The organism is Streptococcus sp. LQJ-218 (genome assembly GCF_003428885.1).
Classification (GTDB): domain Bacteria; phylum Bacillota; class Bacilli; order Lactobacillales; family Streptococcaceae; genus Streptococcus.
Genome location: NZ_QQRU01000001.1, coordinates 110,510 through 225,852 on the forward strand (window position 1 = coordinate 110,510; position 115,343 = coordinate 225,852).

General features: G+C 38.6%; 93 protein-coding genes and 7 pseudogenes (2 of these 100 running past the window's edge). 50 read left to right on the top strand and 50 right to left on the bottom strand.

Going from position 1 to position 115,343, the window contains the following annotated elements; translation table 11 throughout:
• The 18 genes from truB to lacD form a co-directional block, all read left to right on the top strand.
• Positions 1-398: the end of a tRNA pseudouridine(55) synthase TruB gene (gene truB / locus D2908_RS00670; protein ID WP_117304138.1), read on the top strand. The gene continues 481 nt to the left of window position 1, outside the view; 398 of the gene's 879 nt are visible here — the last part of the coding sequence; its start codon lies off the left edge, out of view; its stop codon occupies positions 396-398.
• Positions 399-511: 113 nt separating this feature from the next.
• Positions 512-1,150, top strand: coding sequence for a uridine kinase (gene udk / locus D2908_RS00675; protein WP_117304140.1), 639 nt, complete (start codon positions 512-514; stop codon positions 1,148-1,150).
• A gap of 128 nt (positions 1,151-1,278) precedes the next feature.
• The gene (gene xseA / locus D2908_RS00680) at positions 1,279-2,619 is read left to right on the top strand and encodes an exodeoxyribonuclease VII large subunit (protein ID WP_117304141.1); all 1,341 of its coding nucleotides are present in this window, start codon (positions 1,279-1,281) and stop codon (positions 2,617-2,619) included.
• On the top strand, positions 2,597-2,809 hold the full coding sequence (locus tag D2908_RS00685; RefSeq protein ID WP_033629613.1) for an exodeoxyribonuclease VII small subunit: 213 nt from the start codon (positions 2,597-2,599) through the stop codon (positions 2,807-2,809). Before xseA ends, D2908_RS00685 begins: the two co-directional genes overlap by 23 nt.
• Complete coding sequence (locus D2908_RS00690) at positions 2,806-3,681, top strand: polyprenyl synthetase family protein (RefSeq protein WP_117304143.1); 876 nt, start codon at positions 2,806-2,808, stop codon at positions 3,679-3,681. Before D2908_RS00685 ends, D2908_RS00690 begins: the two co-directional genes overlap by 4 nt.
• Positions 3,674-4,489: a TlyA family RNA methyltransferase gene (locus D2908_RS00695; RefSeq protein WP_117304146.1), complete on the top strand. Its 816-nt coding sequence runs from the start codon at positions 3,674-3,676 to the stop codon at positions 4,487-4,489. Before D2908_RS00690 ends, D2908_RS00695 begins: the two co-directional genes overlap by 8 nt.
• Positions 4,482-4,913 carry an arginine repressor gene (locus tag D2908_RS00700; protein WP_117304148.1) on the top strand — a complete coding sequence of 144 codons (432 nt, stop codon included), beginning with the start codon at positions 4,482-4,484 and terminating at the stop codon, positions 4,911-4,913. The genes D2908_RS00695 and D2908_RS00700 overlap by 8 nt, the downstream gene beginning before the upstream one ends.
• A gap of 6 nt (positions 4,914-4,919) precedes the next feature.
• On the top strand, positions 4,920-6,587 hold the full coding sequence (gene recN / locus D2908_RS00705; RefSeq protein WP_117304150.1) for a DNA repair protein RecN: 1,668 nt from the start codon (positions 4,920-4,922) through the stop codon (positions 6,585-6,587).
• Between the two features lies 1 nt (position 6,588).
• Positions 6,589-7,317 (top strand): metallophosphoesterase family protein, encoded by a 729-nt coding sequence (locus D2908_RS00710; protein WP_117304151.1) that lies wholly within the window; start codon positions 6,589-6,591, stop codon positions 7,315-7,317.
• Between the two features lie 78 nt (positions 7,318-7,395).
• Complete coding sequence (gene lepA, locus D2908_RS00715) at positions 7,396-9,219, top strand: translation elongation factor 4 (RefSeq protein ID WP_001047207.1); 1,824 nt, start codon at positions 7,396-7,398, stop codon at positions 9,217-9,219.
• Positions 9,220-9,482: 263 nt separating this feature from the next.
• Positions 9,483-9,959, top strand: coding sequence for a PTS sugar transporter subunit IIA (locus D2908_RS00720; protein ID WP_117304153.1), 477 nt, complete (start codon positions 9,483-9,485; stop codon positions 9,957-9,959).
• Between the two features lie 38 nt (positions 9,960-9,997).
• A complete protein-coding gene (locus tag D2908_RS00725; protein WP_023942583.1) occupies positions 9,998-10,303 on the top strand; it encodes a PTS sugar transporter subunit IIB in 306 nt (101 codons plus the stop codon).
• 47 nt (positions 10,304-10,350) lie between these two features.
• Entirely contained in the window at positions 10,351-11,826 is a 1,476-nt protein-coding gene (locus D2908_RS00730) for a PTS galactitol transporter subunit IIC (protein WP_117304155.1), read from the top strand.
• Between the two features lie 204 nt (positions 11,827-12,030).
• The gene (locus D2908_RS00740) at positions 12,031-12,927 is read left to right on the top strand and encodes an aldose 1-epimerase family protein (protein ID WP_117304157.1); all 897 of its coding nucleotides are present in this window, start codon (positions 12,031-12,033) and stop codon (positions 12,925-12,927) included.
• A 285-nt stretch (positions 12,928-13,212) separates the two neighbouring features.
• Positions 13,213-13,638, top strand: coding sequence for a galactose-6-phosphate isomerase subunit LacA (lacA, locus tag D2908_RS00745; RefSeq protein ID WP_000029277.1), 426 nt, complete (start codon positions 13,213-13,215; stop codon positions 13,636-13,638).
• Between the two features lie 30 nt (positions 13,639-13,668).
• Positions 13,669-14,184, top strand: a complete 516-nt coding sequence (lacB, locus tag D2908_RS00750) for a galactose-6-phosphate isomerase subunit LacB (protein WP_117304159.1) — start codon at positions 13,669-13,671, stop codon at positions 14,182-14,184.
• A 10-nt stretch (positions 14,185-14,194) separates the two neighbouring features.
• Complete coding sequence (locus D2908_RS00755; protein WP_117304161.1) at positions 14,195-15,124, top strand: tagatose-6-phosphate kinase; 930 nt, start codon at positions 14,195-14,197, stop codon at positions 15,122-15,124.
• A 1-nt stretch (position 15,125) separates the two neighbouring features.
• Positions 15,126-16,106, top strand: coding sequence for a tagatose-bisphosphate aldolase (gene lacD / locus D2908_RS00760; protein ID WP_117304163.1), 981 nt, complete (start codon positions 15,126-15,128; stop codon positions 16,104-16,106).
• A gap of 65 nt (positions 16,107-16,171) precedes the next feature.
• Here the strand turns inward: lacD and D2908_RS00765 are convergent, their stop codons facing one another.
• The 4 genes from D2908_RS00765 to nrdH all read right to left on the bottom strand — a co-directional run bounded on the left by D2908_RS00765 (position 16,172) and on the right by nrdH (position 20,699).
• On the bottom strand, positions 16,172-16,939 hold the full coding sequence (locus D2908_RS00765; RefSeq protein ID WP_117304165.1) for a DeoR/GlpR family DNA-binding transcription regulator: 768 nt from the start codon (positions 16,937-16,939) through the stop codon (positions 16,172-16,174).
• Between the two features lie 143 nt (positions 16,940-17,082).
• Positions 17,083-18,045, bottom strand: coding sequence for a class 1b ribonucleoside-diphosphate reductase subunit beta (nrdF, locus tag D2908_RS00770; protein ID WP_004262458.1), 963 nt, complete (start codon positions 18,043-18,045; stop codon positions 17,083-17,085).
• 195 nt (positions 18,046-18,240) lie between these two features.
• Positions 18,241-20,400: a class 1b ribonucleoside-diphosphate reductase subunit alpha gene (gene nrdE / locus D2908_RS00775; protein WP_117304166.1), complete on the bottom strand. Its 2,160-nt coding sequence runs from the start codon at positions 20,398-20,400 to the stop codon at positions 18,241-18,243.
• Between the two features lie 80 nt (positions 20,401-20,480).
• The gene (gene nrdH, locus D2908_RS00780) at positions 20,481-20,699 is read right to left on the bottom strand and encodes a glutaredoxin-like protein NrdH (RefSeq protein WP_000259240.1); all 219 of its coding nucleotides are present in this window, start codon (positions 20,697-20,699) and stop codon (positions 20,481-20,483) included.
• Positions 20,700-21,049: 350 nt separating this feature from the next.
• Between nrdH and D2908_RS00785 the strand changes: the two genes are divergently transcribed.
• From D2908_RS00785 to D2908_RS10055, 5 genes and pseudogenes are all read left to right on the top strand, one after another.
• Positions 21,050-21,313 (top strand): phosphocarrier protein HPr, encoded by a 264-nt coding sequence (locus D2908_RS00785; protein ID WP_000146947.1) that lies wholly within the window; start codon positions 21,050-21,052, stop codon positions 21,311-21,313.
• Between the two features lie 5 nt (positions 21,314-21,318).
• The gene (ptsP, locus tag D2908_RS00790) at positions 21,319-23,052 is read left to right on the top strand and encodes a phosphoenolpyruvate--protein phosphotransferase (protein ID WP_117304168.1); all 1,734 of its coding nucleotides are present in this window, start codon (positions 21,319-21,321) and stop codon (positions 23,050-23,052) included.
• A gap of 132 nt (positions 23,053-23,184) precedes the next feature.
• Positions 23,185-23,682 (top strand): YkgJ family cysteine cluster protein, encoded by a 498-nt coding sequence (locus D2908_RS00795; protein WP_117304170.1) that lies wholly within the window; start codon positions 23,185-23,187, stop codon positions 23,680-23,682.
• A gap of 210 nt (positions 23,683-23,892) precedes the next feature.
• Positions 23,893-25,656: an LPXTG cell wall anchor domain-containing protein gene (locus tag D2908_RS00800; RefSeq protein WP_117304172.1), complete on the top strand. Its 1,764-nt coding sequence runs from the start codon at positions 23,893-23,895 to the stop codon at positions 25,654-25,656.
• A gap of 63 nt (positions 25,657-25,719) precedes the next feature.
• Positions 25,720-26,058, top strand: a pseudogene (locus D2908_RS10055) (hypothetical protein); the annotation flags it as partial.
• Between the two features lie 168 nt (positions 26,059-26,226).
• Here the strand turns inward: D2908_RS10055 and dhaQ are convergent.
• Together dhaQ and dhaS are read right to left on the bottom strand one after the other, a co-directional pair.
• The gene (gene dhaQ, locus D2908_RS00810) at positions 26,227-27,216 is read right to left on the bottom strand and encodes a DhaKLM operon coactivator DhaQ (RefSeq protein WP_117304173.1); all 990 of its coding nucleotides are present in this window, start codon (positions 27,214-27,216) and stop codon (positions 26,227-26,229) included.
• Complete coding sequence (dhaS, locus tag D2908_RS00815; protein ID WP_117304175.1) at positions 27,213-27,743, bottom strand: dihydroxyacetone kinase transcriptional activator DhaS; 531 nt, start codon at positions 27,741-27,743, stop codon at positions 27,213-27,215. Before dhaS ends, dhaQ begins: the two co-directional genes overlap by 4 nt.
• A gap of 153 nt (positions 27,744-27,896) precedes the next feature.
• On the opposite strand from dhaS, the gene dhaK reads away from it, so the two are divergent.
• The 18 genes and pseudogenes from dhaK to D2908_RS00910 all read left to right on the top strand — a co-directional run bounded on the left by dhaK (position 27,897) and on the right by D2908_RS00910 (position 48,019).
• Positions 27,897-28,886, top strand: a complete 990-nt coding sequence (gene dhaK, locus D2908_RS00820) for a dihydroxyacetone kinase subunit DhaK (RefSeq protein ID WP_117304177.1) — start codon at positions 27,897-27,899, stop codon at positions 28,884-28,886.
• A gap of 21 nt (positions 28,887-28,907) precedes the next feature.
• Complete coding sequence (gene dhaL, locus D2908_RS00825; RefSeq protein ID WP_117304179.1) at positions 28,908-29,483, top strand: dihydroxyacetone kinase subunit DhaL; 576 nt, start codon at positions 28,908-28,910, stop codon at positions 29,481-29,483.
• Positions 29,483-29,857, top strand: a complete 375-nt coding sequence (gene dhaM / locus D2908_RS00830; protein WP_117304181.1) for a dihydroxyacetone kinase phosphoryl donor subunit DhaM — start codon at positions 29,483-29,485, stop codon at positions 29,855-29,857. The genes dhaL and dhaM overlap by 1 nt, the downstream gene beginning before the upstream one ends.
• A gap of 972 nt (positions 29,858-30,829) precedes the next feature.
• Positions 30,830-31,126 (top strand): hypothetical protein, encoded by a 297-nt coding sequence (locus D2908_RS00835; RefSeq protein WP_117304182.1) that lies wholly within the window; start codon positions 30,830-30,832, stop codon positions 31,124-31,126.
• A gap of 56 nt (positions 31,127-31,182) precedes the next feature.
• On the top strand, positions 31,183-33,330 hold the full coding sequence (locus tag D2908_RS00840; RefSeq protein WP_117304184.1) for an ABC transporter permease: 2,148 nt from the start codon (positions 31,183-31,185) through the stop codon (positions 33,328-33,330).
• Between the two features lie 4 nt (positions 33,331-33,334).
• Positions 33,335-33,994, top strand: a complete 660-nt coding sequence (locus D2908_RS00845) for an ATP-binding cassette domain-containing protein (RefSeq protein ID WP_117304185.1) — start codon at positions 33,335-33,337, stop codon at positions 33,992-33,994.
• Positions 33,995-34,530: 536 nt separating this feature from the next.
• Positions 34,531-36,309 (top strand): DNA/RNA helicase domain-containing protein, encoded by a 1,779-nt coding sequence (locus D2908_RS00850; protein WP_165847406.1) that lies wholly within the window; start codon positions 34,531-34,533, stop codon positions 36,307-36,309.
• Between the two features lie 233 nt (positions 36,310-36,542).
• The gene (locus tag D2908_RS00855) at positions 36,543-37,235 is read left to right on the top strand and encodes a YjjG family noncanonical pyrimidine nucleotidase (RefSeq protein WP_117304188.1); all 693 of its coding nucleotides are present in this window, start codon (positions 36,543-36,545) and stop codon (positions 37,233-37,235) included.
• 61 nt (positions 37,236-37,296) lie between these two features.
• Positions 37,297-37,950 carry a uracil-DNA glycosylase gene (locus D2908_RS00860; protein ID WP_117304190.1) on the top strand — a complete coding sequence of 218 codons (654 nt, stop codon included), beginning with the start codon at positions 37,297-37,299 and terminating at the stop codon, positions 37,948-37,950.
• Between the two features lie 9 nt (positions 37,951-37,959).
• Positions 37,960-38,424 carry an 8-oxo-dGTP diphosphatase gene (locus tag D2908_RS00865; protein WP_117304191.1) on the top strand — a complete coding sequence of 155 codons (465 nt, stop codon included), beginning with the start codon at positions 37,960-37,962 and terminating at the stop codon, positions 38,422-38,424.
• Positions 38,425-38,436: 12 nt separating this feature from the next.
• Positions 38,437-39,708, top strand: a complete 1,272-nt coding sequence (locus D2908_RS00870; protein WP_117304193.1) for a dihydroorotase — start codon at positions 38,437-38,439, stop codon at positions 39,706-39,708.
• 10 nt (positions 39,709-39,718) lie between these two features.
• Positions 39,719-39,979 (top strand): hypothetical protein, encoded by a 261-nt coding sequence (locus D2908_RS00875; RefSeq protein WP_117304195.1) that lies wholly within the window; start codon positions 39,719-39,721, stop codon positions 39,977-39,979.
• An 11-nt stretch (positions 39,980-39,990) separates the two neighbouring features.
• Entirely contained in the window at positions 39,991-41,352 is a 1,362-nt protein-coding gene (locus tag D2908_RS00880; protein WP_117304196.1) for an MATE family efflux transporter, read from the top strand.
• Between the two features lie 153 nt (positions 41,353-41,505).
• Positions 41,506-42,474 (top strand): thiamine pyrophosphate-dependent dehydrogenase E1 component subunit alpha, encoded by a 969-nt coding sequence (locus D2908_RS00885; protein ID WP_117304198.1) that lies wholly within the window; start codon positions 41,506-41,508, stop codon positions 42,472-42,474.
• Positions 42,475-42,490: 16 nt separating this feature from the next.
• Positions 42,491-43,483 carry an alpha-ketoacid dehydrogenase subunit beta gene (locus D2908_RS00890; protein WP_117304200.1) on the top strand — a complete coding sequence of 331 codons (993 nt, stop codon included), beginning with the start codon at positions 42,491-42,493 and terminating at the stop codon, positions 43,481-43,483.
• A gap of 649 nt (positions 43,484-44,132) precedes the next feature.
• Positions 44,133-45,176, top strand: a complete 1,044-nt coding sequence (locus D2908_RS00900) for a dihydrolipoamide acetyltransferase (protein WP_117304203.1) — start codon at positions 44,133-44,135, stop codon at positions 45,174-45,176.
• Positions 45,177-45,215: 39 nt separating this feature from the next.
• A pseudogene (locus D2908_RS00905) lies at positions 45,216-46,834 on the top strand (FAD-dependent oxidoreductase).
• Between the two features lie 195 nt (positions 46,835-47,029).
• Positions 47,030-48,019, top strand: coding sequence for a lipoate--protein ligase (locus tag D2908_RS00910; protein WP_117304205.1), 990 nt, complete (start codon positions 47,030-47,032; stop codon positions 48,017-48,019).
• A 74-nt stretch (positions 48,020-48,093) separates the two neighbouring features.
• Here D2908_RS00910 and xerS read toward each other — a convergent pair whose 3' ends face one another.
• From xerS to D2908_RS00980, 15 genes and pseudogenes are all read right to left on the bottom strand, one after another.
• Positions 48,094-49,164 (bottom strand): tyrosine recombinase XerS, encoded by a 1,071-nt coding sequence (gene xerS / locus D2908_RS00915; protein ID WP_117304207.1) that lies wholly within the window; start codon positions 49,162-49,164, stop codon positions 48,094-48,096.
• Between the two features lie 336 nt (positions 49,165-49,500).
• Positions 49,501-49,701, bottom strand: a complete 201-nt coding sequence (locus D2908_RS10060; protein WP_240628262.1) for a hypothetical protein — start codon at positions 49,699-49,701, stop codon at positions 49,501-49,503.
• A 298-nt stretch (positions 49,702-49,999) separates the two neighbouring features.
• Positions 50,000-52,191: pseudogene (locus D2908_RS00925) on the bottom strand (heavy metal translocating P-type ATPase).
• Positions 52,192-52,210: 19 nt separating this feature from the next.
• On the bottom strand, positions 52,211-52,660 hold the full coding sequence (locus tag D2908_RS00930) for a CopY/TcrY family copper transport repressor (protein ID WP_117304209.1): 450 nt from the start codon (positions 52,658-52,660) through the stop codon (positions 52,211-52,213).
• 129 nt (positions 52,661-52,789) lie between these two features.
• Positions 52,790-53,056, bottom strand: a complete 267-nt coding sequence (locus D2908_RS00935; protein WP_133297847.1) for a hypothetical protein — start codon at positions 53,054-53,056, stop codon at positions 52,790-52,792.
• An 83-nt stretch (positions 53,057-53,139) separates the two neighbouring features.
• Positions 53,140-53,286, bottom strand: coding sequence for a hypothetical protein (locus D2908_RS09990; protein WP_206269732.1), 147 nt, complete (start codon positions 53,284-53,286; stop codon positions 53,140-53,142).
• A 336-nt stretch (positions 53,287-53,622) separates the two neighbouring features.
• The gene (locus D2908_RS00940; protein ID WP_117304349.1) at positions 53,623-55,173 is read right to left on the bottom strand and encodes a ClC family H(+)/Cl(-) exchange transporter; all 1,551 of its coding nucleotides are present in this window, start codon (positions 55,171-55,173) and stop codon (positions 53,623-53,625) included.
• Between the two features lie 16 nt (positions 55,174-55,189).
• Positions 55,190-55,969 (bottom strand): ribonuclease HII, encoded by a 780-nt coding sequence (locus D2908_RS00945; protein ID WP_117304213.1) that lies wholly within the window; start codon positions 55,967-55,969, stop codon positions 55,190-55,192.
• Positions 55,956-56,807: a ribosome biogenesis GTPase YlqF gene (gene ylqF, locus D2908_RS00950; protein ID WP_117304215.1), complete on the bottom strand. Its 852-nt coding sequence runs from the start codon at positions 56,805-56,807 to the stop codon at positions 55,956-55,958. The genes D2908_RS00945 and ylqF overlap by 14 nt, the downstream gene beginning before the upstream one ends.
• A gap of 314 nt (positions 56,808-57,121) precedes the next feature.
• Positions 57,122-62,635 carry an SIALI-17 repeat-containing surface protein gene (locus D2908_RS00955; protein WP_117304216.1) on the bottom strand — a complete coding sequence of 1,838 codons (5,514 nt, stop codon included), beginning with the start codon at positions 62,633-62,635 and terminating at the stop codon, positions 57,122-57,124.
• A 41-nt stretch (positions 62,636-62,676) separates the two neighbouring features.
• Positions 62,677-68,496: a ZmpA/ZmpB/ZmpC family metallo-endopeptidase gene (locus D2908_RS00960; RefSeq protein ID WP_117304218.1), complete on the bottom strand. Its 5,820-nt coding sequence runs from the start codon at positions 68,494-68,496 to the stop codon at positions 62,677-62,679.
• Between the two features lie 243 nt (positions 68,497-68,739).
• Positions 68,740-69,918, bottom strand: a complete 1,179-nt coding sequence (locus tag D2908_RS00965; RefSeq protein WP_117304220.1) for a hypothetical protein — start codon at positions 69,916-69,918, stop codon at positions 68,740-68,742.
• A gap of 17 nt (positions 69,919-69,935) precedes the next feature.
• Complete coding sequence (gene addA, locus D2908_RS00970; protein ID WP_117304223.1) at positions 69,936-73,586, bottom strand: helicase-exonuclease AddAB subunit AddA; 3,651 nt, start codon at positions 73,584-73,586, stop codon at positions 69,936-69,938.
• A complete protein-coding gene (gene rexB / locus D2908_RS00975; RefSeq protein ID WP_117304225.1) occupies positions 73,583-76,858 on the bottom strand; it encodes an ATP-dependent nuclease subunit B in 3,276 nt (1,091 codons plus the stop codon). Before rexB ends, addA begins: the two co-directional genes overlap by 4 nt.
• 128 nt (positions 76,859-76,986) lie before the next feature.
• Positions 76,987-77,658, bottom strand: a complete 672-nt coding sequence (locus D2908_RS00980) for a CPBP family intramembrane glutamic endopeptidase (protein ID WP_117304227.1) — start codon at positions 77,656-77,658, stop codon at positions 76,987-76,989.
• A 224-nt stretch (positions 77,659-77,882) separates the two neighbouring features.
• On the opposite strand from D2908_RS00980, the gene D2908_RS00985 reads away from it, so the two are divergent.
• The 3 genes from D2908_RS00985 (at position 77,883) to D2908_RS00995 (ending at position 80,515) form a co-directional block, all read left to right on the top strand.
• Positions 77,883-78,692 (top strand): Cof-type HAD-IIB family hydrolase, encoded by an 810-nt coding sequence (locus D2908_RS00985; RefSeq protein WP_117304229.1) that lies wholly within the window; start codon positions 77,883-77,885, stop codon positions 78,690-78,692.
• 142 nt (positions 78,693-78,834) lie between these two features.
• Positions 78,835-79,743 carry an ATP-binding cassette domain-containing protein gene (locus D2908_RS00990; protein ID WP_117304231.1) on the top strand — a complete coding sequence of 303 codons (909 nt, stop codon included), beginning with the start codon at positions 78,835-78,837 and terminating at the stop codon, positions 79,741-79,743.
• Between the two features lie 10 nt (positions 79,744-79,753).
• A complete protein-coding gene (locus tag D2908_RS00995; protein ID WP_117304232.1) occupies positions 79,754-80,515 on the top strand; it encodes an ABC transporter permease in 762 nt (253 codons plus the stop codon).
• A gap of 41 nt (positions 80,516-80,556) precedes the next feature.
• Here the strand turns inward: D2908_RS00995 and D2908_RS01000 are convergent, their stop codons facing one another.
• From D2908_RS01000 to D2908_RS01035, 8 genes are all read right to left on the bottom strand, one after another.
• The gene (locus tag D2908_RS01000) at positions 80,557-81,435 is read right to left on the bottom strand and encodes a HAMP domain-containing sensor histidine kinase (protein WP_117304234.1); all 879 of its coding nucleotides are present in this window, start codon (positions 81,433-81,435) and stop codon (positions 80,557-80,559) included.
• Positions 81,432-82,133: a response regulator transcription factor gene (locus D2908_RS01005; protein WP_117304236.1), complete on the bottom strand. Its 702-nt coding sequence runs from the start codon at positions 82,131-82,133 to the stop codon at positions 81,432-81,434. The genes D2908_RS01000 and D2908_RS01005 overlap by 4 nt, the downstream gene beginning before the upstream one ends.
• A gap of 190 nt (positions 82,134-82,323) precedes the next feature.
• A complete protein-coding gene (gene aguB, locus D2908_RS01010; RefSeq protein ID WP_117304238.1) occupies positions 82,324-83,199 on the bottom strand; it encodes an N-carbamoylputrescine amidase in 876 nt (291 codons plus the stop codon).
• 9 nt (positions 83,200-83,208) lie between these two features.
• A complete protein-coding gene (gene aguA, locus D2908_RS01015) occupies positions 83,209-84,294 on the bottom strand; it encodes an agmatine deiminase (RefSeq protein ID WP_117304240.1) in 1,086 nt (361 codons plus the stop codon).
• Positions 84,291-85,418 carry a carboxynorspermidine decarboxylase gene (nspC, locus tag D2908_RS01020; RefSeq protein ID WP_117304241.1) on the bottom strand — a complete coding sequence of 376 codons (1,128 nt, stop codon included), beginning with the start codon at positions 85,416-85,418 and terminating at the stop codon, positions 84,291-84,293. The genes aguA and nspC overlap by 4 nt, the downstream gene beginning before the upstream one ends.
• On the bottom strand, positions 85,418-86,677 hold the full coding sequence (locus tag D2908_RS01025) for a saccharopine dehydrogenase family protein (RefSeq protein ID WP_117304243.1): 1,260 nt from the start codon (positions 86,675-86,677) through the stop codon (positions 85,418-85,420). The genes nspC and D2908_RS01025 overlap by 1 nt, the downstream gene beginning before the upstream one ends.
• Positions 86,674-87,534 (bottom strand): polyamine aminopropyltransferase, encoded by an 861-nt coding sequence (gene speE, locus D2908_RS01030; protein WP_117304245.1) that lies wholly within the window; start codon positions 87,532-87,534, stop codon positions 86,674-86,676. Before speE ends, D2908_RS01025 begins: the two co-directional genes overlap by 4 nt.
• Complete coding sequence (locus tag D2908_RS01035; RefSeq protein WP_117304247.1) at positions 87,535-88,989, bottom strand: aminotransferase class I/II-fold pyridoxal phosphate-dependent enzyme; 1,455 nt, start codon at positions 88,987-88,989, stop codon at positions 87,535-87,537.
• A gap of 711 nt (positions 88,990-89,700) precedes the next feature.
• Here D2908_RS01035 and D2908_RS01045 point away from each other — a divergent pair.
• Complete coding sequence (locus D2908_RS01045; RefSeq protein ID WP_117304250.1) at positions 89,701-90,396, top strand: VIT family protein; 696 nt, start codon at positions 89,701-89,703, stop codon at positions 90,394-90,396.
• 41 nt (positions 90,397-90,437) lie between these two features.
• On the opposite strand, the gene D2908_RS01050 is transcribed toward D2908_RS01045, so the two are convergent.
• From D2908_RS01050 to D2908_RS01070, 5 genes are all read right to left on the bottom strand, one after another.
• Positions 90,438-92,426, bottom strand: coding sequence for an ABC transporter permease (locus D2908_RS01050; protein WP_117304252.1), 1,989 nt, complete (start codon positions 92,424-92,426; stop codon positions 90,438-90,440).
• Position 92,427: 1 nt separating this feature from the next.
• A complete protein-coding gene (locus tag D2908_RS01055; RefSeq protein WP_000173358.1) occupies positions 92,428-93,186 on the bottom strand; it encodes an ABC transporter ATP-binding protein in 759 nt (252 codons plus the stop codon).
• Positions 93,187-93,558: 372 nt separating this feature from the next.
• A complete protein-coding gene (locus D2908_RS01060) occupies positions 93,559-93,831 on the bottom strand; it encodes a PspC domain-containing protein (RefSeq protein WP_117304253.1) in 273 nt (90 codons plus the stop codon).
• A gap of 58 nt (positions 93,832-93,889) precedes the next feature.
• Entirely contained in the window at positions 93,890-94,339 is a 450-nt protein-coding gene (locus tag D2908_RS01065) for a SprT family protein (protein ID WP_117304255.1), read from the bottom strand.
• A complete protein-coding gene (locus D2908_RS01070) occupies positions 94,326-96,455 on the bottom strand; it encodes a Tex family protein (RefSeq protein ID WP_117304257.1) in 2,130 nt (709 codons plus the stop codon). The genes D2908_RS01065 and D2908_RS01070 overlap by 14 nt, the downstream gene beginning before the upstream one ends.
• A 128-nt stretch (positions 96,456-96,583) precedes the next feature.
• Between D2908_RS01070 and D2908_RS10210 the strand changes: the two genes are divergently transcribed.
• Genes D2908_RS10210 through D2908_RS01085 form a run of 3 tightly spaced genes read left to right on the top strand, consistent with a single transcriptional unit; the run spans position 96,584 to position 98,433 of the window.
• The gene (locus D2908_RS10210; protein WP_000268685.1) at positions 96,584-96,715 is read left to right on the top strand and encodes an SPJ_0845 family protein; all 132 of its coding nucleotides are present in this window, start codon (positions 96,584-96,586) and stop codon (positions 96,713-96,715) included.
• Complete coding sequence (locus D2908_RS01080; protein WP_117304259.1) at positions 96,716-97,621, top strand: permease; 906 nt, start codon at positions 96,716-96,718, stop codon at positions 97,619-97,621. It begins immediately after the preceding gene.
• On the top strand, positions 97,618-98,433 hold the full coding sequence (locus D2908_RS01085; protein ID WP_049495807.1) for a TIGR03943 family protein: 816 nt from the start codon (positions 97,618-97,620) through the stop codon (positions 98,431-98,433). Before D2908_RS01080 ends, D2908_RS01085 begins: the two co-directional genes overlap by 4 nt.
• A gap of 156 nt (positions 98,434-98,589) precedes the next feature.
• Here D2908_RS01085 and D2908_RS01090 read toward each other — a convergent pair whose 3' ends face one another.
• From D2908_RS01090 to D2908_RS01135, 9 genes and pseudogenes are all read right to left on the bottom strand, one after another.
• Positions 98,590-98,901 (bottom strand): hypothetical protein, encoded by a 312-nt coding sequence (locus D2908_RS01090; protein ID WP_117304260.1) that lies wholly within the window; start codon positions 98,899-98,901, stop codon positions 98,590-98,592.
• A gap of 330 nt (positions 98,902-99,231) precedes the next feature.
• Positions 99,232-100,116: a diacylglycerol kinase family protein gene (locus D2908_RS01095; protein WP_117304262.1), complete on the bottom strand. Its 885-nt coding sequence runs from the start codon at positions 100,114-100,116 to the stop codon at positions 99,232-99,234.
• 137 nt (positions 100,117-100,253) lie between these two features.
• A pseudogene (locus tag D2908_RS01100) lies at positions 100,254-101,026 on the bottom strand (ADP-ribosylglycohydrolase family protein).
• An 87-nt stretch (positions 101,027-101,113) separates the two neighbouring features.
• Positions 101,114-101,680, bottom strand: coding sequence for a hypothetical protein (locus D2908_RS01105; RefSeq protein ID WP_117304264.1), 567 nt, complete (start codon positions 101,678-101,680; stop codon positions 101,114-101,116).
• A gap of 47 nt (positions 101,681-101,727) precedes the next feature.
• Positions 101,728-102,084 (bottom strand): annotated as a pseudogene (locus D2908_RS01110) (ADP-ribosylglycohydrolase family protein); the annotation flags it as partial.
• Positions 102,085-102,203: 119 nt separating this feature from the next.
• Complete coding sequence (locus D2908_RS01115) at positions 102,204-103,019, bottom strand: DUF6602 domain-containing protein (protein WP_206269733.1); 816 nt, start codon at positions 103,017-103,019, stop codon at positions 102,204-102,206.
• A gap of 550 nt (positions 103,020-103,569) precedes the next feature.
• Positions 103,570-104,448 (bottom strand): HEPN domain-containing protein, encoded by an 879-nt coding sequence (locus tag D2908_RS01125; protein WP_117304268.1) that lies wholly within the window; start codon positions 104,446-104,448, stop codon positions 103,570-103,572.
• 348 nt (positions 104,449-104,796) lie between these two features.
• Entirely contained in the window at positions 104,797-105,534 is a 738-nt protein-coding gene (locus tag D2908_RS01130) for a CPBP family intramembrane glutamic endopeptidase (RefSeq protein ID WP_117304270.1), read from the bottom strand.
• A gap of 299 nt (positions 105,535-105,833) precedes the next feature.
• Entirely contained in the window at positions 105,834-107,585 is a 1,752-nt protein-coding gene (locus D2908_RS01135; protein WP_117304273.1) for a recombinase family protein, read from the bottom strand.
• 227 nt (positions 107,586-107,812) lie between these two features.
• Here D2908_RS01135 and D2908_RS01140 point away from each other — a divergent pair, with 227 nt between their 5' ends.
• On the top strand, positions 107,813-107,992 hold the full coding sequence (locus D2908_RS01140; protein WP_003042734.1) for a hypothetical protein: 180 nt from the start codon (positions 107,813-107,815) through the stop codon (positions 107,990-107,992).
• Positions 107,993-108,075: 83 nt separating this feature from the next.
• Here D2908_RS01140 and D2908_RS01145 read toward each other — a convergent pair whose 3' ends face one another.
• From D2908_RS01145 to D2908_RS10215, 5 genes are all read right to left on the bottom strand, one after another.
• Complete coding sequence (locus D2908_RS01145) at positions 108,076-108,297, bottom strand: helix-turn-helix transcriptional regulator (RefSeq protein ID WP_050238664.1); 222 nt, start codon at positions 108,295-108,297, stop codon at positions 108,076-108,078.
• An 892-nt stretch (positions 108,298-109,189) separates the two neighbouring features.
• On the bottom strand, positions 109,190-109,471 hold the full coding sequence (locus tag D2908_RS01155; protein ID WP_050238665.1) for a hypothetical protein: 282 nt from the start codon (positions 109,469-109,471) through the stop codon (positions 109,190-109,192).
• A 68-nt stretch (positions 109,472-109,539) separates the two neighbouring features.
• Entirely contained in the window at positions 109,540-110,196 is a 657-nt protein-coding gene (locus D2908_RS01160) for an ATP-binding cassette domain-containing protein (RefSeq protein WP_000087001.1), read from the bottom strand.
• A gap of 4 nt (positions 110,197-110,200) precedes the next feature.
• Entirely contained in the window at positions 110,201-112,402 is a 2,202-nt protein-coding gene (locus D2908_RS01165; RefSeq protein ID WP_117304274.1) for an ABC transporter permease, read from the bottom strand.
• 463 nt (positions 112,403-112,865) lie between these two features.
• Positions 112,866-113,036: a PhrA family quorum-sensing system peptide gene (locus D2908_RS10215; protein WP_001227862.1), complete on the bottom strand. Its 171-nt coding sequence runs from the start codon at positions 113,034-113,036 to the stop codon at positions 112,866-112,868.
• A 190-nt stretch (positions 113,037-113,226) separates the two neighbouring features.
• Here D2908_RS10215 and D2908_RS01180 point away from each other — a divergent pair, with 190 nt between their 5' ends.
• Positions 113,227-114,090, top strand: coding sequence for a helix-turn-helix transcriptional regulator (locus D2908_RS01180; protein ID WP_004247195.1), 864 nt, complete (start codon positions 113,227-113,229; stop codon positions 114,088-114,090).
• Between the two features lie 104 nt (positions 114,091-114,194).
• Here the strand turns inward: D2908_RS01180 and D2908_RS01185 are convergent.
• A pseudogene (locus D2908_RS01185) lies at positions 114,195-114,497 on the bottom strand (helical hairpin domain-containing protein); the annotation flags it as partial.
• A gap of 113 nt (positions 114,498-114,610) precedes the next feature.
• Positions 114,611-115,343: pseudogene (locus tag D2908_RS01190) on the bottom strand (SAG1250 family conjugative relaxase) (it continues 1,148 nt past the right edge of the window).

Genomic DNA, 115,343 nt, shown 5'->3' on the forward strand with positions numbered 1-115,343 from the left:
ATCTTGCACGCTTTACTTTTCGTGTGAAATGTAGCAAGGGAACCTATATCCGTACCTTATCAGTTGACTTGGGAGAGAAGTTAGGTTATGCGGCTCATATGTCCCATTTGATACGGACTAGTGCAGCCGGTTTACAGCTAGAAGATGCTCTTACCTTGGACGAAATTGCTGCAAAAGTGGAGGCTGGTCAGCTGGACTTTCTCCATCCTCTAGAGATTGGGACGGGGGATCTTGTCAAAGTTTTCCTAAGTTCAGAAGAGGCTACAGAAGTGCGCTTTGGCCGTTTTATCGAGTTAGACCAAACAGACCAAGAATTGGCTGCATTTGAAGGCGATAAATTGTTAGCCATTCTAGAAAAGCGAGACAATCTCTACAAACCAAGGAAGGTTTTTGGCTAGTCTAACTGGAGTGAAAGTATTTGAATTGTTACCCATAATCTATCCAAAATCAGACTATAAATTTTGTAAAAAATGTGATAGAATAGACGACGGATAAAAAAACGGAGGATAGCATGCAAAATAGACCAATCATTATCGGAGTGACAGGTGGTTCTGGTGGTGGTAAAACCAGTGTTTCAAGAGCCATTTTATCGCATTTCCCTGATGAAAAGATTTCCATGATTGAGCATGATTCGTACTATAAGGATCAGTCTCATTTGACCTTTGAAGAGCGTATCAAAACCAACTATGACCATCCTTTTGCCTTTGATACAGATTTGATGATCGAGCAGATGAAGGAATTGTTGGCAGGGCGTCCGGTGGACATCCCGACTTATGACTATACAGAGCATACACGAAGTAGCAAGACCTATCGTCAGGAGCCTCAAGATGTCTTTATCGTTGAGGGGATTTTGGTCTTGGAGGACAAGCGTCTGCGTGATTTGATGGATATCAAGATTTTTGTGGATACGGATGACGATGTGCGCATTATTCGTCGTATCAAACGCGATATGGAAGAGCGTGGCCGTAGTTTGGATAGCGTGATTGATCAGTACTTAGGTGTGGTCAAACCCATGTACCACCAGTTTATCGAACCAACCAAGCGTTATGCTGATATCGTCATTCCTGAGGGAGTCACCAATACAGTGGCTATCGATCTGTTGACGACCAAGATTGAAAAGATTTTGGAAGAAGCTCGAAACAGCAAATAAACAAATGTGGAGGCCTGCCCTCCTTTTTCTATTTTTCCTTTCGTTTCGGTATGCAAAAGGAGATTTTTAATCATATTTTTGGTATAATAATACCCATGGAAAAGCAAGAAAATGAATAGTAGGTGGAGATGGAAAAGTATTTATCGGTAACGACTTTGACCAAGTATCTGAAAATGAAATTCGATAAAGACCCTTACTTGGAACGGGTCTATTTAACTGGTCAAGTTTCCAACTTTCGTAAACGACCTACTCACCAATATTTCTCCCTGAAAGATGACCATGCGGTCATTCAAGCAACTATCTGGTCAGGGATTTATCAGAAATTAGGTTTCGACCTTGAAGAAGGAATGAAGATCAATGTGATTGGGCGTGTGCAGGTCTATGAACCAAGTGGGAGCTACTCCATCATCATTGAAAAGGCAGAGCCTGATGGAGTTGGTGCGCTTGCGATTCAGTTTGAGCAACTCAAGAAAAAATTGACGGAAGAAGGTCTGTTTCAAGAACGCTTCAAGCAACCTCTTCCCCAATTTTCTAAGAGAATTGGTGTAGTGACTAGCCGTAGTGGAGCCGTTATTCGAGATATTATTACGACCGTCAGCAGGCGCTTTCCAGGTGTTGATATCCTTCTCTATCCGACCAAGGTGCAAGGTGAAGGGGCTGCGGAGGAAATAGCACGGAACATTACTCGTGCCAATCAACGTGAGGACCTAGATGTTCTCATCATTGGTCGTGGTGGTGGTTCTATTGAGGATCTCTGGGCTTTTAACGAAGAAATTGTGGTACGAGCTATTTTTGAATCTCGATTGCCAATCATTTCTAGTGTGGGGCATGAGACAGATGTGACCTTGGCGGATTTTGTGGCAGATCGCCGCGCTGCGACACCAACGGCTGCTGCTGAACTGGCAACACCAGTGACTAAGTTGGATCTATTAGCTCATCTGCAAAATCAGGAAAAACGGATGGCAACAGCAGTCCGCAATGTCCTATCTAGGAAACAGGAAGCTTTGAAAAAATGCAGTCAGTCTGTTATCTTTAGACAGCCAGAGCGTTTGTATGATGGCTATATGCAACGCTTGGATCAACTGCAACTGCGCTTAAAACAAAGTTTACGTACACGGATTTCTGATAACAAACAAGTTGTCCAAGCAAGGACGCATCGACTGGTCCAATTATCACCTGTTACCAAGATTCAACGTTATCAAGATCGTCTAGGCCAGTTGGATAAGCTCCTGCGTAGCCAAATGGCTTTGGTTTATGACGCCAAGGTTGCTGAAGTGAAGCGTCTTTCAGAAGCTTTGCTCATGTTGGATACCAGTCGAATCGTGGCGCGTGGTTATGCTATTGTCAAAAAAGAAGAGTCAGTTGTGGATTCGGTTGAGAGTTTGAAGAAAAAAGACCAAGTGACGCTTTTAATGCGAGATGGTCAAGTAGAATTAGAGGTTAAAGATGTCAAAACAAAAGAAATTTGAGGAAAATCTAGCAGAACTGGAAACCATTGTCCAAAGTTTGGAAAATGGTGAAATTGCTCTGGAAGATGCGATTGCGGCCTTTCAAAAGGGGATGATCCTGTCAAAAGAACTCCAAGCGACACTGGACAAGGCTGAAAAGACATTGGTTAAGGTCATGCAAGAAGACGGAACAGAAAGTGATTTTGAATGAAGAAGCAAGAAAAATTAGCTCTTGTCGAGTCAGCCTTGGAAGATTTTTATGGAGACCAGCAGTTTGCCTCTAGTTTGCGAGAGTCTGTTCTCTATTCCATTCATGCTGGTGGCAAGCGTATTCGGCCTTTTCTCTTGTTAGAAGTTTTGGAAGCCTTGCAGGTCGCTATTAAACCTGCTCACGCGCAGGTAGCTGCGGCCTTGGAAATGATTCATACAGGGAGCTTGATTCACGATGATCTTCCTGCTATGGATGATGATGATTACCGTCGGGGACGCTTGACCAATCATAAGAAATTCGGCGAAGCTATGGCCATTTTGGCTGGAGATGCCTTATTCCTAGATCCGTATGCTTTGATAGCGCAGGCAGATTTGCCAAGTCAGATCAAGATGGACTTGATTGCCAACTTATCGCTGGCTTCGGGTAGTTTGGGCATGGTGGCAGGGCAGGTTTTGGACATGGAGGGTGAACACCAGCATTTGTCTTTGGAAGAACTCCAAATTATTCATGCTAATAAAACAGGTAAGTTACTAGCCTATCCCTTCCAAGCAGCAGCTATCATAGCCGAATTGGCTCCTGAAATGCAGGTGAAGCTGAAAACTGTTGGTGAATTGATTGGGCTTGCCTTTCAAGTAAGGGATGATGTGTTAGATGTGACCGCCAGTTTTGAGGAAATCGGCAAGACGCCACAAAAGGACCTGCAAGCTGAAAAATCAACTTATCGAGCCTTGTTGGGCTTGGAAGAGGCTATTGCCTTTTGTAACCAAACCTTGGATCAAGCTAATGCCAAATTAGAAGAAATTGCCCAGCAGGTTCCCTTTGAAATAGAATCGATTGTATGTGTAGTAGAAAGTTTGAGAATCAATGGCTAAGGAAAGAGTGGATGTACTAGCTTATAAACAGGGTTTGTTTGAAACGAGAGAGCAGGCCAAGCGCGGTGTGATGGCTGGCCTAGTCGTAGCAGTCCTGAATGGAGAACGGTTTGACAAGCCAGGAGAGAAAATTCCAGATGACACTGAGCTAAAACTCAAGGGGGAGAAACTCAAGTATGTCAGCCGTGGTGGTTTGAAACTGGAGAAGGCTTTGCAGGTCTTTGATTTGTCAGTGGATGGAGCAACAACTATTGATATCGGTGCTTCTACTGGGGGCTTTACCGATGTCATGTTGCAAAATGGTGCCGAGTTGGTCTTTGCAGTTGATGTCGGTACCAATCAGTTGGCTTGGAAACTACGCCAAGACCCACGAGTTGTCAGCATGGAGCAGTTTAATTTCCGCTATGCTGAAAAGACTGATTTCGAGCAGGAACCGAGCTTTGCCAGTATTGATGTGAGTTTCATTTCCCTTAGTCTAATTCTTCCAGCCTTGCACCGTGTCTTGGCAGATCAAGGTCAGGTCGTGGCTCTGGTTAAACCCCAGTTTGAGGCAGGTCGTGAGCAGATTGGGAAAAATGGAATCATTCGTGATGCCAAGGTCCATCAACATGTCCTCGAATCTGTCACAACAATGGCAGTAGAGGAAGGCTTTTCAGTCCTTGGTTTGGACTTTTCTCCCATCCAAGGTGGACACGGAAATATTGAGTTTTTAGCGTATTTGAAAAAAGAAGAGTCAGCAAGCAATCAGGTTCTTGCTGAAATTGAAGAAGTAGTAGAGAGGGCGCATAGTCAATTTAAAAATGAATAAAAAAGAGAGACTTGAAAAAATTAGACGATTTGTGACAGATTATCAAATCGGTACACAAGAAGAAATCGTAGAACATTTGAAAGAGGCTGGCATCACTGCCACTCAGGCAACGGTATCCCGAGATATCAAAGAACTGGGTATTGTCAAGATTCCTTTGAGAGACAACACCTATGTCTATGAATTACCAAAATCAATCGTAAAAAGTTTGCAACTGGCTGAAGATAATATCGAATCGGCTGAATTGATGGACGAGATGATCAATCTCCAAGTCATCCCAGGAAATACTGCTTTTGTAAAAGCTCAGTTAATAGAGACATTTGCGGGCAAGATTTTTAGCTGTTTGGCTGATGATAGCTCGATTTTAGTCATTGCCAGAAGTGCAAGTCTAGCTGAGGAAATCTTTGAACAAGTAAAAAATTGGTAGGTCTGTATGTTACTTGAAATTTCGATAAAAAACTTTGCCATTATTGAGGCTATTTCCCTTAATTTTGAAAAGGGGATGACTGTCCTGACTGGTGAAACGGGTGCAGGGAAGTCTATTATCATTGATGCCATGAATATGATGTTGGGAGCTCGTGCGACGACAGATGTTATTCGTCACGGTGCGTCAAAGGCAGAGATTGAGGGGCTTTTCTCAGTTGAGAATAGTCGCCTTTTGCAGGAAATTTTCGATGAGCAAGGTTTGGAATTGGGGGATGAAATTATCATCCGTCGGGAAATCTTGCAAAATGGTCGTAGTATCAGTCGTGTCAATGGCCAAATGGTCAATCTGTCTGTTTTGCGTGCTATTGGGCAACATCTGGTGGATATTCATGGTCAGCATGACCAAGAGGAGTTAATGCGTCCTCAACTGCATATCCAGATGTTGGATGAATTCGGTGACGTCGCTTTTTGGGAATTGAAAGAAACCTATCAAATGAGTTTTGATGCCTACCGTAAAATGCGTAAGCAGGTTCTGGAAGTCAAGAAAAACCAGCAGGAACACAAGGCACGTATTGAAATGTTGGAATTTCAAATGGCAGAGATTGAGGCAGCAAACTTGCAGGCTGGAGAAGACCTGGCTCTCAATCAAGAGCGTGATAAACTTCTCAACCATAAAAATATTGCGGATACGCTGACTAATGCTTACAGTATGTTGGACAATGAAGATTTTTCAAGTCTGGCCAATGTTCGTTCAGCCATGAATGACATGGAAAGTGTCGAAGAGTACGACCCTGAATACCGTGAAATTTCAAACTCTCTGTCTGAAACTTACTATGTCTTAGAAGACATTAGCAAACGTCTGGAAGCTATCATTGAAGACCTTGATTTTGATGGCAATCGCCTCATGCAAGTTGAGAATCGTTTGGACCTTCTTCATACTATTACCCGTAAGTATGGCGGGACGGTAGACGATGTCTTGCTTTATTTTGCCAAGATTACGGAAGAGTACAATCTCTTGACAGGCAACAACCTTTCGTCTGAGGACATGGAAGCAGAGCTTAAGAAATTGGAAGTCAATCTTGTTGATTTGGCAGGTCAGCTTGCATCTGCTCGTCATGACTTGGCTCAGCAGCTAGAAGCAGAGATTAAACAAGAACTGCAAGACCTTTATATGGAAAAAGCCCAGTTTCAGGTTCGTTTTAACAAGGGAAAATTCAGTCGTGAGGGCAATGAAATGGTCGAGTTTTACATTTCAACCAACCCTGGCGAAGACTTTAAACCTTTGGTCAAGGTTGCATCTGGCGGGGAATTATCCCGTCTCATGCTAGCCATTAAGTCTGCCTTTTCACGTAAAGAGGGCAAGACCAGCATTGTCTTTGATGAGGTGGATACGGGAGTTTCCGGTCGTGTGGCTCAGGCTATTGCACAGAAGATTCACAAGATTGGCCAACACGGTCAGGTTCTGGCTATTTCCCATTTGCCACAAGTGATTGCGATTGCGGATTATCAATTCTTTATTGAGAAGATTAGCAATGACCACTCAACAGTTTCGACTGTTCGTCTCTTGACGGTTGAAGAGCGAGTGGAGGAAGTTGCTAAGATGTTGGCAGGTGATGATGTGACGGAAGCAGCCCTGACGCAAGCCAGAGAATTGTTGAGAAACAGGGAGAAATAAGATGACAGACTATTATGTTATTGGAGATGTTCACGGAAAAGCTGGGATGCTAGAAGACCTTCTCAAAACATGGGATGGTCAGACCCAGTTGCTTTTTCTAGGGGACTTGATTGACCGTGGCGAGGATAGTCGCCGTGTTCTAGAAATGGTCAAGGACTTAGTGGACAATCAAGGGGCTATTTGTCTATCAGGAAATCATGAGTATATGTTTCTGACTTGGCTCGATAACCCAGAAGAAAGCTATGACCACTATCGTCGCAATGGTGGAGATACAACTATTAACTCTATCCTAGGTCGTCCCTTGGATGCACCAGTTGATGGAGTAGAAGATGCCAAGCGGGTGGCTACTGAAGCGGCAGATTTAGTCGAATTTATTCGTCAAATGCCGTTTGTGGTAGAGACAGATAAGTATATCTTTGTTCACGCAGGTATTGATTTGACCTTAGATGACTGGTATGAAACCACAGATTATAAAAAAGTCTGGCTTAGAAAACCATTCCACGAAGCAGAAAATCATACTGGAAAAACGATTGTCTTTGGTCACACACCAGTTTATGGCTTGTTACAGCAAGAACGTGGTACAGCTGAGCTTTGGACTACAGAAGATGGCAAGATTGGAATGGACGGAGGAGCTGTTTATGGTGGTGTCCTTCACGGGATTGTCTTTACAGACCAAGGAATGACAGAACACCACTTTATCGAAAATGACGGCTTTGTCGCTGAAGATTAGTACTCCTAGCAGGGTATGGTCTTGTCAAAATGTCAAAAACAATTTATAATAAATAGATACCCTGAAAGGAAGAGAATCATGAACTTAGAAGAATTGAAAAAACGACAGGAGAAGATCCGTAACTTCTCTATTATCGCCCATATTGACCACGGGAAGTCGACTCTAGCAGACCGCATTTTGGAAAAGACAGAGACCGTTTCCAGTCGTGAAATGCAGGCCCAGCTTTTAGATAGCATGGATCTAGAACGAGAACGTGGAATTACCATTAAGTTGAATGCTATCGAGCTGAATTATACTGCAAAAGATGGCGAAACTTATATTTTTCACTTGATTGACACACCAGGACACGTGGACTTCACTTATGAGGTATCACGTTCTCTAGCTGCCTGTGAGGGTGCTATCTTAGTAGTCGATGCCGCCCAAGGGATTGAGGCTCAAACCCTCGCCAATGTTTATCTGGCCTTGGACAATGATTTAGAAATCATGCCAGTCATTAACAAAATTGACCTACCAGCAGCAGACCCTGAGCGCGTGCGTACGGAGATTGAAGACGTCATTGGTCTAGATGCCAGCGAAGCAGTCTTAGCATCTGCCAAGGCTGGTATCGGTATCGAAGAAATCCTTGAGCAAATTGTAGAAAAAGTACCAGCTCCAACGGGTGATGTGACGGCGCCACTTAAGGCCTTGATTTTCGACTCTGTTTACGATGCTTACCGTGGGGTTATTCTCCAAGTGCGTGTCATGGATGGGGTGGTTAAACCTGGCGATAAGATTCAGCTCATGAGCAATGGCAAGACTTTTGATGTTACGGAAGTTGGTATCTTTACACCCAAGGCAGTTGGTCGTGATTTCCTTGCGACTGGTGATGTTGGTTATATTGCGGCGTCTATCAAGACGGTTCAGGACACTCGTGTCGGTGATACCGTCACCTTGGCAACCAATCCTGCTGCAGAGCCATTACATGGTTACAAGCAGATGAATCCTATGGTTTTTGCGGGTCTATATCCTATCGAGTCAAACAAGTACAACGACCTGCGTGAAGCGCTTGAAAAATTACAACTGAATGATGCTAGTCTTCAGTTTGAACCAGAAACATCGCAGGCGCTTGGATTTGGTTTCCGTTGTGGTTTCCTTGGACTTCTCCATATGGATGTTATCCAAGAACGTTTGGAACGTGAGTTCAACATCGACCTCATCATGACAGCTCCATCTGTTATTTACAAAGTTAATTTGACCGATGGTGAGTCTATGGATGTGTCAAACCCATCTGAGTTCCCAGATCCTACAAAGATTGCGACTATTGAAGAGCCATATGTTAAAGCACAAATCATGGTACCGCAAGAATTCGTCGGAGCAGTTATGGAGCTAGCACAGCGCAAACGTGGTGACTTTGTGACGATGGACTATATTGATGACAATCGTGTCAATGTTATCTATCAAATCCCACTAGCTGAGATTGTCTTCGACTTCTTTGATAAGCTTAAATCTTCGACACGTGGTTATGCAAGCTTTGACTACGAATTATCAGAGTATCGCCCATCTAAGCTAGTGAAAATGGATATCCTTCTCAATGGAGACAAGGTGGATGCCCTCAGCTTTATCGTTCACAAGGATTTTGCCTACGAACGTGGAAAACTTATCGTTGATAAGCTTAAGAAAATCATCCCTCGCCAACAATTTGAGGTACCAATTCAAGCAGCAATTGGGCACAAGATTGTGGCTCGTACTGATATCAAAGCTCTTCGTAAGAATGTGCTTGCTAAGTGTTATGGTGGTGATGTTTCTCGTAAACGCAAACTCCTTGAAAAACAAAAAGCTGGTAAGAAGCGCATGAAAGCTATCGGTTCTGTAGAAGTCCCACAAGAAGCGTTTCTTAGCGTCTTGAGCATGGATGAAGAATAAGTTATCAGAAATGCCTTTCCTTGTTCATAGGAAATTTATATAAAAATCAATCGTAAAGCAGGCTTAGATGGTCTGCTTTTTTGCATTTAGAATAGGATTAAATCAATTGAAATGTTTGTTTACATGTTTGTTTTTATACAACAAATCACAAAAACAACAAAAATATAAAAAAAGAGACAAAAAAGAACAGAAAGTGATTGACAACGGTTTCATATAGTGTTATACTTATAGCATAAAGTTAATGGAAAGAAGGGAAAAACCTTATGGGATTAGATCATTTCTTTGACAAAAACCTTGTGTTTTGCTTAGAAGCGGATAATCAAGAACATCTTTTTGATCAGGTTGCAACTTTATTGGAAGAACGAGAAATTGTGACTCCAACCTATCGTGAAGCCTTGATCACTCGTGAAAAGTCATTTCCAACTGGCTTAGATATGGAATTTTTAGGTAAGGATTTGCCGAATGTGGCTATTCCTCACACAGATATTGTTCATAATCTAGCCGAAAAAGTTGTGGTCGTTCGATTAGAGAAACCGGTGACTTTCCACAATATGATTGCGCCAGATAAGGAAGTAGAGGTATCCTTGCTCTTCTTTATCATTAATAACTCAAGTTCAAGTCAAACGAACATTCTTGCTCAGTTGATGGACTTCTTTATTGGAAATGGTCATCTTGAAGACCTATCAAAAATTTCTGAACCAGAAGCCCTCTATGCTTATATTGCTGAAGCAATTGCTTAATCTTGTCTATTAAAAATATTAAATCGGAGGAAATCCATATGATTAAAATTCTTGCTGCCTGCGGTGCAGGTGTTAACTCAAGCCACCAAATTAAAAGTGCTCTCGAAGAAGAACTTTCAAACCGCGGTTTTGATGTTCACTGTGATGCAGTCATGGTCAAAGACGTTAACGAAGATCTTATCAAAGGTTATGACATCTTCACACCGATTGCTGCGACAGATCTTGGTTTTGAACCAGGTATTCCAGTTATCGAAGCTGGGCCAATTTTATTCCGTATCCCAGCTATGAGCGCTCCAGTATTTGATAATATTGAAGCAGCTATCAAAGAACACGGATTAAGCTAATTTTAACTTGTTAACATTCATATAACATAAAAAAGGGAGGAACTGTTATGGATGCAATCTTTGACCTAATCGGAAGGGTTTTCAAACCCGTCTTAGATATGGGTGGACCTATCATCATGCTGATCATTTTGACAGTATTGGCTTTACTTTTTGGAGTGAAATTCTCCAAAGCGCTTGAAGGTGGTATCAAACTTGCCATCGCTCTTACAGGTATTGGTGCCATCATCGGTATGCTAAATGGTGCTTTCTCAGCATCACTTGCAAAATTCGTTGAAAACACAGGTATCCAATTGAGTATTACTGACGTTGGTTGGGCTCCACTTGCAACAATCACTTGGGGATCTGCTTGGACACTTTACTTCTTGCTTATCATGTTGATTGTCAACGTAGTCATGCTTGCTATGAAGAAAACTGATACACTCGACGTGGATATCTTCGATATCTGGCACTTGTCTATCACAGGTCTTTTGATTAAATGGTATGCTGACAACAATGGTGTGAGCCAAGGGGTTTCACTCTTTATCGCAACTGCAGCAGTTGTCCTTGTAGGTATTCTTAAAATCATCAACTCTGATTTGATGAAACCTACATTTGATGACCTTCTTAATGCACCAAGTTCATCACCAATGACTTCAACTCACATGAACTACATGATGAACCCAGTTATCATGGTTTTGGATAAAATTTTTGAAAAATTCTTCCCAGGTCTTGATAAATATGACTTTGATGCTGCTAAATTGAACAAAAAAATCGGTTTCTGGGGTTCTAAATTCTTTATCGGTTTCATTCTTGGTATTGTAATCGGTATCATGGGAACTCCACATCCAATTGCAGGAGTCGAAGATGCAGATAAATGGCGTCTTGTTATCAAAGGATGGTTGTCTCTTGGTTTGACTGCCGGTGTATCTTTGGAACTCTTCTCATTGATCGGTTCATGGTTCATCGCAGCCGTAGAACCACTTTCACAAGGTATTACAAACGTTGCTACTAAACGTCTTCAAGGACGTAAATTCAACATCGGTCTTGACTGGCCATTCATCGCTGGTCGTGCTGAAATCTGGGCTTGTGCCAACGTTCTTGCACCAATTATGTTGGTTGAAGCGGTGCTTCTTTCAAAAGTCGGAAATGGTATCTTGCCACTTGCAGGTATCATCGCAATGGGTGTTACTCCAGCTCTCTTGGTTGTAACTCGTGGTAAATTGCTCCGTATGATTATCTTCGGAACACTCTTGTTGCCACTCTTCCTTCTTTCAGGTACACTTATCGCACCATTTGCGACAGAACTTGCTAAAGGTGTAGGTGCCTTCCCAGAAGGTGTGAGCCAAACTCAATTGATCACTCACTCAACTCTTGAAGGACCAATCGAAAAACTTCTTGGTTGGACAATTGGTAACACTACAACTGGTGATATCAAAGCAATCCTTGGTGCTGTAGTCTTCCTTGTATTCTATATCGGTATCTTTGCATGGTACAGAAAACAAATGATCAAACGTAACGAAGAGTACGCAGCAAAAGCAAAATAATGCGCTCCTATAAAATGTAAGCTCAATGAAAATCAAAGAGCAAACTAGGAAGCTAGCCGCAGGCTGTACTAAAGTACGGCAAGGCGACGCTGACGAAGTTTGAATTGGATTTTCGCAGAGTGTAAATTGTTGAAACTAGGTTGTCATACCTTCTAGGAGTGACAGCCTAGTTTTTTATAACCTATCAAGAAATCGGAGAAAATAATGGTAATTGAATTAAAATCAGAACAATTAAGAGTTGAATTTAACAGTTTTGGTGGGGCTCTTTCTTCTATAAAAGATACTGAGGGACTTGAGTATTTGTGGCAAGGGGATCCTACTTATTGGAGTGGACAAGCTCCTGTTCTCTTTCCTATTTGTGGTTCATTGAGAGAAGATACAGCACTTTATATAGATGAGAATGGACAAGAAAGTAAAGGAAAGATTCCTCGTCATGGTTTGGTTCGCAAGAAAGAATTTGAATTAGTTGAACAGACAGATAAGACTGTAACTTTCGCAATTGAAGACGATGAGAATAGCTATCAGAACTACCCTTATCATTTCCGCCTAGAAATCACTTATAGCCTTACTGGCAAGACAGTACGGACTCAATACAAGATTTTCAATAAAGAAACTAGCAAGGTCATGCCTTACTTTATTGGTGGCCATCCAGGATTTAATTGTCCTCTACTGGATGATGAAGACTATGAAGATTATTATCTAGAGTTTGAGAAAGAAGAGACTTGCTCTGTTCCACGTCCTTTTCCAGAAACGGGTATGCTGGATTTTAAAGATAGAAGTCCATGGCTAGAGGGGCAAAAAGAAATCGATCTCAGTTATGATCTTTTCAGTACAGATGCAGTCACCTTAGATGAATTGCAATCTAGAACAATTGCCCTTCGTTCTCGTAAACATGATAAGGGATTGAAAGTGCACTTTGCAGAGTTTTCAAATCTCATCATCTGGTCAACTTTGAATAAAGGTCCTTTCATTGCTTTTGAACCATGGTCTGGCTTGTCAACATCCCTTGAAGAAGGAGATCATCTAGAAGATAAGAAGAATGTTCGTCTCCTAAAACCTGGTCAAGTGGATCAAATTGGTTTTGATATCGAAATTTTTTAGTTGAAAAACACAAAAACAAACATTAACTGTTGACTTTTTCGGTAAATTGGAGTATATTATGTTTGTAAGCAACAAATGATGTTTGCAACAAACAAACAATCACTTGTTATATTCTCTTTCGTGGAGAAAGATTATTTCTAGGAAACTGGTTTCCTAAACTTGAATAAGGTGTCATCCATCTCATTCAGTCTAATTTGTCAACAAATTGCTAGAAAGTCTTTTGTAGGTCAAGTGCTAACTATAAAAGGTTTTACTAGCCTAGAAAAATAAAAAGGAGTATACAATATGTCTATTGTTATCGGTGCAGATGCTGCAGGTTTGAGATTGAAAGAAGTTGTGAAAGATTTCTTGGAAAAAGAAAACTTCCACGTTGTGGATGTTACAGCTGAAGGTCAAGACTTTGTTGATGTGACTCTTGCTGTTGCTGCAGAAGTAAACAAAGAAGAACAAAACCTTGGTATTGTGATTGATGCTTATGGGGCTGGTCCATTTATGGTTGCAACTAAGATCAAAGGAATGGTTGCTGCAGAAGTATCTGACGAACGTTCAGCTTATATGACTCGTGGACACAACAACTCACGTATGATTACTATGGGTGCACAACTTGTTGGTGATGAATTGGCTAAAAATATCGCTAAAGGATTTGTTAACGGTAAATACGATGGTGGACGTCACCAAATTCGTGTCGATATGTTGAACAAAATGTGCTAATTAGATTACAGTTAGAAAGGTAAGTTAAAAATGAGAATTGCAATTGGATGTGACCACATCGTAACAGATGAAAAAATGGCGGTTTCAGAATTTTTGAAATCAAAAGGACATGAAGTCATTGACTTTGGTACTTATGACCACGCTCGTACACACTACCCAATCTTTGGTAAAAAAGTAGGGGAAGCTGTAACTAGTGGTCAGGCTGATCTTGGAGTATGTATCTGTGGTACTGGTGTTGGTATCAACAACGCTGCAAATAAAGTTCCTGGTGTTCGTTCTGCCTTGGTTCGTGATATGACAACAGCCCTTTATGCTAAAGAACAATTAAACGCCAACGTTATTGGATTTGGTGGTAAGATTACTGGTGAATTGCTCATGTGTGATATCATCGAAGCTTTCATCCATGCTGAATACAAACCATCTGAAGAAAACAAAAAATTGATTGCGAAAATTGAACACCTTGAAAGTCACAATGCTAAACAAACAGACGCAAACTTCTTCACTGAATTCCTTGAAAAATGGGATCGCGGAGAATACCACGACTAAGAGGTGACCTATGATTTTAACAGTCACAATGAACCCATCCATTGATATTTCCTATCCTTTGGATGAGTTGAAGATTGATACTGTCAATCGTGTGGTGGATGTATCCAAAACGGCTGGTGGTAAAGGACTAAACGTCACCCGAGTACTTTCAGAATTTGGTGATTCTGTTCTTGCTACTGGTTTAGTGGGTGGCAAACTTGGTGAGTTTCTTGTTGAACATATCGATGATCAAGTAAAGAAAGATTTCTTCTCAATTCAGGGGGAAACTCGTAACTGTATCGCTATTCTCCACGGGGACAACCAAACAGAAATTCTTGAGAAGGGGCCTGAAGTTCTTGAACAAGAAGGACGAGATTTCTTGGCTCATTTCGAGAATCTTCTTGACACTGTAGAAGTAGTAGCCATCTCAGGTAGTCTGCCAGCTGGCCTTCCAGTTGATTACTATGCGAGCTTGGTAGAACTTGCTAATCAAGCTGGCAAACCTGTTGTCTTGGACTGCTCTGGTGCAGCACTTCAGGCGGTTCTTGAATCACCACATAAACCAACAGTCATCAAACCAAATAATGAGGAATTATCTCAACTTCTAGGAAGAGAAGTTTCTGAGGATTTGGATGAATTAAAAGAAGTCCTTCAAGAACCTTTATTTGCAGGTATTGAATGGATTATCGTTTCACTTGGTGCCAACGGTGCTTTTGCCAAACATGGTGACACTTTCTACAAGGTAGATATTCCTAAAATTCAGGTAGTCAACCCTGTCGGATCTGGAGACTCTACTGTAGCAGGAATTTCTTCAGGACTGCTTCATAAAGAATCGGATGCAGAATTACTCATCAAGGCTAATGTCCTTGGTATGCTCAATGCTCAAGAAAAAATGACTGGTCATGTCAATATGGCCAACTATCAAGCTCTATATGATCAATTAATAGTAAAAGAGGTATAAAATGGCTTTAACAGAACAAAAACGTGCACGCTTAGAAAAACTTTCTGATGGAAATGGGATTATTTCAGCTCTTGCATTTGACCAACGTGGTGCTTTGAAACGCCTCATGGCTCAACACCAAACAGAAGAACCAACTGTGGCTCAAATGGAAGAACTGAAAGTCTTGGTAGCAGATGAATTGACTAAATACGCTTCATCAATGCTTCTTGACCCTGAGTATGGACTTCCAGCGACTAAATCTCTTGATGAAAAAGCTGGTCTTCTCCTTGCTTATGAAAAAACAGGTTATGACACAACAAGTACAAAACGTTTGCCAGACTGTTTGGATGTTTGGTCTGCAAAACGTATTAAAGAAGAAGGTGCAGATGCAGTTAAATTCTTGCTTTACTATGATGTAGATAGCTCAGACGAACTCAACCAAGAAAAACAAGCTTACATCGAACGTATCGGTTCTGAATGTATGGCTGAAGATATCCCATTCTTCCTTGAAATCCTTGCTTACGATGAAAAAATTGCTGATGCTGGTTCTGTAGAATACGCTAAAGTAAAACCACACAAAGTTATTGGTGCTATGAAAGTCTTCTCAGACCCACGCTTTAACATTGATGTCTTGAAAGTAGAAGTTCCTGTTAACATTAAATATGTTGAAGGCTTCGCTGAAGGTGAAGTAGTTTATACACGTGAAGAAGCAGCAGCCTTCTTCAAAGCTCAGGATGAAGCAACTAACTTGCCATACATCTACTTGAGTGCTGGTGTATCGGCTAAACTCTTCCAAGATACCCTTGTATTTGCCCATGAATCAGGTGCAAACTTTAACGGAGTTCTTTGTGGCCGTGCTACATGGGCAGGATCAGTTGAAGCTTACATCAAAGATGGTGAAGAAGCAGCTCGCGAATGGCTTCGCACAACTGGATTTGAAAACATTGATGAGCTCAATAAAGTTCTTCAAACAACAGCAACTTCATGGAAAGAACGCGTGTAAGAAAGTCATACAAAACTGAAATTTTTAATACTTACAAAAATCCCCACCAATCGGTGGGGATAGTTTTATGGTTTAGAAAGAATAATTTTTGTTTGTTTTGAAAGTTGTTCAAAGGTTTCTTTGCTCAGTTTAGAGTCTGAAACGATGGTATCAATATCAGAGATATTGTAGAAGGTATAGAAATCAAATTTATTGAACTTACTATTGTCAGCTAGTAAGTATTTTTTATTGGAATTATTGAGGGCGATGCGTTGAGATTCACCTTCCTCTTCACTAAAGGTCGCAATCGCATTGTCCTGAATGCCATTACAGCTAACGAAGGCTTTTGAAAATTGTAGATTGGCTAAGTTTTGCAAGGTTAGTGTTCCCACAAAGGCTCCGGTGATAGAGCGGTAGTTTCCACCGATCAAAATCAAATCTGTTAGTTTTCGTTCGTTTAAGATGAGAAAGACTGGTAAACTGTTTGTTACAACACGAATATTATCAATTGGAAGTTCACGGGCAAAAGATTCCAAGGTTGTACCAGGGCCGATAAAAATGGTTTCACCCTCTTCAATTAACTGGCCTGCAAAACGGCTGATTTCTTGTTTTTCTGCAATTTGTAAGCTTTGTTTTTCAATATTGGAACGTTCATTGTTTAAAATAGAACCTGTGCGAATTTTTTCAGCTCCACCGTGAACCCGAACAAGTAGATCCTTGTCTGCCAACTCTTGCAAGTAGCGTCTAGCCGTCATATCTGATACATCCAAGCGAATCATGATTTCTTTTACAGTAATAGTTCCCTTTGTATTTACTGTTTCTAGAATATGATCTAGTTTCTCCTGTTTTAACATCCTTATCACCTCTATTTCTATTACTATTTTATCATAAAGTGTTCAATCAATCAATTTAAAAAAACAAAAGAAAACAAAAACGAAAATATCATGGTTGTTTTAAACAAACCATGATATTTGTTATCAATTCTGGGATAATTGAATTAATTCAAACCGTAGTTGTAGTCATCGTCTTGCATGGCTTCAACTTCACCAAGGAGGTAACCATTTCCGACTTGAGAGAAGAAGTCGTGGTTGGAAGTTCCTGTTGAAATACCGTTCATAACGATTGGGTTGACATCATCAGCTGAATCTGGGAAGAGTGGATCTTGTCCCAGATTCATGAGTGCTTTATTGGCATTGTAACGAAGGAAGGTTTTAACTTCTTCCGTCCAACCAACACCGTCATAGAGGCTTTCTGTATAGCCTTCTTCATTCTCGTAAAGAGTATAGAGCAGGTCGTACATCCATTCTTTGAGTTTTTCTTGTTCTTCTTCAGGTAATTCATTGAAACCAAGTTGGAATTTATAACCAATGTAGGTTCCGTGAACAGATTCATCACGAATAATCAATTTAATGATTTCCGCAACGTTGGCTAGTTTGTTGTTACCCAGATAGTAGAGGGGAGTGAAGAAACCAGAGTAGAAGAGGAAGGTTTCGAGGAAGACACTGGCAACTTTCTTTTCAAGTGGACTACCGTTTAGGTAGATTTCGTTGACAATCTCAGCCTTCTTTTGGAGGTAAGGATTGGTATTGGTCCATTCGAAAATTTCTTCAATCTCAGCCTTGGTATTTAAGGTAGAAAAGATTGATGAATAAGATTTTGCATGGACAGATTCCATAAATTGGATGTTGTTGAAAACAGCTTCCTCATGTGGTGTACGGATGTCTGCGCGAAGAGCTTGAACCCCGGTTTCAGATTGCATAGTGTCGAGAAGTGTTAAACCACCAAAGACTTTTCCCACCAAATCTTTTTCTACATTTGATAGCTTTCTCCAGTCATCCAAGTCATTTGACAAGGGGATACGAGTGTCGAGCCAGAATTGCTCCGTCAGCTTTTCCCAAGTTGATTTGTCGATGACATCTTCGATGGCATTCCAGTTAATGGCTTTGTAGTAAGTTTCCATTTGAAATCTCTTTCTGTGTTTAGTATTGCGAACTCACAATTATTTCTATTTTATCATAATTCTAGAGGAGTATCGCACAAAAAGTCGGAAGCCCGACTTTTTGTGTTTTTCCATAGTATAGATGCTTATTCGAGTTTAGTTTAGCAGGGTGAATGAATACTAATCTGAGAAAAATGTAGTTTTCTCAAGCAAAGATTAAATCACACAGCTTTCACATTGGTTAGCACCGACTTCTCCACCATCATCTGTAAAAGTACGGACATAGTAGATAGACTTGATACCTTTGTTGAAGGCATAGTTACGAAGGATAGATAAGTCACGTGTCGTTTGTTTGTTTTCTTTCTTCCATTCGTAAAGACCTGTTGGAATATCACTTCGCATGAAGAGTGTGAGTGAAAGTCCTTGGTCTACGTGCTCTGTTGCAGCAGCGTAAACATCAATCACCTTACGCATATCCATGTCGTAAGCAGAAGTGTAGTAAGGAATGGTTTCTGTTGACAAGCCAGCAGCAGGGTAGTAGATTTTACCGATTTTCTTTTCTTGACGTTCTTCGATACGTTGCGTAATCGGGTGGATAGAAGCAGAAACGTCGTTGATGTAGCTGATCGAACCATTTGGCGCTACAGCAAGGCGGTTTTGATGATAAAGACCATCTGCTTGAACCTTTTCGCGAAGTTCAGCCCAGTCAGCAGCACTTGGGATAAAGACGTCTTTGAAGAGTTCTTTAACACGGTCTGATTTTGGAAGGAATTTGCCAGTAATATACTTGTCAAAGTAGCTTCCGTTAGCATAGTCTGATTTTTCAAAGTTATGGAAGGTAATACCACGTTCACGTGCGATATTGTTTGACTCAACCAAGGTCCAGTAGTTCATGAGCATGAAGTAGATGCTTGTAAATTCAACGGATTCAGGTGATCCATATTCAATCAATTGTTGGGCAAGGTAGCTGTGAAGTCCCATTGCACCAAGACCAAAGGTGTGGGCTTGGCTATTTCCATGATCAATCGTAGGCACAGCTACGATGTGTGAACTATCTGTAACGAAAGTAAGGGCACGAACCATAGCACGGATAGAACGACCAAAGTCAGGTGAAGTCATCATGTTGACTACGTTTGTTGAGCCAAGATTACATGAAACGTCCGTTCCCATTTGAAGGAATTCTTGCGCATCGTTGATCAAGCTTGGTTCTTGAACTTGAAGAATCTCAGAACACAAGTTACTCATGATAATCTTTCCATCAACAGGATTTGCACGATTAGCCGTATCAATGTTGACGACATAAGGGTAGCCAGATTCTTGTTGCAATTTAGAGATTTCAGTTTCCAAATCACGCGCCTTGATTTTTGTCTTACGGATATTTGGATTTGCGACTAGTTCATCGTATTTTTCAGTGATGTCAATGTAGTTGAATGGCACACCATACTCTTTTTCGACAGAATAAGGACTGAAGAGGTACATTTCTTCATTTTTACGTGCTAATTCGTAGAACTTATCGGGCACCACAACACCAAGTGAAAGAGTCTTGACACGAACTTTTTCATCGGCATTTTCTTTCTTAGTAGAAAGGAAGGCGATAATGTCTGGGTGGAAGACATTGAGGTAAACAACCCCAGCACCTTGACGTTGACCCAATTGGTTAGAGTAAGAGAAGCTATCTTCAAAAAGCTTCATGACTGGTACGACCCCAGAAGCGGCTCCTTCGTACCCTTTAATAGGAGCTCCAGCTTCACGAAGGTTGCTGAGGGAAATTCCCACACCACCACCGATACGTGACAGTTGAAGGGCAGAGTTGATAGAACGGCCTATAGAGTTCATATCATCCGTAACTTGAATCAAGAAACAGGATACCAATTCTCCACGACGAGCACGTCCAGCATTCAAGAAGGAAGGAGTAGCAGGTTGGTAGCGTTGGTGGATGATTTCATTGGCAATATCGATTGCAACAGCTTCATCACCATCAGCGAAATAAAGGGCGTTAAAGAAGACACGGTCCTTCATACTTTCAAGATAGTATTCACCGTCATTAGTTTTCAAGGCGTACTGATTGTAAAATTTATAAGCTGCCATGAAAGATTTGAATTGGAAGTTTTGATCTTTAATAAATTGCGACAATTCTTCCAAAAATTCTGGACGGTATTTCTTGATAAAGGCTGTTTCGATGTAGTTGTGTTCAATGAGGTAGTTGATTTTATCAGTAATTGAATCAAAAACCATAGTATTTGGAACTACATTTTCTTTAAAGAAGGCATCCAAGGCTTCCTTATCTTTATGAAGCATGATTTGTCCATTGACAGGACGGTTGATTTCGTTATTAAGACGGAAGTAAGTCACGTCCTCAAGATGTTTTAATCCCATAAAATTTTCCTTATCTAATTACAAAAGAAAGGCCTCTAAGTTAGCCCTAGAAGCAGTTTCTTCTGGATGATGTACTAAGATTATGCTAATTGTTTCAGTTTTCCTGGTTGGAACCCTGAAAAGACTTCAGTTGGTGTTTGGATAACAGGAGCTGCGCTGAAACCGAGCTCTTTCACTTGATCGATGTACTCAGGTTGCTCATCAAGATTGATTTCACGATAAGCGACATTATTGCTGTCCAAGAAACGTTTGGTCATTTTACATTGGACACAGTTGTTTTTAGAATAAACGGTTACCATTGTGTAACTCCTCTTCAAAATTTAATACTATCCTAGTATATCAGAAAATAAATTTTTGTCAACGATTTGAAACTAAATATAGTGGTCTGTTTTTATACTTGAGCCTACAAAACACAATATATAGTGTTTGTTTTGTGAAATAGTGATAATTATCCTAGAAGTAGTTTTTTGAAAAACTATATCCTGTGCTTTGTTATCTAGAATAGAAGATTTTCAGCAAGTTATCTGAAAGGAAATCGAATAAATCCCATAAAATGCTTGAAAAAAATCCTAGAAGATGATATAATACCAAATTGTAAGGGTTATCACATATAACTCAAAAAAAGAAAGAACAAAAGGAGAGTCAAACTATGGCTTCTAAAGATTTCCACGTAGTGGCAGAAACAGGTATTCACGCACGTCCAGCAACATTGTTGGTGCAAACTGCTAGCAAATTTGCTTCAGATATCACTCTTGAATACAAAGGTAAATCAGTTAACCTTAAATCAATTATGGGTGTTATGAGTCTTGGTGTTGGCCAAGGTGCTGACGTAACTATCTCAGCTGAAGGTGCTGATGCAGATGACGCTATCGCTGCAATCTCAGAAACAATGGAAAAAGAAGGATTGGCATAAGGAAAATGACAGAAATGCTTAAAGGAATCGCAGCATCTGATGGTGTTGCAGTTGCAAAAGCATATCTACTCGTTCAACCGGATTTGTCATTCGAGACTGTTTCAGTCGAAGATACAAACGCAGAAGAGGCTCGTTTGGATGTAGCTCTTGAAGCTTCTCAAAACGAGCTTTCTCTTATCCGTGAGAAGGCTGTAGGTACGCTTGGTGAAGAAGCGGCTCAAGTTTTTGATGCTCATTTGATGGTTCTTGCTGACCCAGAATTGATTGGTCAGATTAAAGAAACAATCCGTGCTAAGAAAGTCAATGCAGAAGCAGGTCTGAAAGAAGTGACTGACATGTTCATCACTATCTTTGAAGGCATGGAAGACAACCCATACATGCAAGAACGTGCAGCGGATATCCGCGACGTGACAAAACGTGTATTGGCAAACCTTCTTGGTAAGAAATTGCCAAAACTAGCTTCCATTAACGAAGAAGTAATTGTGATTGCGCATGACTTGACACCATCTGATACAGCTCAATTGGACAAAAACTTTGTAAAAGCTTTTGTAACGAACATCGGTGGACGTACAAGCCACTCAGCTATCATGGCACGTACACTTGAAATTGCAGCTGTATTGGGAACAAATAACATCACTGAAGTAGTGAAAGACGGTGATATCCTTGCCGTTAACGGAATTACTGGTGAAGTGATTATCAACCCAACAGATGAACAAGCGGCAGAATTTAAAGCAGCTGGTGAAGCTTATGCTAAACAAAAAGCTGAATGGGCACTTTTGAAAGATGCTCAAACAGTGACTACTGACGGTAAACACTTCGAGTTGGCTGCTAACATCGGTACTCCAAAAGACGTTGAAGGTGTGAACAACAACGGTGCTGAAGCTGTTGGACTATACCGTACAGAATTCTTATACATGGATTCTCAAGATTTCCCAACTGAAGACGAGCAGTATGAAGCATACAAGGCTGTTCTTGAGGGAATGAATGGTAAACCAGTGGTTGTTCGTACAATGGATATCGGTGGAGATAAGGAACTTCCTTACTTCGATATGCCACATGAAATGAACCCATTCCTTGGATTCCGTGCCCTTCGTATCTCTATTTCTGAAACTGGAGATGCAATGTTCCGTACACAAATCCGTGCCCTTCTTCGTGCTTCTGTTCATGGTCAATTGCGTATCATGTTCCCAATGGTTGCCCTTTTGAAAGAATTCCGTGCAGCTAAAGCCGTTTATGAAGAAGAAAAAGCAAACCTTCTTGCTGAAGGAGTTGCAGTTGCGGATGACATCCAAGTTGGTATCATGATTGAAATCCCTGCAGCAGCGATGCTTGCAGACCAATTTGCAAAAGAAGTAGACTTCATGTCAATTGGTACAAACGACTTGATCCAATACTCAATGGCAGCAGACCGTATGAACGAGCAAGTTTCATACCTTTACCAACCATATAACCCATCAATCCTTCGCTTGATCAACAACGTTATCAAGGCAGCTCACGCTGAAGGTAAATGGGCTGGTATGTGTGGTGAGATGGCTGGTGACCAAAAAGCTGTTCCACTTCTTGTCGGAATGGGCTTGGATGAATTCTCTATGTCAGCAACATCTGTACTTCGTACACGTAGCTTGATGAAGAAATTGGATACTGCTAAGATGGAAGAGTACGCTAATCGTGCCCTTACAGAGTGTTCAACAATGGAAGAAGTTCTTGAACTTCAAAAAGAATACGTTAACTTCGATTAATGTCATTAACCTTGTAACCTAGTTGCAAGGTTTTTTGATACATTCGAGAATAGTATAGTCTTGTAAAGTCCACTTTTCAATGAGTCAGAGGCATGATATAATAGAGGAAACAAATAGAATAAGAGAGAAACCATGTCTAAAGAAATTGATATTGAGTATTACCACCAGCTAGCCTTGCAAAAGCAGAAGGAGCACCGTAAAGTTTTAGCCAATTTAAAGAAAAAGCCACCAAAAAATTTAGATAAGATAGCCCAGCAGATTCACGAGGAAGTTTTTGCGGAGATTGATTGTACGGCCTGTGCCAACTGTTGTAAGACATTGGGACCTGACTTCAAGGAAGCAGACATCACTCGTATTGCTAAGTACTTTAAGATGAAATTACCTGCTTTTGAAGCTGAGTTCCTTCAGGTAGATGAAGATGGTGATAAGGTTTTTAAATCCATGCCTTGCCCCTTTTTAGGAGGAGATAATCTCTGTTCCATCTATGACGTTCGTCCAAAGGCCTGTCGTGAATTCCCTCATACTGACCGCAAAAAGATCTATCAAATTAACCATTTGACGATTAAGAATACTCTGACCTGTCCAGCAGCCTATCTCTTTGTTGAAAAGTTAAAAGACAAAATCGAATAAAGGAAGCTTTATTCGGTTTTTTAGGTACTTTAAGATGTAATATCAAATAATTATTCCTCTTCTCTAAACAACATGTAATATTGTTAAATTTATCAAATAATTGTTTGTTAATTAAGCGTTTAAATGGTATAATACTCAGTGTTTATAAAAAATATCAATGAATAGGATTTTGCTAATGCATGATTCCTTTCATTTGAGGAGAAAAACTGTATGAAAAAACTTACTAAATTTGGCATTATTACAATGTCTGTCTTTGCTCTAAATTTGGTTTCTCAGTCAGTAGTTCAAGCTGAAGAAACTAATAGTGAATCAGCAAATGTTTCAGCGACACAAGGTATTACTAATTCAACTGATGTTGAGAATACTTCTTCAGTAGACAATGTGGTTGCACCAGCCCCTACTAGTGATACCGCACGAAAATCAGACGAACCAGATGGTAGCAATATCATTGATGAAGGCGGTCACGTCAATGTTGAAGGGCTTCCAGCACATTTTAGTGAAGATGGTAAAAGTGTCGTCTACAATTACACTGTAGCCTTTAAAGGAATGCACTCAATTACTCATGGCCAAACAGTCCAAGGCATTCGTGTTCGTATACCAGAAATAGTTGGTTCTAAAGTTGATTTCACTTTGATCGGAACACGTGATGCTAATGAAAATCCTGTAGATGTCAATGTTCCTATGAAAGAATTTTCGTATAATGAATATAAGGAATCAACTGATGGAAAGGAAATTGTTCCAACTGCAGAAGAACTAGCGGCTGGTAAGAAACCTTCTGTTGTTAATGTAACTGATTATGAAAATTATGACGGTGCCCAGAAATATTTGAATGATAAAGTTAATACATATGCTGTTAGTTCACAAACATTGAGATCAAATGCTTTTCGTGTATCTGTGACCGTACCCTTGGAGGAAGCTAAGAAGATCAAGTACTTACCAATTGACGTGAGACTTCCTTGGAAATGTAGTAATGAAGCTTCGCTTGGTTTATATGAAGAAGGTTGCCAAAATCTAGACGATTATCCTCAAGCGCAACCATATTATCAAGACAGCAATGGAAAAAATACTTATGGTGCTCTAGCTAATCCAAGCTTAGTAGATGATACTTATGTTCAGAATGATCATCTAATGAGGTCAGTTTCAAACCAAAATACTCATATCACACCTAATAACGGTGATTGGAAAACTATTCCTCATGATGTTAATATTAATCCTGAGACCTTCTTTAATTATGTTAAAATTTTTAAATTGAAATACAATCCTTCTGTTAAATACTATGCTTCAGAATTTGAAGATATGGCTGATCAGGATGTTTCTTCGCTTCATTATGGAGATGTAGTGGTGGATTATGTGATCAAAGGAACAAATCAATCTATTAAGGAGACTTATAAAGACACACCATTAACTTCTATTTATGGATTTGATGGAAATCTTGTGACTTATAATGCTGCTGAAAATGCAGATGAGCGTCCGTCTTCTATCACTGTAGATGGTAAAAAATACAATCTAGTTGGTATTTCTTCAACATCTGCACCTGAAACAGGTCAGTTAAAAGAAGGTACAACTCATGTTATCTACGAGTATGAGAAAGAACCAGAACCAGATCCAAAACCAACTCCGGATCCAAAACCAACTCCAAATCCAGAGCCAACTCCGGATCCAAAACCAACACCAAATCCAGAGCCAACTCCGGATCCAAAACCAACTCCGGATCCAAAACCAACTCCAAATCCAGAGCCAACTCCGGATCCAAAACCAACACCAAATTCAAAACCAATACCGGATCCAGAGCCAGCTCCAAAACCTGTTCAACCAGAAAGTGTTCAATCTACTGAGCAAAAATCAGATCCAGAAAAAGCTCAGTTACCAAATACAGGAACTTCTGATTCGCCATTAGCTATGAATCTTCTTGCTATTTTAGCTGGAATCTTTGGTATTTCACTTTTCAAAAAAAATAAAAAATCAGAGAACTAAGTAAATAGTTTTAAAAAAAGTCATCCAAATTGGTTGGCTTTTTAGTGTAGTCCCCTATATTTCTATAGTCTACTCACTATTTTCTTCTTAGCATTTAGCCGTATCTACGAGTCCTATAGTTTTGGGGAGAGTTCCCTTCATATGCACTATCTCTTTGTGCTTCCTCTAGTAGGGGGGTTCATTCTGGCATTATTGTTGAAAACCATCCCAAACTTAGGGCGACTCAGTCTAAACTTGTGGAACTCGGCAGTTGCAGTACTAGCAGCAGGAACGCTCTTTCGTGGAATCGTCCACCTATCGGGTCGTTCAACGACACTAGATCAACTTTACTGGTATGTTGGCCTAGCTTTTGCTATTTTGGCTATAGCATCGCTTTTCCTTCAGAAGAGGAACAGTAAGTAATTAGTTTAAAAATGAAGAAACTGGTTGTTGAGGAACAGCCAGTTTTTTGATAGGAGAATTGTAAGGGATAGATGGCCTATTTGAAATGGCAAGAATGAGTTCTTTTAAACGTAAGATAAAAGTAAAGGACTATCAAGTGATGTAGCCCTTTTGAGTTATACAAGAGAATTACCATGCAAAAGCTGTCGTTGGAGCATTGAGAGCTTCTAACCACTGTTTATTTTTTACGGGGCAAAGAGTTACGGATATACCTGCCATATCCAGACTGGTCATAAATGTTCCTGATTTTATAAAGGTAATAGTGACTCCTTCAATTTCTATGAGTTGAAGGAAATCATTGATAAATATGCCCATTTCTAAGTTGCTGGTAGTGCCTAGATTATTTACAAGCAATATAAATTGATCCCCATGTTTCCAATGATAGTGCAATCTTAATTTACTTATAATTTCATTTGCCAGGATTTCTGATGATTGGAATGGGACGATACGATAGCCTTCTTCGCCATGTATCCCAATACCATAAGAAATATTTCCTTCTTCCAAGTTAAATAAGGGAAGGGTAGCTTGGGGGAGACTAGCAGCTTTCGTTGCAAAGCCAATTGTTGCGATTTCGGGAGCAAGTTCATGACCTAAATCAGTTAGTTGCTCGATGTCGGCACCATTTTGAGCTGCAAATCCTAGAACTTTATGAAGTAAAATAGTCCCTGCAAGCCCTCTTCCTCTAATTTGAAATCTATTGTGAGGTTCAATAGAAATATCGTCGTGTGCTAGACTATAGCCGACTTTAATTCCTTCTTGTCTAGCAGTGTTAATGGCTGAGCTAAATTCTTTGATGTCTGCTTCGAAATTTTTTACAATGATGAAGACACCGTGACCATTGTTTAAAAAACGAATGGACTCTAAGATTTCAGCTCTTGTAGGTGGAGTAAATAATTGGCCATAGATAGCAGCGGTAAGCATTCCTTTTCCCACATATCCAATATGAGCAGGTTCGTGTCCTGAACCCCCACCCGCCAATATTGGAACCTGATGAGGATTGCGATTTTTTTGATAGACTAATGGTAAAGTAGGGTGTTTTTCTAATTCAGGATGACTGCTGACAGTTGCCGAAATGTAACTTGAAATAATTTTCTGTTTATGATTTGAAATAAATGTCATTGTGATCTCTTTCCAATAATTGTCATGATGAGATAGTCTGGTTGTGGAACTGGACTTTTTTTATTGACGTAAGCCTTCACGATTTCTGCTAGAGCATGTGAATGATAGTCTAACAAAAAACAAGTATAAGCAGATGAATCGATATCAATCTGACCGTATTCTCTTAAAATTTTTGAGACAAGCAAGCGACAGTAGCTGATAAAGTGGTCATAGAAGTTATTTTGCCCTTGAATATCAAACAGTTGAATATAAAAGTCACGCTCTTGTTCGAAATAAAGAAATAATTCTTGTAATAGTTTTTGGCCTGAAATGAAGTCCAAGTTATTGGTGATATACTCGGTTAAGTCAGTTTCAAATATCCAGTCAAGCAGTTCATATTTGTCAAGAAAGTGATTATAAAAGGTTTGTCTACGAATGCCAGCTGATTCCATGATCTCTACAATGGAGATTTTGTCAAATTCTCTAGTAGCTAATAGGTCTCTAAATGCCTTGGCAATCCGTTTTTTTGTAATGAGTGATGATGCCATAGGAAGCCTTTCTGTTACTTACTTCATTTTACCAAAAAAATGTTTTAAACGGGTTTAAAAGGGGACAAATAATAGAATCTGTCCCTTATCAGCCAGCGATAAAAAATATATAATGAAAGCGAAAACAAAGGTAGATGCTGAAAGGAGTTTCTCATGAAAAAAATTATAAATGAACCGACACAAGTTGTTGATGAAATGCTACAGGGCTTGTCATTTATGCATGATGACTTGGTAGAACGCATAGATGGTTTTGATGTCATCGTTAGAAAGGCAGAAAAGACAGGAAAAGTTGGACTCATTTCAGGTGGAGGTTCAGGACATGAACCAAGTCATGCTGGATTTGTAGGAGATGGAATGTTGTCTGCTGCCATTTGTGGAGCAGTCTTTACTTCACCTACTCCGGACCAAATTTTAGAAGCTATCAAGGCGGCTGATGAAGGTGCTGGAGTTTTCATGGTCATCAAGAACTATTCTGGTGACATTATGAACTTTGAAATTGCACAAGAACTTGCTGAAATGGAAGGTATTGATGTAGCAAGTGTTGTAGTCGATGATGATATTGCGGTTGAAAATAGTCTCTATACCCAAGGGCGTCGAGGTGTCGCAGGTACTATATTAGTCCATAAAATTTTGGGTGCTGCAGCTCGTTCTGGTAAATCATTAGCTGAAATAAAGGACTTGGCGGATAAACTTGTCTTAGAAATTAAAACAATTGGGCTGGCCTTGTCTGGAGCAACCGTTCCTGAAGTTGGGAAACCCGGATTTGTTCTAGAAGATGATGAATTCGAATATGGTGTTGGTATTCACGGTGAACCCGGATATAAAAAAGAGAAAATGCAATCTTCAGCACAATTGGCCTCAGAATTGGTTGAAAAATTATCTGAAGGTTTCCAACTTAAGGCTGGTGAACGCTATGGGCTTCTCATCAATGGTTTAGGAAGCACCCCTCTGATGGAGCAATACGTATTTGCAAATGATGTGGCTAAATTACTCCATGAAAAAGGTGTTGAGTTGGCATTTAAGAAAATTGGAAACTATATGACCTCAATTGATATGGCTGGCTTGTCATTGACATTGATTCGATTGGCAGATGATGAGTGGTTGGATGCTCTAAATGCACCTGTTACTACACCAGCTTGGTAAAACTCAAGGAGGAAATGTCGCATGAATGCTGAACAAGCTCTTGAATGGATGAAGCTTTTTAATGAAAAGATTCAAGAACAGAAAGATTATCTTAGTGAGTTAGACACTCCTATAGGAGATGGAGACCACGGTGGAAATATGGCGCGTGGCATGGCTGCAGTTATGGAGAACTTAGAAGGAAAGCAATTTGAGACCAGCAGTGATGTGTTTAAGCTTGTCTCAATGCAACTACTGAGTAAGGTAGGTGGTGCTTCTGGTCCCTTGTATGGCTCTGCTTTTATGGGCATGGCCAAGACTGATTCACATTTGAAAATAGAGGAAATCTTACAAAGTGGTTTGGATATGATTGTCAAACGTGGGAAAGCAGAAGTTGGAGAAAAGACAATGGTTGATGTTTGGACTCCCGCTATTGCTGCCTTGTCTGCTGGTCAATTGACTCAAGAGGTCATTGATAAGCTAGTGAATGCTACCAAAGATTTACTTGCAACTAAAGGAAGGGCATCTTATGTCGGAGAACGTTCTCTTGGACATATTGATCCTGGATCATTCTCATCAGGATTACTCTTTACTGCTCTTTTAGAAACTGGGGTGGTTTAATGGGAAGTATAGGTCTTGTTATCGTTTCACATTCCAAACACATTGCACAAGGTGTTGTTGAACTGATTAGTGAAGTAGCTAAAGATGTTCCGATTACTTATGTAGGAGGAACCGCAGATGGAGGAATTGGAACGAGTTTTGATCAAGTAGATAGGGTTGTTTCCGAAAATCCAGCAGATACTTTATTAGCCTTTTTTGACCTAGGTTCTGCTAAAATGAACTTAGAAATGGTGGCTGATTTCAGTGATAAAAGTATCATGATCAATAGGGTTCCAATTGTAGAAGGTGCCTATACTGCAGCAGCTCTTCTTCAGGCTGGTGCAGAACTGTCAGTTATTCAAACACAGTTGGCGGAGCTTGAAATAAATAAATAAGAAATTTTACTATAACTCTTTTTATAGGCGGGCTATTGATTATCTCAACTATCAAATTTTAAGTAAATAATTTCAAAATCAGAAAGGGATTGCTTTGGGCAGTTCCTTTTTAATGTAAAAGGAGTAGAATCATAGCGTTTCTAAATTGTGAATCATTCAAAACTGATTGTGATAGGACTATTCTAGCTTTAGAATCCTTCAAAAATTAAAATTTAAGGTAATCAATGGTTTAGAATAGTGCAAAAACATTTAGTTTATAGGGATTCTAGGCATAGAATTGCATGGATATTTATGAAAATAGAGCATTCGATAGTTAGGATTGTTCTATTCTGAATGATTTGGACTGTCAATCTTCTAGAATAGTAGTTTGACAATGAATTTTGTTGAAAGATTCCTTGTTTTATGGTAGTTTAAAGTAAAAGAAAGCCTTATCATTATATTTGTATCTTTAATCTAACTTGGTTTAGGTCTAGGAGTGGGATAAATTTATCTCACTCATTTTTTGGTTCATTTTACTATAAAATTATTGACAACGCTTTCAAATTGTGTTATTATTAAAGCATAAAATAAAAAGTAGAAAAAGCTATGGAAAGAAAAATCTTATTAGCTATAAGTTTGTTGTCTTTGTTATTAACAGTCTCGGTAATAAGTCACTTTCCTGCTAAAAATCAGGGCTTGGATCCAAGACCTGTGTTTGTTGCTAAGTAAAAATGGTTTAATTAGTTTAATTAAGAAAGGAGTTTAGGATATGAGTTACAACTTACCTAACAGATATAAAAACGGAGATTTTTAATTGTCCTAGGATACTTCTTTATTCTGTTATATAGTAAAGGACAGTGCATTTCTTAGCAAGACTTTATCGTCAGATATTATAATATGAGTTTAAGAGGTTTTATATGATAAGTAACTGGTTTATACTTTTAATTTTAGACAAAGATGAAAATCTTTTAGAAATTAGTTGGGGATAAAATCATGAAAAAAACTTTGAAAAAAATTGCAACTACTACTTTGATTGGATTCTCTCTACTTGGTATAGGTAGTTCAGTGGTTTCCGCAGCAACTGTATATTATAAAGGTAGTGCAGTATATTGGGACTATGGCCGTACAGCAGCTGTATTTAGTTATTCAGATGTTCAATCAACTGTTTATGAGCATAGAGCAACTGCGAATGGTGTTTCTTCTGGATGGAAAGATCCTGGAGTAATGGCCTCTGCAACTGCGTTTATCGGAGGTAGCACTGCACAATGTTACTGGAATTGTCGAGGGTAATAGCCTATGACTAACAAAAACATTTTTCTAGAAAATTAAAATACCTAGCCCTGTTTTTGGTTGCTGTTCAGAGTATATTATTTGCTCTGACAGCAATTTTTTTTACAGGTGTATCTTATCAAGAAACATGGCAGCACTACAACCAGAATAATCGAACTCTAACGCTGTACCTTCAAAAGCTAAATCCAATTCAGCAAGAAAAAGCGTTTTATTATTTAAATGAGAGAAGCGATTTAGCCGTTTGGACTCATCGAGTCATTCAAGATTCTAAAGGAAATGGTATACAAAAACATTATATAGATGCCATGGGAAATTCTGATTATTTTTCTGATTTTAACTTTCACCATTCAAATATTTTAACTAAGTCACAGCTAAAAGTCTTACTAGAGCATGAGGATAGTAAGAAAACGATAGGAATTGCTGAGGCGTCTCATGATACGCTTTATGAGCTACCGAGGCCTTTATTTACTATTCCGATTGTCATTGATCGATTAGAGCAAGTTTATCAAAAAACCAATACTTTAACGGGAATCTATCATGTGAATGGTTTAGAATCAGAAACGGACAAAAGTGAATTTATCAAACAGTTTGCGAGTGCCACAGGCTTATCAGAGGAAAATTTTCTACAGGAAAAATTTGGCAGTCGTCGTGATTATGGTCTAGTTCCTTTTGTACTCATAGGTTTGCTATTGTTTACAATGTTAACGCTGTTAATATTATTGCTTGTAATTGTTCTTCAGGCCTATGAAAAATTTGGTAGTCTCACCCTATTGGGATGGAGTCGAAATGAATTTTGGTTAGCATTATTTAAACCTATTATTTATCCATCGGTTCTTAGCACACCTATATTAGCTGTAGTTATTTGGTGGTTGACAGGCTGGTCCCAAGTTTCATACTATATTTTGCTACCTATCATGGGCCATATAGTATTTTCAATGTTGGCCTTAGCTACTATTCTCGTTATTCCTAGTTTGATAGTTTATTCAGTGACTGCTTTGTCTGCTATTCACAAACGTTTTCCAAGTAGACTATTGACTATTTTAGGTATTAGTTCCTATATTGCGTTAAGCAGCATTTTAATTGCTACGAGTTATGGCCTAGATGGTCCTTTGTACCGTTTTATGGATAATGTCCATATTGCTAGGGCGTGGAAAAGTGTTGAGAATATGCAAGTAATTGATTCTTTTTCTGAAGGCGATGACTTGGGAACACTGGCAGGTACGAGTAATACATTAGAATTAAGTATGTATCATCTTTATACAAAAATAGGTCATGATGAAGGTGTCTATTTAATTCATAGTCAATACTACGGACAAGATTTTTTGGCGAACGTGACTGCTTATCAGAATCTACCTAGTAAACCATTTTGGTATCTAGTTTATTCTTATAATTATTTAACTGAACTAGGTTTTCAGTTTTCTGAAGAAGAATTAAATGAGATACGAAGTGGTAGCAGATTGTATCTGATTCCAGATAGTTATACAACTGAGGAGCAGCAACGTATGCGAGCATATTTAGAAGAAAGTGTCAAAGTCTATGATGGGGATGTGGAGACACCATTTACACAAAATCGTCAATTCATTTATAAAAGCTATTCCACAACTAAAGATATTTTCCTTTGGTCCACAAATTTACAACAAGGGGTAACTAGTAAGGAGCCGATTATTTTTGTAGCTAGTCCTGAAAATCTTTATTTTAAGGAGAGTGCGAATCTTGTTGTTTCGGGTTTCAATGGTTATCTCAAAATACGTAATCAGAATATTCTGACTCGTGTGAAGGAAGAGATAACGACTCATTTTCCAGATCTTATGGATAACGATATTCAATTTACACCAGTTAGGCGATATATTGATGGACGCCAGAAAGAGTTGAGTTATACTTTTTATTTATTTGGTAGCCTTATATTAGCTGTATTGATTAGCTTAACTTCAATACTAATTGCTTTGGTATTGATGTATCGAATTACTTATCAAGATCGGTTAATAGTGCAATACTTCTTAGGATTTGGTTTATGGGCACGTTATAAAGGAATTATGATTTTGGTGATTGTTTCTGCTATTATAGAGGTACTAATTAGTTTCTTATTGAAAACAAAATTGGGTATAGTGTCCGCCGCTTTATCTCTATGTTTGCAGTCAGTTCTTCTATATGGTTTTCTTTTACGGAAAGAACAGCAGAAAATCTTAAATATATTTAAGGAGTAAGAATATGCCAACTATTTCAGTCAGACAGTTATCGAAATATTACGGTACAAAATGTGTTATTGAGAATATTTCATTTGATATTTCGGATAGAGAATTTGTTGCGTTGATTGGTCCATCCGGTTCAGGAAAATCTACGTTACTCAACCTTATTGGCTTATTAGAAACTGTTGATGAGGGAACAATCACGATTGATGGTGAGATTCTACCACAAGTTAACTCTAAAAAGGCAACCCATCTCCGTCGAAATGTATTAAATTACTTGTTTCAATCTAATGCCCTGATTCCAAATGAAAGTGTTGGTGATAATTTGATGCTAGCACTTCATTACACTAATTTAACTAAGGAAGAAAAAGATAAAAAAATAAAGACAGTTTTATCAAAAGTTCACATGGAATCTTTCTTGGAGAGTCGTATTAATGAGTTATCAGGTGGAGAACAGCAGCGAATTGCTATCGCTCGTGCTATTCTAAAGCCAGGAGAGTTGATTCTTGCAGATGAGCCAACTGGCTCCTTGGATCCACAAATGGCTCAAACAGCCTTTGAATTACTGAAACTGCTACGTGATGAGTATGGGAAAACGATTATTTTGGTAACGCATAATATGGATCAGGCTCAGCAATGTGATAGAATTATTGACTTAGAACGCTTAAAAGATTTGAACTGACACGTGTTGCTACATAGATTGCTCATTGTTAGGAAATATTCATGAAAAAAAATTAATTATTATTGCATTGTGAAACCAGAAGGTATCATACTTTACAAAATTATTTCAAAAAACATTGTATCAAATTAATTGATGATTGAAGAGTTTTCTAAAAATAAAACTGCTTATAATCTGTGGGTTTTCTCTTTTTAGTGAATATATAAAATGTGGAGAATTAAGACATATATGAGCTAAATGCTTGGCTTACGTTTATAAAAATACAGTAACTCTCCTTAGATATGGCATTTATTGGGAGAGCTTTACATTTTATACAACTACTTTCCTAAAGTATAAAAGCTAATAAACTAGGATGTGTTGACTTTATGGAAATTAGTATTTTATTTGTATTAACCGATTATTGTGGTGCAGGATAGTAATAAATGATTGTAAGATATTTATATTTTTGTTTCGCAGGAAGTCTAGTGTTTAATTATCTATAATTTATAGAAGAAGTTGGTGAGAAAATGAAGTCAAAAGTAATCAATTTATATACATATATGGAAGCTTATAAAGACGATGAAGTTTTTGAAAATTACAAATATATAAACAACATTGAAAGTATGCAGGAACAGGAATACGCTGATGTTAACGAAATTGCTTCTCATATATTTAATAATATAGAGCGTCAAGCAGGGGTTGAAACAAAGAAATTATCTGGATATTATTTGGATAAAAAAGTTGAAATAGGATTTCGAGAACAATTTGATTTATTGAGGTTTTCAAATGACAGTATATTGAATATTGAATTGAAGAGTGAGAGAATTCCAGATGAAGAAATTAAAGATCAATTAATAAGGCATAAGTTTGTATTAGGCTGTGTAGATACTGAGAAAGAAATTTATACATTCACATACGTAAGTGAAACAAAAGAGTTGTTTACAATTTCAAATGAAAGTTTGACAAAAGTAACAATAGATATTTTATGTAATTTAATATCTCTAGACTATCTTGAAAACAATTTGCTGGACGATTTAGATGCTGACAGTCTTATTGTATCTCCATACTCAGATATTAAAAGATTCATTGATCATAGGTATTTTTTAAATAGTGAGCAAAAGAAAATAGTACAGGATATTTTATCAACTGCTAAGAAAGTGAGCATGATTAAAGGAGGAGCTGGAACTGGTAAAACACTTGTATTATTTGACTTAGCTGATAAATTAACTAAGCTAGGAAGTAAAGTATTGTTAATATTTTGTTCAATTCTAGAAAACCCCATTGAAATTGATAATCAAGTAGATTTTAAATTTATACATATTAAACAATTACAAAGTCTGACCATAGAGAATTTTGATTACATATTGCTTGATGAGTCTCAACGATTATACGAAGAAAACTACAATAGGGTTATAGAGAGTCCTGCTAAATTAATTTTTTGTGTAGATAAAGCTCAAACTTTAAAGTATGAAGAGAATAGTTTAAATGTAGAACAAAAATTGGAAAATATAGTAGGTGTACAGAAATTTGATTTAAAGGAAAAAGTCAGAACGGACGAGTCGCTTTCGACTTTTATTTTAAAATTGTTCGAAAAAGATCGTAATGGTTTACAGCCTATAGAATTTCCAAAAGTAAATGCTGTATATTTTGATAGCGTGACTAGAGCTCGATACTTTATTGAAGTAATGGAACGAGATGAAAATTATGAATCAATAGAAGTTGCCTCCTATAAAACTAAAGCCACTGGGACAACTTATAATGAAAAGATTAAATCAGATTCTAAAGATGGCTTCACGGTCATTGGACGAGAATATGAAAATGTGATTATACCAATTGATGATAGGACGATCTATATTGAAAATAAACTAGTATTTAGGCCGACAGGATTCTACTATCCATATTTGGGAACAAATGGTATTTTTCAAGCCATTACAAGAGTAAAGAAACATTTACTTTTCGTGGTGATAAAAAACAAAGAAATTTATACAGAAATTCAAGAATTGATTAATTGGGAGAAACGACGAAATCTGAGAAGAATTAGTAATAGGCTCAAGTTATTGAGAGAAACAAATAACTCTCAGTTTAGTGATGTAGCCAAAGTTTGTAAGTGTCTTGAATCAACTTACAAAAATATAGAGGAAACAGGGAAGTTTCCAAACAATAAGATATTGAAAAGATTGTCCAATTTTTATAATGTAAGTAGTAATTTTTTAATTGGAGAACCAATTGAATTATCAATGACTGAATTTGATATAGTGTATCAGAAGAAAATCAAAGGTATGAACAAAGAACAAATAGTAGAGTTAAATGAGTCTTTAATTAATTTTCTTAACGATTAAATAATATGGTGTAAAATAAGTGTTGCGATAAGATGAATTTATGGAAAATATTACTGAGCAACAAGAAGATAATTTAAGATTCTGTCAATCAACCTGTTAGAGATGCCAACTTAGATATTTTTATTTTGCATAATTTAACCCTATTTCATTTTTCATTACTTTTGTTGGACAACTAAATTACGTTATTCAAATAGTTTAACAACATATACCAACTAGAAAGGAAAACTCTCAAATTGCCCTACAAAGTTTTACTCTTCGACCTTGACCATACCTTGCTTGATTTTGATGCTGCTGAGGATGTGGCTTTGACGCAACTTCTAAAAGAAGAAGGAGTTGCAGATATTCAGGCTTATAAAGACTATTATGTTCCTATGAATAAGGCTCTCTGGAAGGACTTAGAGCAAAAGAAAATCAGTAAACAAGAGCTGGTTAACACGCGCTTTTCTCGTTTATTTGCTCACTTTGGACAGGAAAAAGACGGTAGTTTTCTAGCCCAGCGTTATCAATTTTACCTCGCTCAGCAGGGGCAAACGATTTCGGGTGCTCATGAACTTTTGGACAGCCTCATCGAGCGTGATTATGAGCTATATGCTGCGACAAATGGCATTACTGCCATTCAGACAGGGCGTTTGGCTCAATCTGGTCTAGCACCTTATTTCAATCAAGTCTTTATCTCTGAACAGTTGCAAACACAAAAGCCAGATGCTCTCTTTTATGAAAAAATAGGTCAACAGATTACAGGCTTTAGCAAAGAAAAGACGCTGATGATTGGAGATTCTCTAACCGCCGACATTCAAGGTGGCAATAATGCGAGGATTGACACTATCTGGTACAATCCTCATCACCTCGAAAATCCCACACAAGCCCAGCCGACTTACGAAGTCCATTCTTATCAAGACTTGCTGGATTGCTTAGATAAACTGTAAAAAGTGGTTTCCATAGCCACTTTTTGCTATAATAGAGGCAGTAAAAACGAAGGAGTCGGTTATGGAACACTCGTCTTGGCATGCTTTGATTAAGGAACAATTACCTGAAGGTTATTTTGCGAAAATCAATCAGTTTATGGAGCAGGTCTATGCTCAGGGTACTGTTTATCCGCCCAAGGAAAAGGTTTTTCAGGCTCTCTTGACAACATCGCTTGAAGAAGTTAAGGTGGTGATTCTGGGACAGGACCCCTATCACGGACCAGGTCAAGCGCAGGGCTTGAGTTTTTCTGTACCGGACTCTATTCCAGCTCCGCCTTCCTTACAAAATATATTAAAAGAATTGTCAGATGACATCGGGGTTAAGAAATCTCATGATTTGACAGCTTGGGCTGAGCAAGGAGTCTTGCTTCTTAATGCTTGCTTGACGGTTCCTGCTGGACAGGCCAATGGTCATGCTGGTCAGATATGGGAGCATTTTACGGATGCTGTGATTCAGGTGGTCAATCATCTAGATAGACCGGTCGTTTTTGTACTTTGGGGAGCCTATGCACGCAAAAAGAAGGCCTTAGTTACCAATCCTCATCACATGATTATCGAATCAGCCCATCCCAGTCCTTTATCCGTTTATAGAGGATTTTGGGGTTCCAAGCCTTTTTCCAAGGCTAATGCATTCTTAAAAGAGATAGGACAAGAGCCAATTGATTGGCTTAGATAAGGAGAAAATATGCCTCAGTTAGCGACGATTTGCTACATTGATAATGGAAAAGAACTGCTCATGCTCCACCGTAATAAGAAACCCAATGATGTCCATGAAGGAAAATGGATTGGTGTGGGGGGTAAGCTAGAGCGAGGTGAGACTCCTCAGGAATGTGCAGTGCGTGAAATCCTCGAAGAAACGGGACTGAAAGCCAAGCCAGTTCTAAAAGGGGTGATCACTTTTCCTGAATTTACACCAGATTTAGACTGGTACACCTATGTTTTTAAGGTGACAGAGTTTGAGGGTGAATTGATTGACTGCAACGAGGGAACGCTAGAATGGGTTCCCTATGACGAGGTTTTGAGTAAGCCGACTTGGGAAGGTGACCATACCTTTGTTGGGTGGCTTTTAGAAGATAAACCCTTCTTTTCAGCCAAGTTTGTTTATGATGGGGATAAATTGTTGGATACCCAAGTTGATTTCTATGAATAAAGGAGAAAGCAGATGCTACTAATCAAAAATGGTCGTGTAATGGATCCCAAGTCTGGTTTGGATCAAGTGTGTGATGTCTTGGTCCAAGATGGGAAAATTGTCAAAATTGCGCCTGAAATCAAAGAAGAAAGAGCAGAAATCATTGATGCTACTGGTCTGGTGGTTGCGCCTGGCTTGGTCGATATTCATGTTCATTTCCGTGAACCTGGTCAGACCCACAAGGAAGATATCCATACGGGTACCCTAGCAGCCGCTGCAGGTGGTTTTACAACAGTTGTCATGATGGCTAATACCAGTCCAACTATTTCAGACGTAGAGACTTTACAAGAAGTTCTCCAGTCTGCTGCCAAGGAAAAAATCAATGTTAAGACGGTTGCGACCATTACTAAGAATTTTAATGGCCAAGATTTGACTGATTTTAAGGCCCTCTTAGAAGCTGGTGCGGTTGGTTTCTCAGATGACGGTATTCCACTTGAAAGCAGTAAAGTGGTCAAGGAAGCCATGGAGGAAGCCAAAAAGCTTCATACCTTTATTAGCCTTCACGAGGAAGATCCAGGATTGAACGGTGTTCTTGGCTTTAACGAAAATATTGCTAAAGAACATTTCCATATCTGCGGTGCGACTGGGGTGGCTGAGTACGCTATGATGGCGCGTGATGTCATGATTGCCTATGCAACCAAGTCCCATGTTCACATCCAGCATTTGTCTAAGGAGGAAAGTGTTAAAGTAGTGGAGTTTGCTCAGGTGCTAGGTGCGCAAGTCACAGCAGAAGTAGCGCCACAACATTTCTCTAAGACAGAAGCACTTCTTTTGACACAAGGAAGCAATGCCAAGATGAATCCACCGCTTCGTTTGGAATCAGACCGTCGTGCCGTTATCGAAGGCCTCAAATCAGGCGTTATCACTGTGATAGCGACTGACCACGCGCCTCACCATGCAGATGAGAAAAATGTAGAAGATATCACCAAAGCGCCATCTGGTATGACTGGCTTAGAAACCTCTCTTTCTCTTGGTTTGACTTATTTGGTAGATGCTGGCGAGCTAAGCTTGATGGAATTGCTAGAAAAAATGACTTTTAATCCAGCTAAATTATATAACTTTGAAGCAGGTTACTTGGCTGAGAATGGTCCAGCAGACATCACTATTTTTGATGCTAAGGCTGACCGCCTTGTGGACTCCCATTTTGCTTCCAAAGCAGCTAATTCACCCTTCATCGGTGAAACCTTAAAAGGGCAGGTTAAATATACCATCTGTAAGGGACAAATTGTCTATCGGGCAGAGTAGGAGCTTGATGATGAATTATTTTCGTAAACTCAGAGATAGAAAACGGAAGTCCTATCATGGAATATTTTGTCCTGCTGCCAATCGTTCTAAAATTCAATATGAAACTAAGGAAAAAGCTGACCATGCCGTAGACTATGATAATGGTGGCTTGGTTAGGAGTTATTATTGCAACGATTGTAATTGTTGGCACACGACTTCAAAAGCTAACAATCCGCCATTAAGTTTGAAAAAATACGGCTTAAAACTTTTTGGCTTGGATGAAAAGGAATAGAAAGAGAAGGTATGTACTCAACTCAACATCTCAAAGATAAAATTATCTTATTTTTAAAACTTTTCTTTCCAATATTGGTTTATCAATTTGCCAATTATTCTGCCTCCTTTGTTGATACGACTATGACAGGCCAATACAATACCATGGATTTGGCTGGTGTATCAATGGCAACCAGTATCTGGAATCCTTTCTTTACCTTTCTAACAGGGATTGTGTCAGCCTTGGTGCCTATCATTGGTCACCATCTTGGTCGGGGCAAAAAGGAAGAAGTGGCGTCTGATTTTTACCAATTTATCTATTTAGCCTTGGGTCTATCTGTGGTCTTGTTGGGGATGGTCCTTTTCTTAGCACCACCAGTCTTAAATCATATTGGACTAGAAGCACCAGTGGCAGCAATAGCAGTTCGTTATCTCCGGTTTCTATCTATTGGGATTATTCCCTTGTTGCTCTTTAGTGTCATTCGATCCTTGCTGGATTCGCTAGGGTTGACCAGACTGTCCATGTATCTCATGCTTTTGTTACTTCCTCTCAATAGTGGATTTAACTATATTTTGATTTATGGGGCTTTTGGTGTTCCAGAACTGGGAGGTGCTGGTGCTGGTTTAGGTACTTCCTTAGCCTACTGGGTCCTGCTGGGAATTTCTGTTCTGGTTCTATTTAAACAGGAGAAGCTCAAAGCCTTACACCTTGAGAAACGAATTCCGCTTAATATGGATAAAATCAAGGAAGGAGTTCGCTTAGGTCTTCCTATTGGGGGAACTGTCTTTGCAGAAGTGGCTATCTTTTCCGTGGTTGGCTTGATTATGGCTAAGTTTTCTTCCTTGATTATCGCTAGTCACCAGTCAGCTATGAACTTTTCAAGTCTCATGTACGCCTTTCCTATGAGTATTTCATCGGCTATGGCTATTGTCGTTTCCTATGAAGTGGGAGCTAAGCGATTTAATGATGCGAAAACTTATATTAGTTTAGGAAGATGGACGGCCCTCCTTTTTGCAGCCTTCACCTTATCTTTCCTTTACTTTTTTAGAGGAAATGTGGCCAGTCTTTATGGTAACGATCCAGAATTTATCGATTTGACAGCGCGCTTTTTGACTTATAGTCTTTTCTTCCAGTTAGCAGATACCTTTGCGGCACCGCTACAGGGAATTTTACGGGGTTATAAGGATACAGTTATTCCTTTTTACCTTGGTTTAGTTGGTTATTGGGGTGTAGCAATCCCAGTGGCTATGGTATTTGATACCCTAACAGATTTTGGAGCTTATTCTTACTGGATCGGTTTGATTATTAGTCTGATAGTCAGTGGGGCGCTTTACCGGTGGCGTTTAACTGTGATTATGAAGAGATTTGAATCTTTAGAAAAAACTAAACCCTAAAAAGTTTGTGAAAAAATATTCTTAATAAGAAAAACCCTTATTTTCATGGGGTTTTCTTTTTTATTTTGTGAAATTTTCTTTAGAAAAACTTTGACAGTATTTGCCAAAAGCGGTAAAATAGTAATATAAGAAGAAACTTAGAAAGGAAAGATTATGTCAACTTTAGATAAAAATCTTTTGCTTGAGATGTTCCGTAAGATGGAAGAAATTCGTCGTATGGATTTAAAAATTGCTCAATTAGTAAAAAAAGGTAAAGTGCCAGGTATGACGCACTTTTCTGTCGGTGAGGAAGCTGCAAACGTGGGTGCTATGTTGGCTCTCAATCCAGATGATTTGATCACCTCAAACCACCGTGGTCATGGTCAAGCTATTGCCAAAGGAATTGACCTTAATGGGATGATGGCTGAAATTCTTGGTAAATACACTGGAACCTGTAAAGGGAAAGGTGGATCAATGCATATCGCCGACCTTGATGCTGGGAACCTTGGAGCCAATGGTATTGTAGGTGGTGGTATGGGGATTGCAGTAGGTGCAGCCCTTACTCAACAAATGAAAAACACTGGTAAGATTGTTGTCTGCTTCTTTGGAGATGGTGCGACCAACGAAGGTGTTTTCCACGAAGCAGTAAATATGGCTTCTATCTGGAACTTGCCAGTCATTTTCTATTGCATTAACAACGGTTATGGAATCTCTGCGGATATTAAGAAGATGACCAATGTGGAGCATATCCATGAGCGTAGTGCTGCTTATGGTATTCCTGGTATGTTTATCGAAGATGGTAACAATGTCATCGATGTCTACGAAGGATTTAAGAAAGCAGTCGACCATGTTCGTTCTGGTAAAGGTCCTGTCTTGATTGAAAGTGTGACTTACCGTTGGCTTGGTCACTCATCTTCAGACCCAGGTAAATATCGTACGCGTGAAGAAGTGGAATTGTGGAAACAAAAAGACCCAATCGAAAACCTCCGCAATTACCTTATTGAAAATAAGATTGCAAGTGCCGAAGAATTGGAAGAAATCCAAGCGCAAGTTAAGGAAGCAGTGGAAGCTTCTGTTAAATTCGCGGAAGAAAGTCCATTCCCGCCGCTTGAATCTGCATTCGAAGATATTTACGCAGACTAAGGAGAAGTAGAGAAATATGGAAACAAAATTAATGTCTTTCCGCGATACCATTATCCTTGCAATGTCTGAGGAAATGCGTCGCGACGAAAATGTACTCTTGATGGGTGAAGATGTAGGTGTCTTCGGTGGAGACTTTGGTACATCTGTAGGTATGCTTGAAGAATTTGGACCAGATCGTGTTCGTGACTGTCCAATTTCTGAAGCTGCTATCTCAGGTGCAGCTGCTGGTGCAGCCATGACAGGACTACGTCCAATCGTTGATATGACTTTCATGGACTTTTCTGTTATTGCCATGGATAATATTGTTAACCAAGCAGCTAAAACTCGTTACATGTTTGGTGGTAAAGGTCAAGTTCCTATTACTATCCGTTGTGCCGCTGGTAATGGAGTAGGTTCTGCAGCCCAGCACTCACAATCATTGGAATCTTGGTTCACTCACATTCCTGGATTGAAAGTTGTTGCTCCGGGTACTCCGGCTGATATGAAGGGACTTCTTAAGTCTTCTATCCGCGATAACAACCCAGTTATCATTCTTGAATACAAATCAGAATTTAACCAAAAAGGTGAAGTGCCAGTAGATCCTGACTATACAATTCCACTTGGCGTCGGTGAAATTAAACGCGAAGGAACGGATGTAACTGTAGTAACATACGGTAAAATGCTTCGTCGTGTTATGCAAGCAGCTGAAGAATTGGCTGAAGAAGGAATTTCAGTAGAGGTGGTAGACCCACGTACTTTGGTCCCACTTGATAAGGAAATTATTATTAACTCTGTCAAGAAAACAGGAAAAGTAGTTCTCGTCAATGATGCACATAAAACAAGCGGCTATATCGGAGAGATTTCAGCTATTATTTCTGAATCAGAAGCATTTGACTACTTGGATGCACCAATCCGCCGTTGTGCAGGAGAAGATGTGCCAATGCCTTATGCACAAAACCTAGAAAATGCAATGATTCCAACAGTTGAAAGCATCAAAGATGCAATCCGTAAAACATATAACAAACAATAATACATAATATAAATTATGTGAAAAACTTATTTGAGATACGTTTTGTATCCAAGTAATTGATAGAGTTGCGACAGGAGAGAGTCGGGTCGATTTTAATCGACGAACGACTTAGTAAGTCTACTAGGTTGACCGCCTAATAGCGGCAACCGTAGTAACTTGAGACACGTTTCGTGTCCAAGTTATTTGTAGAGTTGAACTCGGGCTAAAGTCTGTGTGAAAAAGATAAACTTTCCTAGAAACTAAAGTTTCTTCGTCAAGTTTTCTATTTTCACTGTGACTTTTTACGTCCTTAGTATCATGTAATTGAATTCGGACGGAGGTTTGCGAAAAAAAGATAGATTTCCTTGTGTTCATGGAACACATCGTCAATCTCCTATTTTTTCATTGCCCTCTTCGTCCTTAATATCTTAGATTAGAGCACGGGCTAAAAGCTTGGAAAAAAGATAAATCTCCTTGGCTTCATCGAAGCCATCGTCGATTTCCTATTTTTCGGTCGCTTTTAAACGCCCTTTGCATCATGTAATTGAATTCGGACGGAGGTCTGCGAAAAAAAGATAGATTTCCTTGTGTTCATGGAACACATTGTCAATCTCCTATTTTTTCATTGCCCTCTTCGTCCTTAATATCTTAGTATAGAATAGGAGAGGTCATGGCTGATGATAAGCTAAGAGCGACTCCTGCGGCTAGAAAATTAGCAGATGATTTAGGGATAAATCTCCACGATATTTCTGGCTCAGGCGCAAACGGTCGTGTCCACAAAGAAGACGTGGAATCATTTAAAGACACTAATGTGGTTCGCATTTCGCCACTTGCAAAACGAATTGCCCTTGAACATAACATTGCATGGCAGGAAATCCAAGGAACTGGTCATCGTGGTAAGATTATGAAGAAGGATGTTTTAGCTTTCCTTCCTGAAAATATCGAGAACGAAACAATCAAGTCACCTGCTCAAATCGAGAAAGTGGAGGAAGCTCTAGATAACGTAACACCTTATGGTGAAATCGAGCGTATTCCAATGACACCGATGCGTAAGGTTATTGCTCAACGTATGGTTGAGTCATACTTGACTGCCCCAACCTTTACGCTTAACTACGATGTTGATATGTCTGAATTGCTTGCCCTTCGTAAAAAAGTTCTAGACCCAATCATGGAAGCAACTGGTAAGAAAATCACTGTTACAGATTTGCTTTCACTTGCCGTTGTTAAGACTCTTATGAAACATCCATACATCAACGCTTCATTGACAGAAGATGGCAAGACTATTATCACTCACAATTATGTCAACCTTGCAATGGCAGTTGGAATGGATAATGGATTGATGACACCAGTTGTTTATAACGCTGAAAAAATGAGCTTGTCTGAGTTGGTAGTTGCCTTTAAAGACGTTATTGGTCGTACCTTGGACGGTAAATTAGCTCCTAGCGAATTACAAAATTCAACCTTCACCATCAGTAACTTGGGAATGTTTGGAGTTCAATCGTTTGGTCCAATCATCAACCAACCGAACTCAGCAATCCTTGGGGTTAGCTCAACAGTTGAGAAACCTGTTGTAGTCAATGGTGAAATCGTTATTCGTCCAATTATGAGTCTTGGTTTGACAATTGACCACCGAGTCGTTGATGGAATGGCTGGTGCTAAGTTTATGAAAGACTTGAAAGCTTTGATTGAAAACCCAATCTCAATGTTGGTTTAGAGAATTTATTTTTAGAAATATAGATAAAGGAAGTAAGATATGGCCTTAGAAGTAATTATGCCAAAAGCCGGCGTGGATATGACAGAAGGACAAATCGTCCAATGGAATAAAAAAGTCGGAGAATTTGTAAAAGAAGGAGAGATCCTTTTGGAAATCATGACTGACAAAGTCAGTATGGAATTGGAAGCAGAAGAAGACGGTTACTTGATCGCTATCCTCAAAGGTGACGGCGAGACGGTTCCTGTTACTGAAGTTATCGGATATCTTGGTGAAGAAGGGGAAAACATCCCATCTTCTGGAGCAGCTGCACCAGAAGCTAGCCCAGCACCTGTAGCAAGTGCTTCAAACGATGAAGGTAAGAGCGATGATGCTTATGATATCGTTGTTATTGGTGGTGGACCTGCTGGTTATGTATCTGCCATTAAAGCGGCTCAATTAGGTGGTAAGGTTGCTCTTGTTGAGAAATCTGAACTTGGTGGAACTTGTTTGAACCGTGGATGTATCCCAACTAAGACTTACCTTCACAACGCTGAAATCATTGAAAATATCGGTCATGCTGCAAATCGTGGGATCGTGATTGAAAATCCTAATTTCACAGTTGATATGGACAAACTTTTAGAAACTAAATCTAAAGTTGTCAATACCCTTGTAGGTGGTGTTGCAGGACTTCTTCGTAGCTATGGAGTTGATGTTCATAAAGGTATCGGTACGATTACTAAAGATAAGAATGTTTTGGTAAATGGTTCTGAATTGCTTGAAACCAAGAAAATCATCCTTGCTGGTGGTTCAAAAGTAAGCAAGATCAACGTTCCTGGTATGGAATCATCTCTTGTGATGACTAGTGACGATATCCTTGAAATGAATGAAGTACCAGAAAGCCTCGTGATCATTGGTGGTGGAGTTGTCGGTATCGAGCTTGGTCAAGCCTTCATGACATTCGGTTCTAAAGTAACTGTTATCGAAATGATGGACCGTATTGTTCCAGCTATGGATACTGAAGTATCTAAGAACCTTTCAAGGTTGAAGGAAAAGATGATATCATCGCGAATAAAGCCCTTCTTTCAATCGGTCGTGTTCCAGACCTTGAAGGTATCGGAGATGTTGAGTTTGAGTTAGACCGTGGCCGTATTAAGGTTAACGAATACATGGAAACTTCTGTTCCAGGTATTTATGCACCAGGTGATATTAACGGTACTAAGATGTTGGCTCACGCTGCCTTCCGTATGGGTGAAGTAGCAGCTGAAAATGCCCTTAAAGGAAATCACCATGTTGCTAAATTGAACTTGACTCCTGCGGCTATCTACACACTTCCAGAAGTAGCAGCAGTTGGTTTGACTGAAGAGCAAGCTCGTGAGAAATACGATGTCCAAATAGGTAAATTCAACTTTGCTGCAAACGGACGTGCAATTGCATCAGATGCTGCTCAAGGATTTGTTAAAGTCATTGCAGATAAGAAATATGGTGAAATACTTGGTGTTCACATCATTGGCCCTGCAGCTGCAGAATTGATCAACGAAGCGTCAAGCATCATCGAAATGGAAATCACTGTTGAAGAAATGCTTAAGACAATTCATGGACACCCAACATACTCTGAAGTTATGTACGAAGCATTCGCGGATGTTCTTGGAATGGCTATTCATTCACCTAAGAAAAAATAAACAAGTCTCTCAATAAAATTTTCTTAAAGTAGTACGGACGGTAGCGACCTCTATTAGAGTTTCATGCCTAAAAATTGAGTCTTTTATCTCAATTTTTCCGAGAAATGTAACGATGACACGTTACATTTCTTTTTACTACTTTAGAAAATTGGATTGCTATGAACAGATTTTAAAAACTAGATTTTTGGAAATACTATGAAATACATTATCAATCATTCAAACGAAACTGCCTTTAATATTGCTTTAGAGGAATATGCTTTTAAACATCTCCTTGATGAGGATCAAATTTTTATTCTTTGGATCAACAAACCATCAATCATTGTGGGACGTCACCAAAACACTATCGAAGAAATTAACCGTGATTATGTTCGTGAAAACGGCATTGAGGTAGTTCGTCGTATCAGTGGTGGTGGAGCTGTTTACCATGATTTGAACAACCTTAACTATACGATCATTTCTAAAGAAGATGAAAACAAGGCCTTTGACTTCAAGAGTTTCTCTACTCCTGTTATCAATACTTTGGCTGAACTTGGTGTTAAAGCTGTATTTACAGGTCGTAACGACTTAGAAATCGACGGTAAGAAATTCTGTGGGAATGCCCAAGCCTATATCAACGGACGTATCATGCACCATGGTTGCCTTCTCTTTGACGTGGATTTGTCAGTCCTAGCTAACGCGCTTAAAGTATCTAAGGACAAATTTGAGTCTAAAGGTGTTAAATCAGTTCGTGCTCGTGTAACCAACATCATCGATGAATTACCAGAAAAGATTACTGTTGAACAATTCCGTGATCTACTCTTGGAATATATGAAAAAAGAATACCCTGAGATGACAGAGTATGTCTTCTCAGATGAAGAATTGGCTGAAATCAATCGTATCAAAGATACTAAGTTTGGAACTTGGGACTGGAACTATGGTAAATCACCTGAATATAACGTTCGCCGTGGTACTAAATTCCCAAGCGGTAAGGTTGAAATCTTTGCGAATGTTATTGAATCAAAAATTCAAGACATTAAGATTTATGGTGACTTCTTCGGTATCGAAGACGTTGCAGCGGTAGAAGATGTTCTTCGTGGCGTTAAATACGAACGCGAAGATGTTCTTAAAGCCCTTCAAAGCATTAACCTAGGCCGTTACTTCGCAGGGATCACTGCAGAAGAAATTGCTGAAGCAGTAGTGGGATAAATCAAAAAGAAGTTGGGAATTCCCAACTTCTTTATTTTGCAATATTATTTACATAAATTATATTATGTTAAAAATTATAAGCTATCCAAAGCATTTTTTTGTTCGTCATTGACAATATGGGTATAGAGGTCAGTGACTTGTGTGCTGGCATGTCCTAGTTGATGGCTTACCAAAACCTGCGATTTAGTAGCATCATAGAGCCTGGTTGCTAGCGTATGCCGTAGTTTGTGGGGAGTTACCCGAACTTTGAAGTCTTCCGAATACTTAGCTACCATCTTTTCAACACTAGAAGCATCGATACGGTTTGGAACCCCTCGATACAATGTTAGAAAGAGAGCTGTATCTTTTTTTTCTGTCTTATACCGTGTATCGCGAATGGCGAGATATTGCTCTAAATAAGGCTTAGCAAAAGCAGCAACATTGACTGAGTCACGCTTTCCACCCTTACGAGTAACATCAATCACCATCATTTTGTGGTTGAGATCTCGAAGGTCAAGGTTAACTGCTTCAGAGAGACGGACACCAGAAGCAAGAAGAAGGGCAATGATGGCCAAATCGCGCTCTTTATTCTTATTAAAAGAAGATAAAGCGCGATTAGAGAGAGTTTTGGGGTATTCCTGGTCGATATAGTTAAGGAAACCTTCTGTTTCATCGCCTAAAAAGAGTTTTTGCTTAATGTTTTCAGCTCTAGCAGCCAGTGTTTCTTTCTTTTTCTTAGTAGCAACCTTCTTCATAACATTGCGATAAAAATAAGGTTCTCCTTGTTCGTTTTCAACTTCCTCAGTCAAATACTTATAAAGACTAGAAAGCGCTGATAAAGTACGGTTAATGGTTGTTTGAGAAATACCATTTTTAGTTGTATTAGCATTAAGCAAAGGACGTTCACGTAAGTAAAGAATAAAAGATTCCATGTCTTTCTTTGTCATGTGCTCCAGAACGTCTAAAGGAATATTTGCCATGGTATCAGCATTCGATATACCAGATTCTAAGATCCAAGTAAAAAATCGATCGTATTCCTTTAAGTATTCGTACAAGGTCGTAAAACTGTATGGTACAGCCAGTTTCGATTGATAGTATTCAAGAACATACCAGGGCATGATTTGTTTTAGTTTGTCAATTCGTTCCAATAAAATCTCGCGTTTCATGTTTTTCTCCAAATCTTTCTATACTAGTAGTATAGCATAGCTAGATATATTTTTCAAGAAAATTATAGTTTTTCGGAAAGATGTTATTGGGTATATATAGGAATGTTCAAATAAGCTATACAATTCTAAAAATAACCAAATTCCATTTCTTAAGACGTTCTTTTAAACTATAGAGTAATAGAAGATTATTTTTTTATGATGAGATTATCTGTCTCTTGAATTTCTGATGTTTCAAAGAAACTGTCTTGACTACATTTTTTTGCATTTTTTAAGATCCTTTTGTCCAGAAGAACATCAATTTCTTCTCTAGCAACTATCTCATTTAAAAATGATTATTTAACATCCCTTAGATGCATCATCTTTAGTCATTCCAGCTTTTAATATACTATCTTTGTATGGGAAATTAATTACAACATCTCTTACTTCATCTAAATAACGATTGTTTGTTGTAAGTCCTATTTGGTTAATATAACGTGTGTAAGAGTTTGACCAATGTTCATCAACTTTAAGCAGATGAATTAAGAAAAATAACTTCATAAAAAGATAAAAAAAGAAAGGACGACGCTAGTCCTTTCTCGATATCAGCATTCTATCTCACTAAGGTTGATTAAAAAGAGCCTTTCTTTTTGAATTCAATTATTTTTTACATATTAAATAAATTATACAGAGATAATTTTAACAAAACTACGTTAACAAGTAGCTACCATTAGCAAATGTAGCTAAATCCAACGCTGTAGTCGAATTTGCAAATCCTATGATATTAGCGTTTAAATCAGCTTTATGAAAATCAGAATCTTTACAAATTGTAGCGATGTTACTCCTAATCTGTTAACCGTTATTTTTTTGGATCTAAACGTAATAACATAGCATTAATGGCGACGATGACTGTTGACACGGACATTAGGATTGCTCCTAATGCAGGGCTTAATGTGATACCAATAGGAGCCAAAATTCCTGCAGCTAGAGGGATAGCTATAAAGTTATAACCAGCTCCCCAAAATAGGTTTTGTTTCATTTTACGAGTTGTTTTGTGTGCTAAATCAATGAATGATCCAATATCTCCTGGATCGGATTGAGTCAATATGACATCAGCTGAATCCAATGCAACTTGAGTTCCAGCACCTATAGCTATACCAACATCTGCTAAGGCAAGAGAAGGAGCATCATTTACACCATCACCTACCATGATAACTTTCTTTCCTTCATCTTTAAGTGTTTTAACTAACTCATATTTGTCTTGTGGAGATTGATTTGATCTATATTCAATCCCTAAATCTGCTGCCACGCCTTGAGCCGCTTTTTCATTATCACCTGTTGCCATAATTGGTCGAATATTGTTCTTTTTAAGAGCTTTAATTAACTCTTTACTTGTTGGTTTTAATTCGTCCCCTAAAGCTACAGCACCAATGGCATCATCGTTTTCTACTAAGACACTAAGAGTTGCTCCTTTTGGAGTATCCATATCAAGATTACGTCCATAGGCTTTTTGACTGATTAATTGGTAACGGTGCCCACCTGCTTTACCCTCTACTCCAGAACCGGAAATCACATCAATCGAATCAAAAGATGCTGGACGTATATTTTGCTGCTCGGCGAAACTTATAATTGATTGAGCAATTGGGTGGCTAGATCCTCCTTCAATACCTGCCAATAAGGCAATGATTTCCTCTTTTGTATATTTGTCATTAAGAAGTTTTACATCTAATACTTTAAATTCACCAGTTGTTAAAGTACCCGTTTTATCTAAAATCATCACATCTGCATCTTGAGCTATTTCTAAGGCTTGGCGGTCTTTTACTAGTAAGCCACGGCTAGCTCCTAAGCTTGTGCTACGGGCGGTTACCAATGGAATAGCCAGACCCAATGCGTGCGGACAAGCAATAACTAATGTAGTAATAGTAAATATAACTGCCGTTGGTACATCTTCTATAGCCATCCACACTACAAAAGCAATTAGCGCGACAATAACAGCAATATAGAAGAGCCACCCTGCAACCTTTTGCGCAATATTTTCTGCTCTGGAAGGCTGACTTTGAGCTTGGCTGATTAAATTCTGAACTTGAGAGATGAAGGATTGATCACCTGTCTCATTCACTTTAATATAAAGAACCCCTTCTCCATTTGTTGAGCCCCCGATTACTTCATCGCCAGGGCCTTTTTTTACTGCTTTTGACTCCCCAGTTAGAAGAGCTTCATTTAAACGTGATTCGCCACGCTCGATAATCCCGTCTGCTGGCACATTTTCTCCGGCTTGAACACGAATTAAATCACCTACCTTTAAGTCAGCAACTGGTCGTGTTTCAATTGAATCGTCTTCTAATACAACGTGAGCATCTTTCGGCACTAATTTAGCCAATTCTGCTTGTGCGTCTCCTGCTTCTCCAATAGCTTTCATCTCAATCCAGTGACCTAATAGCATGATTAATAGTAATGAAGCAAATTCAAAGAAAAAGTCCATCACGTGTTCACCCGTTACGTAGGTAATGATCACAGCATAAATACTATATAAATATGAAACACTTATACCTAAAGAAACGAGTGCCATCATTCCAGGTTTTTTTTGTTTAAATTCGTCAACTGCACCTTGATAGAATGGACGTCCACCATAAATAATTAATATAGTAGATAAAATAGCTACTACAATATCAGAATATGGAAAAGTAAACTGGAATGGTAGTTTAAATCCATGCAAAGGGGAAAAGAACATAATAATGATTCCTAGTGGCAATGACTTTAAGAAAAGTTCCTTAAAGCTTCCGTGATGATGGTGGGCATGCCCACTGTGCCCGCTATGATCATGCCCATTATGTCCGCTGTGATCATGTCCACTATGTCCGCTGTGATTATGTCCACTGTGCCCGTATGATCATGCCCATTATGTCCACTATGCCCGCTGTGATTATGCTCACTGTGCCCGCTGTGATCATGTCCACTGTGCCCGCTGTGATTATGCTCACTGTGCCCGCTGTGATYATGCYCACWGTGCCCGCAGTGATTATGGGACGAATATTTGTTGTCATTATTCATTTTAAATTCCTCCTTATGCTTAATGATGATGTAAATGACATTTGCATTGTCCTTCTGGACAATTGCAATCTACTTTTTCTACTGCAAAAGATTTTTTCATCTCTAATATTTTTTCTAGTCGATCTATATCATCGAAGCTCAAAACATGTTCTTTAATGATGCTTCCTATTACATTTCCGACTTTCTTATTGCAAATACGGTTAAAAATATCTTCTGCATAATCCCTTACGGCTTCTGTCTCTTCAATATTGGCAGTGTAAATAAACTTTCTACCTTCATGCTCTGTATTTAGAACGCCTTTTTTAACTAATCGACCTAAGATCGTTTTGATAGTGGATTGTGTCCAGTCCATTTTTTCTTGCAATACGGAAATGACTTTTTTACTAGTTACTCGATCATTTGCCCAAACTACACGCATGACTTCCCATTCTGCATATGTGATATAAGTATTAAATTCTATTGTGCTCATTTTCCTTTCTCCCTAGTTGTCTACAGATGTGAACAAATATGTTCGAAATAAGTTTACCATTGTAAACGAATTATGTCAAGTCTTTTTAATAAATGTAAGCAACGCTTATAGCTTTTTATCTCTCCACTTCTATCCTATAATAATTTTCATATTTCTCTCTTCTTCTGTGTATGGAGTAAGAGCATTTTTTACTACCTCAGATAAATTTGAAAGCTGTCTTCTTAATTCTACGAGGGAGTCTGTGGCAATACTTTGGGTTAACGTGCTAATGATTTGTGACGTTTTATTTAGACTCTTGAATAGTTCCTTATTCTGTTCTAAAACCCTCTTCAAACCCGATTGTTCTATCATACTATCTATTTTCTTTGGAAGTTGTGCAATTTCTTTATTTTTCAACAGGCTTGTAGCAGCTGCTATTTTTGATAGATTAGCTTGTTCTTCTACTTTAGGATATGTTGCAATAGTTGATAATGCGTCCTTTATAATATGTTCAGGTAATTTTTAATGAGGTCTGCATGGCTTGCATTTATTTCAGTTAAAGATGAAGTGGCTTTTATTGAACCTGTTTTATAATTGATGTCTAAACCATTTTGAGCATTTGGGATAAAGACATTAAATTCATTCATGATAACATCATCATCTTCTACTTTTAAAGAATGTACTTTATGCTTCTAATTCAATTATATCAATAGTTTAGCTCAAGTTAAGTCAATTGTACATAAACTTTTAGTTTTCTATACAATTCTAAAAAACGTCTAGATTCGCTAAGTGAATTATTGATCATTAATTTATTGACTTAAAAAATTCTAAAGCTTCTACAGTCTATTAGAAAAAAATATCAAAACTCGATACCATTATTTATGTATCGAGTTTTGATTCATATGACTCGGTCTATCATTTTAATTACTATTTTTAGATCAACATTATACAAGACATAACATAAATTATGTAAACAACTAATTCTACAACAACAAATCTTTCACTTTTCCAATTTCACTTTTTGGAATAACCAGGTGAATCATATCGCCGAGATACATTCTGGTTGAACCGTTGACGGTTTGGCTCTTACCATTATGAACTTGGGTTGTGATTAGGACGTTGTGTGGTAAATTGAGCTCATGAACTTGTTTCCCTGCTATTTTATCTGAGACTGGGATTTCAATGAGAGTAACTTCTCCTTCATCGGAAGCTTCTTCTGGCAGCATTTTTTCCAACATTGCTTCATAGACTGGAGCACCTTTGAGTAGATCCATGATGATGTAGGCAACCAAGGTCACTAATCCCAGTGGCATGAGGTTGCGAATATCTCCTACCATCTCAGTAACGAGTATCATAGCAGTTAAGGGAGCCTTGGATATTGCTCCAAAATAGCCACTCATTCCTAGAATGACAAATATAGGGAATTGCTCTTGACTGACAAGCCCAAGATTGACACAAATAACTCCAACTAGCGCACCGAGTAAGGAACCAAGTGCCAAAATTGGTAGGAAAATTCCACCTGGAAGGCCACTTCCATAACTAATCATACTCCAAACAAATCGAATCAAAAAGTAAGCTAACAGAACTTGGAAACTAAAGTCTTGCTCAGTTAGGGAAAGAACTAACTGATTTCCACCACCAAGTATTTGAGGTAAGAAAATTCCCACTGGTATGATGAGAATGAAGGTCAGAATTGGATAATAATCTTTATCCAAACGGATTTTTTGACCAATCCAATCATAAACTCTGCCGACGTTTAATACAGCCTTCTCATAGAGAAAACCGGAAAGTCCAAGAAAAATTCCCATAAGGAGGTAAATCCAATACTGATCCAGTGTCATGAGAGGGATGTTATCTGGCATATCCAGCACTGGCGTTAGACCAAATATGAGTAGTGAGACAAAGTTTGCTACGAGACTAGCTGCGAGAGTAGATACCCAGAAAAATCGAGAAAAGTGATGATAGACTTCTTCTACTACAAAGAGAAGACCTGCAATCGGAGCATTAAAGGCTGCGGCTAATCCTGCTGCAGCTCCACTAGCAATCAAGGAACGTTCCTCTACTGGACTAGATTTGAGCCACTTGGCAATACCTTTACCACCAGCTGCTCCAAGTTGAATACTTGGCCCTTCACGCCCTAGCATAAGACCGCTGGCAATAGCAAGAATACCTAGCACATATTTTTTCCAGAGAACACTCCACCAGTTGAGACTCATTAATCCCTTTAATTCGGCTTCGACTTGAGGAATTCCTGAGCCTTTGATATCTTTTTCTGACCGTGTTAGTTTAGCACTGAGCCAACAGATGAGTACATAAAACAAAACTAGTAGAAAAAGATTGCGAACTAGGTGCGCTTGTTCTTGATAAAGTCCTTGTATCAGGTGGAAGCCTTTTTCAATTAAGAAACGAAAGGATCCGACGATTATCCCAACGACAAGACCGACAATGATTCCTCGTCCAACTTGGGATAATATGGTGCTCGAGGCAAAGGCAAATTCTTTCTTGGAACTGAGTGTTTCTGACTGTTCCTCCATAATCATTCCTTCTAACTTAACTTTCTTTTTCTCCTGAAACCAGCGATTTAACGGGTTCAAAACTGGTTCGGTGAATTGGGGTAACTCCTAGTTTTTCCAGTCCTTCCAGGTGTTTAGCTGTTCCATATCCTGCATTAGAAGCAAAATCATAGCCAGGGAACTGCTGATCGTATTCCCTCATCAATTCATCACGTGTCACCTTGGCTACTATGGAAGCTGCTGCAATTGAAAGGGAATTAGCATCACCTTTGATGATGGAGGTTTTTGAAATTGGTAATTCCAGTTTCATAGCATCGATCAAAAGGTGCTCTGGTTGAGGACTGAGCTGGGAGATTGCTTCTTGCATGGCTAGTTTGGTTGCTTCATAGATATTGACTTGGTCGATGACCTGATTATCCATGATACCAATGCCGATTGACAAGGCTTGGTCTTGAACTGCTTGGAAAATCTCCAGATGTTTCTTTTTAGGAATTTTCTTGCTGTCGTTGAGACCTTTAATCTTACAATTTTTAGGTAAAATAACGGCTGCAGCAACCACAGGCCCAGCCAGAGGACCACGACCAACCTCGTCAACACCTGCTATCAAGGTTAATCCTTGCTTGTAAAGTTCTTTTTCATAGGAAAGCATGGATTCCAAACGAAGATCCTCATCCAATTCAGCTTGAATGGCTTTTTTACGCTTGCTGATTTCCTTTTGAACTCCAGAGCGATTGTCCTTTTCAAGATCTAAAAAAATAGGGTTATCAAGGTCCTTGACTGTAGCAAGGAGTTCTTTGATTTCTTTAATCGTCGCCATCTAGGTCTTCCAATGTATCTAAGGTATAGTTACCGAGTTTGCCATCACGGACTTCCTTCACGAAGAGACTGTAAAAGCGGTCATAGTCATCACGGAAACCGAGGGCACGGGTCATGTTCATAATAATCACAGGCGCTTCTTCTTCAATTTTCATTTGTTTGAAGCGCTCAGCCAGCTTTTCTGGATAATGTTCTTTGAAATAATTGAGACCAAAAATGGTCACTTCGTCCATAGGGAGCAACTGGTCTTTAATAGCTCCTGTCAAGGCCAACTTAAGCGCAACAGTTTCATCTTCAAACTTAGGCCAAAGAATCCCCGGTGTGTCTAGGATTTCAAGGTCCTTATTAGTTTTGAGCCACTGTTGTCCCTTTGTAACTCCTGGTTTGTTTCCGACAACAGCAATTTTCTTGCCAGCCAAACGGTTCATGAGAGTTGATTTACCAGCATTGGGAATCCCGATAATCATGGTACGCAAGGTTTCAATCTTGATACCACGTTCTTTTTGACGAGCAATCTTATCAGCCATAAGTTTCTTAGCAGCATCGGTTACAATTTTTACAGTTACTTGCTCTTTGGAGTTGATAGCTAGCGTCTGGATTCCTTGTGATTCAAAATATTGACGCCATTCCTTGGTCATTGCTGGGTCGGCTAAGTCCGCCTTGTTTAAAATCAAGAGTTTTGGTTTGTCACCAACAATTTTAGTCAACATAGGATTTTGACTAGATAGAGGTAAGCGTGCATCAACCAAAATCGTCACAAAATCAACAAATTTTAAATTTTCCTGCACCTGTCGACGCGCTTTAGACATGTGACCAGGAAACCATTGAATAGTTGCCATAATATATCTCCTTCGGATTGACAAATTTTAAAAACGTTTTCTTTCTTATCCTCTATTCTATCATAAATTAACCTTTTTTGCATGCTCTTTTGGTTATGAGAAATCTATTAGACATAATTTTATTTATGTATTTTAAAAAACAGTAAACTTTTATAAAGGATATTAGATTTCAAAAACTGTAAGCCTTCAACAAAGAGGATTTTCACCGCACTCAATATCAAAAAAAGAAGATGACGAATCATCTTCTTAAAAATAAAAATATAGAGCCAGACTGATTCTGAACTCTATATTATTTCACTTACTCAGCTTTTATATTATTTAAATAACGGATTAAAGAAACCGTCTGTGTTCTTAAGAAGAGCTTTGAATACCTTGGATTTAAGAGTAACAGTTTTATCTGTTCCACCTATTTTAAGATCTTCTTCAACTGCTTTATCAAACAGGGATTTTAGCTCATCATAATTAGTAATTCGACGACCATCAATTTCAATAGCAGTAAATCCTTTTTCTGCCTTTGATTTAACCTCTTTGAACCATTCTTTTTTCCACTCTTCAAGATTATTGAATTTATCCTTAGACACTTTCTTGATAATGAAATCATCACCCAATAATTTTTTATTGGTTTTGTCAGCTTCGCCTTGATATTTGCTAGATGCATAACTAATGAATCCATTTTCATAGCCAAAGTAACCCCACATACGGAAGGCATTATGCTTGAATGATAATGAACCTGGGGCACCTTTACTTGTATTACCACCATAAATACCAGCCATCATTTGAACATTAACATATGCCGAATTAGGTGTAAAGTCCTCTGGTCGGAATATACCATTACCTGGATTATTATGTTTGGTCATAAAGTTATTATCAACCAAATCATCGATACTTGCTAATGATTTAGTTTTCTCTCCATCATTTAGGTCACGAACTTTATCCCATTGGTGTGGAGCGGTTAATTTATTTAAACCATCAACATGTCTATCGACTCTGTCAATTTTCTTGAACCACTTGCTATTGTCACCTTTTAATCGTGGTAATACAGCATCAGCCTCAAGATGGTCTAACATCATAAGAGCATCATTATAATTTCTCATATAACGGTCGATATCTTCACGAGTTTTCAATTTATCTGGATCATTATTATACCACTGATCACCATCATTTTCACGATGATAAGCCATGTTAAGACCCAAAGCGCCATATTCACCATTGGTTGTCGATTTATCAGGTGTTTGTAACATACCTTGAGCATAAGCTTCAACGTCTGTACCCTGACGATGTCTATGACCACCGAAGTAAAGCATTCTATCGTTCACGTGTGTTGTTTCGTGAGTGAAGGCTGAAATACCAAACGGACTAATCATATCCGTCACCATAAACAAGACCTTGTCATCATTATTCGGGTCATCAAAAATTGATGCCATAGCGCCCATACGCCAATCTCTATCATGATGTCGCCATGTTGGACCATATAATTCACGAATTGGAGCTACAGGGTTACCTTTACCGTCAAATCCTCGACGACCTACAGGAGAACCATTATAGGTCTGATTGTCCCAAACAGGTGTTGGTACCATTTTCTCACTCTTAAGTAATCTATCCCTTACATTAGGTAATGCTAAACGTGACCAGAAGTCTAAGTATGTTTGTTGTGCATGTGCAACCTTATCAATTTCTTTTTTGAATTCATTTCTAGCTTCTTCTGTATGTTTACCATATTTCTCAAATGAACTATAAGCCATCGTATTGTATGTTGAAATTAAGAACATATGAGCATTCTTAAGCGTTAATAAAGGCAAAATCATACGTCCATGAACACCGTTATCTAAACCATCGAACACACGATGACGTTTATCTTTTAACTCTGTATTTGTTGTCTTAGGTTCTGAAACATAAACATTTTTAGCAGAATGGATAAACCAATCGTTAATGTCTTTATCCTCAGTGAACAAACGCATGTTGTATTCTAGGAAGTTACGAAGACTACCTTTACCAGTATTACCTGCAATGATTTCACGATAAGCGTCCTGAGTTCGATCCCCTTTCAAGTTCTTTTCACTTGAACCGATGTTGATGAGTCTGTCAATAACACTTGGTGTCTTACCATAAAAATCAGGTTTGAACATCATGATGTTTTTTATACTCATGTCACCGTATTTGATATCATAGTAACGATTGAGATAAGTCAGAGCCATCATGATTTTTGCTTTATTATCGTCAATTTTCTTCACAAGTGCTTTCATCGCAGCTTCGTCACTATTCAATTGATGATCTTCATTTTCGACTAAAGCTTTCACAAATTTATCAAGATTGTCTTTGACATCATTAAAGCTTTCTTCTAGGTACAAATCAGCTGGATTTCCAATAATTTTACGAACATCTTGTGAATCGTATGTGACTGAAGTCAACTTCTCCTTCACATCTGCAATCAGTTTCACACGATCTTTCTCAACCATATTTGGTGTATAAACAACGTTTTGTCCAGCGATGGTATATTCACGAACTTGTTTCACTTTAGAATCAGTATTCTTAGTAACATCCATTTCTTCCTTAGTACCATCAGCATAGTGAAGCATAATCTTATCAATATCTGATAAATCAGTTACAAATTGTCCGTCTTTCATTCCTGTAACTGATAACACTTCTTTTGTCAACAAGTTTGAACCTTCAGTTAGTTTATTACCTTGGTTAACAATCCACTCTTTGTTGTAGAACGGTTGAAGCTTTTCAATGTTACGATAAGCTAAATCACGTTCTGTTTTGTAGTCTTGAGTTGTCTTATACTCATCTTCTTTTCTTGTTAAACGATTTAAGCGGTTGACGATAGGTTCGTTGATTTCGTATTTATCTGCGGATATGCCTGTAGCTTCAATTTTAGATTTTGCCTCTTCTTCAGAAATAGGTTTAATACGATTTTTGTCTTTTGAACGCTGGTAGCTAGAATTCCCATCACTGACACCTACTACAACGTAATTTCGTTTCACATTATTTCCTGTCCAATAGCCATCATCATAATCAATATCACTAGAACCATAGAAAATTTCACCATTAGATACTTTCATCATGGAAACTGAATCTTCAACGGAACCGTGATGCTTCATGCTTCCTACAACACCACCATTTTCAATTGGTTTAGCTACATTAATGGTTCCTTTTGCAACTGATTTCTTAATCGCACCATCACGACTTACAGCACCGTTATCCCCACCGTTTTGTGAACTATAAGCAATTCCCGCAGCTTTTGCCTTATCACCGACAAGATTAGCATCCACATATGCTTTTTCTACTAACCCTTTCCAGTTTTCACCAACAATACCGGTCAAGTATTGTCCACCATCACCGACAGCAGTTACGTTACCGATAAAGGCCACATTTCTGAGTGTACCTTGGTTATCAATCTTATCAATAAATCCAGATACCCAGTTTCTGCCTAATACGTTACCAGTCACTTTGACATCTTCGATTTTAGCGCCACCTTTAATAGTGTCGGCAATCGGTGCAATGCGGTCTGCCCAAGGCATATTGATATTTACATTCCCAATATTTACTTTGGTTACTGTACCACCGATAATGTTCCTGAATAGAGGACGCTCCGTGTTGTGGATAGTATAATGTTTTCCCTCTACACTCTTCAATGTACCTCTAAAATCACCGTCAACATACCATTTCTTAGGTGTTGGAACACCAGTGGCATTCAAATCTGCTCCGATTTTAAATGTACCATTTTTATCAGCATTCATAGCATCTACCAATTCTTTAAAGTTATAATAAACGTTATCAATTTTTGGAACTGGTTTTTCAATATAATGCACATACTTATTACGAACCTTCGTTGGGTCTGTATGTTGAATCAAATCTTGCGCTTCAGTAGTGATTTTATAAAGTTTTTTACCCTCTTCAGTCACTTCTTCAATAGAGTCTACAGCTAAACGAGTTACCTTATTATCGCGACTAGTGATTTTTAAGTACATTTTTTTAACATCTTCATCAGATGGTTTTTCAGTCATAAAATCACTAGATGTTTCAGTACCATCGTCATTTACCTTCACTAAATTAGTAGATGCGATATTTTTAATTTCAACTTTTTTCAACTCTAAACGTAAAGGTTTTTCGTCCAATTTAGAAGTTTCATCACCTTCACCTCGATTATAAATCATTGTTGTTGAAATCTTATAATCTTTGAATAAATCCAAACCTTGAACAGCATCTGTCAATTTTTCTTTAGATAAGTCAACTCGCTTAACAACAGTATTCCCATCCTTAATCTCAGCTATAATGCTCTTGATTTCAGCATTACCTGTATTTTCAAGAGTGTAATCCAATTTAGCTGAACGATCCATCGCATCTTCTGTAACCTTATCCAAAGTCAAAGTTGGTGCAACTTTTGTAGTATATTCAGGTAACTCATCTTGCACTTCAGGCTCACCTTTGTCGGTCACAACAGCTTCGGGTAACTCTGGTTGAACCTCAGGTTCTCCTTTTTCAGTCACAACAGCTTCTGATAATGTCGGTTGAACTTCAGGTTCCCCTTTATCAGTTACAACAGCTTCTGGTAAGGCTGGTTGAACTTCAGGTTCTCCTTTTTCAGTTACAACAGCTTCGGGTAAMKCTGGTTGAACTTCAGGTTCTCCTTTTTCAGTTACAACAGCTTCGGGTAAAGCTGGTTGAACTTCAGGTTCTCCTTTTTCAGTCACAACAGCTTCTGATAATGTCGGTTGAACTTCAGGTTCCCCTTTATCAGTCACAACTGCTTCTGGTAAGGCTGGTTGAACTTCAGGTTCCCCTTTTTCAGTCACAACGGCTTCGGGTAATGCTGGTTGAACCTCAGGTTCTACCAGATTACCACCAACCGGTGCTGTATATTCTAGTTTCTCTGCCTTAGGAGCCTCATCTGGGACTGTGCCTACGGGTTCAGTGTACTCTGGTTTGTCTGCTTTAGGCGCTTCGTCAGGAACAGTGCCCACTGGTTTAGTATATTCTGGTTTGTCTGCTTTAGGTGCTTCGTCAGGCACTGTGCCTATCGGTTCAGTATATTCTGGTTTTTCATGAACTTCTGGTTCTACAAGGTTTGTACCTATTGGTTGCGTATACTCAGGTTTCTCAGCCTTAGGTGCTTCGTCAGGCACTGTACCCACAGGTTTAGTGTATTCTGGTTTGTCTGCCTTAGGAGCCTCATCTGGGACTGTGCCTATGGGTTCAGTGTACTCAGGTTTGTCTGCTTTAGGCGCTTCGTCAGGAACTGTGCTCACTGGTTTAGTGTATTCTGGTTTCTCAGCTTTAGGCGCTTCGTCAGGTACTGTGCCTAAAGGAGCTGTGTACTCAAGTTTCTCAGCTTTATGTTGCATTTCTGAGATTGCATCATCATCAAGAGGTAAGTATCCAATATAACGATATCCAGCAATTTGAACTACTCCTTCATTACTTGGAGCTTTCAAAGGATTGCTTATATCTAGAGCTTGCATACTAGAAAGACTAATCAGTCCGATAGTAGTAACTAAGAACAAACTACTAACTTTTTTCTTTTTATGAACCAAAAGAACGAAACTACCAACAGCTAATAGACCTAAAGCTGTAAGCACAGAAGTCGATGAACCTGTCGCAGGAAGAGCTTCCTGCTGATAAATAAGAGCATAAGTTACCTCATTATCAGTAGGAATTCCTGCTTGAATCTTGCTTTGTTCTTCCTTTGTAAGAGCGCTTTTTTCAACATAATGATAGGTAGAAGCATGAATAATTGACGGTGCAACCAAGATACTTCCGAGTAAAACTGAACCAACAATACCACAGATTTTTCGGATTGAAAACCGTTCTTTTTTAAATAATGACAATCGTAATCACCTTCTTTAATTTTATTTCCTAATAGTAAACACTATTTTTTATTCTTAAAAATTGAACTTCTAAAATCATCAGTTTGATTTAGATAGGCCTTAAACACTGCTCTCTTTAACTTATGAACTGCACTATCATATTCTGGATTATAATTGTCCCAAGAATAACGATTCTCATCTGCATCCTTACGGACAGCTTCGTCCATTAATCGCTGCAGTTCTTCTACACTATGAATCGTCTTTCTTGCAAAACTTGCCCAAGATTTAGTTGGATCGTTGAAGGTAACCTGCTTCAAGTTCCCAAACTGCTTCACACGTTCTTGATACATAGCTGTCTTGAAATCTGCCCAAGTTTTATATTGACCGTTAAATACTTTTTGAAGGACAAGTTCATCTGTAACTAAACCTACTTCTTTACCATAAGAATTAATCTTACTTCCCGCCGCTTTTGCATCTTTTTCATATTGATTTGAGATATATGGTACCATTCCATCCTTAAAGCCTTTGGCAGCCAAAAGTTCATAAGCTATCCTACGTCCCATCAAATCACCCGGAGTTCCCTTGCTGCTCAGAGCCGAATAGATTGGGGCAAAGAGTTTAATCGTATAGTAACCGTTTCTTTCATATTCCCCAGGCTTGTATTCACGAGCTGACAAGATATTATTTTTAATTAAACTATCAAAGGTAGTCAATTTTTTGGCATCTTCTTCTGTCAGATTTTGTACAACGTTAGTAGCGTAAACATCATTTCCATCTGCAGGATCTTTTACGTATTTATTCTCGATTTTTCTCAGGGCTGTCATTTTCTGATAAGCATCTAACTGTTTCACGATAGATTGCCCTTCAAGATATTCCAACATGTAAACAACATCAAACATATTGTGGACGTAGTTCTGAAGATCTGCTGCGTCATTAAATCTTGTAGTTGGATCAAGTACTTGCAATCGCTGACCTTCTGTACTATCTGATGTTTTATGTTTCAAGATAGAGTTGATGGTAATGGTTGCATCACTTGGTTGGTCAGGGGCTTGCAATAAGCCTTTTGCGAAGAACTCCGGTCCTAAGCCACTTCTTCGACCATAGCCACCAAGGTAAATATCCTGATCTGAATCATGTATCATCTCATGAGTATAAGTAATGGCTCCATCCTTATCTAACATACGATAGGACATATAGTAAACACCATCTCCAGTTGCATAAGCACCATGATGATTGTGAACTACTTTATTCCCCACTGGACCAAAGAAATTCTTCATCGCCGGATTGGTACTATCAAACTTAGCCTCAACTGTAGCTTTTCCAGAGGTTCTATCATCTCCAAACTTATAGGCATCATAAAGTAGAATCGTACGATAGAGCTTTTCACGTCCTTCTTTATCTAAAATACGATACCAATAATCGTAGTGATCTCGCTGACGCTTGGCTGTTTCACGCGCATTATCTTCAACAAACTTATTGAGTTCCTCTCCAGCCTTGTAGTCACTATTGCGGTAACGATCATAAGCTCCAAATCCTAGACTAGACATGGTCGAGATGACAAAGACTGATTTCTCCGGCAAGGTTAGGAGCGGCAAGACCATATTGCGGTATTTCCATGTGGCACTAGTGATACGGTCATAGACACCAATAGAATACTTGGTACCAGCCTGTCCTTGCTTTGTTTTAACCTCTTCGATATTAGATTTTTCTTCGACGATGTAAGCCTTGGTCTGTGATTTAAACCAGTCATTATTGCTTGTATTTGGTAGAAAGACTTTGCGGTAAGTTTCAAGCGTGCTAAACAAATCTGTCGTTCCATGATGGCTGGCAAGACTGATAGCATAAGTATCAACATTGTTTTTAGCAAGAAGATTGTTAAAGCCAGATTTACCTAACTCAATCAGAGTATCTAGTGGTGAAGTATTTCCTTTACCAAAGAAGTCCGGATGATACATAACTAGGTCTTTGACATTCACCTGACCATAGCTAAAGTTATACCAACGTTCTAAATAAGTTAAACCGAGTAGCAAGGCTTCCTTATTGTTCTTGATTTTATCTACAAGATAGCCTCTGGTGACTGAGTTGTCACCAGCAAGTCCAGCATCTGCTGACAAGAGTTTTTTCAAACTGTTTGCCAAATCTTGTTTTGTTTTGGCGAACTGGTCTTCCAGATAGAGCTCAGTTTGCTTGACATCTGGAGAAATTCCGAGTGTCTTTCTGATAGTATCCGACTTATAGTCAACCTTTTGTAAGTCAGGTAAGACTTGCTTAATGATAGAGTCTTGGTCATACAAGAATTGATTTGGAGTGTAGAGGAGTCCTGTATCCCCTAAACTATATTCTGCTAGCTTGGCAAAATCAGTCTGGTACTTGAGATCAAGCTTCTCAGATGAATGGTCCTGATAGTGAAGTAAGAGTTTATTTGCAGTCTGTTTGTTAGAAACAATATCTGTGATTACTTGGTCATCCTTCATCATAACTGCGGACAAGAGTTCTTTTTGATATAAAAGACTGTTCTCGTTAACTAGGTTTCCGTATTTGAAGATGGTTGCCTTGTTGTAGAAAGGTAGCAATTTTTCAATATTTTTATAAGCCAAGGCGCGCTGAGCTTGATAATGCTTCACCTTAGAAAAATCACTTTCTTTACTACCACTTGTTGAAAGGGGCTCCACTGTTGGAGGAGTGAGAGGATTGATTTCTACTTTTTTATTCGTCACTTCAGAAGCCTCTAGCATTGTTCCTCTTTCTTCAAAGGATTCTTTGCTGATGACTTCATCCCTAACCAAGGTGACATTGTATACTCTGTTCGCCTTGCTGCTGAATGTATCCTTCACCTTCATTCCATTGTAGTGGTAACCGGTAATAGCATTCCCGTTGGTTACATTGACATCACTTAGTACATTGGTCAATCTTCCTGCATGCTGTTCCTCATTCGTCTTTCGATCCCACAAATATCCAGCCACACCCGCAACTCTACCAAAGTGCTTGACATTGTTGATATCACCTTCAGCATAGCTATCCTGTATATGCGCATCTTGGTCTACTAGACCTGCTAGCCCACCAACAGTCTGATCTGAACTATTGGTGTTGGATGAAATGGCTACTGTCGCTTTTGACTTAGTCAGTGAAGCTCTGCCTCCTGTCAAATGACCGACCAGACCACCGATATTGTAGGCAGCAGTTGTTTCATAGGTATTGATAATTCTTCCCTTGAAACTACTCTCTGTGATGCTTGATTGGTCTGCCTTAGCCAACAAACCACCGATACCACGTTCTCCAGCCAGAACACCATCGACATGAACTTGTTTAATCTTTGTGCCATTTGTAGCTTCATTTGCCAGTGAAGCAATATCATTTTTCCCTGAAATAGTAACATTTTTTAGACTCAGTTTTTCTACTGTAGCACCACTCAAGTTTTCAAACAGAGGTTTTTTCAAGTTATAAATAGCATACTTCTTACCATCTTTTTCTCCAATCAACTGACCAGTAAAGGTTCCCTTGATATAGGATTTATCATCAGGACTAAGCTCAACTTCGTTAGCATTCAGGCTAGCTGCTAAATGATAGGTTCCAGAGAGATTTTGGTTTATAGCTTTGACCAGATTACTAAAGGAAGTAAAGTTTGTCTTTTCCTCTGTAGCCTTCTTATCGAGGTAGAAGGTGAAATGGTCGACATATTTATTGTTCTGCTCTTGCTGGAGTTTCTCAGCTTTGGCTGTGATTTTATAAACTGACTGCCCATTTCTTTCCTCTTCAGTTATTGAGGCGACTGGTAGATAGACATCTTTAAATGCCGAAGATTTTACCTTGACAAAGTAATTATCTGTATTCTTTGGAATTCCATCCAATGAGATATGTTGTTTATAAGTCCCATTCGTCTGGCTGTACAACTCAATATCCGAAACATTTCTTAATTCGAGTGTTTTTTCTGGATCCTGCTCTTTCGTTTTTTCAGTCGGAATATCTGGCTTTACTTGATCAATATCACCAGTGTATTCTGGAAGTGGGGCTACCTGTTCAGGCTCACCCTTATCAGTCACGACTGCTTCTGGTAACGCTGGATGAACTTCAGGTTCGCCTTTGGCGCTAACTACCGCTTCTGGCAATTCAGGTTGGATTGCAGGTTCCCCTTTATCGGTCACAACAGCTTCGGGTGATTCAGGTTGGACTGCAGGTTCGCCTTTGTCGGTTACAACAGCTTCTGGTAACGCTGGCTGAACTTCAGGCTCCCCTTTGTCGGTTACAACGGCTTCGGGTGATTCAGGTTGGACTGCAGGTTCCCCTTTGTGAGTTATAACTGCTTCTGGTAACTCTGGCTGAATCTCAGGCTCACCCTTATCAGTCACGACTGCTTCTGGTAACGCAGGTTGAACTTCAGGCTCCCCTTTGTCGGTTACAACGGCTTCGGGTGATTCAGGTTGGACTGCAGGTTCACCTTTGTGAGTTATAACTGCTTCTGGTAACTCTGGCTGGATCGCAGGCTCACCTCTGTCAGTTACTACAGCCTCTGGCAACTCTGGTTGGATTGCTGGTTCACCTTTATCGGTTACAACAGCTTCTGGAAATTCAGGTTGAACTTCCGGTTCACCTTTGGCGCTTACAACTGTTTCGGATAATGCAGGTTGGCCTTCAGGTTCGCCTTTATCGGTTACTACAGCTTCTGGCAACTCTGGTTGGATTGCAGGTTCACCTTTGTCGGTTACAACAGCTTCTGGTAACGCTGGCTGAACTTCAGGCTCCCCTTTGTCGGTTACAACGGCTTCGGGTGATTCAGGTTGGACTGCAGGTTCACCTTTGTGAGTTATAACTGCTTCTGGTAACTCTGGCTGAATCTCAGGCTCACCCTTATCAGTCACGACTGCTTCTGGTAACGCAGGTTGAACTTCAGGCTCACCTTTGTCGGTTACAACGGCTTCGGGTGATTCAGGTTGGACTGCAGGTTCACCTTTGTGAGTTATAACTGCTTCTGGTAACGCTGGTTGGACTTCCGGTTCCCCTTTGTCAGTTACGACTGCCTCTGGTAACTCTGGTTGAACTGCGGGTTTGCCTTTTGCGCTTACAACGGCAGAATTTGAAGATTGTTTCTCTTCTTTTCTTGGATTGGTTAATTCTGTAGAGAGAGGTTTTTCAACTACTTGAACTTCTGTCGGCTTAGTTGAAGAAACAGATGTTTGTTCCTGCATAGCTTGTACTGTTGATGGATTCTCGACAAAATTCGGTGTAACATTATAATCTACCTTTTGTTGTTTTGTAGGAGTGGCTACTGATTTCTCTTGATTGCTTACTTTAGACTCAGAAGTTATGTTTCCCTCTTTGATATATCCAATATATGTGTAACCTGAAATATCTTTAGGAAGAGGTAGTTTTTCTCCTGAGATTAATTCATAGTCAGTATTGTAATCTATCAAGAGATTATTTTCTAAAGCATGAGCTGAAACTAAGACACCATTTCCTATTCCTGCAACCAATACTAAATGTAATACTGTTTTATTCTTAACTTTTTTCTTAGAAACGGTAAAAATTAAAATCCCCAGAGCCGCTAAGCTAGCACCAGCAACTAGGGTTTGCATATCATTCTTACTTCCAGTATTTGGTAAGTCTCCCAGTTGATTTTGGGAATTTAATTTATAAACAAGATAATAAGTCTCATCATCTTTCTCCATGTATGTCGGAATGTCATAGACAAGCTGCTTCTTTTCTTCTGATGATAGCTCTGACTCTGTCACATATTTATAGTGAACACCTTTAGTCTCTTGAGCCTCTACAGATGAACTAGCTAATACAGACATAAAAAATAAACTTGAAATCGTTGCAGATACAAGTCCTACTGATAATTTTCTAAATGAAAAACGCTGCTGTTTTTCACCAAAATACTTTTCCATGATTCCTCCTTGAAATAAAATTTTAAAAATATGCAAGCTAAAATTTATTATATTAGCTTGTTATCTTATAAAAAGGTAAGACACTTTAATTATACTCTTAATTTACCAAAAAGTCTTAAAATTGCGTTACGTTTTCATACTTTGTTTTATATATAAAATACGAAGGAGCAGGGTTTGCCATTTCCTATTTTCTCTTTTTGGATAAAATGTAACCTACCATGGAATTTCCACGGTAGGTGTTACTCATATCAATAATCGTTCTAAAAATGGTTTGAGGCAGTTGAGGAGAATTCCTTCGATCCAGCTTTCTTGTGCTGAGGAGAGATGATCTGTCTGGAGACTTTCTTTTAGAAAATCTCGGACTTGTTCTGGTGCGATTTCAAACTCAAAGGCTTTCATTTTATAGAAAAAGTCGAGCAGATGATCTGACAGATATTCGGTTGAAAATGGCACTTCTCCACTCTTTCGATATTCTAATAAGAGACGAGCAAAGCGGGCTTTTTCTTCAGGAAGCTCACGAAAATAGGAATTGAGAAGCCAGGTCTGCTTCTGCTTTCTCTCAATTGGATCCTGACTGGCAATTCGTTGGTCTTTTTCCAACTCTTTTTGGTATTGTTTGGCCTTGATAGCCCGTTCTGTCCGATTTTTACCAAAAAGTATTTTCTCCCACTTGCGTTCTTCTTGAGTCAGGGTTTCTGTAAAACCAAAGTAATCTTGATAGGCACGCTCTGCTGGGCCCATAGCTAGAACCAGATTGTCTGCATATTGCTTGGCGATTTTATCCCTCTTCTTGCGCTCTTTCTCTGCCTGGATACGAAGTTCTTGTTCGTAGTCAATTTTCTCCTTACCTAGCTTGACAAGATAGAGTTGGTCATCTGGTTTTCCAAGTAAAAAGGGTTTGATACATTTTTCAAGTACTTCCTCCATACGAGCTTTCTTCTTGGGTTCTGCCTTGGTCCAACTGCCTCCTTGAAAGACTTCTAGGAAGAGCTGGTAGTCTCTTTCAGGTGTGAACTGATTACCACGATTAGGTTTAAAAACCCCTTTTTCCCAGAGCCATTTGAGAAGACGCTCGTCAAAGTCACTTTTATTGACCTTGATTTTTTCCTTTTTATGGACTTTTCTGGTCAGATTTTCAACCTTTCTGAGCAGTTTTTCTTCCTCTTCTAGTTGCTGGTCAAGGCTTAATCGATGAAAATGCCGAACACAGTCTCTACCGATAGGAAAGAGGCGTTGACCTGTGACGCCGTTAAATAGTTCGTAAGCGTATTTGATGGCATTTCCACAAACACAATTGCTACGGCCGATACCGTTAAAAATCAAGGAAACTTCATTCCATTCCTTGGTAGCTTGTTCCCAAGTATCAGCTTTTGAAGCCTTTAAAACCGCATCATGTAGGGATTTTCTAACTGGAAGTGTCATGAGGTCTCCTTTCTAGATTATACTTTTACAACTTGAACCTCGTCTTTACCGAGTAAAATCAAGTATTTTTCAATATTTTCAATCGAATAGGCTCGAGATAAAGCCTCGCCGTATAGGGCTAACTGACCACGATAACGGTCTATGAGTTGACTTGGTTCATCATAGCGGTCTGTCTTATAGTCGAACAGAATAATCCTGTCCTCATAAAGCAGATATCCATCAAGGATACCACGGACAACGAAGTCTTCTTGACTCTTTGGGTCTCGTTTGAGCATGGAGAAAGGTTGCTCGCGATAGAGATGGTTGGTATTAGCAAGAATTTCCTGACCGAGTGCTGTGTCAAAGAATGCAAGGATTTTAGCAAGATTGATCTTATCTCTGACACCTGGGCTGGTTTGAACTTGTTTGAGAGTTTCTGTCAGGCTAGCAAGCGTTGGTTGCTGACTGAGATCCATTCTCTGCATCAGTTCGTGGGTAGCACTACCTATTTCAGCTCCTGTTACCTTTTCTTTGGTTGAAAAATCTGGCAAATCAAAACTAATTTTCTTGTCTACTAACTGACCTTGACCTGCAATCTCTACACCTTCCATATCCATAACTGGTTCGTAGAATTTCTTGATTTGGCTTGGGGTTTGAACACTAGGCAGTTCAATGGCTGCGCGGTGAAGAGTATTATAGACTTCCACTTCTTTCAACATTTCAAGAGCTTCTTTGATGGTTTCTGACTGGCGATTGTCTACTTGGGAGCTATCTTGGAGAGGACTCTTGTTTTCCAACTGACCGATAGCTTCTCTAGTCAGCTGATCTTCACCAACAAAACGATAGCTAAAGTTGAGCTTGTCCTTAGTAAACACTTTAATAATAGCCCAAAGCCAATCTTGGAAATTCTTGGCTTGAAGTCTAGTACTGCTATTCAGTTTCCCATTTTTACCTGCTGGGTATTCCTTGGTTTCTAGCTTTTCACGAGAACCCTTGCCGACAAGATAGAGCTTTTTCTCAGCCCGTGTCATAGCAACATACAGTAGACGCATCTGCTCTGAGTAGCTTGCCAGCTGTAATTCCTCTTCGTTCTGCCTGTAGGTCAAGCTGGGAATGGAGAGTTTGATAGTTTTAGGATAGTGATTTTCCACTGCTCCTGTCTCCATTTTAGCAATATATTTAAGACCAAGACCATTCTGACGACTGAGAATGACCTCTGACATAGAGTCTTGCTTGTTGAAATCCTGATCCATATTGAGAATAAAGACGTAAGGAAACTCCAGCCCTTTACTCTTGTGGATGGTCATGAGTTCTACTGCATCTTTGGGCGGTGCGACAGCCACGCTTGCAAGATCGTGCTGAGCTTCCAAAACCTGGTCAATCATACCAATAAAACGAGACAAGCCCTTGAAATTGCTCTTTTCAAACTGGTCTGCTCTTAAAGCTAGGGCATAGAGATTGGCCTGCCTAGCAGGACCATTTGGCAAAGCCCCAACATAGTCATAATAAAAACGATCGTTGTAAATCTTCCAAATCAAGTCATAGAGGGAGTGCGTTTTGGCATACAGGCGCCAAGAAGCCAAGATATCCATGAATTGTTTTAGTTTCTCAGCTAGAGCTGTGTGAATCAAGCCTTTTTGGCTACTTGCCTGTTTTTGAGCGTTGACCAGTTTTTCATAGAGATTTTCTTGGACTTTGTCCTCTGCTTTCTGAAGGGATAAACGTGCTAACTCGTCCTCATCAAAGCCAAACATTGGAGACTTCATAAGGGCAACCAAGGCATAGTCTTGCAGGGGATTGTGAATGACACGAAGGGTGTCCAGCATGACTTGTACTTCTAAGGATTGGAGATAATTGTTTTGCTCTCCATCAGTTTTGACAGGAATTCCATACTCAGACAGGGCGAGAAGAATCTGGTCATTACGACTGCGACTGGAGGTCAGAAGGGCAATTTCCTTAAAGGCAACACCTTTTTCCTGATGAAGTTTAAGGATTTCCTTGATCACCGAGCGCATTTCGCCTGTCAGTTTCGTTTCTTCTTGACCCTCTTCTTCCTCACCGATGTCGTTCTTGTCGTAGAGGAGAAATTCTGCCTTGTTGTCTGGATTGGGAGTCAGTTTGGTATTGGCAAAAACAAGCTGGTGCATGTTATCATAGTTGATTTCGCCGACCTCTTGGTCCATAAGGCGTGCAAAAACATCATTGGTCGCAGACAGAACTTCTGAACTACTACGGAAATTTTCCTTGAGGAGAATGAGCTTTCCTTCTTTTGGATTTTGCGCATAGCGTTGGAATTTTTCATTGAAAATCTGAGGATCTGCCTGACGGAAACGATAGATGGACTGCTTGATATCTCCCACCATAAAGCGATTGTGACTATTAGACAGTAATTCAAGCATCCGTTCTTGAATATGGTTGGTATCCTGATACTCATCGACCATGACTTCATGGAAACGTTCCTGATAAGCCTCACGAACTTGCGGGAATTTCTCTAAAATCTCAATGGTGTAATGGCTAATATCAGCGAATTCAAAGGCATTTTCCTGGCGCTTACGCTGACGATAGGCCTCTACAAAATCACTCATGAAGACTTGGAAGGTTTTAGCTAGTTCCCAGGTCTCTCCATGATAACGTTCTTGATAGTCGAGAATCGTTATCTGATCTGCTAGTTGTCCTAGTTTAGCAAACTGGGTCTTCCTCTCTTCGTTGTAGGCATCAGCCAGGGGCTTCAAATCAGCCTTACGGCTGGCATTCGTCAGAGCCCGACCGTTTTTCTCTTTCGAAATGGCGACAACACGTGCAAGCACTGCTTGATAAGCCTGACTATCGGACTCCTGATTTAAGGAGCCAATTTCATCTAAAATCAACTGAACATTTTCTAAATAAGCAGCCTTGGGAAACTCCTTGGCATCGCTATCCAGATGGTAACGGAAAAAGCTTTCCAAATCCCAAAGGGCTTGCTGGATTTGCTCAGTCAGTCTTTCTTTTTCACTGCTAAAATCAGCTTTTTCAAAGCCTTTTAAGAAAGATTTACTCAGCCACTTTTGAGGATTACTAGTGGATTGGAGGAAGTCATAGATTTTATAGACCTGCTTGCGCAGCCCCCGCTCATCCTTGCCGCGCCCTGCAAAGTTTTTCAGCAAATGACTAAAGGTCTCTTTCTGTTTACCTTGGTAATGCGTTTCAAAAACTTCATGAAAGACTTCATTTTTTAGAAGGAGTTGCTCACTTTGATTTTGTAAAATACGGAAATTAGGCGCAATATCAATCAGATAGCCATGTTTGCCAAGGAACTTTTGTGTGAAAGAGTCCATGGTTCCGATAGCAGCGTTGGGTAGGTCTGCCAACTGGCGACCCAAGTGTTGTTTGAGGTCAACATCGCTACTTTCTTGAATTTGTTGGCTGATTTTTTTCTCCAAACGTTCCTTAAGCTCTGTGGCTGCCTTAACGGTAAAGGTTGAGATAAAGAGTTGAGAAATTTCGACACCACGCGCCAATTGGTCCAGAATACGCTCTGCCATGACAAAGGTTTTACCAGAACCAGCCGATGCTGAGACAAGGATATTCTGACCAGAAGTGTAGATGGCTTCGATTTGCTCGGCAGTTTTCTTTTGTTCCTTGCTCGAATTTGCTTCTACTTCTTGCAGTTTTTGAATTTCTTCCTCAGTTAAAAAGGGAATAGGCTTCATCGATTCAACTCCTCTCTTATTTTTTCAAACCAAGCTTGCTTGAGTTTTTCTCCGACCAGACGCTTACCATCAGATAAGTCCAACCTCTCTAGAAAACGGGCTTGACCCAAGTGGTAATTGGCTTCAAATCCTGTGATAGCTTGGTGTTGCTGAACGTATGGTGCAATGCTTCTACCGTTTTCGGTATAAGGATTGATGGCGAACTGACCTGCTAAAATCTTCTCAGCTGCTTTCTTGTAAAGATGGGCATTGTAGTCCAGTAGGAGCTGGAATTCCTCATCCGTCAGCTGGCTAGCCTTGTTTTTGTTATAAAATTCGCCCAAATGACTGCTTTCTTTTTCTAAAAAGAGGCCTTGGTATTTCATTGACTTGCTGGCTTCCACAACTGCTCCTGCCAGACTTTTAACGGCTATCAGAGATTGGACAGGCTCAGCCATTTCTAAGTACATGGCACCGAAAAAGTTCTGCTCCCCTTCTCTTTTTAGGGCAGCTAAATAGGTTGGCAACTGGGAATTAAGCCCATTAAAGAAATGAGGAAACTGGAACTGGGTCAGACTAGATTTGTAGTCTACCACTCCTATCGCCCCATCAGCTTTCAATCGGTCAATCCGGTCAACCTTGCCTCGTACATGGACACTGCGTCCATTATCCAATTGAATAAAGTCTTGCTCTTTCCCACCGAAATTCGCTTCCTCTTTGATGGTTTCGATGGCTGGATTGTGTCTGAGAATATGTCCAGTCGTCCGTGCAACATCAAGCAAAACTTCCTTGGTAAACTGGGCTTCCAAACTTTCCTGATAAATGGCTTCAAATTCGCGTTCTTGACTGGTTTCTTGGATAGCTTGTTCTAGACGGTTGTCAAAGGAATCTTCGTCAGGCAACTGCAAGGCGCGTTCAAAAATACGATGCAAGAAATTTCCGTGGCTACGAGCATCCGGACGCAGGCGTAATTCTTCCTGCAAGCCTAAAACGTAGCGAAGAAAATAACTGTATTCATTGCGATAAAACTCCGTCAAACCAGAGGTAGACAGGTAAAACTCCTGATCAGTAGGATAGAGAGCTTGTAAGGTATCCTTGGCTAAGGGCTTGCTGCTTGGACTAGTTGGGAGAGCCGGATTTTTCAGACCTTGTTGGTCTAGTTTTTTACCCATGACACGCGCCAGAACCTTAACAAAGGTCAAATCTTGCTCAGTCTCACTCATCTTGCCCTGCTGGTGATAGGCAACCAGACTAGATAAAAGACTGTGATAGGACCCCATATCCTCCATAGACAGCCCTTTGTGATTTATCCTCTTCTCTTTTCGACTAAATCCCAAATGGATCAGCTCTTGAAGGTAGGCAGATTCCTTGCTTTCACTTTCGTTAAAAAGGCTTGGAGCCGATAAAACCAACTCTTTACGAGCAGAATTGACCAAGGAAAGCATGGTATAGCGATTTTTCTTGAGATTTTCACTGCTAGCAATTAGTAATTGAACGCCTTCTTCTGTCGCTTGGTTTAGGCTCTGTCTTTCTTCGTCTGTCAAAAGACTGGTATTCTGCGCAATTTTTGGTAAATTGTCCTGAGTCAGCCCAATGGCGTAGACAAAGTCAGCAGTCAGTGGTGCAATCAAATCGTAACTCTGTACCAGAACAGTGTCCACTGTCGCTGGAATGGTACGGTATTGGGACAAACTCATTCCAGAATGGAGCAAGGCTAGGAAGTCCTCTAGACTAACTTGTGAACCAGCAAAAACAGTCGCAAATTGTTCTAAAACATGACAGAAAGCCTTCCAAACTTCGGCTTGTCTTTCCTGTTCAAGAACTTCCATGGTGGCTGTCAAATCTTGCAACTGCCTGGTCACTGAACTTTCTTTTAGAAAGCTATTCCACTTTTGCAAGAGATTTTCAGCCTTCTGTTTTCGACTGGCAAAGAGGGTCTCAAGAGGTGTTACAATCCGCAAACGAAGAGCATTCAAACGTTCTAAATCAAATTTTCCATGGTGGGATTTGGTGAAGTCTTGCTGAAAGGCTGGCAAGCCATTGATACCAAGATAGCGGATATATTGCTCAAAAGCATCAATATCAGCCTGATTGAGGTCGGTATAGAGACCTGTTCTAAGAAGGTTTATCAAATCCTCCTGACGGAAACGATAGCGTTTTAAAGCCAAAATAGACTCAACAAACTGTGTCAAGGGATGATGAGCCATGGATTCGCTTCTACCAAGATAGAAAGGAATCTGATACTGGTCAAAAATAGTTTTTAGAGATAACTGATAAGAAGCTACATCCCCCAAGAGAATACGAAAATGCTTGTAACTCAGGGCTGAGTTCTCATGCATTTTCTGACGAATGCTACGGGCTACCAATTCCAACTCTTCTTTTTGCGTCAAACAAGACCAGATTTGTAAGTTTTCACGGTCCTTATCATCTAAATCCAATGTTAATTCTGAAAAGTCATAAGAAGACTCCAGCAAACGAGAGGCCTTGTCAAAACTATCCATCTGCTCATGAATTTGAGAACAGTCCTGAGCAGGCGTTTGGTATTTAGAAGCTAGATGATGGAGAAACTCCACACTGGCTTGGTAGAGATTGCCCTCGCTAAAAGGACTGATATAGGCTTTCTTACTAGCATAAGCTCCAATGACAATCTCGACACCCTTGCCATGAAGTAGGTCCACAATCCGCTCTTCTTCAGCAGAAAAACGAGTAAAGCCATCAATGACTAAGGCGATTTGAGTAAAATCACTACTAACTTTGTTATTCTCAATAGCCTCAATCAAATGGGACAACTGACTTCCTTGAGCTAACTGACCTTGGTTTAGATAGGCCGTTACTTTCTCAAAAATCAAGAGTAAGTCTGCTCGCTTGTCCTCATCCGTCAAACTTTCCAAATCCAAAAAACTCATCTGAGCTTTGGTCATCTCGTGGTAAAGTTCAATCAACTGCTGGATAAATTGAGGATCCTGCTTGATAGCGCCGTATACTCGTAAGTCTTTGGGATCAAGTTCAGCAAGACATCTGTAAAAGGCCATTCCAAGTCCGATGTCATCTAGGCTGGTTTTAGCAGGCAAGTCATTCAAGATCAGGTAACGAGCCATCTGCGCAAAGCGAGTGACAGTAATCGCAAAAGAAGCCTGCTGGGACAAGCATTCCAGCACGGCGCGTTCCTTTTCAAAAGAAAGAGAGTTGGGAGCGATATAGAAGACCCGCTTGCCAGAAGCAACAAGCTCCTCCGCCTCTCTGGTTAGAATTTCAGTCAAAGAAGTCCGAATATCAGTATAAAGTAATTTCATCTCTGCCTCGTTGGAATTTTTCATTACCTTTTATTATACCATGATTAGCCACCCAAGTCTGAAAATAATCAGTTTTTGCTCATCTGTTGAAAAGAAAATGCCGGATCTTCCGACATTGTTTTAGTAAGCTAACTTCCTGAAAATAGTTGTAACCATACATCCCAGAAGGCAGTGATATTGATGAGAATATGAACTAGTATTGGATAGTAGAGACTTTTTGTCAAGCGATACAGTAGAGCTAAAATAAGCCCTCCACTAGCATAAATGAAAAAAGCAAGAGGTGTTAAAGCGAAATTGATATGAATATAACCGAAAATAATAGCAGAAAGCAAAACATCTCCGTACCAAGGCGAGTTTTTGAAAAAGGTTGTCATAAGCACACCGCGATAAATCAATTCCTCAGCAATAGGGCCGATGAAGCAAGCTATGAGCAAGAAATAGGGTAATTCCTGTCTCCCTATCATTTCTATCGTTTCATTCAAAGAAATTTGATTTGAAGACGAGGGTATGAAATAAGACAAGAGGAAGTCCGACATATACGAAATGATGTAGCCCAGTAAAAGGTAGATAAAGTACCTCAACTGCCACTTAAAATGAAAAGTCTTCTTTCCTGCAAAAACTAATAGGTAGATGACTGCTGACAAAAGAACACCACTTTCCAGCAAAAGTAGAATCTGAAAAAACTCACGACTTGCTGGTAGATAGGACTTTGCTAGGTGATTGAAAAGCCCCCAAAACCAAGTTGATTTGTAAAAAATGAAGGACAATGCTAGTAAAATTTGAATAATCCGTTTTTTCATATTAAATTCTCAGCTTTTCTTTTTCTTGACTAGAATATTGAATAGAATGGTCTGCTTAAGTAAATAACAAACTTAGTATAGCATATCTTTGTAAAATATCCTCTTCAAATCTTAAAATGTTCTCCAAACATCCTAAACTGTAAGATCAATTAGTCTCGTTCCTTTTACCATTTTATTTCCTAAAATATGCTATAATAATACCAAAAGATAAAGAAGGAAGACCTATGATTAAACTACTAGCCTTGGATATGGACGGAACCCTCCTCAATGAAGCCAAGGAAATCCCTCAAGCTCACATCGCTGCTATTCATCAAGCTATTGAAAAAGGTGTCAAACTGGTTCTCTGTACGGGCCGCCCGCTTTTCGGCGTCCTCCCCTACTACAAAAAACTAGGACTTGACCTCCAGAATGAATATGTGATTGTGAACAACGGTTGCTCAACTCATCAGACAAGTGATTGGAGTCTGGTTGATTGGCAAGAACTCAGTCCAGCAGACATCGAGTACCTCTATGACCTAGCTGAAAAAAGTGAGGTTCAGTTGACTCTTTTTGATGAGGAGCATTATTTTGTCCTCGGTGGCAAGCCTAATGAAATCGTTCAAAATGATGCTAAACTAGTTTTTTCAGACCTGACTGAAATTTCTCTTGAGGAAGCGACTAGTGGCAAGTATCGCATGTTCCAAGGTATGTTTTTGGGCACCAAAGAGCAAACAGACGATTTTGAGGAGCGTTTTGCTGAGGAGCTTTGCCAACGATTTAGTGGAGTTCGTTCGCAGCCAGTCATTTATGAAGCTATGCCACTTGGAACGACAAAAGCTACTGCTCTTTCACGACTAGCTGAGATTTTGCAAATTGAACCGTCAGAAATTATGGCCATGGGCGATGCCAATAACGATATCGAAATGCTCCAGTTTGCAGGACTTGGTGTTGCAATGGGAAATGCTAGCGACCATGTCAAATCCCTAGCTGATGACGTTACAGCCAGCAACGAAGAAGACGGCGTTGCGCGTGCCATTGAGAAATATATTTTATAGTAAAGAAGCCCAGTTCGTGTCAACTGGGTTTTGATATTTAAGAATTCCCTAAAACTTTAGAAACTCTTTAGAAATCCTTGAGCTTTCTTTGATTTCTATGCTTTATACTAAAGTTATCAAAATAAATCAAAAGGAGAGAATCATGAAAACAGTACTTGACATTCATGGATTGTCCAAAAACTTCGACAAACAAGCTATTCTTCAGAATCTTCATTTAACGATAAGAGAGGGAGATATTTATGGACTTATAGGAAAGAATGGAGCTGGGAAGACTACCTTAATAAAAATTATTACGCAACTACTGTTTGCGGATAAAGGGACTGTTTCCCTCTTCTCTAGCCAAACGGAAAATGAGTGGACCAAGGCTCTATCTCGAGTAGGTTCAGTGATCGAATCACCTGTAGCTCATAATCACTTAACAGCCTATCAAAATCTGAAATATTATTGTATGATTCGCCATATTCCAAATGCTGATCAAGTTATTCGTGAAACCCTGGACTATGTAGGGTTGTCAGATACAGGTAAAAAGGTCTTTCGTGATTTCTCGCTAGGAATGAAACAAAGACTTGGTATCGCCATTCCCCTTCTATCCAAACCAGACTTCTTGATCTTAGATGAACCTATCAACGGTCTCGATCCAATCGGTATCAAAGAATTTCGTCTGATGATTCAACGGCTCAATCAAGAAAAAGGGATCACCATTCTCATCTCTAGCCATATCTTGTCAGAACTCTATCTCCTAGCCAATCGCTTTGGTATTTTAGATCAAGGCAAGATTATCCGTGAAATTAGCAAAGCTGAATTTGAAACACTAAGTGAGGATTATATTGTCCTTAAGACAACTGACCAAGAAAAAGCTTGCCAAGTATTGAAAGAACAAATTCAGCTCCAGTTCAAGGTTGTTAATCCAGAAAATGAAATCCATATCTTTGGTCAGGAACAAGATGTCAAACAGATTCTCAAGGAATTAACCTTGGCAGATGTTGCCATTGACGAGATTTACTATGCCCGTCAAAACCTAGAAGAATACTTCACTCAATTGGTCGAATAGGAGGAAAATCATGATACATACCATTCAAGCAGACTTTTACCGTCTTTTCCGTTCCAAAGGATTTTGGATTACAGAGCTCGTTCTCTTTGCACTCATGTTAATGGGGGCTGTTTTTGGAGCTACAGGACAGATCATATCCGTCAGTACAAGTACAAACGCAGAAACCGAACTGCCAAGCAAGGGATGGGATGGTATACAAGCCCTTATTAACACCTCTAGCAATAGCTCAAACCTAGTTTTTCTCTGTATTATCCTTGCTTGCTTAGTTCTAGGAGTTGATCTTATCGGAAAACTCTATAAAAACAGTTTGACAGTGGGTGTTTCTCGCACAGAATTCTTCCTAGCCAAGTCTGTAGTATTAGCAAGTATCGCTCTAATGCAAATTCTTGTTAGCCTAGTTATTGCTTTCGTACCAGCGACTATCTTAAACGGTCTTGGTACGATGCCAGAAGGATTTATTGGCAATCTCCTTCTAACAATTTCTCTTCAATTTCTCTGCATTCTAGCTTGGCTATCTATTGTTTCCTTCATTCTCTATGTGACTCATTCTTATTTGGCTGTTTTCATTGGCTATTTAATCAGTTCTACCTTACTTTCAATGCCAATGCTCATCTTTCCAGATATCGAGATTTTGCGCTATTTATCCTTGAACTTTGCCTATGCCATGACTGCTAATAGTGAGTCAATTCTCTACACACTTATAGTTAGCTTAGCTGTTATTGTAATCTTTAATATAGGTGGACTGACAGTGTTCAAAAAGAAAAGTCTATAATAAAACGACCTCCTCTAGCCTACAGAGGAGGTTTCTTTTTGTTAAAAGTAAATGAAAACCGACAACCATTGCCCATCTGTGCTTAGTTTCATCTCTGCACCGAGAAGATGACATAATTCCTCAGTGATATAAAGGCCTAAACCAGAGGATTCTTCTGTGTCTGATAGATTTTCAGAATAAAAACGGTTGCTGAGCTTTTCTATTTTGTTGATGGGCTGTTTAACAAGGTTTGAAATCTCTAAGACAAACTGTTCTTTTTCCTTTCTCAAAGATAGCCGCGCTTCTTCCTTGCCATGCTTGAGGACATTTCCAAGCAGATTTTGTAAAATTCTATCCAGTAAGTCTTCATCGGTCCTCGTTGTTAAACCAGCTTCAACCTTAAAATCAAGCGTGATATTTGCCGCCTGAAAAACATCATAATAAGCCAGAGTCTTTTTGGTAATAAAAGCGGAAAGGTCCACTTCTTCCAGTTTCGGTTTGACGGCTCCTTCCATCAAACGACGATATTCTAGGAGTGCCTCCAAACGTTTAGAAACTAAATCAAGATGCTGGGCGATTTTTTGTAAGGTTTCTGATTTGTTTTCAGGAGTTTTTATCAATTGTTGGGTGTAGCCTGAAGCGATAGTCAGAGGTGTCCGAATATCATGGGCGATATTGCTGATGGCCATATCCAGAGTCTGTTTTTCCCTTTTCATAACCAACCGAGATTGTTCCACTTCCTGAAATAGATTCTCAATCTGCTGGTAGAGTTGTAAAAAATGTTTGGAAAAAATGTTGACTCCTACTCTTTTCATACTACCTGTGAGAATCTTGTCTTCAATCTGTTGACTCAAGTTTTTAAGTGCTAGATGATAGCGAATCAATGCAATCGATAAAATAATTAGGAGTACCAATAGGATAAAGATTATCATGTAGGTCATTGCTTGTCTCCTTTTAATCTTACCCCAACTCCCCAAATGGTTTCAATATATTCTTGATTTGGGTCAAGCTGGTTTAATTTTTTACGAAGATTACTCAAATGCGTATTGAGGGTATTATCTCCAGGTAGATAGCTCTCCTCCCAGACCAATTCATAAAGTTCTTCCTTGGTAAAGATTTTCTTTGGATGTTTGAGTAGAGTTTGAAGAATCAAGCATTCTTTCTTGGCAAGGCGAATCGTTTCCTGGCTATTTTTGATTTCAAAACTTTCTGCATCAAACCGGATATTTTTCAAGTTTTGTGGTAGATTTTCAGTTTTTACTATTTCCACAGGCTGTTTTTCTACACTTTGGCGTAATTGAACAGTAACTCTAGCAAAGACTTCGTCCAAATCAAAAGGTTTCACTATGTAATCATTGGCACCGTCTAAGAGATATTGACTGATTAACTTCTTATCGCTCAAAGCCGTTAGCATAATGACTGGAATTTGACTTTGTTCCCTGATGGCTTTTAAAACCTGATCCCCATTTTTCCCAGGAAGCATGATATCTAGTAAAACGAGGTCAATTCCACCTTGGTCAAAAAGCATGATTCCTTCTGTTCCTGAAAAGGCTTGAATCACCTCATGCTCCTCAGTAAGAAGTGTTCGCAAAATTTCTTGAATGTCACTATTGTCTTCGATAACCAAAATCCTAGCCATAAATACCAACCTTTCTGCAACTATTATAGCATGTTTTATTGATAAAGCTTAAACAGAAAGGCTCCTCGCATAAAAGCGCGAGAAAGCCTTAGAGGGTTAAAATATAAAATCCACTTGCTAGATGACATAGTATCCTTGTAGTTGCTAGTGAAAACGAGTCTAGCAGAATGAATCTCTCATTTCTCCCCTACTAGTCCGTAATGCGTTGATACATTTCGGGTCTTCTATCTCGAAACAAGCCCCAGTTTAGGCGTTCGCTTGCTCCCTTGTCTAGATCATAAGTAGCTAACAGAACAGCTTCTCCTTGTCTTTCAGCTCGCTCTAGAATAACTCCTGTTTCATCCGTCATAAAGGACGATCCGTAGAAGTTAAGACTAGAATTTTGCCCACCATTTTCCTCACTTGGAGTGACTCCCTCTAATCCATAACGATTGGCTGCGATGACTGGAACAATATTTGCTGCTGCATGCCCTTGCATGGTACGTTGCCAGTGACCACAACTGTCCGTATCTAGGATAGGCTCAGAGCCAATAGCGGTTGGATAAAAGAGCAATTCAGCACCATTCAATGTAAGACAGCGCGCTGTTTCAGGAAACCATTGGTCCCAACAGATGCCAATCCCAATCTTAGCATAGCGAGTATCCCAGACCTTGAAACCTGTGTTGCCAGGCGTAAAATAAAACTTTTCTTGATAGTAATGATCATCTGGTATATGGGTCTTTCGATAAACACCCAACACCACACCATCTGCATCAATGATAGCAATGGAGTTATACAAGACATTGCCATCTTTTTCATAGAAACTGATCGGTAAAACGACTTCTAGTTCTTTAGCAAGCTCCTTAAAATGCAAAATGGCTGTATTTTCTGTCACCGACTGGGCATGCTGGTAGTAGTCATACTGACGTTCCTGACAGAAATAGGGACGTTCAAACAACTCGGGTAAGAGAATGATTTGTGCGCCTTGTTCTGCAGCTTGACGTACTAGGCGTTCCGCCGTTTGAATATTTGTTGTCACATCCTTGGCGCATTGCATCTGAATGGCTGCAACCGTTACATTTCTCATCTTTTTCTCCTATTCTGGGATTTGTTGGGTAATGCAGTGGATATTGCCACCACCTAAGAGAATATCTCTTGCAGGAATTCCGACAACATCTCGGTCTGGGAAACACTGGCTGAGAATATCCAAGGCCACTTGATCGTTAGCATCCCGAAATTGAGGCACCAAGACAGATTTATTGGCGATATAAAAATTCACATAGGAAGCCGCAAGACGCTCTCCCTCATAACGCTCCTCTTCCCCTTCTTCATAGGTATAGCCTGGTAAATCTTCTTCTGTAACGACTTGATGACGAGCTGGAACCGGGAGTTTATGAATAGTGAAGGGACGGCCTTTTGCATCAGTTTCCTTCTCTAAGAGAGCTAGATCAGCTGCAGACATGGCATACTGGGGATCATCTTGGTCTTCTGTCCATGCTAAAACAAGCTCTGCAGGACCAACAAAGGCTGCCACATTATCGACGTGTTCATTTGTCTCATCCTGATAAATACCATAAGGCAACCAGATAACTTTTTCGGCACCAAGACTCTCTAGTAAGGTTTCTTCAATCTCCTCTTTAGTCAGGTGAGGATTGCGACCAGGACTGAGCAAGCAACTTTCTGTAACAAGAATCGTACCTTGACCGTCACTGTGAATAGCTCCACCTTCTAGTACAAAAGGTTTGGCATCGTAAACAGGCATTTCCAAGGCCTGAGCAAAACGACTGGCTACTTGGTCATCATCTTCATAATCTTGATACAGACCATCAATAGCACCACCCCAAGCATTGAAAGACCAGTCTACTGACAATTTTTTCCTTTTATCATTGAGGAGAATGGTCGGCCCTGTATCACGCGCCCAGGCATCATTTGTCTGAATATCTAAATAAACAACATTGTCTCCAAGATAAGATTGTGCTTCAGATAGATAGTCTTGCTCCACCAAAAGATAAACTGTTTCCCATTGGGCAATGATTTTGATAATCTGGCTAAAGGCCTTCTTAGCGGCCTTTCCTTCAAAAGGCCAAGATCCGGGTCGAGTCGGCCAGATCATGAGAGTCCCATGATGGGGTTCATACTCTGCAGGCATACGATAACCTAATTTCTTTGGGCTGTCCATCATGATAATCTCTCCTTAAAGTCTTTGTAGCCAAATGCTTTGACTAGACTGCACTCACCCTCTTTATCCATGAGATACAAACTTGGAAGCCCAATGCCGTTAAAGGTATTATTTTTGACAAAGGAGTAAATAGCCATGTCTTCAAAGTAAAGTCTATCTCCAATTTCAACTGGATTTTCAAAACTATAATCACCAATCACATCGCCTGTCAGACAAGTATTGGAAGAAAGTCTGTAAGTATGGGCTTTTTCCTGTGCCTCAAAGCCATTTCTCAAAGGTGGACGATAGGGCATCTCAAGTACATCAGGCATATGGCAGGTCGCAGAGGCGTCTAAAACCAAGATTTCCATACCATTTTCGACAATATCTAAGACTTCTGTCGCTAGATAACCCGCATTAAGGGCAATCGCTTCTCCTGGCTCGATATAGACGTCAAGGTTATAAGTTTCTTGAATGCGTTTAATCTCAGAAATTAGTAAGTCCACATCATAGTCATCTCTCGTAATATGATGACCTCCACCCATATTGAGCCATTTAACTTGATGCAAATAAGCTCCAAACTGGTCTTCTACTGCTTTTAAGGTTGTCTCTAAATCATCTGCCCCCTGCTCACAGAGGGTATGAAAATGAAGACCATCCACCAAATCTAGTAAATCACTCGGAATCCTGTCTAGAGTGACTCCAAAACGGGAGCCAGGTGCACAAGGGTCATAGAGCGCGTGGTCACCTTGCGTTGAACATTGAGGGTTTATGCGCAAACCAACACTGATACCAGCATCTCGACAACGTTGACCATATTTTCGTAATTGTCTCTCTGAGTTAAAAACAATATGATCAGATATTTTCAGTAGCTCTTCCATATCTGATTCCTTGAAAGCTGGTGCAAAAACATGGACTTCCCCAGGGAACTCTTCTCTAGCTAACTTAGCCTCATAGAGTCCACTAGCTGTCGTACCTGACAGATATTGACTAATTAAAGGATAGGTTTTGTAGAGAGAATAAGCCTTTTGAGCTAGCAAAACCTTACAACCTGCCTTTTCCTGAACCTGGTGCAGAACACTACAATTTTTTTCTAGTTTTGCTAAATCAATGACATAGGCTGGTGTTGGTACTTGTTCTAGCTTCATTAGTCCACCATTTGTGGATTTTCAACCACAACCCATGGCAAACCGTATTTATTTAAAGCTTCCATGAATGGGTCTGGATCCAACTCTTCAAGGTTATAAACTCCAGGCTGTTTCCATGTACCATCCATCACTAATTTTGTCCCAATCATGGCTGGAACACCTGTTGTGTAAGAAATGGCTTGTGAACCAACCTCTGCATAGCACTCCTGATGGTCGCAAACATTGTAAATGTAGATTGTCTTTTCAACGCCATCTTTGACACCTGTAAAGATACAGCCGATATTTGTTTTTCCAACTGTACGTGGGCCAAGGCTTGCAGGATCTGGAAGCAAGGCTTTCAAAAATTGAATTGGTACGATTTCTTTTCCATTAAAATTAATAGCATCTGTACGAAGGAGCCCAACATTTTCCAAGCATTTCATGTGAGTTAGATAAGATTGACCAAAAGTCATAAAGAAGCGAATCCGTTTAACTCCAGGAATATTCTTTGCTAATGATTCGATTTCTTCATGGTGGAGGAGATACATATCTTTTTGACCAACTTGAGGGAAATCGTACTCACGCTTGATAGACATAGCTTCAACCTCAACCCATTTCCCACCTTCCCAGTAAGAGCCTGGCGCAGAAACCTCACGGAGATTAATTTCTGGGTTAAAATTAGTTGCAAATGGATAACCGTGGTCACCACCATTACAGTCTAAAATATCGATATAGTGGATTTCATCAAAGTAGTGTTTGAGGGCGTATGCTGAAAAGACGCTGGTCACCCCTGGGTCAAAACCAGAACCAAGTAGAGCAGTTAAGCCTGCTTCCTTGAATTTATCTTGGTAAGCCCATTGCCATGAGTAGTCAAAGTAAGCAGTAAAACCAAGTTCTTTGCAACGTTTCTCATAAATAGCACGCCATTCAGGGTCTTCTGTGTCTTCTGCTTCGTAGTTGGCTGTATCGATATAGTGGACACCTGTTGCCAAACAAGCATCCATAATGGTCAAATCTTGGTATGGTAAAGCTACGTTCAAAACAGCTTCTGGTTTGTAGCTTTCAATCAGGGCAATCACTTCTTCGACCTTGTCAGCATCAAGAGCAGCTGTCTCAATCTTTGTACTTGTTTTTCCTTCTAATTTAGCCTTTAAGTCATCACATTTTGACTTGGTACGACTAGCAATCATAATCTCTTTAAACGTTTCGCTGTCTTGGCAAATTTTTGAAATAGCAACTTGGGCAACGCCCCCACATCCAATAACTAATAAACGACTCATTTTTTCCCTTCCTCTTCTTCTAAAATGTCCTCTACATACTTGGGCAACATAAAGGCTCCCACGTGTAAGTTTGCAGTGTAGTATTCTGTGAAAAGCTGACGTTTTTTCCAGCCTTCCTTGTCAAAATCTTTAACAGGGTGGTATTTTTTCGAAGCAAATCCAAACAACCAATAGCCAGCAGGACTAGTTGGAATATGGGCCTGATAAACCCGACTGATTGGAAAGGCTTGATTGACCTTGCGGTGCATGCTTCGGCATGCTGACTCATCCTCGTCAAAGAAGGGACTCCCATGCTGGTAGATCATGATACCATCTTCCTTCAGAGCTCGATAACTGTTTCCGTAAAATTCCTTGGTAAAGAGCCCTTCCGTATGACCAAACGGATCTGTCGCATCGTTAATGATAATATCGTAATCATCTTCACAGTTTCGCAAAAATCTCAGTCCATTTTGGTAGTAAATGGTGACACGAGGATCATCAAGCCCAGCAGTAAAGTCTGGAAAATACTCACGACAGACCTCAACCAACATCTCATCTGGTTCCACAATATCGATTTGCTCCAATTCTGGATAGAGTGTCAAAACCTGAGCAACACCACCGTCACCACCCCCAATAACCAAGACTTTCTTTGGATTGGGATGGACAGCCATAGGAACGTGGACAGTCATTTCGTTGTAGACAAAGTCATCTGCATCTGAGAACAAGACATGCCCATTTAAAATCAAAATCTTTCCAAAAGCTGGCGTATCTAATACTTCAATATCCTGCCACTCACTTTTTCCAGCATAGAGTTGCTTGGCAGTTCTCAGGGATAATTTCACATCTGGAGTATGAACTTCAGAAAACCATAAATCCATCTAGTTCTCCTTTCTTTCAATAACGTTGATGTGATTGACCTCTGGATCTTCCGTTCCTTGGAGGGAACAACCACGTTCCTTTGCAAATTGGATATAATCGACAATTTCTCGTGTAATGCGTTCACCTGGCGCTAGGATTGGAATTCCTGGAGGATAACACATGACAAATTCCCCACAGACTTGGCCAACGGATTCGTCTAATGTTAAGCTTCTTCTCTCTGCATAGAAGGCTTCCTGAGGAGATAGCACCAACTCGGGCTGGATATATTCTCCAGCAATCAAGTCCTTTCCATCTCGTGAGTAGAGTCTCTTGATATCAGCTAAAGCACCAACCAAACGTTCAATGTCTTGAATGCGGTCACCAATTGAAATGTAGGCCAAGATATTGCCGATATCACCAAACTCAATCTGAATGTCATATTCATCTCGTAAGAGATCATAAACCTCAATCCCTGTTAGACCAATACCCTGAGTGTAAACTGACAGCTTGGTTACATCAAAATCACAAACCGACACACCATCTACTAGTTCTTTTGAGTAGGCATAGTAGCCACCGATGGCATTGATTTCACGACGAGCATACTCGGAGAGCTCAATAACCTTCTCAAAGGACTCTTTGCCACGAAGGGATAAGTTGCGACGTGAAATATCTAAACTAGCCATCAACAAGTAAGAGGCGGATGTTGACTGGGTCAGGTTGATGATTTGACGAACGTATTCAGGATTCATCTGCTCCCCGATTAAAAGAAGCGAACTTTGGGTCAAACTCCCACCAGACTTATGCATAGAAACTGCTGCCATATCAGCACCTGCATCCATAGCAGACAGAGGAAGTTTATCTGTAAAATGCAGATGAGCACCGTGTGCCTCGTCTACTAAGACTTTCATTCCTGCGGCATGAGCCATCTCTGTTAATCCCTTAAGATCTGAACAAATCCCATAATAAGTTGGATTGTTAATGAGGATAGCCTTGGCATCCGGATGGTCCTTAATAGCTTGTGCCACACGATCATTTTCAAGACCTAAAGCGATACCAATCTTAGGATCCACACTCATCTCGATATAGATGGGAATAGCTCCACACAAAACAAGGGCATTGATAGCTGATTTATGGACATTTCGAGGAAGGATGATTTTATCTCCAGCTTTACAAGTGGAGAGAATCATGGTCTGCACGGATGAGGTTGTCCCGCCAATCATTAAAAAGGCATGAGCAGCACCGAAAGCCTCTGCTGCTAGTTCTTCAGCTTCGCGAATAATCGAAATAGGATGTCCTAGATTGTCCAAGGGCTTCATCGAATTGACATCAATACCAACGCATTTTTCCCCTAAAAGTTCCACTAATTCTGGATTCCCACGACCACGTTTGTGACCAGGTACATCAAATGGTACAATTCTTTTCTTTCGTAATTTGACCAGCCCCTCATAGATGGGGGCTTGGTTTTGATTTAACATTATAAAGACATACTCCTTTATCATAGCTTTTTTCACCTTGTGTAAGGCTCTAAAGGATACTCATGAAAAAAGAGCAGGTTTTCACCTGCTCTGCAATCTTCTGACGCGTTTATTTTGGTTTCTGTTGAGTATGTCTGTTCCTGATGTTTCCTAACTCTCTAGTAGCAAATATTACGTACTTTATTGATCGTTTCACAAGATGACGTGTGCTTTCACCACACTAAAAATTTATGAATTAGGACAAGTGTCCTAACATCAACTTATAAAAGTAGGCTTTTAACCCTATCAATAATGTGGTTTTTCAACCACGCTTCGGCATTCAACCCTGCCTGTCCGTAGGCATTTTTTACTCGGGTTTATATTTGCTAGAAAACATCATCTCATTTTCTAAGCTTCATTACTATATCATGTTTTTAAGAACTTGTAAAGTGTTTTACGAAAAAAGTATAAAAAAGTTCGTGAAATATTTGAATTTTATTAAATTAAACACTAATTATTTTCTTGTAAACGATTATAAAATGAACGAAACACTTATTCTATGTTACTAAAAGTAATCGAAAATCATTCTATATCCCTTACCTTCTGTATTTGTTCTATTAGAGAAACTGACGATACTTTTACATTATTAAAATCGTGCAACTTTTTTCAGATACTTTTAAAAGATTGATTTCATTACCTATTTCCTTTATACTGGATAAAAAGGAGATTAGTATGTCAGAAACAAATCACGAAATCGATTCAAATTTTGCAGGTCGTTTAAATATTCTACGTGCGGGTGTTCTTGGTGCCAATGATGGAATTATTTCCATTGCAGGTGTGGTTATCGGGGTTGCTAGTGCTACGAGCAATATCTGGATTATCTTTTTATCAGGATTTGCAGCTATTTTGGCCGGTGCCTTCTCAATGGCAGGTGGAGAATATGTGTCCGTTTCAACTCAAAAAGATACCGAGGAAGCAGCCGTTGCGCGTGAGCAAGTCTTGCTAGACCAAGACATGGAGCTAGCTAAAAAGTCCCTATATGCTGCCTATATCCAAAATGGAGAATGCGAAACCTCTGCCCAACTGCTCACCAACAAAGCCTTTTTAAATAATCCGCTCAAGGCTTTGGTAGAGGAAAAATATGGGATAGAGTATGAAGAGTTTACCAATCCTTGGCACGCTGCTATCTCTAGCTTTATTTCTTTTTTCCTTGGTAGCTTACCACCAATGCTCTCAGTGACCATTTTCCCAAGTGAATACCGCATCCCTGTTACTGTCCTTATCGTCGGTGTGGCCCTTCTTCTCACTGGTTACACTAGTGCCAAACTTGGAAAAGCCCCAACCAAAACGGCTATGATTCGGAACCTTGCTATTGGTCTCTTGACTATGGGAGTTACCTTTCTGCTAGGACAACTTTTCAGCATTTAGAATACAAGAAATACCTCGATTTTGAAGTCGAGGTATCTTTTTTACATTTGCACAATCTTGCGATAGCTTCTAGAAGTAATCATAAAAATCAAGACATAGGCGATGAGGAAGATAGCGCAGATAGACAAGGTCACAATCAACATCATAGTCGTATCTAGTACACCAATCACTTTTAAAATAAGACTAAGCATATGGTAGGCAAAGGCGAGGTGTATGAAGGCAAAGAGCAAAGGAAGGAAGAAAACAGTTAAAACCTGTTTGTTAATGGTTTGCTTGATTTGCTTTTGATCTAAACCAACTTTCTGCAAGATAATAAAGCGCTCACGGTCTTCATATCCTTCAGAAATTTGCTTGTAGTAGATGACCAGAACGGTTCCGACCATAAAGATAATGGATAGGAAAATACCAATAAAGAAGACACCGCCAAAGAGGACACTCATTTGAGCACTAGCATCTGCTAGAGTGCTACCATACACATAGTTACCTTCAGTGTTTAATTGAGCATTAAACTTTTGTAAGTATTTTTCATATTCTTCAGCGACTTTGAGTTGCTCTTCTTCACTGATACTTACATTCATACCACCGTAAAACTGATTATAGATATCCGAATCTGGGAATTGGTCCAAAAAGGCTTGTAAATTAGGTACAACAAGGTAATTGTAATCAGAAGTCAAAATATTAAACTGATTTGGAACATGGTTTACAATGAAATCTTTAGTAAATTCTTCTTTGACAGAAAATTGATGATCATTTAGAGTTAGAGCTTTCTGTTCTTTAACTCCCTCATTCTTTGCAAAGAGTCCAACCTCATTTCCTGATAGAGAAAGTTTTTGACCAGTCATAGTTTCATAATCTTTTTGGTCAAATACCATAAAAACTGTTTTGACTTGGACACGGTTTTGTCCTTTTTCAAAAATGGTTAACTTGCTACCTTCTTGGTTTCCAACACCAAAGTAAGCGTAACGAAGAACTTCTTTCTCTTTAATCTTATAACCTTTATCACTTGCAAACTGGCTCAAGAGTTTGTCCAAGTCTTCTTTTTCAACATTTTGTCCAGTAATCCCAAAATCATGAGGATTTAGAACTTTTTTAAAGGATTCTGCGGAATTGAAAATGCTAGTCGCTGCTGACATGGTTACCAAAACCATTGTTGACAAAATAGCGATGGTTGCTAGTCCAACCGCATTTTTCTTCATACGGAAAATCAAGTTGGACACTGAGATAAGGTTATTTGGTTGGTAATAGTATTTTTTGTTTTTCTTTAAAATTTGTAGGAAGACTGTAATCCCTGCATTAAACAAGAGATAGGTGCCAATTATAACCAGCAAAACAGCTAGGAAGAAGGTTGTTAAGGCTGTAAGGGGATCTTTTACTGTAAGGGCAAGATAATAGCCAATCCCTAAACTTATAGAACCAAGAATGGTTTGGAGAGGAAGGAAGCGACCTTTTTTCTCACCACTAGCTTTCTCACGTGAGAGCTGGAGGGCATTCATGCGGGCGATTCGAAGGGCATTCAGGAACATGAGGCCTAGGAAAATCAAACCAAAGACAACAAGTACTGTAATGACAACTTTCATCTGGAAAGTAGCGACTAGTTCTACCTTTAATTTCATCAGTTTGAGTAGGAAAGCGAAAATCAACTTGTCAAACAAGGCTCCAATACCGATACCTGCACCAACGGTTAGAATTCCAAATAGAACCAACTCCTTAAAGGTCATACTAATCAGATGGCGCTTCTCCAAACCCAGCATACCATAAATCCCCAGTTCCTTGGAACGGTTTTTCATGACAAAACTATTGGCATAGAGGACGATAATGGCTGATGCAAGGGTGACGACAACCATACCAAATCCAAGTGTAGCTTGAATGGTTTCCCCTCCACGAATTTCTGCAATCTTTGGATTGAAAGTTAGAGAGTAAAAGAGATAGGTGACAGTGACTGCCAAGAGAACAGCCAGCGCAAAAGGATAGTAGAGTTTGCGGTTTTTAATCAAGTTCGATACCGCTAACTTATTGGTTAATCGAAACATACTAATTCACCTCGCTTGCCATGACAGTCAAGGTATCAGAGATCTCTTGGAACATCTGACGCTCTGTCTTCTCTCCACGGTAGATTTGGTTGTAAAGAATGCCGTCTTTGATAAAGAGTACACGTTTAGCCCTACTAGCTGCTGCTGTTGAGTGAGTTACCATGAGAATGGTTTGGCCACGTTCATTGATTTCATCAAAGACATCAAGTAAGGCTGCAGATGACTTGGAATCAAGGGCTCCTGTTGGCTCATCCGCAAGGAGAATTTCAGGTTCTGTGATGATGGCGCGGGCTACTGCTACACGCTGTTTTTGACCACCAGAAATCTCATAAGGGTATTTCTCTTGTAATTGGTTAATACCCAGATTCTCAGCTGTCACCACCAATTTCTTCATCATCTCTGTAATAGGTCTTCTTGACAAGACAAGCGGAAGCAAGATATTGTCCTTAACAGACAGAGTATCTAGCAAGTTAAAGTCTTGGAAGACAAAACCCAATTTTTCACGACGGAAGCTAGAAGCCTGTGAATTTTTAATGGTTGCTGTATCAGTTCCATTCAGGTAAACCTGCCCACGACTTGGTTTATCCAGCATAGCTAAAATATTGAGAAGAGTTGATTTACCAGAACCAGACTCACCCATGATAGCGACATAGTCACCTTTTTCCACGGTAAAGTGAATATCCTTGAGGGCCTCTACTTGGTTGCCCTGAAAACGAGTTTTATAAATTTTTTGAACGTGTTTTACATCTAAAAGTGTCATGAGAATCTCCTTTCTTAATATCCCATCAAATGAAATGTTGCTTGCATCATAGCGCATCCCAGCTGAACACGCTCGATATCTTTGTGACTTGGTTTTCTTGTTTTCTCATGTAAGGTTTGTTTCATGATGTTACTCCTTTGTTCTTTATGAGTCTAGTTTACATCAAAAAAAGACCGCTTGCCATAACCTAACCTTACAAAAGAGACTTTAATCTTACATTTTTGTAAGATTGGGGGAAATGTAAGCATTTCATTAAAAATATTTTACCATAAAAAGAAAGTAAGAAGAAAACCCTTGCAGATACAAGGGTTCAAAAATTTTAAAATAGATTAGTCGAATTCATAGACTAACAGTAAAATAAGTGTTTCTACCTCACCAAAACCAGCCTTCATTATCGTCAATGGCTTGAGCTTCTTTGCGTTTACGTGGGCCTGTTCCGTACATTTCTGCTTCGATTTCTTCCTTGGTTGGCATGATAGAAGCTAGGATGATATAGATAATCACACCAAGTCCAAAATTTGCGACTGTAAAAATAGCAAATAGAAAACGAACAAGAATAACATCAAAGTTCCACTTGTCTGACAGACCTGCCAGAACTCCTGAAATCATGCGATTTCGTCTCATTTTATAAAATTTACTGTTCATGTTCTTTCCTCTTTCTGCTAGATTAGACTTAGTATATCACGAATAGGCTCGGCTTTCATCAGTCCTCAGGCTGATTTACTAGTAATAACTTCCCTCGACAAAGTCCACAGCGATAGCGTTTAGTATCAATCCTCCGCTTGCGCTGATACCTTTGCTGGCAGGATTGGCAACGATAGAGCTTAATTGGTTTGGAGTTACTATTAGGCAAGGTTGGAACAAAACGTAATCCATCCACTGCTTTCAACAGTTCCTTAAAATCCCGATCCTTGTGTTGATAGCCCTTCCCTTGAAAATAGAGGTGATAATGACAGAGTTCATGTCGGACAATTTTCCTAAAAACATCCAAACCCAGTTCCTGATAAACTTTTGGGTTGAAATCCAAATGCCCATCCTTGGGGAAAAATCGCCCACCTGTCGAACGTAGGCGAGAATTCCACTGAGCTTGATGGATAAAAGGTCTCCCGAAGTCTTCTAGCGAAACTTGCTTGACGTAATCAGTCAGTTTCATTTGGAGCTAGGAGTGACAGATTAACTTTTTCACGTTCAGTATCGATTTTCTTAACCCAAACGGTTACCAAATCTCCGACGGACACCACTTGGCTAGGATGTTTGATAAATTTTCGGCTCATATGGGAAATATGAATCAGACCGTCCTCATGAATCCCAATGTCAACGAAGGCACCAAAGTCAACGACGTTCCGCACCACACCTTCTAGCTTCTGGCCTACCACTAGGTCTTTGATATCTAGGACATCTTGTCGAAGCACAGGTGCGTCAAAGGAGTCACGGAAATCTCGACCTGGTCTGAGAAGATCTGCAATGATATCTTTAAGAGTTTCTGGACCAAGGTCTAGCTCTTGCGCCATTTCCTTGATTGAAAGGGATTTGAGTTTGCCTTGGGCTTCTTCGTTTAGGTCTTTAATATCTAAACGTTTGAAGAGTTCCTTAACAGCACTGTAATTTTCTGGGTGAACTCCTGTATTATCGAGGATATTGCTACTTTCAGGGATACGAAGGAAACCAGCAGCCTGTTCAAAGGCCTTGGCCCCCAGACGAGGAACTTTCTTGATTTGGGCACGTGAAGTGATTTTTCCTTCTTCTTCACGGTATTTGACGATATTTTCAGAGATAGTTTTATTGAGTCCAGCTACGTGGGAAAGAAGAGCTGGACTGGCTGTATTGACATTGACACCGACTTGGTTAACCACCGTGTCCACGACAAAATCCAGACTTTCAGACAATTTCTTCTGGCTGACATCGTGCTGGTATTGGCCGACACCAATTGACTTAGGATCGATTTTGACCAATTCTGCAAGAGGATCCTGCAAGCGACGAGCAATAGAGATAGCAGAGCGTTTTTCAACGGTCAAGTCTGGAAATTCCTGACGAGCAAGTTCGCTGGCAGAGTAGACCGAAGCACCACTTTCATTGACAATGACATAGCTGACTTCAGGGAAATCTTTCAGAATTTCCGCTACAAAAGCTTCACTTTCCCGACTGGCCGTCCCATTTCCGATGGCAATAATCTCTACACCGTATTGACCGATTAAGTTTTCCAAATCTTTCTTGGCTTCTTGGATTTGACGAGCTGATGCTGGTTTGACAGGATAAATGACCTGAGTTGTCAGCATTTTTCCTGTTGCATCAACGACAGCTAGCTTGGCACCTGTACGAAAGGCTGGGTCAAAACCCAGAACCACGCGCCCTTTCAGCGGAGCAACCAAGAGAAGATTGCGCAGATTATCAGAAAAGAGTTGGATAGCCCCTTCTTCTGCCTTCTCGGTTAATTCTGTCCGAATACGGCGCTCGATAGCAGGCAAGACTTTCTTTTTAACAGATTGCTGAACTACTTCGTCTATATAGGCATTTTTCACTTTGAAACGAGCAACAAAGAAGGCAAGAATACGGTCTGTCGCATGTTCAAAACCGACCTTCAAGACACCTAGCTTCTCCCCACGATTGAGGGCTAAGGTACGATATCCTTGCATATTTCCAACCGTCTCTGAAAAATCATAATAAATCTGAAAAACCTGCTTTTCATCAAGATTTTCATCCTTGACTTGAGAAGTGAGTTTAGAGTGTCTCAGCACTTCCTGATAAGTCATAGCACGTAAATTGACATCCTCCGATAAGGCTTCTACCAAGATATCAACTGCACCAGCCAAGGCTTCCTTTCCACTCGCAAATCCTTCACAGACAAAATTTTCAGCTTCTTTCTCTAAGTCAGATACATTCTGCAAAATCAAGCGAGCAAGCGGAAAGAGCCCTGCTTCACGGGCAATGGTTGCTTTGGTCCGACGTTTTTCCTTGTAAGGAAGGTAGAGTTCTTCTACGTCTGCTAATTTTTCAGCTGCTAAAATAGCTTCTTCCAATTCCTTTGTTAGCTTGCCTTGTTCTTGAATCTTAGCCAAGACAGCTTCCTTACGGTCATTGAGATTCGTCAGGCTTTTATCCAAGTCGATAATGGCCTTAATCGCCACCTCATCCAAACTACCAGTCATGTCCTTGCGATAACGCGCAATAAAGGGAATAGTCGCCCCTTCAGCTGTTAAACTTAGAACGGTATCAATTTGTTTTAACGTTACACCCAAATCCTGGGAGATTTTTTCATATTTTTTATCCATGAATCTATTATACCACAAGCTGAAAGGCTTGCTCCAGTCCTTTTCAACTATCGAAAACAAATTAAAAAACTCCCTTTTCCTCAAAATAGTAGTATAATAGAGGTAGCATTTAGAATCGAGGTACACCTATGGCTGTAAAATTTACAAAGCGAGACGACTTGGACAAGATGTTTGAAGAGTTTGCGAAACTCCCTGATTTGAAGCAAGTTACTTTCCCTGATGACAAAGAGAAAAAAGCCAAAGCAGAAAAGAAAAACTAGATGAGTGCTTTCCAACAACTCCCATCCAGTGTGCTTCAAACTGGAGCTATTTTTCTCTCTATAATCATTGAAGCACTCCCCTTCGTTCTGATAGGAAGTATTGTCTCTGGGCTGATTGAGGTTTATATCACACCTGACAAGGTTTATCATTTCCTCCCTCGAAATCGTTGGGGGAGAATCTTTTTTGGCACCTTCGTAGGGATTCTTTTCCCCTCTTGTGAATGTGGAATTGTCCCCATTATCAATCGTTTTCTAGAAAAAAAGGTTCCCAGTTACACGGCTGTTCCCTTTCTCGTAACAGCACCTGTCATCAATCCTATTGTTCTCTTTGCGACCTATTCTGCCTTTGGCAACTCCTTCCATGTCGCCCTGTTGCGAGCTCTTGGTTCCATTCTTGTAGCTGTGATACTTGGGATTTTTCTAGGATTTTTCTGGCAAGAACCGATTCAAAAAGAAAATCGTATAGCCTGCCATGAGCACAATTTTTCTCACTTGAGCCCTATAAAGAAAGTTTTTCAAGTCTTTGTACAAGCAATTGATGAATTTTTTGATACGGGGCGTTATTTGGTATTTGGCTGTCTCTTCGCCTCAATAATACAGGTCTACGTTCCGACACGGATTCTGACCTCCATCAGTGCGACCCCTCTTTTTGCCATCCTGCTCTTGATGCTTTTGGCCTTTCTTCTTTCTCTCTGTAGTGAGGCGGATGCCTTTATCGGAGCTTCTCTTCTCTCGAGTTTCGGCTTAGCACCAGTTTTAGCTTTTCTCGTCATTGGCCCAATGCTGGATATCAAAAATATTCTTATGATGAAAAATTACTTGAAAGCACGATTTATCAGTCACTTCATTACGATTGTGACTCTTGTCGTCTTAGTGTATTCTCTCTTGATTGGAGTCATCCTATGATTCGATTTTTAATTTTAGCTGGCTATTTTGAACTGACAATCTACCTCCATCTGTCGGGCAAATTAAACCAGTACATCAACCTGCACTATTCCTATTTGGCCTATATTTCCATGATACTTTCCTTTATCTTAGCAATCGTTCAACTGTATATCTGGATGAAGCAAGTCAAAACCCACAGTCATCTGAACAGTCGATTAGCCAAGGTGACGAGTATTGCTCTTCTGGCCATTCCAATCGTTGTTGGCTTAACTTTCCCAACTGTTAGCTTGGATTCTCAGACCGTTTCTGCCAAAGGCTATCATTTCCCCCTATCGGAAGGAACGAATCTAGCCATTCAGACGAGTGAAGGAACGACAAGCCAATATTTGAAACCAGATACCAGTTCTTATTTTTCAAAATCAGCCTATGAAAAGGAAATGCGAACTGCGGCGGATAAATACTTGTCTCAGGATAACATTCAGATCACTAATGAAAACTATATAGAGGTCATGGAAGCCATCTACGACTATCCAGATGAATTTGAGGGTAAGACAGTCCAGTTCACAGGTTTTGTCTACAATGACCCCAGTCATGCCAATAGTCAATTTTTGTTCCGCTTTGGCATTCTTCACTGCATCGCAGATTCTGGTGTCTATGGTTTGCTGACAAAAGGAAATACCCGTCAGTACGAGAATAATACCTGGATAACAGCCAAAGGAAAACTGGTCAATCACTACCATAAAGAGCTCAAACAAAACCTCCCAACCTTGGAGATCGACAGCTTTACAAAAGTCGATAAACCAGAAAATCCCTATGTGTATCGCGTGTTTTAAAAGAATAAAAAGACAAAACGAACAAGTTCTCTTCTGAATCACAGAAAAAGAGCCTGTTCGTTTTTTGTTAAGTATTGTATAGTAGAATATAAATTACGATTTTTAAACTGATATATAACTAGTGAACACGTCACAAATTCAAGATTTTTTCATTCTCTACTTAATACTATGCTTGTTCATCTTCTGTTCAAAGATAGTCGTGATAATCTGGCGTAATTCTTCGCGTTCTTTTTCTGGTATTTCACCACTTGTTTGAGCTACAGCATAGAGTTCAGGGTGTTCAATTGAAATGCGTTTAATTGTACGTGTCGTAGCATGCTTTCTGACAAAAAACGGGATTTGCTTAATCAAGTCTTGTGGTACTAGTGCAAGAATCTTCTCAGCAGTTTCCTTGTCACTAATCTTAGACGTAGTCAGTCCCTTCTTAATCATTTCCTGTTCTTTTTCTGTAAAATCTTTTAATTCCATTCGATTTGTCCTCCTGTTTTCTATAACTTAAATTATATACCAAACTAGATAAAACTACAAATGGACTGTCTGGAAATAGGAGCAATATTGTAAAGAAGACTTTGATTTTTAATTATGAATCTTCCTCCTCAGTTACTTCCCATACTTCTGATTGATAGCCTTCCCCATCAATATCGTGTCTTTAGATATAAACAATAAATGTTTCTTTTTTTCGTGGTTTCTGGCTATTAACGATTGAAATAATCCACCAACTCATCAAAAATATAAATAAAAGTCCTAAGATTACTGTTAAAGAATACAAAAAGCCTTAAAAAAGGCTTTGTCAATCTACTAATCCTCTTTCGGTTTTGAAAATACTTCTACTCGCTGAGCTAGAACATTGATTTCTACAGGTAAGTTATCCGATTTATCGCCATCAACATCTGACTCCAATTCACTATCTGAAGAGATCTTAATAGTACGCGCTCTGATATACTCGATATTATCATTAGCGACAACATCCCCTTTTAGTAAATCAGGAATAACAGATAATTTGGAGAAGATAGAGGCATCTTTCAGAATCAAAATGTTGGCATAGCCATCTTTGTTTTCTTCAAAGATTTTCTTATCAGCGAAGTAATTTGTCAAGAGAACCAAAACATGACTAGCTTCACCAATATAATTCCCATTTTCTGTCTCTACCTTAATGTTAAAGACCTGATCCGTCATGACAGACTTCATGGTATTTACAGCATAGGCTAGAATACCGAATTTTGTCTTATCTTCAATTTCAACATTGTGAATCGCGTCAGGTAGAGAACCGATACTAAAGATATAACCAAAATAGTTGTCATTCGCTTTACCGATATCGATCTTATTGGTCAAGTCAAAGTCGAGTTCATCTATCGCACCATCAATGTCTTGATTAATTTCCAACAGTTTTGTAATGAGGTTACCCGTACCGCCTGGGATAATCCCTAACTTAGGAATGTGGTCTCTCTCAGCAATACCCGAAATGACTTCATTCACTGTCCCGTCTCCACCAAACACAACCACTGCATCGTACTGCTCATGAGAAGCCGCTTGTGCAAAATGGGTTGCATCCAACGCTTTTTCGGTAATTTTGGTTTCCACGTGTTCAAAGTATTCTTTGGCTTTATTCTCCAGCTTTTCTTTGTAATCCAAAGCCTTCTCCCCACCAGAAGTAGGGTTGATAATAACCATTGCTTTTTTCATTAATTTCTCCTTAATTTTCATTAGAAATATTTATATTTCGTCAATTGCAACTAAATGTATTCCCATTATACAATGAAAATACAGAAAAGAAAAATCTCACTCATTGGAGATTAATATGATTTTATTCTATTTTCCCATCATTTAACTACAGCCTTTAAGGATTCATCCAAGTAAGAATAGGTCTTATTCTTTATCCAATCAGGAATACCATATGCCGCCTCAGCTATTATGCCAGTGATTGCAGCCAGAGTATCACTATCGCCACCAAGTGAGATGCCGTTTCTTATCGCATCTTCGAAGTATCTACTTTTAAGAGAGGCGATACTGGCTTGGGGGACAGTTTCCTGACATGTTTCGTTAAAACGATAGGTAGGTCGGATTTCATCTAAAGTTTGAGATAGATTGTAGCTGTATTCCTGCTTAATATAATCCTTAATCTGTCTTTTGCACTCTGTAGGACTGTCATTGATTGGTTGCTCGTATTCCCTACAATAATCACCAAAGTAAAAACGACACAAAAAATAGCATCAGCTGTAGCCATAGCACCTTTAATACTTTCTGGATGATTATGAGTTACCTCTGCAGAAAGACTCGCAAGTTATCTAGATGATGGCCACGTACCGGTTCTCTCATAGACATCACAGTCCATGACCCAAGCACATGAAGAAACACGCATAGCCGAACCATTCCCAAAGCTAGTAAAAGGCTCACGGTTATCGCTGTTTAGCCATGCATTAAACCGAGCACCATAATCAGCATCTGGATACAGTCTGCCATATTTCTTCATCGCGCCAATGAAGTCGTCTTTTTGTCCCCCATTCATAATCGTTTCTGCAATAGCACAGGTCATCACTGTATCATCCGTAAAAAAGCAGTCTTTCCGAAATAAAGGAAAGTCCTTTGTTTTGATATTGTTTCATTCGTAAATAGAAGCGACAATATCTCCAATAATTRCTCCTATCATGAGATTTCTCTTTTTATAGTATTCTTCAATTCTCTACATCAATCCTTCCAGTATTTCTTTCACATATTCCTCGATATCTTCCATCTCTACAAACATTGAGTCTAAATGACATAAGAAGTGCCAATCTTCGCTCCCTTTTTTTCTGTAAAGAATCGCTTCGCCGTCTTCACTTCCGAAAAAGCTTCTATCGACTTCGTACCCTTTGATTTCTAAGAAAGCTTTTGCCTTGCGGAAGTTTGCTTCTCTGGCTTCGACATAAGCTTTCACTTCATCGTTGTTAATGACATAGGCATCTACTTTTGTAGCTCCTTCAATCACTTTATCGTTTTTAACTGATAGATTCGAAATCTCTTTCCAAATAATGTCTACATTTTCCTCAGGATCAAACATAAATTTAGATAAAGGAACAATATTTCCGTTAAAAATAATTTCCATATAATCCGGTATGTTTTTAGGATTAAAATACTCCGTTTCAAAACCATCTTCTGTTTCCAGAGTGTACCCCGGGATTTGAGCTACAAAGGCTTTTCCCTCTTCTAAAGAATCAAAAGCGACTAAATCTTTTGAATAACTATTTTGATACAACTCTAATATAAACATCCATAACCTCTCCGTCATTCATTATAGGTCCACATAACGCCTATCTATTATTTTATTACAAACGTTTCTTCCCATCGTCTGAGCACATCTTTTAAAAGCTCATCGAGATAGCTATAAGCCTTGTCTTTAATCCAATCAGGAATTCCATAAGCTGCTTCTGCTATACTGCCTGTAATTGCAGCGAGAGTATCACTATCCCCACCAAGGGAAATCGAATTTCTAATCGCATCTTCAAAATCTGTACTTTCAAGAAAGGCTATGATGGCCTGAGGAACTGTATCCTGACAGGTTTCATTGAACCGATAGTTAGGACGAGTTTCATCTAGTGATTGAGATAGGTTATACCTACACTCCTTCTCTAGGTACTCTTTGATGCGTCTCTTACACTCTATAGGGTTATCATTTTAATAACACGCTAACTCACTTACAATATAATACAAAAAATATATTTTTAGAAAAATAAGATAATAAAATTATTTTAGCATAAAATTTCTGAACAAAAATTTAAATTTCAAGAAAAGTATTACTCTATTCCCTCTCTCAATCCTTTAACATCTATAGTTCCAAGATTAGTATCCTGACTTCTATGAGAAGGAAAGCCTGTAAAACCTGGTCTAGAAGTAATACTACGAGACTTGTCATAAAACACACTCAATATACCCGTTAATATAAACTGAAGTCCTAAGTGCATTTCTTGATCATTGTGAGTAAAATGTATATACCTAGCGCTATTTCCTCCCTGTGGAGGGCGTGTCTTAAAAATAGTCCATCCATTAAGGGAACCAATATATCCTACTAGATTATCAAAATAATCATACTCATTTGAATAGGTTGATTCCATTTTATTAAATATTGTACTTGGACGAATATTTGTAGATTCCATTGAAACTAATGCTAAAAACGGTCCTCGTAACGGAGTATCTTGATTTGAACAATGACAAAGTTTTGAAGCCGATCTCAACGATTCAATTTCAGGAATTATATGGTTAGTTTTTAATTTCTTTTTTACAGATATGATTCCAATAACACCCTCAGGTGGTACAATAACACTTTCACCAAACCTTTGAAAAACAGGATACCTTCCACTATTATAAACTATGATGTCCAATTGTGAAGAATTAGTATCTTCCTTATTTCTCCTACTTCTATTATCTAACTCCGTTTTTACAGCGGGTCTCAGTATGAATCCTGTTAATACTTCCAATTCCCTTGGTAAATACTTTTTAAGATATTCCCGTATTAGAGTTTCAACATACCTTCCATCTTCTGCGTTATGTGCTGAACCTTCTACTTCTTTTGATGGAATCAATACTTGAAATTGTCTATAGGTTTCTAGCATTGCTTTTATCTCATTCGACCAATAGTTTTGTAACCTTCTTCCATCCATGACTAATTAATTTATAACCTTTCAATTTATACTAAAAAATAGCAATCATTTCTTCTCAAACACTACTTATTAGGTATTATTAACTGCTTATCTACAATCATCTTGATACATAATTACATATTAATACTCCTCAAAATTTATATATTTTTTATAGGGCAACCACAACGATATCTAGATTAATTTCTTAATAAAAGTAATAAAATAAATCATTGGCATCTCTTTCTTCCCATGTGCGAAAAATCAATCTTTCTGTTTCTAAAATCATTTTTCTCTCCTTAAATTCTAACTGTTTATAACATTGCTTAGATGGAGGATTTGTCACGATTTGACTCTTTGTATCAACGCTACCGCTCCGACATGTGCCGCAGTCGGTTGTTACCCCTCAATCACATTAATACCGAGGGTACACTATACACTTTTGAATACCATGTGATTCTCAAAACTCACTCCTATATTCGTCATAGTTTCTTTGGTTACATCTTAGTCAATAAGTTACTTCCCATTATGACCAAAAATCTGTATTAAATTTCTTACTTCTTAAATAAACTTGCTTAAAATTAATCCCAAAAAAGACTAAGGTAATTAATTGTCGTGATAAATACTCTACATCTATTAGATCATCAGGTGACACATTAACCTTATTGCCGTGAGCTATATCGTTCCTAATTTTGACAAGTTCCTGAACTCTGTTACTATCTATTTTAAGTAATGTTGATTTGGTAGAATCACCATCATCCAAATTATTTGTGATACTGCTTAACGCTAGAACTATGCGTCTATGATTTTTTCTCTCAAGGCTATTATTTAATGTTGAGTTTAGCTCTCCAGCTAATTCAGTAAGGGTTTCTTGATCAAAAAACGTATTATCAAAATTCGACAAAAACAATTGCTCCAAGAAGGTCTTTGTTAAATTTTTTCTTGCCTCATTAGAAAATCCTGTCAAAATTTTAGTATTATCAAGTTGCAATTTTGCTACACGTTCAATAGGCTTAAAGTACATAAAGAACTGTTCTTCACTGTGATTTCTATTTTTCTTGTAATTTAATTTACGTTCTATGGTAGAAAGTTTTTCCAGCCATTCAGATACTGATGGATTTTCTAATTGTCTTTCATCTAAAATTTCCTCAGTTTTCTCGAAATTATACTCAAAAGTAAAAAGAGGCAAAGTAGTAAAAAATGATAATAAAATCAGACATTCACTAATATTTTGTTTCTGAGCAGAAGTAATCTTTAAGTAATGACTCTCATTACTGTTCACATACTTTATCTTACATTTCCAAAATGCTATCACTGCTCCATTTGGTAATTGCAACCTAGTACTCCAAACATCATTAAGATCATCATAAAAATCATTGAAATCAATAATTATAGCATATATCATTATTTTATTCCACCTTTTCAGTGTTCGTTTTATGCTCAATATTATAATATAAAAATTTACAAAATGCTACAATCGAGGCTTTTCATATCCCTTTTCGTTCAAAGTTTTAAGATTTTACCAACAAGCTTACACACTCGACGTATAGTAATATTCTACTTTTATACTAACAAACAAAAGGCAGTAAAAATCATTTTAGAATGATACTGTGAAACGGAAAGATTTTCGCCACTTCAAAAGAAACGACATTTATCACTCCACTTTAAATTATAATAGATAATTCTCTAACATAGATCATCTAATTAGCAAATCGTTACCTTCAATAATGGATATACTAATCTAAAGTTAAAATTACTTCTCCTTACTAATTCTATTACTAGCCAATATCGTATAAATCAAATAACCAATAAATATGATAATAAAAATAAGATTAATTTTTAATACAAAATAGAGATTTAACAAATTTGCGAATGCATGAAATAATATACAGTATCCCACAGATTTCGTTTGACGGTAAAGAAGCCCTAAAACAAAACTTAAAAATAATGTATATATAAAAAATAGAATAAAAGGAAATCCTTGATGACTTTCTCCAACTATAAACCATAAAGGCAGATGCCATATTCCCCAAATTGATCCTACAATCAAATTAGATTGCCAATAAGTATATTTTTTATCAAGTAACGACTGTAATATTCCTCTCCATCCTAATTCTTCATGTCCACCACCAAAAAAAATTAGTTGTATAAAGAATAATGGCATCAGATAAATTGATACTTCATTTAATTCTAAGGAAGATACAGAAAATAGTATCAAAATTGCTAACAAATGAATAATGAAATAAATACTACTATTTCCTTTCTTACTAAATAGAAAATGTTGAAATTTTATATTATTCCTTTTCAAATAAAAACCACTTGCAATAGCTGGACCAAGTGCACCTACTATATGTAATGTTCTTCCTATAATTGTTTCTAATCCAAAAATATGAGATTGCGTAAAGATGGCAAGAATCCCCCAAGCTATATAAGTAATTCCAAATGTACAATAAAGATAATTTTTTAAATTCTTTTTGTCAATTTCTGTCATTTTATCTTCCTTATTTTGATTATTTTATATGTAATATTTGTTACTGCTTCTTAGTTGCTATCGATTATAACTACCTATATTCTATCACAAAAACACAAAAAAAGCCTTACAATCAAGGCTTTTCATTATTGATTCATACCAAGCTTTCTAGGCTTTTACGAGCAAAGCTACACACTCGGCGGTTCGCTGTTGCCGTATCGTTTCGTCGTAAACTCCTTACTCTACGACAGCTATCCCATGGGCAGAACATCTGCTTCTACTTCGCTGATGCCTTAGCTCGTACAAGCAGTGATACTGCCTCAACATGCGTTGTTTTCTTTATTTGTACACTTTTTTTCGTCATCGGTTACGGCATGAAAACACAATTTATCATTTTCTATTTTAGCATTCTTCCTTTTAGATTTGTAGGATTTTGCATCTTTAGTCGAAGAATCTCCCGTTTTAAAAATTATAGTCAACATTGCTGGATCAATTTCTCCATCAGAATTTATTCCGCCTACTATTATTTTTTCAACGATACTTTCAAAAATGTCCTTGTCAAACTCCGTCAAAGTCTTTTGTGAAGTTAAAATTTCTTTAAAATTCTCTAATCTACTTTTTATATCAACTTCTGATTTTAAAGTTACTTCTAGGTTTACTTTTTCTTCTAAAAGTTTTTCTTTCTCAATTTGTATTTGATTAAATTTATCTTCATATACAGAATCACTAACTTTTCCATCAAGATTCATTGAAACCAATTTTTCTTCTTTTTTGTACAACGAATTTAGTTTACTAACTATCTTATTCAACTCCACTTTTAAAGTATCGTCAGTAAGCTCTTCTTTTATAATTTCAAGAAAGTCTTCAGTTAGATTATTATTTTCATAAAACAACTGTTGGTAGCTCTGTAAAAAAGCATTTTCTATTGCTTTTTCCTCTATTCCTTTACTATGAATGCAATGCTTTTTACCTTTCTTTATAGATGTTGTACAGTGCCAGATAATCTTTTTGTACTCTGAACTAGAGTGCCAACTTCTTCGAGACAGAACAGTACCACAAAAACCACATTCTAATCGACTACTAAAAGGATACATTCTTGAATATCTTTCTCGTTTTCCTTTTGTATTTGCTATTGTTTTCTTGTTTCCTGATCTCCGTAATCGAATTTCTTGCGCCTGTGTAAAAATTTCTGGACTAATTATTGCATCATGATTATTTTTAATGTAGTATTTATCTTCTTCACCGAAATTTATCAAACGTCTCTTACTAATGGGATCAACCGTGAAAGTTTTTCCCATTAGAATATCACCTTTATACTTCTCGTTTTTAATAATTCCTAAAACTGTTGTATCTTGCCAGTGATCAAGACCTCTCGGAGTTTTATAACCTAGTTCATCTAGTTCTCTAGCTATTGCCTTACCTCCAATACCATCAATGTATCGTTCAAAAATATAACGTACTATCTTGGCTTCTTTTTCATTTATTGATATTGACTTTGTATCTTGATTATAGTCATAACCAAGACAACCTTGAAAACCAATAAGTTCTCCACGTTGCATCTTCATTTTTAAACCTTTTTTAACATGGGCAGATGTATTTTCAACTTCCTGTTGAGCCACTGAACTTAATATCGTTAATAGTAACTCACCATCCATAGTTAAAGTATCAATGTTTTCTTCTTCGAAAAATACTCCAATTTGTTTATCTTTAAGCAAACGAACATATTTGAGAGTATCTAATGTATTTCTAGCAAAGCGAGCAATGGCTTTTGTAATGATATAGTCTATTTTTCCATCAAGGCAATCTGAAATCAATCTTTGAAAATCTTGTCTTTTTCCAACTTGAGTTCCTGAAATCCCTTCATCAGCATAAATGTCAACCAAATTCCAATCTTGGTGCTGTGATATATACTCTCTATAATGACGAACTTGAGAATCATAGCTATTTTTTTGATCATCACTATCGGAACTAACACGACAATATGCTGCTACTCTCCTCGATAAAGAACCACTATTATCATTTCTTCTAGTTACTAAAGGATTTGCTTTTATAATTTCAACGTTATTTGACATGGCTTAACCTCCTATTTCTCTGCATTTATTTTACCGCAACCAATAAAAAAGGTCAGCTAATTTGTGTATATTTTACGCAGTTTCAGCTTTATTTTTTCATATTCTTTTTCGCTAATAAGTTTTTTTAGGAATAATAGATTTAGCATCTCTAGCTCGACTATATAATTTTCTAAATTTGATTTCAAAAAATCACTTCCCTTTTATCTTTTATCAATCTCCTCCATGGCATGACTGATGAAGTCATCATAAGAATTTCACTTGCTGCTCTTTTACGGTGGCAGCCTGAACGGTCAGAAGTATCATTGTATATCATTTGTATCATGGCATATAAAGTATCGCTCTATTTTATTGATGGTTTTAAAATCGCTCTTATCATGGCGAGCCATTCAAATCTGCTCCACAAATGAGGAAAGTACCATTTTGGACTATTCAATTGTCAAAGAACAAATAAAAAATCTCCTCATTTTCACACTCTATGCAATTGAGGAGATTATTTTCTAAAGCGAATTTTATCAGGAAAATCTGTCAATCCCAATAGATAGTCTGTACTGACATCGTAAAAGTTTGAGAGAGTTACCAATACATCTGCCGTCAAGGCATGCTCACCCCGTTCAATTTTAGCATAAGCTGAGTCTGTAAACGAAAGTATTTTAGCTATTTGTTTTTGGGTCAAATCGTGATCTTCCCTCAAATCTCTCAAACGTCTGTACATCTAGCTTTCTCCTGAGAAAAGTATAATATATAAAACTAGGAAATCTTTCAAAGTGTCCAAACTGGACATTTTGAACTAAAATTAATTTATTAAACACTTCTCATAAGCATATCTATTAACCGTCTGAGAGCAAAGATTTTATCAACTATTTAAAATTACTGACTTTCAAAAATTAGTCTTATTGTAAAATAAAGTGAAACACAAAAGACATCTTTATCTAATATATTATAGTTCAAAAATATTACAAAATTATAGGAAAATGTTCACAAATCAATCATACAAGAACTTCTCTGGAAACAGGGACTTTTAACCCATTTACATAGATAAAATACACCATTTTATTCCTCCTTATATAAATTTGATAAGGTAGGAAATAGCGGTGAACGATTTTTCATAAAACTCTCTCAATTTTTAGACTTCACTATTAAGAGTGAAAAATCCTGTATTTTACCGCTGTTTTTAGAAAAATAAAAAAAGCGATAGAGCAATTGCTCTATCGCTTTTTTTATTTTTCTAAGTACGTCTAGACGTTTTAAAACTCATGTTGTGATTGAATTACGTTCAATACTTCTTGCATACTTCCAGCCTTACAATTTGCCTTAGTATTAAATAAAGGCAATCAGTTATCGTAATATCCAATAGTAGCAATACCAGCACTAGTTGAACCCTGTATCCCTGAGTACGAATCTTCAATAGCAATTGTTATCCGAAACAATATAATCAAAATAATTCTTCAAATCCAGTTTTTTAAGACTTATTTCTATACTGAAACAACATCTTTCCAGAACTTCAATAATTTCTTTTTGTGTTAAATCATTATTTAACTAAATCTTTGGAGGTAATACGTTTTCAAAGCTACTTTTTACCATAGATTTTGAGTCTTCAACACATATTACTGAGCCGAAAATGCTCTAAATTTTTGAAATTCTAACAAAGCCCACTCAACTTCATCATCATCTTTGACTTTCACAATATCTTCCTCAAAATAGCATGGAATAAATATAGTTTTCTTTTGAAATGGGTTCAAAATAACCATATCTAATAATTTATTACTAGCAATGATATGCAGACAAATGACATCATCAATATGATTTTCAACCAGTACATGTGTTTTTAACTCCAAACGATTAGACAAATTTGGCTGTTTTATAACATCGTATGTAAATTTTTTCATGTTTGAACTCTCCACCTTCGATATTCCATAATCAAAAGTAACCGTATCAAGTGCTAATAATGGTTGAGTTAATTTACAAGAACCGACTCCAGTGAAATGATCCTATCACATTGCCGTGCTTGCTCCATGTTATGCGTAACAACCAAAATTGTTTTACCAAATTGATCTCTCAAAGTTCGAATCAAATCGAATGCTTTTTGAGACATTTCAGGATCTAATGATCCGGTTGGTTCATCTGCTAGGACAATATCTCCGGGCTTTAAAATAGCTCTCACAATCGCAATTCTCTGCTGTTCACCTCCCGATAATTCATTGATTTTACTATTTAACCGATTTTGTAGACCAACAAATTCTAGCGTTTCCTTGATTCTCTGCTCTTTCTCCTGTCTAGAGAAATTCGAAAAAGTCATGGCAAGCATCAGGTTATCTTTCACACTAGATGTAGAAATGAGTGCATTGGATTGAAAAAGATAGTTGATGACATTCCTTCGATAATGAACTGCTGATTGCGAATTTACCTTAGGCAAAACTTTTCCGTTGATTAGGATTTTACCACTGTCAACAGCATCCAATAGTCCAATCATATTGAGGATAGTCGATTTTCCAGAACCAGAAGGTCCTACTAAAGCTACAAATTCATTTTCCTCAATATCAAAGCTTAAGTCTTTGAAAATTTCTCTTGAACCAAATTGTTTTGATACATTTTGTACTGAAATTCTAGACATGAGATTACTCCTTAAATGATTGTATGATACTCTCTCCTTCTTTACGGAACAAACTGAAATAAAGAAGCATTATCTGAAAAGCAAATGTAGCTAGTGTCATGACTATTCCCAACTTAGAACCCACCAAGATAGAAACGATTAGTTCCATCACAGAAAAACTAATAATGAGAGAAAGCACACCAATATATCTTTTCCATGGTGAGAATCCCATAAAGTATTGGACATACAATTTTTCTTCAAATAACAAGCGGTACATTAAGACAAAACTCCAGAAAATAGCCATCATCGTAATGATGATAATCGCTATGATTGTGCCGAAAAGATAAAATGTATAACTCAGATCTTTTTGAAGACCATTGATAAAGTTCTTGACAGTTGTAAAACTCAAACGATTATCCGTTAAATCTGGAAATTCTGTTTCTAAAACGGACACTACCTGTTCCATCGTTTCCCTATCACGAATCTTCAAAAGACCATTATAGCCACTGACAACTAAGTTTGCCGACTCCATGAAATATAAATTCTCTGGTGTTGAGATAAAAATAACTGGATTCTCACTAGTTGTACCATAAGAAATGGAATCTGACCAAGTAAATATTGGTCGAGACGGTTGGTAAACCTTGAAAATAAATTTCTGATTTTCTGTGAAATTAGTTTGTAAATCCCCCGGTTTTACAGTGACACTTTCCTGTAAATACGCCTTCATCACCTCAAGTTCTTCTGTATTGAGCGTGTTAGGTAGAAGATAAAGTCGAGTACCATTCCTCATCTCTAGCAACTCTTCATCACTTAGGGGAATACCTAGGTCTTGCAGGTAATTATAGGAGAATTTCAAATACCAAAATGGTTTTTTAGGGACATGCTGGTATGTCCCATAGACTGCATCAAGGTACTCCTGATTAAGAAATTTTCCTTGGGCAATATAGACACCTGGAAGCTCAGATATACGCTGGTAAAAGTTATACATACTGCGCTCAAGGGAATTTGTAGTTCCTGCATATGTACCTACATCATCTCCCTCAACAAAGCTGGATATAACGTACATATCTTCAACATTCTTCCACTCTCTAGATACTTTCATATTATCAATAAACTGATTCATTGGAGCATCTAAAGAGTAACTGACTGCGATTAACAAACCAGCTACCAAGGTATAGAATAACAAGCATGTTACCATTAAAGGCTTCATTGGTAATCGTTTATGAATTGCGGCTAATGGAGAAACCGAATAAACAATAATCGTTGGAATAATGAATATCAATAGTAGCAACAAGACTGAGAGGCTGACTCCAGCAAAAACTAGAATAAACGATGATAAACCAAAACTAGACCAACCTGACAACAACCAACTACATAAAGAGATAATTGGAATAATGTAGATTGAAAATAGTAGAGAATTTTTGAAAAAAGCAGACCATAATTCTTTTCTATCCCATCCTAAAAGAATCAATGTTCCGAAATGTTTAAAGGATTGAAGAACACAGATTAAGAATAGAATCAGTAAAATGAAGGCATTTACTAAGATGCTGATAGCAAGTATTATTCCCCAAATTCCCTGATCAGTACTACTTCCAAAACTTTCTTTTGTCAAATCCTCAACAGAAATACCTGATATCTTTGAAAGATGTAACAGAAAGTTATCTCTTGAGACAGCATCGTGGAGACCATTGATATGGTATATCCCATTAATCGTATTAGTGTTTTGGAAAGTATAATCTAATCGTTCAATGACTACAGGTGTGCTAAATAATAAATCTGGAAGCTCGTAAAGCATATTATTTGAGCCTTTGTCAAGTCCAATAGTCATACTATTATCACCATGAGATAATAAATCTGCAAATTGTTGTTGTGAGACTACTATTTTACCCGTACTTTCAAAATCTGAAAAACCAGCAGAGCTACCAAGGATGTCTATATAAATCCTATTTAGACCTTCTCCTGTATCACTACTTTCAGAACGTTTTGTCCATATGGACAAGTCACTCTGTTCTAAAAAATAATTAAATACATCTTGTGATTGCTCTTCTGTTAACTTCTGAAGATAAACTGTTACGGTCCCGGAATGATGATTATAACTCTGCCATGACTGTTGATACTGTAAACCTGCTAAAAAAATTGCCACCAGAGCAAGTAAGACACTCTGGATGGCAMTCAAAAACAGGATTAAGTATTTCATTTTACCTAATAACATGTTTTTGTATGTCATAGGTACTTACCTACAATTCCAGTAACATTCAGCTGTAGCAGTTCCGATGAATTTAGAAACACGTGCTTCTACTCCAGGGGATTCCCAGCCTGAGAATGCCCCGTTAGCAGATGCTGAGTGTTCGTAAACACCAGACTGAACATTTGAATAGCTCCAAAGACCAGCAGTACGACCATAATCCCAATAAACTGCAGTACCTTTATACCAAACTGTTGCAGCTGAAACAATCGAACCACCTGCACCAGCTAAAGTCAGTGCAAGTAAAGATGTTGTAATTATTTTTTTATGCTTTTCTTCATCGTAAAGCCCTCATTTCTTTCACTTAAAATCTAACAATAACAATGACTGCATTTAGAAATATTAACAAATCACACCCTAGTACATTGGAATCCTTTCTTTCTAATTAAAAATTTGATAAAATAGAAATACTATATAGTTAATAGTATTTTCATCATTTAATCAACTAATCAGCCTTCCCAACATCAAGACCATTGGACTTCTTTTGTGATTGCACTCGAATCTCCAATTGTTTATTCTTCTGAATAAACTGTTGGTAAGGAATTGTATTACTAAACATAAAAACACCTAGTAATGCAAATGTAACTAATTTTTTTATTCCACGTTTTTTTCTCATGCAATGAAACCCCTTTCTGTTTCCTTGTTTTTATTCTAACACATATATATTATTTAGTCAATTATTTTTATTGCATTTTGAACTTTTTTTTTTTTTATTACCATAAATAATATTTTATTTCTTTAACTTGCTATTTTTAACTAAAAATTTTATAATGAAATTAAGTAAATAGGAAGGTTTATTATCTTTAATGAATACACTCGCAGAAAAATTCAGATTGAAAAGAAAAGAGTTGAGACTCTCACAACAAACTCTTGCAGAAGGAATTTGTGAACAAAGCCAGATTAGTAAAATTGAGAGAGGGCATTTTATTCCCTCCGCAGACCTTTTGTTCAAACTCTCACAACGGCTCGAAGTGCCATTAGATTATTTTTTTAATGAACAAATTGAAATTAAATCTAACCTCTCTAATTTCAAGCAATTATCTGCTCGACTATTAGATGACAGAAATTATGATAATTTGGAATATATTTATAGAATAGAGATTGAACGAAGTACTTTTCTAACACTAGAAGACCGAACTTATCTTGAATGGATTAAAGCTATTATTGACTTCTATCAATATGACAGTAAGTGTGAGGCAATTTCTTCATTGGAAAATATATTATTAAAAGTCTCCTCAAATACTCTGATTTATTTAAAGGCATTGAATACTCTATCTAATTTCTATTCCTTAGTGGGTCGTGAACAAGAATATGAGGCAAACTACTCTCATTTGATGGAGTTATATCAGACAAAAAATTTTGAGCATCAAGAGTTTTTATTTGGCTACATCAGAGTTCGTTACAACTACGCTCACTACCTAGTATCAAAGGAAAAATATAATGAAGCCATCCAAGAAGCTCTTGAGACGATTGAACTCTGTAAACAAAGACAGACAAGCTACCAACTGGCTCCTCTACTTATTCTTGTAGGAAATGCTGGAGCTAAATTTCTAGACAAAGAACAAGTCAAAAATTATTATATAGAAGCAAGAGAGTTATGTAAGATTTATAACAATCCTTTAATGTTGATGAAGATAGAAAATTATTTGAAAGAATTAGATACTGTTTAGTTAATCTTGACATTATAGTTTTTCTGAAACGTTAAATAACCTGTAAGGCTGATAGTGAAATTAATACTATCAGCCTTATAATTTTTCCATGGTATCTCAAATAACTATACTGATTTTGTTTCCCGTTCTAATTTGGTAACATTTTGATTTCTTGTGTTATCAAGTATATTGATAAAATTCTCTAATCTCCTAACCTTATAATCATAATCATCTATCCATTTAGTAATAAATCTTTGATTTTCTTCGATTTCTTTCTCCACCTGCTCCAGTTTGATAGCTGAAGTCAGGTTCATCTTGGCATAGTCATATTTTGCCAGTCTTCTATTTTCTGGGTCTGAGTTGTTGAGATCGATTAAGACCTCTGCTACCTTGTTTAGATGAGCAACCTTATCCTGCAAATCTGTAATGTGGCACGCTTACCCTCAAACGTTGCCCCTAGGAGCTTTTCCTAGAAATTTTAGACAACACTTGTCTGCCTCCAAAAAAGATACGCTTGGAAGCTATATGCTATATAAAGAACTTAATCAATTATTTCATATTTATTAAGTTCTCCATCATGACCGTTTCTCCACTTTAACTCTTTTCTATTTAGTACTTTCACAAATATTTCCAATCTTTTTATAATATTCTCATATTCCTCAAGAAAGGTAGTTAACTCTTTTTGTAATCTCAAAAATTCCGCATTGATTTGTTCTAGAGATGTTGATTCTGGCAAATTTAATTTTGAAAAGTCATATCTTGCAAGCTTTCGACTGCTCACATCCTCACTCTTCAAATTGATAAGCACTTCCGCCATCTTATTTAAGTTGGCGATTTTTTCATTAATTTGATTTAGTTTTATATCTATCTCTGCTATTTCTTTTACTAACTCGTCTTTAATGTCTTGGTATTTCTTATCTGCTTCAGTTAATTCAATGAAGAGGTTAATCTCAGTAATCTTTTCCTGTAGACTCTTAACTGTAGGTCTTCTGTATGGTATTACTCGACTATCGTTGGTTAGCTGTCTTATCAAGGTTCGTCCTTTGACATACTGATTCTTATCCGAATGTTCTTTGTTATATACAAAGTATGAGGTTGTCTCACGTATAAAGATTTTATATTTTGTTTGATTCTCTTCTTCCAGAATATCTAATTGATAATTGGGAATGAAAATTAGACCACTCTGCTTAATACCAAAAGACACTTTGATATAAATACCCTCATCAACTAGCTTCTCTATTTGTTTCTCTGCAAGTTCCACTTCAAATTCACGA

Excerpts from the sequence above, each read along its gene's own strand:
- udk (WP_117304140.1), top strand. The coding sequence starts at position 512 with ATGCAAAATAGACCAATCATTATCGGAGTGACAGGTGGTTCTGGTGGT.
- xseA (WP_117304141.1), top strand. The coding sequence starts at position 1,279 with ATGGAAAAGTATTTATCGGTAACGACTTTGACCAAGTATCTGAAAATG.
- D2908_RS00685 (WP_033629613.1), top strand. The coding sequence starts at position 2,597 with ATGTCAAAACAAAAGAAATTTGAGGAAAATCTAGCAGAACTGGAAACC.
- D2908_RS00690 (WP_117304143.1), top strand. The coding sequence starts at position 2,806 with ATGAAGAAGCAAGAAAAATTAGCTCTTGTCGAGTCAGCCTTGGAAGAT.
- D2908_RS00695 (WP_117304146.1), top strand. The coding sequence starts at position 3,674 with ATGGCTAAGGAAAGAGTGGATGTACTAGCTTATAAACAGGGTTTGTTT.
- D2908_RS00700 (WP_117304148.1), top strand. The coding sequence starts at position 4,482 with ATGAATAAAAAAGAGAGACTTGAAAAAATTAGACGATTTGTGACAGAT.
- recN (WP_117304150.1), top strand. The coding sequence starts at position 4,920 with ATGTTACTTGAAATTTCGATAAAAAACTTTGCCATTATTGAGGCTATT.
- D2908_RS00710 (WP_117304151.1), top strand. The coding sequence starts at position 6,589 with ATGACAGACTATTATGTTATTGGAGATGTTCACGGAAAAGCTGGGATG.
- lepA (WP_001047207.1), top strand. The coding sequence starts at position 7,396 with ATGAACTTAGAAGAATTGAAAAAACGACAGGAGAAGATCCGTAACTTC.
- D2908_RS00720 (WP_117304153.1), top strand. The coding sequence starts at position 9,483 with ATGGGATTAGATCATTTCTTTGACAAAAACCTTGTGTTTTGCTTAGAA.
- D2908_RS00725 (WP_023942583.1), top strand. The coding sequence starts at position 9,998 with ATGATTAAAATTCTTGCTGCCTGCGGTGCAGGTGTTAACTCAAGCCAC.
- D2908_RS00730 (WP_117304155.1), top strand. The coding sequence starts at position 10,351 with ATGGATGCAATCTTTGACCTAATCGGAAGGGTTTTCAAACCCGTCTTA.
- D2908_RS00740 (WP_117304157.1), top strand. The coding sequence starts at position 12,031 with ATGGTAATTGAATTAAAATCAGAACAATTAAGAGTTGAATTTAACAGT.
- lacA (WP_000029277.1), top strand. The coding sequence starts at position 13,213 with ATGTCTATTGTTATCGGTGCAGATGCTGCAGGTTTGAGATTGAAAGAA.
- lacB (WP_117304159.1), top strand. The coding sequence starts at position 13,669 with ATGAGAATTGCAATTGGATGTGACCACATCGTAACAGATGAAAAAATG.
- D2908_RS00755 (WP_117304161.1), top strand. The coding sequence starts at position 14,195 with ATGATTTTAACAGTCACAATGAACCCATCCATTGATATTTCCTATCCT.
- lacD (WP_117304163.1), top strand. The coding sequence starts at position 15,126 with ATGGCTTTAACAGAACAAAAACGTGCACGCTTAGAAAAACTTTCTGAT.
- D2908_RS00765 (WP_117304165.1), bottom strand. The coding sequence starts at position 16,939 with ATGTTAAAACAGGAGAAACTAGATCATATTCTAGAAACAGTAAATACA.
- nrdF (WP_004262458.1), bottom strand. The coding sequence starts at position 18,045 with ATGGAAACTTACTACAAAGCCATTAACTGGAATGCCATCGAAGATGTC.
- nrdE (WP_117304166.1), bottom strand. The coding sequence starts at position 20,400 with ATGGGATTAAAACATCTTGAGGACGTGACTTACTTCCGTCTTAATAAC.
- nrdH (WP_000259240.1), bottom strand. The coding sequence starts at position 20,699 with ATGGTAACCGTTTATTCTAAAAACAACTGTGTCCAATGTAAAATGACC.
- D2908_RS00785 (WP_000146947.1), top strand. The coding sequence starts at position 21,050 with ATGGCTTCTAAAGATTTCCACGTAGTGGCAGAAACAGGTATTCACGCA.
- ptsP (WP_117304168.1), top strand. The coding sequence starts at position 21,319 with ATGACAGAAATGCTTAAAGGAATCGCAGCATCTGATGGTGTTGCAGTT.
- D2908_RS00795 (WP_117304170.1), top strand. The coding sequence starts at position 23,185 with ATGTCTAAAGAAATTGATATTGAGTATTACCACCAGCTAGCCTTGCAA.
- D2908_RS00800 (WP_117304172.1), top strand. The coding sequence starts at position 23,893 with ATGAAAAAACTTACTAAATTTGGCATTATTACAATGTCTGTCTTTGCT.
- dhaQ (WP_117304173.1), bottom strand. The coding sequence starts at position 27,216 with ATGACATTTATTTCAAATCATAAACAGAAAATTATTTCAAGTTACATT.
- dhaS (WP_117304175.1), bottom strand. The coding sequence starts at position 27,743 with ATGGCATCATCACTCATTACAAAAAAACGGATTGCCAAGGCATTTAGA.
- dhaK (WP_117304177.1), top strand. The coding sequence starts at position 27,897 with ATGAAAAAAATTATAAATGAACCGACACAAGTTGTTGATGAAATGCTA.
- dhaL (WP_117304179.1), top strand. The coding sequence starts at position 28,908 with ATGAATGCTGAACAAGCTCTTGAATGGATGAAGCTTTTTAATGAAAAG.
- dhaM (WP_117304181.1), top strand. The coding sequence starts at position 29,483 with ATGGGAAGTATAGGTCTTGTTATCGTTTCACATTCCAAACACATTGCA.
- D2908_RS00835 (WP_117304182.1), top strand. The coding sequence starts at position 30,830 with ATGAAAAAAACTTTGAAAAAAATTGCAACTACTACTTTGATTGGATTC.
- D2908_RS00845 (WP_117304185.1), top strand. The coding sequence starts at position 33,335 with ATGCCAACTATTTCAGTCAGACAGTTATCGAAATATTACGGTACAAAA.
- D2908_RS00850 (WP_165847406.1), top strand. The coding sequence starts at position 34,531 with ATGGAAGCTTATAAAGACGATGAAGTTTTTGAAAATTACAAATATATA.
- D2908_RS00860 (WP_117304190.1), top strand. The coding sequence starts at position 37,297 with ATGGAACACTCGTCTTGGCATGCTTTGATTAAGGAACAATTACCTGAA.
- D2908_RS00865 (WP_117304191.1), top strand. The coding sequence starts at position 37,960 with ATGCCTCAGTTAGCGACGATTTGCTACATTGATAATGGAAAAGAACTG.
- D2908_RS00870 (WP_117304193.1), top strand. The coding sequence starts at position 38,437 with ATGCTACTAATCAAAAATGGTCGTGTAATGGATCCCAAGTCTGGTTTG.
- D2908_RS00875 (WP_117304195.1), top strand. The coding sequence starts at position 39,719 with ATGAATTATTTTCGTAAACTCAGAGATAGAAAACGGAAGTCCTATCAT.
- D2908_RS00880 (WP_117304196.1), top strand. The coding sequence starts at position 39,991 with ATGTACTCAACTCAACATCTCAAAGATAAAATTATCTTATTTTTAAAA.
- D2908_RS00885 (WP_117304198.1), top strand. The coding sequence starts at position 41,506 with ATGTCAACTTTAGATAAAAATCTTTTGCTTGAGATGTTCCGTAAGATG.
- D2908_RS00890 (WP_117304200.1), top strand. The coding sequence starts at position 42,491 with ATGGAAACAAAATTAATGTCTTTCCGCGATACCATTATCCTTGCAATG.
- D2908_RS00900 (WP_117304203.1), top strand. The coding sequence starts at position 44,133 with ATGGCTGATGATAAGCTAAGAGCGACTCCTGCGGCTAGAAAATTAGCA.
- D2908_RS00910 (WP_117304205.1), top strand. The coding sequence starts at position 47,030 with ATGAAATACATTATCAATCATTCAAACGAAACTGCCTTTAATATTGCT.
- xerS (WP_117304207.1), bottom strand. The coding sequence starts at position 49,164 with ATGAAACGCGAGATTTTATTGGAACGAATTGACAAACTAAAACAAATC.
- D2908_RS10060 (WP_240628262.1), bottom strand. The coding sequence starts at position 49,701 with ATGAAGTTATTTTTCTTAATTCATCTGCTTAAAGTTGATGAACATTGG.
- D2908_RS00930 (WP_117304209.1), bottom strand. The coding sequence starts at position 52,660 with ATGAGCACAATAGAATTTAATACTTATATCACATATGCAGAATGGGAA.
- D2908_RS09990 (WP_206269732.1), bottom strand. The coding sequence starts at position 53,286 with ATGAATGAATTTAATGTCTTTATCCCAAATGCTCAAAATGGTTTAGAC.
- D2908_RS00940 (WP_117304349.1), bottom strand. The coding sequence starts at position 55,173 with ATGGAGGAACAGTCAGAAACACTCAGTTCCAAGAAAGAATTTGCCTTT.
- D2908_RS00945 (WP_117304213.1), bottom strand. The coding sequence starts at position 55,969 with ATGGCGACGATTAAAGAAATCAAAGAACTCCTTGCTACAGTCAAGGAC.
- ylqF (WP_117304215.1), bottom strand. The coding sequence starts at position 56,807 with ATGGCAACTATTCAATGGTTTCCTGGTCACATGTCTAAAGCGCGTCGA.
- D2908_RS00960 (WP_117304218.1), bottom strand. The coding sequence starts at position 68,496 with ATGGAAAAGTATTTTGGTGAAAAACAGCAGCGTTTTTCATTTAGAAAA.
- D2908_RS00965 (WP_117304220.1), bottom strand. The coding sequence starts at position 69,918 with ATGACACTTCCAGTTAGAAAATCCCTACATGATGCGGTTTTAAAGGCT.
- addA (WP_117304223.1), bottom strand. The coding sequence starts at position 73,586 with ATGAAGCCTATTCCCTTTTTAACTGAGGAAGAAATTCAAAAACTGCAA.
- rexB (WP_117304225.1), bottom strand. The coding sequence starts at position 76,858 with ATGAAATTACTTTATACTGATATTCGGACTTCTTTGACTGAAATTCTA.
- D2908_RS00980 (WP_117304227.1), bottom strand. The coding sequence starts at position 77,658 with ATGAAAAAACGGATTATTCAAATTTTACTAGCATTGTCCTTCATTTTT.
- D2908_RS00985 (WP_117304229.1), top strand. The coding sequence starts at position 77,883 with ATGATTAAACTACTAGCCTTGGATATGGACGGAACCCTCCTCAATGAA.
- D2908_RS00990 (WP_117304231.1), top strand. The coding sequence starts at position 78,835 with ATGAAAACAGTACTTGACATTCATGGATTGTCCAAAAACTTCGACAAA.
- D2908_RS00995 (WP_117304232.1), top strand. The coding sequence starts at position 79,754 with ATGATACATACCATTCAAGCAGACTTTTACCGTCTTTTCCGTTCCAAA.
- D2908_RS01000 (WP_117304234.1), bottom strand. The coding sequence starts at position 81,435 with ATGACCTACATGATAATCTTTATCCTATTGGTACTCCTAATTATTTTA.
- D2908_RS01005 (WP_117304236.1), bottom strand. The coding sequence starts at position 82,133 with ATGGCTAGGATTTTGGTTATCGAAGACAATAGTGACATTCAAGAAATT.
- aguB (WP_117304238.1), bottom strand. The coding sequence starts at position 83,199 with ATGAGAAATGTAACGGTTGCAGCCATTCAGATGCAATGCGCCAAGGAT.
- aguA (WP_117304240.1), bottom strand. The coding sequence starts at position 84,294 with ATGATGGACAGCCCAAAGAAATTAGGTTATCGTATGCCTGCAGAGTAT.
- nspC (WP_117304241.1), bottom strand. The coding sequence starts at position 85,418 with ATGAAGCTAGAACAAGTACCAACACCAGCCTATGTCATTGATTTAGCA.
- D2908_RS01025 (WP_117304243.1), bottom strand. The coding sequence starts at position 86,677 with ATGAGTCGTTTATTAGTTATTGGATGTGGGGGCGTTGCCCAAGTTGCT.
- speE (WP_117304245.1), bottom strand. The coding sequence starts at position 87,534 with ATGGATTTATGGTTTTCTGAAGTTCATACTCCAGATGTGAAATTATCC.
- D2908_RS01035 (WP_117304247.1), bottom strand. The coding sequence starts at position 88,989 with ATGTTAAATCAAAACCAAGCCCCCATCTATGAGGGGCTGGTCAAATTA.
- D2908_RS01045 (WP_117304250.1), top strand. The coding sequence starts at position 89,701 with ATGTCAGAAACAAATCACGAAATCGATTCAAATTTTGCAGGTCGTTTA.
- D2908_RS01050 (WP_117304252.1), bottom strand. The coding sequence starts at position 92,426 with ATGTTTCGATTAACCAATAAGTTAGCGGTATCGAACTTGATTAAAAAC.
- D2908_RS01055 (WP_000173358.1), bottom strand. The coding sequence starts at position 93,186 with ATGACACTTTTAGATGTAAAACACGTTCAAAAAATTTATAAAACTCGT.
- D2908_RS01060 (WP_117304253.1), bottom strand. The coding sequence starts at position 93,831 with ATGAACAGTAAATTTTATAAAATGAGACGAAATCGCATGATTTCAGGA.
- D2908_RS01065 (WP_117304255.1), bottom strand. The coding sequence starts at position 94,339 with ATGAAACTGACTGATTACGTCAAGCAAGTTTCGCTAGAAGACTTCGGG.
- D2908_RS01070 (WP_117304257.1), bottom strand. The coding sequence starts at position 96,455 with ATGGATAAAAAATATGAAAAAATCTCCCAGGATTTGGGTGTAACGTTA.
- D2908_RS10210 (WP_000268685.1), top strand. The coding sequence starts at position 96,584 with ATGGCTGTAAAATTTACAAAGCGAGACGACTTGGACAAGATGTTTGAA.
- D2908_RS01080 (WP_117304259.1), top strand. The coding sequence starts at position 96,716 with ATGAGTGCTTTCCAACAACTCCCATCCAGTGTGCTTCAAACTGGAGCT.
- D2908_RS01085 (WP_049495807.1), top strand. The coding sequence starts at position 97,618 with ATGATTCGATTTTTAATTTTAGCTGGCTATTTTGAACTGACAATCTAC.
- D2908_RS01090 (WP_117304260.1), bottom strand. The coding sequence starts at position 98,901 with ATGGAATTAAAAGATTTTACAGAAAAAGAACAGGAAATGATTAAGAAG.
- D2908_RS01095 (WP_117304262.1), bottom strand. The coding sequence starts at position 100,116 with ATGAAAAAAGCAATGGTTATTATCAACCCTACTTCTGGTGGGGAGAAG.
- D2908_RS01105 (WP_117304264.1), bottom strand. The coding sequence starts at position 101,680 with ATGTTTATATTAGAGTTGTATCAAAATAGTTATTCAAAAGATTTAGTC.
- D2908_RS01115 (WP_206269733.1), bottom strand. The coding sequence starts at position 103,019 with ATGCTAGAAACCTATAGACAATTTCAAGTATTGATTCCATCAAAAGAA.
- D2908_RS01125 (WP_117304268.1), bottom strand. The coding sequence starts at position 104,448 with ATGATATATGCTATAATTATTGATTTCAATGATTTTTATGATGATCTT.
- D2908_RS01130 (WP_117304270.1), bottom strand. The coding sequence starts at position 105,534 with ATGACAGAAATTGACAAAAAGAATTTAAAAAATTATCTTTATTGTACA.
- D2908_RS01135 (WP_117304273.1), bottom strand. The coding sequence starts at position 107,585 with ATGTCAAATAACGTTGAAATTATAAAAGCAAATCCTTTAGTAACTAGA.
- D2908_RS01140 (WP_003042734.1), top strand. The coding sequence starts at position 107,813 with ATGACTGATGAAGTCATCATAAGAATTTCACTTGCTGCTCTTTTACGG.
- D2908_RS01145 (WP_050238664.1), bottom strand. The coding sequence starts at position 108,297 with ATGTACAGACGTTTGAGAGATTTGAGGGAAGATCACGATTTGACCCAA.
- D2908_RS01155 (WP_050238665.1), bottom strand. The coding sequence starts at position 109,471 with ATGAAAAAATTTACATACGATGTTATAAAACAGCCAAATTTGTCTAAT.
- D2908_RS01160 (WP_000087001.1), bottom strand. The coding sequence starts at position 110,196 with ATGTCTAGAATTTCAGTACAAAATGTATCAAAACAATTTGGTTCAAGA.
- D2908_RS10215 (WP_001227862.1), bottom strand. The coding sequence starts at position 113,036 with ATGAGAAAAAAACGTGGAATAAAAAAATTAGTTACATTTGCATTACTA.
- D2908_RS01180 (WP_004247195.1), top strand. The coding sequence starts at position 113,227 with ATGAATACACTCGCAGAAAAATTCAGATTGAAAAGAAAAGAGTTGAGA.